The organism is Rickettsia endosymbiont of Seladonia tumulorum (genome assembly GCF_964030815.1).
GTDB lineage: Bacteria > Pseudomonadota > Alphaproteobacteria > Rickettsiales > Rickettsiaceae > Rickettsia.
This window is the reverse complement of record NZ_OZ034963.1, coordinates 173,014-288,356: the sequence shown is the minus strand read 5'-3', so window position 1 is coordinate 288,356 and position 115,343 is coordinate 173,014. Positions and strand designations below refer to the sequence as shown.

Sequence of the window (115,343 nt, the reverse complement as noted above, 5' to 3'; positions counted from 1 at the left end):
TCCTGATAACTCACTTACTATATTTTCAGCATTTAATAATGGAATTTTATCAAGCATCAGTTTTAATATATATGGGCGAAGACTCATATCGATTGCCCAAATAATAGCAACGGCAAATTGCCCTAAAATTAACCATTTAAAAGGCTTACAAACTTCAAATATAAAATTAAGTATTGGATTACTTTTCATAAATTTTTAAATTAGAACAGGATAAGTAAATAGTAATAAGTGAGACAGGTTTAGACCGAAATGAACCATCATAGAGCATAATATTTTATTGGTTTTATAGTATGCATAGCCATAGAAAAATCCACAAGTGCTACTTAGAATTACATATGTCAAACCACCTTGAAAATGTGCCACTCCGAATATTAAAGATGCTATAACTAGTGCTAACATTTGTTGTTTCGGTAAAAGATTTTGCAGAGTTCTTTGTATAAATCCCCTAAAAAATACTTCTTCACTAAAACAGATAAAAAAGAAATTATTAATCATCCATATCAGTAATATATCTGGAAGTTTAGGCTCAAATAAAACATAACCGCTTACTAATACTAGAGTTATAATTATTACTATACATGACAATAGCGAAAATAATGTATATTTAATTAGACCTATTGCATAACTTGCTTCTAAAGGTAATTTGGGTGTCGATCCTAGCCCCTTATCCTCACGTACTAATGTGTACGCTGCGGTGCTGTGCTTCGTGTCTCCTACAAATTCCTCTTTATTAGCTACGTTATCCAATAGGTCTATTATTTCGTTACTTCCTTGTTTTTCTGAAATATATAGATTACTCATAGCAAAAATTATTAATGCCGGCATTACCTTATCAAAATTCAAATACATTGAAAATGGCATGGAAGCTTTAGATAATTGTAAATTACTAATCGCAATTACGTTAAAAAATCCAAGAACTTTATGGAAAGTAAATGCCGCAAAGCAAACCGAGGTTAATATAAATAATAATGTTCTTATTACTTTATTCAGCTGTGGGAAATTGAAATAAGTATAAGTGATAGCAGAAAAAACAGCTAACGCACCAAGCCCGATAATATTTATTATGCCTTGATAAAAAGCTGATAAGACCGTAATGCTCATAACCGAATACATGACTCGTTTATTAGAGCAGAATAAGGAAATCATTATTGTTGTGATGAGCAAAATATAAGTTGTATTTAGAGCTTGCATAAAAATATGTTTTTAATAAATTAAGAATTATATGTCATTGTTGCGTGGATCGAGAGTCGTCATTGCGAGCGAATGAAATGAGCGTGGCAATCCAGAAAAAATAATAAAAAATGCTATAAATTAGCATTTTTTAACTAGATTGCTTCGTTAATTACTTCGTAATTTCCTCGCAATGACGGAAAAACTAATCTACGCAACAATGTCACCACGAGATAACAGAGTAATACAATAAATAACACCAAGTTTTCATCATTATTTAATCTTCAACAATCTAACGCTATGTCTACCGCCCTCGAATTTAGTAGCTAGAAATTTATCTATAATATTAAATACCTCTCCTTGATCTAGGATTTTTGCACCCAACACCAAAATATTAGCATCGTTATGAGCTTTAGCACTCTCAGCTGTTGACACATTAACACATAAAGCCGCTCTTATTTCTGAACTACGATTAGCAGCAATCGACATACCAATGCCCGTGTCACCGATTAAAATACCAATGCGAACGAGCTTTTCAATAATATTATTTACTACTTTTTTGGCATAATCAGGATAGTCAACGGATTGCGTATTATGTGTTCCGCAATCGTAAACACTCAAAGATTTTTTTTGTAAATATTCGATAATTATGGATTTAAGTTCATAACCGGAGTGATCACTTGCTATAACAATATCGTAAGTTTTCATAATTAATTTTTTTAATGGAAAATGAATGATAAGAATTATATAATAAGTATAATTTATTGACCAACACAATATAATAATCTTATTAAATATATGAAATACCCTGTTGCATACTCGTTTTATTTGAAAAATTGGCTACGTCATCTTTGCAGCTCCTTCGGTACTCACGTACTAAGTGTGTACGCTCCGTTCCTCGGGCTACAAATTTCTTGCTCTTTTCCAAATAAAACTTCGTATGCTAATTCTCTACTGATTCGGTGTACACTTAGTACTATATTATGCTTTTTTCTAACTGCTTGCGTTGATCAACCTCCTGCCCCAATCGAGTATAAAGAAAGAGGAATTACCGTTAGTAATTCTGGTAATGTTATTGATAATGATGAGGGGATAATAACTAGTAGCACTATAGAAGAAGCTCCTAAATTAGAAGTAAGCGGCTCTTTAGAAGAGCCTGCAATAGAAACTACCGAAGATGATAATGATGCTGTAGTGATTCCTACCACAAAACATGATGAAGAAATAACAAAGTTAATTTTTGAAAAACCTCTGGACGGCGAGATTGTCACCGAGTTTAAAGAGGGGAAGAATAAAGGCATAGATATTGCTGTTTTAGAAGAAAGCAGTGTTAATTCTATAGGCTCAGGAACTGTTATATTTTCAGGAAATAATGCACAATTCGGTAATTTAGTAATCGTTAAATTAGATAAAGATGATCTAGAAGTAGCTTATGCCGGCTTAAAAGATTTATCAGTTAAAAAAGGCGATAAGGTTACTAAAACTAGCATAATCGGGCATGTGGAAGATAAGCTGTATCTAGCTATGCGTAAAGGCAAAGTAGCAGTTGATCCAACTAAATATATCGCATTCTAAAATGGAACTTATTACTTTAACTAAATATGGTGATCCTCAGAATGTAACAGTCAGAAGAAGCACTCAGGCTAAGAATATAACTATCCGAATTACACATAAAGGGGCTGAGCTTGTATTACCCCTTAAGGTAAAAGCTGAAAAGGGTTATAATTTTTTGCTAAGTAAAGAACATTGGGTTAGGCAAAAATTACACCGTAACATGGCTAAACCTGCCAATGAAGACAATAAGATTTCCATTTTAGGCAAAGATTATCAAATAATTCATACTGATTCACCTGAAAATCAGGTAAAATTACAAAATGACGCATTGGAAGTATATTGCAGCAAAGTACTTAAAAAAATTAGCATTGAAGTATTTTTGAAAAAGAAATTACTATCAGAAATAAAAGCTATAGTAGAAACCATTTCCAAAAAGCATAATTTAATTTATTCTAATATTAGAATAATGAAAAATGTAACTACGAAATGGGGCAGCTGCTCTAGCTGCGGCAATCTTTCTTTTAACTGGCGAATAGTTTTTGCTCCTTATGAGGTCCTAAAATATTTAGTAGCTCATGAAATGGCACATTTAAAGGAAATGAACCATAGCAAAAATTTTTGGCAGCTAGTTGAGGATATTTATCCCGAATACCAACCGGCTAAATTATGGCTAAAAAGAAACGGCAGAAATCTATATAGTTATTTATTATAAAAACAGGTAAAACATATGCACAATTTAGTTACAAGTGAAGAATTTAAACATATAGATAAGCTTATTGATGAGGTTACGTTGTACCATCAACCAACCCTAATAAAAGGAAAAAGGAATAGTGCTATACTTGTTTCTCAAGAAGATTGGGAAGATATACAAGAAACTTTATTAGTAGCATCAAATAAAAAATTAAGTAATTCTTTAATTAAAGGCAAGAATACACCTTATACTGAATGTAGTACCAAATTAGATTAGCCCAAGTGTATACATTATATTATTCCCATGATGCAAAAAAAGATTTTAAGAAAATTGAAAAATCACATCATAAAGATAGTTGCTTACAACTACTTGATTTAATTGCTCAAAATCCATTTCAAATACCACCACCATATAAAAAACTTTCTGGTATATATGAAGGAATGTATTCTCGAAGGATTAATATACAGCATAGATTATTCTACGAAGTTGATGAAAAAAACAAAAGAATAAAAGTACTAAAGATATGGAATCATTATTATGATAATCAAAAAACACAGAGGAATAAATGAATAACGCAACAAAAAGAGTAGTAGTTCCGGCACTTGAAGAAATTTTATACGAGCCTATAAAGGTATTAGATCACGGTTTTATTAGAGTAATCGACTATATGGGTGATGATAGTGCTATAGTACAAGCTGCTCGTGTTTCTTACGGCAAAGGCACAAAACAGCTAAACCAAGATAAAGGGTTGATCAATTATTTGCTACGTCACTATCATACTACGCCTTTTGAGATGTGTGATATTAAGTTTCATATTAAATTACCGATCTTTATTGCAAGACAGTGGATTAGGCATAGAACAGCCAGCGTTAACGAATATTCTGCTAGATACTCAATATTAGGTAATGAGTTTTATTTACCTGAACCACAAAATATTGCCCCGCAATCTAGTACTAATAAACAATGCCGAGAAAGCGATAGCCTACCAAAAGAAGTAGCCGAAAAGGTCCTTAACATATTAGAAGAAGATGCCCGAAATTGTTATAAGCACTATACGGAATTAATGAATACCGACGAAGATGGTAATGTCATAGACGAAAATACTACCGGTATAGCTAGGGAGCTTGCTCGTATGAATTTGACATTAAATTATTATACGGAATGGTATTGGAAAATTAATTTACATAACTTGCTTCACTTCTTAAGGCTACGAGCTGATCCGCACGCTCAATATGAAATTAGAGTTTATGCCGAAAAGATGCTTGATATAGTTAAAGCTTGGGTACCTTTTACTTATGAAGCTTTTGAAGAATATCGTATGTGCGGAGCAAATATTTCTTGTAAAGGTTTAGAAGTGATTAAAAAAATGATAAGCGGTGAAAAAGTTACCCATGAAACTAGCGGAATGACTAAACGAGAATGGGAAGAGCTAATGAAAGTTCTCAAATAGTAAATATTTATTAACTAATTCTTGATGGATAGTTAATTTTTCTTTATAATACCTCTTTTATTAAATAGGAGAGGTTTATGATGAGAAAGAAATTAATTTTAACTTTAAGCATTTGTTCTATTATTTCCTTTAATAGTTATGCTTTTAATGAATCCCCTACTACTACGGATAAAGTCCAAAGTGAAAATACACAAACAAATAAAATCTCTCCTATTAATATGCAAAATCTTCACAAGCTAGCAATATCATTAAAAAACGAGAATTTTTCCAATAAAATATTGGCATATTCTGACTATTTCATAGGTAAGCCTTATGATACGGAACTAGGCACAAATTTAATTATTTGGGATAAGAATAGAGATAAGAATGAGCTAATTAATCTAGAAACTTTTGACTGCTTTAGCTATATAGAAATGGTTATAGCATTAGCAGAAATAAAAGAACCAAATGTGGATCCTGTAAAATTTAAAGAGCAGTTAGCAGAAGCTCTAGCAAAAATTATGTTTCCTTCTGACGATATATCATATGTTAACAGAAATCATTTTATGGATGAATGGTTAAAGAATAATAGTAAATATCTTACAATGGAAAATGTATTTGCAAATCTTCCATATGCTAAAGTTAAAACTGCGATGATTAATAAAGCAGGTCTACTTGAAACACAAATTAATAATTATATTAAAGATAATGTATCTAGAGATGAATGCTTTTCATTTGGTGAAAAATATAATCAGATAAAATCCATCAAACCTTTTAAATCTGATATTAGTTATATAAGCTTTACTGATTTCTTAGAGCATAAGCAAGAACTGACAAAGCAATTTGCAGGAAAAATATATCTTATGGTTATGACAATGGACAACCCAAAACTATTAGAGCTAACAAAATCAGAACATAATATAGCTCACGTTGGGTTTGTATTTACCAAAAACGATAAGCTTTATTTTAGGCATGCAACCCCAATAGGTCCTAAAGAAATTGTTGAAGTGTCTTTAGAAGAATATGCAACCGGTAAAAAAGAAAGTAAAATCTTTACAGGCTTTACTTTATTCAGTTTAGAGCAGAAAGATAACCCTCCTAATAAGTAAAAATCAACTTTAAAAAAAGCAAGAAGCATCTAAATTTTTGACCTCAGCGTACGTTTTAATACTTGAGGATCAAAAATAAGAAATATTATTGCCAATTTTTCAAATAAAACGACAATAAACTTTTTATAATCAATAGATATAACTTTAAAAGGGGTTAACATTATGAAAATTTTAAAAATAATTATATTAGGTTACTTATTAACTATCGTAAGTACATCATATGGATCATTACCAAATGCTCGTACCATTTATATAACATCCGATGATGGACCGTTACCAGGTACAAAGAATTTGATTAATGTTATGTTGAAAAATAAAACTCCTATTACGCTGTTTATGGTGGGGTTACATTATGATAATGCAAAACAAGATGTAAGAAATTTTATAAATAATGCTAGAAAATCTCCTCTTATTGATGTAGGAAATCATAGCTATACTCATGCACACAATCATTATAGGTATTTTTATCATCATTGCTCGGATGTAATTCAAGATTTAAAGAAAAATAATATTACTTTAGGTTTAAAAGGTGACCATATTATTACAAGGTTACCAGGAAGAGATGTATTCCGACCCCTAATCTTAAAAAAGATGATCCATATATTACAAAAGCAGAAGATGTGGTAGAGACAATGACGATGCGATATATAAAAATGGTTTTTATATCTTTGGATGGGATTTAGAATGGGCTCATAATATACATGGTAAACCAATCCAGTCAGTTACGCATTTAGTACAAGAAATAGAAGATAAATTTAATGCCGGAAATACGATTTTACCTAATAAATTAATATTGCTTATGCATGATGAAATGTTTCAAGAGCAATTCAATGGTCCAGAACAATTACAACAGTTAATTACTAAGCTCCATAAAAAAGGTTATAAATTTGACCTAATAAAAAATTATCTACGTAATTAAGTCATAGCACTAAGTTGCATGACTTATACGTCATTCCCGCGGAAGCGGGAATCCAGCATAAGCGAGATACCTAAGCTTTTAATTTTAAAAACTTGCTGCTTTTATGTTTATTTTTCTGGATTCCCGCCTACGCGGGAAGGCATTGCCTGCGTGGATCGAAAAACGCCCTAAGGTAGTCATACCGTGGCTTGACCACGGCATCCAAAAAATAATAATTTTATTAGTATTTTTAACTGGATCCCGCGATCAAGTCGCGGGATGACAACTGGAAAACTGATCCACACAATAATCAATTAAAACGAATATTTACAAAATAAACCAGCGAACCAGAATTTTGTATTCTTACTTAATCTACTTCCAGCTCTGACACCATAATTTATATTATTAGTTTGAGCTGATAACTCACCACTAATACCAACATATGATTTGTCTGTTTTATAAGTAGGTACTTCGAATTGCTTTGGCATATCAGATACTTTAGCCTTAGCTTGTTTCTTAATTGGGTTTATAAAATCATATCCATATGTCAATGTGAATGACGGAGTAACAGAAATATTTTCTTTCACATTAACGTTTCCATCAATTCTAGCACCTATTTCTGTTATTACAGATTTACGATCAGGGATATTAAAACTCATAGTAGTACTACTGATTTCACCTTTCTCAGTATATGACTTTAAGGAAACTTTTTGATAATTAACATTTATAAAAGGTGTTAGATTTGTTTCTGCAAAGGCATTATATTGATATCCCGTACCGATAGTAGCGATATAATGCATACCTCTTGGTTTACCTTGTTCTATTCTTATAGCTTGACCAAGGTTAATTTGACGTTTGATATCATATTTAATCCAGCCACTACCGATAGCACCATACACAAATATAGGGTTATCAAATTTATAAGTACCATTTAATGTTAGTAATAATTCTTTAATCTCTGCTTTACCATTATTATTTTTAAAGCTCATATTAGATTTATCACCATTGATACCAAAACCTACTACTAAATTATCTGCAAGCTTATAGTTAAAATTTGCAGCGATTTCAGAGGTATCTGATTTTTTAATCCCAATATCTTTGACAGTTTTGGATTTAGTATGGAAATCTAGGTAATTGCCATTTATATCACCACTAAACATTTCACTTTCATTCATTGTTAAATCATAAGATTTAGAACGAATATTTTGAGCTACATTTTCACCAATTGCGATTGGTATTTCTCTTACATAAGCGATGCGGCTCGGTGACTCAATTACAGAAAGAATATATTGGGCAGTAATTTTATGTGCTGCTGGCGTTGGATGAGCAGTAAGGTCAAATACACCTTCATCTTCTATTGTGTTTTCCAGCTCATTTGCAGTAAAGAAGCTCGATGGATTAGTGGCAAGCTCTGCTACTAACCTTCCATAATCTGCATATATTACATTTGCAGATGGAGCGGATTTATTTATCGCACTGTAAATAGCTTGATTAAATGAATTACTTAAAAATCCCCCTGCAAAATTTTCCTCTTCATCAGTACCACCTAATATAAATTGCCTGTAGGACTCATTAAAATGATTTAAGACTACTATATATTTAGCCCCGCCATCAGATATATTTTTAACGAATTCACTAACATTATTCCCTCTAGAAACTACTTCTGCAGTAGTATCGGGAAAATCGTTAGAAGTTAAAGAGCCATCTTTAACGCCGCTCATAATCTGCTCAAAAGTTAAACCACGGGTAAATAATAATTCACTTAGATCGGATCGTAATGCAATAAGTATGGAGTCCGCATCATTTGGTCCCATATACATCATATAAAGAGCGTTAGGGTCAAATGTTTTTACATTTGCTTTATAAGTACTTAATTCAGGACTTAAGCTGTTAGTTGAGGCTCCGCCTAATGAAAAATTTGTTTGATTGTTTACATACTTAAAACCGTAATGTTCGGTTACTTAAAGCTGACCAACTATTAGCTGGCGTAGAAAAACTATCACCAAAAGTAAAAACATTTGAAAAGGTTTGAGGAGGAGTAGCTAGTGTACTACCGCTAGTAATTAATGTACTGCTTGCAACGAGCGTCATTAATAGCTTTTTGGCTTTATTTTTCATAAAAAATTAAGCCTAAATTATTAAAACTGGAGTATTTTAACACAAATTTAATATAAAGTAAATATATTAGATTAGGGAATTCATAAGATGTTAATTTAGTAAATTTGACCATTCAGGATCGGACGCATCACCGGGTGTTTTGATTTCTCGCTCGTTATGACCAGTCAAGTCAATTGCATAAATTCTATTTTTGCCGGAAGATTTGCCGTTTGATGACCAACCTTTAGCAAACATAATAACCCGTCCATTAGGCGACCAACAAGGGCTTTCGACTAAATAACCACTTGCTATTACTCTTTCACTATTTTCATCATCTTGCGGATATGGCTTCATAACACCGATATTAAAAGTTTTACCTTCTGAACCTCTAATAATTTTAGTAAATGCTATATAATCCCCTCGAGGCGACCAGCTAGGAGCCATATAAGAACCACCACCAAAGCTAATACGCTGGACATTGCTACCATCAGAATTCATTATATATAGTTGAGGAACACCATTTCTATCAGAATTAAAGACAATTCTACGTCCATCCGGTGAATAGCTCGGGGAAGTATTAATGCCAAAACCATCAGTCAGTTTATGAAGCCTTTTTGTTGCAAGGTCAATCTCATAAATATGAGTTGAGCCGTTCTTAGCTATAGACATTACAGCTTTTTTACCATCAGGGGCAAATCTTGGTGCAAAGGATATTCCAGCAAAATCACCAACTATACTTTCTTTGCCTGTTTTTAAATCCTTTTCATAAACAAGAGTTCGTCTTTTAGTAGCATAGGAAACATAAAAAATCTTATCTGCTGAACCAGAAAATCTTGGAGTTAAAACTAACGATTTACCATCGGTAATATATCGATTATTAGCCCCATCATAATCCATTAAAGCAATTCTTTTTACCTTTTTTAAATCAGGACCACTTTCAGCTACATATATTATCTTACTATCAAAATAACCAGTATCACCTGTGATTTTTTCATAGATTTTATCAGCAATTTTATGGGCTGCTCTTCGCCATAAATTTTCAGGTAGTTCAAGTACTTCACCGCCGAGCTGTTTTTCAAGTAATGTATCCCATAATATAAAACTGATTCTAAGCTTACCATTTTCAAGCTTTTTTACTGCCCCATTAACCAGTAAACTAGCATTAATTTGACGCCATGCAGCAAAAAGCGGTTTATACCCAATACCAGTTTTTTCTTCTATAAAAGAAGCCGAAGAAATAGGACGAAACAACCCACAAAGTTTTAGATCATTAGATATAACTTTCACTATTTCATGACCTACTGTATTATCTGAAGCAGAATCAGCCTCAAAATTATTCACCGCTATCGGAGTTGGGTCAGCCGTTCCATATTCAATATTGATTGTCTCAATAGCATAGCTATTAAAACTAAAAAATAGTAAAACAAAATATATAATGTTTTTCACTAAATTACTCCTTTGTGTGGTGGCGTCACCTCGTGGCTAGAATTGCCCGCATGGATCGAAAAACGCCCTAAGGTAGCCATCCCGTGATTTATTCACGGGATGACAGGGGAAAATGATCCATGCAGGCAATACCGCCACAGGATGACAAATTACAACTTACCCGGATTAAAGGTAAACTCAAACTCTTTCCAATGATTAAATCTTGCAGGATCAAGATTTTCGATAGGGCTTGCTTTCCATACTGCCCTAACTGCACTATCTGCTAATGCTTCGCAAATACTACTTGGAATCCCAGGGCAAATTTTTTTTACAACTTTTGCCTGTTCTACATTACCTGCTTTATCTAAAACAATATGAATAAATATTATTAGATTCTTATTACCCCTAGCACCTGCCGGAATATTGCTCCAATTTCTTTCAATCTGACGCCTTATTGATGAACTTTCATTATCTGAAAGAGGTAATCCTTCTGAATAAACTCCCTTAGCCTCTTTCTTATTATCAACTTTCTCTGACCTTTTATGCTTATTCGATTTTACATTATCACTTTCTGAAGACTGTTCCAAGTTCTTTAATAAAGAATCAAGCTCATCAGTTTTAGGTTCTTGCTTTTTTTCCTCTTTAGGTTTCTCTATCGGCTTTTTTTCTTCTATTTTTGGCTTTTCTTCTACTGGTTTGATTTCAGGTTCTTTTGCTTTTTCCTCTTTAGGTAAATCTTTAGGCTTCTCTTCTTTAGGTTTAGTCTGCTCTGATTTTTTAGCATCTTCGTTCTCTATCGGAGCTTCTTTTTGCTTCGTTTGCGTTATGATATTAGCTTTCTCACTAATAGGCAACATTTCAAAAGTTATGGTTTGTTCTTCTGGTAATTTTTCAAAAAGAGATGGCATACCAAATAGAAAAAAATATAAAAGAAGTAAGTGCAGTGCAATAGAGCAGCTAAAGAAAACTGTGAAATTATCCTTATTGTTTGTATCGTTACTTTTCATTATTTTTAATATTTGAAATAAGAGCTACACGAGAAAATCCGGCTGCATGAATTTCTGATACTACTTCTACCACTTCACCATAAGAAACGTTTTTATCACCTCTTACAAAAATCCTAGTATCTTTTTTCTCTTTAATGATATTTACAAGCTTATCAGTTAAATGCTTTCTTTCAATAGGTGTTTCAAGCAAGAAAACTTCCCCTTTATTATTGATAGTAACAACTAAAGGCTCATCTTGTCCTGAAATTGGGCTTGAATTTGTTTCAGGTAAGTCGACATTTACACCTGAAACTAACATTGGGGAAGTGATCATAAAAATAATTAGTAACACAAGCATCACATCGACAAGCGGCGTAACGTTGATTTCACTAACTACAGCTCTTTTACTTTTTCTATTACTTCCAGCAAGCTTAATAGCCATTACATTTTCTCCTGATCTATTGCCTTAGAAAGTATGGAGTTTAACTCGCTAATAAAATCTTCCATTTTATTATTGATCAGAGTAATACGGGAAATAAGATAATTATAAAAAATTACTGCTGGAATAGCTGCAAATAAGCCTATTGCGGTTGCAAGTAACGCCTCAGCAATACCAGGTGCTACTACTGCAAGTGAGGTATTTTTAGAAGTAGCAATTGATTGGAAACTATGCATAATTCCCCAGACAGTACCAAATAGCCCAATAAAAGGACTACTAGAGCCGACAGTTGCTAGAAAGCTTAAGTTCTTCTCAAGTTTTTCGATTTCTCGGTTTTGAGCAAGATACATAGAATTTGTAATACGCTCTTTATGATTATTTTTTAATAGCTCAGGAAGTCCCTTAGTATTTATACTTTTACATTCATCCATAGCTGAGATGAATATTAAAGCTAGCGGATTATTAACTGACCTTTTTATGCTATCATATAACTGCTCTAAAACACCACCTGACCAAAAAGTATTTTCAAATGATCGCATTTTTCGTTGCACTTGCATTAGCTTAAATACTTTATCCAAAATGATAGCCCACGACCAAATAGAAGCGATAAGCAGCATTAACATAACTGACTTACCGATAATATCAGATGAACTTATTAAAGAAAAAATCGATAAATGATCTTGCACAGCGACTTCTAAACCATCGCTAATATTAGTATCTGCACTCATTGAATATATTATTTAATTATCTTAAAATTAAATAATATATTCATATTTTGATTTTGTCATTAGGTATGTAGAAAATTTTTAAGTTTCTAGAGGATTAAGATATAAAAATATTGTACAAAATAGAAATTGGATTTATAATTTGTACAATAAGTAATATTAGCAAATTTATATTATGTTTGATCGTGATATAACCGATTATATAAAATATTCGGCAAAGTATTATCCGGTGGTTACTGTTACAGGTCCACGCCAATCCGGTAAAACTACTTTAGTAAAAATGATTTTTTCAGATAAACCCTATGTCTCACTTGAGGATATAGATATAAGAGAGTTTGCCCAAAATGACCCTAGAGGTTTTTTATCTACTTATAGTCAAGGTGCAATCATTGATGAAGTACAATACTGCCCTAATTTATTTTCATATATACAAACGAAAGTAGATAATGACCAAATTGCTGGACAGTTTATTTTAACAGGTTCACAGAATTTTTTATTGCTTGAAAGCATCTCACAATCCTTAGCGGGTAGAGCAGCTATAGTTTATTTACTTCCTCTTAGCTATAACGAAATAAGTAAAAAACTACCTGTTACAGGTGATCCTCTAAATTTTATATTTAAAGGCTTTTATCCTAAGCTTTATACTCAAGATTTATTACCTAGTGTGTGGTATAGAAACTACATCCGTACTTACATAGAAAGGGATGTAAGGCAAATTAAAAATATTAGTGATATTTCCACATTTCAGACTTTTTTAAAAATCTGTGCTACTCGTATCGGACAATTAGTAAATTTCTCATCTATAGCTACTGAATGCGGGGTTAGCTATAACACTGTAAAGTCGTGGCTTTCTTTATTGCAAACAAGCTTTATAATTTATTTAGTTAAACCGCATCATAAAAATTATAATAAACGCTTAGTTAAGCAAGAAAAGTTATATTTTTACGATACTGGTCTTGCTTGTACTTTACTGGGATTAGAATCGATGGAGCAGTTAGAAAAGTATTATGCCAAAGGAAGCTTGTTTGAAAATATGATAATAATTGAGATACTTAAAAATCGTCTTAATAAAGGCAAAGAAGAGGGGATATATTTTTGGCGAGATAGCCATGGTCATGAACTTGATATATTAATTGAAAGTGATAAGCTAACTCCAATTGAAGTCAAAGCAAGTAAAACTATAATTCAAGAATTTTTTAAAGGAATTAACTATTGGAGCAGCTTAGCAAATCAAGAAAAAGGTTATTTAGTATATACAGGCGATACGGAGCAAATAAGAGGAAATATAGAAGTTTTACCTTGGAATAAAATTAACAAAATCATCACTTAAACTTTATATCAAATTAATTATCCAGATTATTAATTTAACTATAATATTGTACAAATTAGAAATTGGATTTACAATTTGTACAATATTAATGTATATTATTTCCTAATATAGTTGTATCATCTACCGATATATGATCTTTATAAGTATTACGAGCTAGTTCTTCTGATCCAGACCATTCATTACAACTATCGGCAAAATATGTAATAGGTAATTTACAACAATCTCTAATTATTTGATTAATTTCTTTATCGCTAATTTTTTTATACTCTGCAGCAATATCTTCTTCAGATAGGCTAACATCATATTTTTCTTTAAAGATATTTGGTATTATTTTTTGTTTTACAGTTTCAATTCTTTTTTTATTACTGTTAGTAATATTTGTTCTTTTTTTTCTGAGTCTAAATTTTTAAGCCATGTGGAAACAATGACATTTTCTTTCTCATTCCAATAGTTATAATTTATACTATATTGTATAGTTTCAATCGTAATATTATATTCTTTTTTTGATAAAAATTGTTCCACTTTATCTTCAGCATAGACACCTAACACAAAATTATTGTGCTGCCTGTCTATAATCAAGATGTTATCAATTATTGCTAAATAATCATTAGAATTATCAACAATCTTTTTATATACATTTACAACGTCTGCCTCCGTAATTTCCTTTACCTCTGTTCCAAAATCAGCATATTCCCCTAATTCTTCACCAATTATATATTCTAACTCCGAACAAAATTCAGAATTTATCAAGTCTGTAAGTTGTTTTTGCTTTTCTATACTCATATTAGAAATCCAGTCGGTTATAACCTTATTTGCTGAATTTTTTTCTAATATTTCTGCCAACGTGAATTTTACATTATTTTCCAAAAATTCTAGAATTATATTTGGTTTTTGTTCATAATCTTGCTTTTCTTCTCCCATATACATAATAACACTCCGATATGTTTAATATTAATTAATATAATATTTATATTACAAGTTATTCAACAAGCCTAAAATAAAAATATACAGAAAGTTGAAATTACAGTTGGAAATTTAACTTAATAGTTATTAACGAAATGGAGATAATACTGATTCTTATAATTAAATATAGAGAAGAAGAGATGGTATAAAAACCACATAGCAGGAAAAAGTAATTATAGCAACTTTATTGCCAAAATATCAATTTAACCAAACAAGATAGCAGGAATGTTGATAGTAATCCCGTAAGCCATAGGACAATAAACCACTGCCATCTATTCAAACGGGAAGTCATTTTGAAATATAAATTTTTAATACATAGGGTGATGCGAAGATTTGCCACGGAATATATAATAACAATAAAAAGTGTAACCAAGTATAACAGGTAAAAATATCCCTGCCCCAACTAATAGTAAAGATTGCGACTCCGGTGCTGCTGCTGCTTTTGCAAGCGTTACCTTATAAGGCACTATAAATGACCATATACTTATAGCAAGCCCTAAATATCCTAATAAAAACAAAGAAATAGTATATATAAATGGAGCTACTTCTTTTTTATCTCTTACAGCTTTAATTAACCTAATAAATACTATAGAGGTTAAAATAGGAACAACAGATAAGTAGTAAATATTTGGTATACTAAACCAACGATGACGTATTTGATCATTCAAGAAAGGCACCCAAAGGCTTACAAGCCCCATAAAAAGTGCGACATAAAATAAGATATATAGTGTAGATTTATACGCCCAATCTTGCGTTTCTTTTTCGGTTTTCATGATAAGCCACGTACCACCTAAGAGAGCGTAACCAAATATCAATGCTATTCCCGTCATCACTGAAAAAGGAGTCAGAAAATCAAATGCGTTCCCTACAAATTCCCGTCCCTCTACTTCTATACCTTGCACAAATGTGCCAAGCATTAAACCTTGACAAAAAGCAGCAAGCATAGAACTAAAATGAAAAGCATAATCCCAAATATAACGATGTCCTATATGTGCTTTAAACCGAAATTCAAAAGCAACTCCGCGGAATATAAGACCGAGTAACATCAGGATAATAGGGATATACAAGGCCGGTAATAGCAAAGAATACGCAAGAGGGAAAGCAGCAAGTAACCCACCGCCACCAAGCACTAACCAAGTTTCATTACCATCCCAAAAAGGAGCAATGGAATTGATCATCTTATGACGACAATCATCAGTTGGAGCGAACGGGAATAATATACCGATCCCTAAATCAAAACCGTCTAACAAGACATATAAACAAATAGCAGTAGCTATAAGACCGCCCCAAACAAGCGGTAAATCTATATAAGCAGAGAAATCAAACATAAGATTTTTATTTTTATAATAAGTTATTTATTTAGATATATCAATATAATGATGAGCCTTAGCAGAGTTAATAAATAAAAATTTACTATTTTTTTATAAAAAACTCTTTTACTTTTTCAATTTTTTATTAATATCTAAGCATTATTATATTTTAGGAATAAAGATGCCAAAAAAATGCACACAAATACTTGATGAGTTCTTGCAAGTAATACATCAAAATATAGTTGGAGAAGATAAAGCTATTATAGATATATTAAATACTTTAGGTATAGAGCAAGCTAATGATCTTATTAGTGCTGCTTTTTTAAAGCACTTTAAATTTATGCAGTTAGAACAGTGGCAAAGATACCCATTAAATATAGTTAGTACTGATATTATTGATGAACAAGGTGAAAATGTTATTCATAAATGTGTTAGATACGATAAAATTGATTTTCTAAAGCATATTCCATCTATTGGCTTTAATCTAGGAATACCAAACAAAGATGGAGATACCCCTCTTCATCTTGCTTATAAAAAATTAATATATGCTCAAAGTTATCCAACTTTTACAAAGGCTAAAAATACTCTTTTAAATATAGTTAATTTTAAAAATAAGGACGAAATATCATCGCAATTTATGGGGGTACTGATTAATTTAGAGTATATTTTTAAGCCTGTTATAGATTTTAACTATAATGTTGCAACTTTTAATCATTTTATGCATCATAAGCCTTCAGTACCAATTTTACCTGATATAAATATACCTATTAATAACTTTAAGCCTTTACTACCTCGCATAACCTTGCCTAAAGATATAAATGAAACTTCCTCATTTAGAGATCTAGCACCTCCTGGACACAAGCGTAAAACAAATAGTATGGAATATAATAATACAAAGAAACATAAAACTATCAGTAATGACTCACATCATAATTTATATTCATCTATTGAAAATAAGAGATTAGATAACGATCTAAACTCTACAAGCAAAACAACAACTACTACCTCATATAATGAGTTAAATAAGTCACTTATTGCATTTTCTAATACAAATAATGCATCTATAGATGAAGATGGAGTAGAGATTGTTTTAAGTGGACATAATTTATAGTTAATTCACTCTTGGTTCTAGTTACCAAACCATAAAACGAGTATAATTTTCTGATTATTTTTAGAAAGATTTAACAAGCTTTTTTTATAAGAAAATTTTTTACTATAAAATTTCGAGTTTTTTCTTCCAATAGATGATATGACACAACAGAAATTATAAAATTGATAATAAAAGCTATTATAACTACAAAATGAAAGCTAATATCTGGATAATTCTGAATTAATTTCTTTCCAACTTCCATCGCAACAAATTGCCATAGATAAAAAGAATAACTAATTTTTCCTAAATATTCCAAAATTTTATTATTATAAAACTTGGATTTAGAATGATAGACTGTTACAATCCATAACCCAAGCAAAGGAGTAATTATAAACTGTCCGTTCATATACTGATATTGCCTTTCACAATTTATGCAAATGAAAGCTAATAAAGCTATTATTAGTAAATTTATAAAATTAGCAAACTTAACCTTGGTAAAATTTTCTTTTGCAAAATAAAAACCTATTCCGCACATAAAATCAAAAGTTCTAAAAACCGGATTAGCGTATATGTAATCAGATTTGTTTATATATGCATTATAACTTATAAGTACAAGCATAATAGCAACAATAACTAATATAGTTTTTTTACCTTTTTCACCGGCAAAAATTAGCATTAAAAAAGGAAATAGAAAATATAAGAACATTTCAACTGTTAAAGACCAAGTTCCACCATTTATGCCTAATGGAAACATACTAGGAAAAAAGCTTTGTATCAAGAACATGTCATTAATTAAGCTTCGTATAAGCTGATTGAAAGTAAGATTATTTAAAAATATAAAATATATAATTGTTACAAATAGATATGTAGGATAGATTTTAGCAAAACGTTTTAAATAAAAATTAAGGATATTTTCTCTTTTTGTAAAATCTGTTTTATTATAAACATGAGCCATAATAAAGCCAGATAACACAAAAAACCCTGTCATAAAAGTAGCACCATTAAGAAAAAAGGTATCAATAAACTCTAGACCTAATTTCCAATCAAAATGAATTCTACAATGAAATAAAAAAATAATAAAAGCTATTATAAAACGAAAAGATGTTAAGCTTTTAATCATTAAACTTTATATTTATATATAACAAGCTTTTTTAACGGCTTCTATTACATCCCCCTCACTAGGTAAAGCTAATTTTTCTAGATTTACTGCATAAGGAAGCGGGACGTCTTTACCGCTTACGATCTCTACCGGTGCATCCAAATAATCAAATGCTTCTTTCATAACGATGGATGCGATAGTTGCACCGATACCGGCAAAAAACCATCCTTCTTCAACTACAACTAAACGACCGGTTTTTTTTACCGACTCTATTATAGTATCTATATCAAGCGGTTTGATGGTACGTAAATCAATGACCTCACAATTAATATTATCGCTTTGTAAAATATTTGCAGCATCTAATGCAAGTTTCACCTGAATCGAGAATGTCACTATAGTAACACTATCGCCCTCTTTTAAGATTTTTGCCTTACCAAAAGGGATAGGCTCAACATTTTCAGAAATATCGAAACTGTGACCATATAAAATCTCATTTTCTAAGAAAATAACCGGATTATCGTCTCTAATAGCTGTAATCATTAGCCCTTTATGATCTTCAGCACTATATGGGGCTACTACTTTCAGCCCAGGTATATGAGCATAACAAGCTGCGTAGTTCTGGCTATGTTGTGCTGCTACTCTACTTGCTGCTCCGTTTGGACCTCTAAATACTATTGGGCATCTGACCTGACCACCTGACATGTAATGCGTTTTAGCAGCCGAGTTAACTATATGATCCATCGCTTGCATAGCAAAGTTAAAGGTCATAAACTCAACGATTGGACGAAGCCCTGCAAAGGCTGCTCCAATGGCAAGCCCAGCAAAACCATACTCCGTTATTGGTGTATCGATTACCCTTTTAGGACCAAACTGCTCAAGCAATCCTTGCGTTACTTTGTAAGCTCCTTGATACTCAGCGACTTCTTCACCCATGACAAAAACTTTGTCATCTCTTATCATCTCTTCTTGCATCGCATCACGCAATGCTTCCCGTACAGTTATTTGCATCTTTCTTTTTAGTTAAATTGAATATTCTTGCGTCATTGCGAGGAGGCGAAGCCGACGCGGCAATCTCATGAAAAATCCTGAGATTGCTTCGTCGAAACTTGCAGTTTCTCCTCGCAATGACGACACTCAAACATAAATTTGTGTATATAGCTCTTCTTCATTAGGCAGTGGTGAGTTTTCTGAAAACTCCACAGCTTCCTTAATAATCTCTTTAACTGACTGCTCTATTTCTTTTAAATCAGCTTCACCTGCATAGTTATTTTCTAATATTATCTTCCGTATTTCAGTAATAGGATCACGTTCTTTATATGTCTCTACTTCTTCTTTACTACGATATTTTGCCGGATCGGACATTGAATGCCCACGATAGCGGTAAGTTTTTACCTCTAATATCAGAGGCATACTATTTTCTCTAACATATTCCGCTGCTTGTTTAGCACCATTATACATTTCCTCAAAATCCATGCCATTTAGCTGGAATCCTTTAATCCCAAACGACTCACCTTTTTTATAAAGATCACGCATAAAGGTAGAACGAGCAACCGAAGTACCCATAGAATACTCATTATTTTCGATAATATAAACTACCGGTAAACCCCATAAAGCAGCCATGTTAAAGGCTTCATATACTTGACCTTGATTAACAGCTCCATCCCCTAAAAAAGTAAAACAAATATTGTTCGTGCCATTATATTTCTCAGCAAAAGCAAGCCCTGTACCTATTGGCACTTGAGCTCCTACAATACCATGTCCACCATAAAACTTATTTGGCACATCAAACAAATGCATCGAGCCACCCTTACCTTTTGAACAGCCTGTAGCACGCCCCATAAGCTCCGCAAGCACATATTTAGGCTCTGTACCTGCTAAAATAATATGAGCATGATCACGATAGCTGGTAACCATACTATCTTCTTTTTGTTTAACCATATCTACAGCAGAAATTACTGCTTCCTGTCCGATATATAAATGACAAAAACCCCCTATTTCACCCATACCATATAACTGCCCACATTTTTCTTCAAAACGCCTAAGCAATAACATATCTTTGAAGCTCTTTACGTATTCTTCTTTTACCGGTTTATATTTTCCTAATTTAATATCCACTAATTACTCCTTATAATCTTAAACGTCATTGCGAGGAGGCGAAGCCGACGCGGCAATCTCATGAAAAATCCTGAGGTTGCTTCGTCGAAACTGATAGTTTCTCCTCGCAATGACGGGACACTACAATTTTTTCAAACTTACAAAATACGGCACATGATCAGAAGGTGGTCTCCAATCTCTTGCTTCTGATAATAAATGTATAGAAAATAACTCATCTTTTAAATTATTACTAACCCAAATATGATCAAGCCGTCTACCTCTGTTAGATTTTTTCCAATCTACGTTTCTATAACTCCACCAAGTATAAAATTTTTCATCAAGTGGCACAAAATGCCTACTACTATCAATAAACTCTAACGAGTTTTGCAATTCTACCAATAAAGAACGCTCAATATCAGTATGGCTAATAACATTTCGCAGCTGCTTGCTAGACCATACATCATGCGGGTGCGGTGCAATATTTAAATCACCTGCAATTATAATCTTATCATCTCTGGTGCGGTTATTAGTCAGCCATTCTTGCATCAACCTTATATATTCTAGCTTATGCTTAAACTTCGAATTTAGCTCTATGTCAGGTATATCACCACCGGCAGGAACATAAAAATTATGTATCTCAATATTATTAACAGTAGCTGCTATATGCCTTTTATCACCGTTATATAGCTCAAGCGAAAAAACATTTTGCAGTGGAAGTTTTGAGATAATAGCAACGCCGTTATATGATTTCTGCCCCGAATATATTACATGTTCATAGCCTATATTTTTAATTACTTCAAGAGGAAATAAAGGATCATCTACTTTTGTCTCTTGTAATAAAATAATATCAGGCTGATGTTCATATGCCAATCTTTTTAATAAATCAATACGTAAACGTAGCGAATTAATATTCCACGTAACTATCTTCATTTAGGTTTTATCATCTTTTATAGCTGCATTTACTATTGCGTCTCTGAAATAAATTATTCCAATTTGGTTTAGAGGATTTTTTAGATCAATTTTATCTTGCATTTCCTCAGGAATTTTTACCATAGTATTACTTAGTATAGCAAAATAAAGATTATTAGGCAAAATATATCCCATTTCACTCTGCACTCCTAAAGCTTTACCAGAAAAATGAATCATTGTATGTTTAAAATCAAGGTCAGTAATATAGATACCATAGCCCATGTAAGTTTTACGCCCATCTATTTCTTTTGCAGGAAAATACTTAGTAGTCATAAGCTTATAGGACTTTGTAGAAAGAATTTTGCCACTATTTAACGCTCTATACCATTTAATAAGGTCGCTTGGAGTTGATATAATCCCGCCATCAGCACAAGGAAGTGCTACAAAATCAGCAGTTGCAGGAGTAAATATAGGTTTATTACTATTATTTGGCGTTATAAAATATCTTACTGGGTAATTAGAACTAACCACATTTCTTTGAATTCTAGCCGCTTCACTATATGAAGCAAAACTAGTAGATTTCATATTTAATGGTTTAAAAAATTCATCTTGAAAAAAATTACATAAATCTTTTTTAGTTACTTTTTCAATAATCATACCAAGTATAACGAAATTAGTATTACTATATTTAAACTTTTTCCCTATAGGTACTTCTAAAGGCTTAGACGCAACATATTGTAATATTTTTTTACGGGCATCTTTTCTAGTCATATTTAAATCAAGTTTTACAAAACTAAAATATTCAGCAATACCACTACTATGAGTTAATAAATTATGAATTGATATTTTATATGCCCAATCCGGTACTTTACCTTGCCACATTTCTAAATCAATATATTTATATATCTTATCATTAACATTTAATAATTTTTGCTCTTGTAACCTTAAAATTCCTGCCGCAGTTATGGGTTTCGTAGCAGAAGCAATAGGCATCATTTCATTTGCTTTTAACTGCTCCCCGTTTAAAGCAAAAATTCCTTTAGCTCCGGTTAATAGCTGCTTATAGTCATCGGCAAACATAAAAACAGCATTTACAAACCTATTGCTTATATATTCTTTTTCTGCTTCACTAATTCTTTGCTGAATATCTGCAAAACTATCAACACAATTAATGACTAAAAGCACCAACAAAAAAATATAACTACGGAACATAATAACTTTAACTCTATACCAACTAAAACTTAAACTTTATTAAAATAAGAAGGCAATTTTGCTTCTAAATTAACTTCTTTGCCAAAAACTTTTTTAGACAATACTATATTACTAGCATGCAAAAACATATATTTACTATACGGCATTAATTTGTCATTGCCATATTTATTATCACCAAATATTGGACAACCTAGTAATTTAGCATGCAATCTTAATTGATGCATTCTACCCGTAATCGGAATAAATTCAACCAAAAACAAGTTATTGGTAAGTGATTTAAGTAATTTATAATAAGTAATGGCAAGTTTACCATTATTCGTTGAAATATCAGTAATTTTAGGTATACTCCCCTTACTTTTTTCTATGTTAGTTTTGACCTCTCCTTGATCTTTAATTGGTTTTCCATAGGTTACAGCGAGATAGGTCTTTTCAACCAATTTTTCTTTAAAAGCATCATGAAGTTTTACACTACTTACATAATTTTTAGCAATTAAAAGTAAACCGCTTGTTTCTTTATCGAGTCTATGTACTAACTTAAAATCAGCTCCTTGGCTGTTTAAATATTTTAATGCAGAATCGACCGATAAATTAATTTTACTACCGCCTTGCGTTGCAAGACCCGCAGGTTTATTAATCGCTATTATATTATCATCCTCATATATTAAATATTCAGTGGTAATTTTCTTTGCTAATGTAATTTCAGCATCAGTAAAAACTAGTTTAGTTGGTTGAGCTATAGGTAAATTAAACTTATCATGAATAAAAATTTCATCACCTTCCACCACTCTTAAACTTGCTTCTGCTTTTTTAGAATTAACGATTATTTGCTTTTGACGTAATGCTTTCTCTATCACTCCTTGGGTCAAAAGAGGATATAAACGCCTTAAATATTTATCTAACCTTGAGGCGATAGGGCTGTTTACAGTGATGATCATTAAGAATTTTTTATTAGAGAATAGCACCAAATTACTACAGATAAAAGCACTATAGCAAAAAATTGATGCATAGAAGCTGCTATTATAGGAACGTAATATAAAAGAGTAATTATGCCGGTGGATAATTGTATTAATAAAGCAATAGCCAAATAAAATGCTACTTTATTTAATTTTGGATTTTTAACTTTTAACAAAGAAATAATCAAAGCCATGATGATTATAGACAAACTATAAGCACCTAGACGGTGTATAAACTGGACAAAAACCGGATCAGACCAATTTTTGAAGCTAATGAAATTATCTTTTATTTCTATAGGAATAAAATTGCCACCCATCAATGGAAAGCTATTATATACTAGCCCTGCATCAAGCCCTGCCACTAAAGCACCTAAAAAAATCTGTACGTATATCATAGCAATAGCAGCAACAGAAAATATTAGCGGTAATTTTAAATTTATTTGTGATGGAATTAGTAAAATATCACAACAATTTTTGAATAGCTTGTAAAAAAGCAAATGATAAATAATTACGGCAATAATTAGATGAAAAGCTAGACGAAAATGGCTAACAGATGGGTGGTTAACTAAACCGCTTTTTACCATATACCACCCCATAAAGCCTTGCATGCAGAATAACAGCAAAACAATTATATAGGATAATATATCACGATTTTTTATGATCCCTTTAAAATAAAAATATATTAAAGGTAATACATATATCAAACCTGTAGCCCTACCAAGCAAGCGATGCACAAACTCTAATAAATAGATGAATTTAAACTCTGATAAAGTCATCCCGTAATTAACTGCATTATATTCCGGAAATGCTTTATATTTAGCGAATTCAGCTTGCCAAGTATCATAACTAAAAGGGGGCAAAATACCCGTTACCGGACGCCACTCAACTATCGACAAACCGGAATCCGTAAGCCTTGTTATCCCGCCTACAATAATCATCGCCACGACCATTATACAACAAGTAAATAGCCATTTTGTGACTCTTTCAGTGTCATTCCTGCGTAGATGAGAGTCTAGAAACAAATTTGAGAACATAAAACAATAGAGATTTTTTTATAATTAATCGTCATAAGCTACACGATCAAAGATAGCGTTCGATGTTATCCCGTGGTGGCGTTGTTGCGTAGATCGGTTTTTCCGTCATTGCGAGAAAATTACGAAGTAATTGACGAAGCAATCCAGCTAAAAAATACTAATATTATTAGTATTTTTTATTATTTTTTCTGGATTGCCACGCTCATTTCATTCGCTCGCAATGACGATTTGGTATCCACGCAACAACACCACCACGGGATGACACGCTACCTACTAATCCTTGCTATACAAATCCTTTCAGTAATTTCTTTTAATTTTTCTATTCGCTCAATAAGATAAAGCAGTTGTTCTTTCGTAATCTTATAATTTTTATCATATCTTGCATCAACATAAGCTTTTTTTAACAACTCGAAACATTCTTTTTGTTCAGGCGTTGCAATAGGAAAAACTTGCAATAACTCACTGCTATAATTTTCTGCCATACTACTTAGTTTTTCTAAATCATGTAACTTCGGCTTATAATTAGAAAAAACTAATAAAATAGCATTATAGAAACTTTCGGTAGCTTGATGAAGATAAAAAGCACTTATATTGAGATGGTTTCTCTCAATTGGGTATTTACAATCAATAAAAAAACCGCATCCTTTTTCAAACCAATAATCATAATCATCTTGAGCTATTTCTTTCATCTCGCTCCAAGGCAGCTCTTTAGCCTCACTTAAAACATACTCTCCACTATCATACAAAAGAATGCCTTCTTTTTTAAGATCGGTATAGAAATAACGTCCTTTTTCTAACTGTCTATTTATTTCTTCTATTGATTCAAGAATTATAGATATCCGTGAATCATACGGAATAATTTGTTTAGGGTTTATTACTCCTGTCTTTATTAATCTTTTATATATATTATCTTCTAAATTTAAAGTAGCATGACCTTTATACTTACCTTTTTTCAAAATAATCAAAATATCTGTATCGCTATGATAGCCGTTAGGTAGATCACGTACCCAATCACCTCTAGCAAAAGAGCCATATAAGATAATCATAGCAATTTTATCTTGAGCAAGTTCTAAAATTTGTTGCACTATAAAATTTAGCCTGCCCCTAATATGTAAAGAGCGTTCAGGTAGTTCGGTTTTCATTGAAATATTTATTTTCTATAGCCAAGGTGGTGTTACCTACTTCTTATGTCATTCCTACATAGGCACATGTGTGTCAATTTAAGGATCGGTGTCACCCCCCGTGGCGGCATTGTTGCGTGGATACCAAATCGTCATTGCGAGCGACTGTAAGGAGCGTGGCAATGACGGAAAAACTGATCCACGCAACAATACCCTACAGGCTTACTACCTTAGGATGATACACATCTCCTCGCAATGACCTATATTACCCCTCACCGCCCCCGCTATTTTCTGCAACAGAATTCTCTTTATTTTCTGAAGTACGTTTTTTATTCGATTTTTTATTACGATATCTGCGTTTTGTCTTTTTTGGTAGCGGTTTCTCTTCTACTACTACACCATCATCCGTAATCTCTACTTCTTCCTTTACAACACTTACTACCTGATCTTTTACCTCTTTTACTTCAGGCGTTTTTTTCTTTTCTTCACTAACAACATTGTTATTATTGCCTGTTTTCCATTTATGCTTATTCTTACGCAGCTGCTCTTTTTTAGGCTCTTCTTCGGTATAATCAGCACTATGATTTTGAATCACCGGCTTACCAGCATTGAGATTATTATTATTTTTCTTTAATAATTTTACTTTCTCGATTGAATAGCTATCAGATGTAGCGTTAGGATCAGAATAAAAATTAAGCCTTATATTATATTTTTCTTCAATAAATTTTATCTCATTACGTTTATTGTTAAGTAGATAAATAACCGAAGAAACATTAGCAAAAACATTTATTATATCAATTCTATCTTCGAAAATTTCATTTTCAATAGTACGCAAGATTAGCATAGCATTCGACTCATCTGCTCTAACAACGCCTTTGCCATTACAATGAGAACAAATTGAGGAGTTAGTTTCTAGGAAAGAAGAACGTAACCTCTGCCTTGAAAATTCAAGCAATCCAAACTGGCTAATATTACCGGTTTGTATACGTGCCCGATCACGACTTAAGAATTCTTTAAAAGATCTCTCGATAATTTTACGATTTTTTGTCTCATCCATATCAATGAAATCAACGACTATTAAACCTGATAAATCTCTAAGCTTAACTTGTCTTGCTATTTCTTTTGCTGCTTCTAAATTAGTTTTTAAGGCTGTTTCTTCAATATTTTTTTCTGAAGTTGATCTACCGGAATTCACATCTATAGAAATAAGAGCTTCAGTTGGATTAATAACAATATATCCTCCTGAAGGTAAAGTTACCACAGGCTGGTATAGCTTAATTAACTGTTCCTCTACTTGAAACTTAGTAAATATAGGCGTTTTACTTTTATGCTCTTTAAGTTTTGTCATCTCTGAAGGTAACAAATCTTGCATAAATTTTGCCGCATCTTCATATGCTTCTTGCCCATGAATTATGACCTCTTTAACATTATGGTCACACATATCACGTATAGTTTTACGTATTATGCTATCTTCTTCATGAATAAAACAAGGAGCTGGAAATTTAATAGTACTTTTACGGATTTTATTCCATAACCTTGATAAATAGCTATAATCTTTTTTCAGGTCCAAAGTACTGCAACCTCTACCTGCTGTCCTGATAATTACGCTATAAGGGCTTTTATCGCCGTTTACTACCTTATTTAAAATATTCTTAAGCCTTTTTCTTTCATCACCATTTGATATTTTTCGAGATATACCGTTTTGTGCTGCTTTATTAGGCATTAAGACACAATATTTACCCGCTAAAGATACATAAGTAGTGAAAGCTGCACATTTATTTCCTCTTTCTTCCTTAGTAACCTGAACTAATAATATTTGGTTTTTTCTTATTACGTCTTGTACTTTATATTGCTTATATTGAGGAATATTTTCTTCCTTATCGCTTTGGATAATTTCAATATCATCTGCTGCTTCTAAATTAAGCTCTGACTGAAATTTACTCTCTACTAAATCCTCTATAGCCTTTAGATCAATTTCTTCACCATCGATTAAGGGGTCATATGAAGTAGCTGCCCGCACCTCATCCTCATCATCAAGAATGATATTAGGCGGTACTATCTCAGGAAATGCATTAATTGGAAAATTTTTCTCTGACGCAGGTAAATTATAATAATTGGGATGTATTTCGCTAAAAGGCAAAAAGCCGCTTTTATCCATACCATATTCTATGAACACAGCTTGTAAAGATGGCTCTATTCTTGTTACTTTTGCTAAATAAATATTACCTTTATTTTGTTGTTTTCTTGTTGTTTGGAATTCAATATCTTCTATATTATTGCTTTGTCCCAATAAAACCACTCTTGTTTCATTTGAGAAATTAGCATCAATTATTATCTTTTTATTCATTAATCTCGCTCACTAACTCGAAGAATAAATAATTAATATAACACCTTAAGCATATCTTGTATTAATCTATTTAAATAAATACCTATCTTTCTTTGGATTCTGTGCATAACCATAGGTAAATTAAGTAGCGAATTATATTATTATTTTTCTTACATTAAATTATTTATCATATATAAAAACTACATTAGATATTTATTTTATATATCTAATGCTATATAAGCTCATCATACTAAAATATTAACTATAAATATCTTAATGAAATTACAAATCTCTTTAATTATTTAGAATAACTATTTATACTAAACTCTGTATATCTAAAATAGTTTTAACCTTTGTATCGTATCTTGATACAGTAAACTTATTAACTATGAGTTATATACCATGTATGTATGTTTAGCAAACACTTAATTTATGACTTTAAAAAATGATTATAAGACAATTTTATTTTCACTTTTGGGAATATTTATTTTTTCTTGTATTAATGCTACAAATTTTTATACTTCTAAAATTTTCTTACTTATAAATAAAGGTTTAGGTGGAGAAGAGATAAATAATATCAATCAAACTAAATTCCTAGGCTCAATAATTGCTGCTTTCGCTTTAACCCAGCTAATCAATAAATTAAGTAATAAAGTAATTATTATTACTAGTTTAATATTACTTATTCTTTGTACTATTAACTTAGTTTTGCTAGATGATTTTACTTTCATTAAAATTAATTTTATTATAATCAACGCAGGAATATTTGCATATTTCACCTCAACAGTACTAGAAATTATTGAAACTTCCGGCGAGAAAAAATATTTTTTCTTAGCTTGTATAATATTATTGTGGGCATGCGGCAATTTAATAATAAACTTAACAAGTCAATTCATTAACCCAACAAATAATACCATAATAATTTGTGCTTTATTATACTGTATTAATATTTTAACTAAGTTTCTACATTCTAACCCTACTATTCACACTTTGAAATTAGATTCAAAGTTTTCATCTTTGATAAAAAATGTAGAGTTACAGATATTAACGGGATTTGTAGTATCTTATGTTACCTTAGATATATTTTGGTATTATGAAGCATTTGCGTTAAAAAAAGAATTAGCATTAATTAATCTATCACTAATATTAAAATATATTTTTACAGGAATATTTTTTTCCATAATACCTATTTGTTATTTAATAAATAAAGCAAATAAATATTTAGCTAATTTTATATTAACTTTAATCCTACTAATATGCTTTATCTTATTATCGCTACATGGTGGTAATAAAAACTTAAATATATTATATGTTATATTGATCGGAAGTTGCTTAGGATCGATTTTTATCTGCAATATTTTAATACTGATTGATAAATTTAAAGGGTATGAATTTAGAACAGCATTATTTTCATACTTTTCTATGTGCAGTGTAGGTATTTATGCTGGTGCTTTATCTTCTAGCGTTCCGTATGGCACAGTTAATGGCAGTGATTTCCTATTTTCTATTTCTGCTGTAGTTGGTAGCTTCGTCGTTTATCATCTATGGTATCTTATTAGCTATAGATTATATAATATGCCTACAAAATGAAAAACTCCTTAAATAAAAGAGACATCTCAATATTAATCGGTAATGCGTTAGACCATTTTGATACTGCACTTTATGGGTTTCTTGCTCCGCTGCTTGCTGGCATTTTTTTCCCGAATCACGATAAAATAGTAGCGTTAATTTTAACTTATAGCGTTCTTGCTACTTCCCTATTTACTCGTCCTATAGGCTCTTACTTTTTTGGAGTAATTGCTAAAAAATACGGAGGGGTTTTTGCATTATCTCACTCTTTAATCGGCGTTGCTTTAACCACTGCTTTGATAGGCTTAATACCCTCACATGCCCAAATAGGATGGCTTGCACCGCTATTATTAGTCGTAATTAGGACTATGCAGGGTATATATTCTGAAGGAGAATGTGCTATTGCTAAGTTATTTATTTTAGAGAATAAAGAAGAAAAAAAAGCCTTTAAAGCTTCTTATCTTTATAATACCTCTACCATGTTTGGGATTATTTTTGCATCCTTTATCAGTACTATAGTTTTAAATACTGATTATAATGATTACTGGCGGATATGCTTTATATTTGGCGGGCTTACTGCACTTGTCGGTTATTTTTTAAGGAAGAGTTCCTCACCTTTGTCATCCCGTGGCTTGTCCACGGGATCCAGAAAACCAGCTACCGCATTACCATCTGCTAATTTACTGGATCCCGTGGTCAAGCCACGGGATGACACTAGGGTAACGCCTATTTTTCATCGCAATGACATAATAAATGACCTACTCACAATATGGAATAATAAACTAAATATCATACGAATCAGCTTTGCCATAGGCTTTTCATATATGACTTACATAGTGCCGTTCGTCTTTATGAATAGCTTTATTCCTCTAATTACTGGTATTTCTTTAGAAACAATGATGAAGTTTAATACGGAATTTCTGATTTTTGACATGATTATGATTCCGGTAATCGGGAATCTAACCAAAAAATTTCATTATCTTAAAATATTAAGAGGCACTCTTATATTAATGATTTTAAGCTTAATTCCTCTATGGTGGTTTTTAAACAACTCATCAATATGGTATGTTAATTTTGTTCGTATATTTATTATATTAGCTGGAGTTAGCTTTCTTGCCCCATTAAATTGCTGGCTAAATGATCTGTTTAAAACTGCCGATAAATATATGCTAGTTGGTATCGGCAGCAGCATCGGCTCTTCACTAATCGGACGGCTTACCCCGTCTACCTCCTTAATGCTTTGGCATATCACAAATAGCAGTATATCGATTGCCATTTATATAACCATGATATCACTAGTAGCTTTATGGTGTGTTAAGCCTAAAGTGAATTGAGATACTCCTCAGGTGTCATACCTATAATTTTCGTTAGTTCCTGATAACAATCATCATGGACAAGATTGCTGAATTTAGTTTTGTCATGATCGATTAACGGAGCATATAAGTGAGCATTTTCTTTTATAAAAGAAATACCTTTCTTAAATTCATCTTTATTATTAATACGGTATTTTTTTGCTATTTCATCAAATATAAAGCTATTTATGTCTTGCATTCTATAGTTGTGAATACCAAAACTACCTGTAAGTAAACCATAAGTAATATCATTCTTTTTATATTCGATAACTTCTCTAATATCTTGTAATAACGAATCCCTAATATTTGCATTTAAGTTTTCTTTATACCGCAAATACTTCAAAAGTTGGTAAGTCAAATAAGCGGTGAGTCTACGGAACGTAGATAAACTACGTGAGCACAGACGAATCCCGAAATTTGGCTTGCCAAATCTTGAAGTATTAAAGGTATATATGTGTCATTCTTTAGCATAATTAATATCCTTTTTATATTTTGTGTACAATACAAGTACTACTAAAAATATAAGAAGTAAATTAGTTTTCTACTATGAATAAAAATATTTATAGAGCTTTCATAAAATGATAATGGTTTTAATTTACGAGTTAATTGCAACTTTTTTATTACAACAATACCGCTTTTTAAACTAATTTTTACCAATTACTTATATTTTTTTAATAAAATATGTTCTTATTAATTAATAAGAATTAAATATTATTAAAAATATGTCTAAAGCTATAATTAGTGAAAAAGCAGAACCTAGAGAGCTAAAAGCACTTTTTATAGTAGGTCCTGACAATGATATTGATTCTGAAATTTCAAAGTTATACGATAGAGAAGATTGTTTAATAATAGGAGATGGGACAAACCCAGTTAAAATAACCGAAATATATAAAACATTACAAATTCTTAATCTGCAAATAGGAGCTAATACAAGAATTGACATTTCAGCTCATGGCACTAGATCTAATAAAGAACATAAGATATTATTAGATCAAGAATATACTAAAACAAAAGATTTTCTAATATCATTACAACAACTCTTGCCAAATAATCCTTTATATATCCATTTATGGTCATGTTATGGAGGAACTGCCAATAAAGACATAGAAGCTTTAAATATTGGCAGCATAGTAGTAACTCATATAAAATCTAGCTACCTTTCATCTACAGACCTTGAAAAATTTATTCGTATTCGTTCACTTACTCATTATATGAATGAAAATAGTTTATCACCTTATTTGCAATATCTTTATGATCAACTTGAAAATTATCAGGGTGCAACTTTTAGTCAAATAGAAAGTGAGAGGCATATTGTAAAATTTAAGACTATTCGTACTCCACAAGATTATTCAATTACTACTAGAATTTCGAATATTTTACAAATAAATATAACTGAAGAAAAATTGACAAAAGAAATACAGAACTATTTAGAGATTGAAGGGAAAAATTTTTGTGAGTTATTTAAGAATTATATATCTATAAGAGATATAGGAAAATTTCATGAATATATTAGTAATGTTGATAATGAAAATACGAGAGATTTTATTAGCGGTACAATAATAGGTTTAATTGATTCACTTTTTAACTTAGATATAAAACTTAAAAATGAAACAACAAAAGCCCTAAATAATATTCTGGATAATTTAAAACCTGAATTGATAAATCACAGTATAGGTATTACTCCTTTATTTATTGCAATTCATAATAAGAATTCTGAAATAGCACAAACTTTACTAGAAAAAGGGGCAGATCCTCATTTTGTTGAGGCTGATGGAGAATCACTTTTATATATTGCCTGTGTTAAAAATCTTGTAGGTATAGCAAATTTGTTATTAGAAAAAGGAGCTAATCCTAATATTGCACTTAAAAATAATTATACCCCTCTAATGGCGGCATGTACTAATCAATCATTAAAAATGGTAGAAATTTTACTAGAAAAAGGAGCCAAAATTAATTAGATAGATAGTAGATCGTTTACACCTTTAATAATAGCTTGTTCTAAAAATTCGGAGGGAATAGCTAAATTTCTATTAGAAAATGGAGCTGATCCTAATTTAAAAGTACAAAAAGATTTTGTACCTTTAATAATAGCCTGTTCTAAAAATTCTGAAGGAATAGTGTCGCATTTATTGAAAAAAAATGCTGATCCTAATATAGTAGATCGTAACGGAGTTATGCCTTTGCTTGTTGCTTATAAAAACCGTTCAGTAAGAATAATGGAACTTTTGCTGGAAAAAGGAGCTAATCCTGACGTTATAAATAGAAAAACAGGCACTACTCTTTTGTATAGTGCATATAATGAAGGTAATGTAAAAATATTTCAGCTTTTAATAAATCATAAAGCTAACCCTAATTTAGCTAATATTGATGGAACTACTCCATTGATGGCTACGTGCAAAAAAGGAGATTTAGAAACAGCTATACTATTATTAAAGCATGGAGCTAATATAAATGAATATAATGTAAAGAATGATACACCCTTGCGTTTAGCTTGCAAAAACGGTAATTTGGAACTAGTAAAAATGCTTGTAGAAATGGAGCTAATTTAGAAATAGAAGATAGTAGGAATACTATTTTATCTATTGCAGAGCATTATGCTCATACAAAAGTAAAAGTGTTTTTAGAAACAGAAATTAATGCTCAAAGAATATTAAATAAACTTGATAAAAATAATTCCTCATATAATCCGCCTCCCCCAAAGCCGCCGCGTTTACCTAAATTAGAAAGCTTAAATAAAAAAGCTTGGGTATTATCAGCAGATATTAATTCAAATATCAACCCTCCTAAATATGATTTTTTTAAATCGAATCGTGGAATTGAAAATAAATTATCAAAAGAGATAATAAATTCAGCAATAGAAGCGATCGATAAGGTAAGCCCGATTAATAATGAAGTACGTAGAGAAATAAAAAATATTTTATCAGAAGAATTACAAAAAATACCTATTAATAATTTAATAGTTAATAAGAAAGGAATAATAAATTTTATTACTGAAGAATTAAAACTAAATAATCAAGAAAATAATAATAATATAGGATACCAAACCTCTCAACAAAATTTAAGAGAGATTGGTAATCGAGTAGTAAATAGATATGTTTATACGCCAACTCACAAATGGCAAAGTTATATTAAATCTAATAATATTAATACTAATAAAAGTAATTATTTAGGAAGAAAATAAGTTAAAAAATATTTTTTTAATTCAATGAATGTTATACCCTAATAATTTAATTTTCTCATCCTCGTAATAGTTATTTTCAAAATCTACAAAACTTTCATCAGTTACATATTGTGTATTTGTATATTCATTAATTTTTTTTTCTAGAAACATTGTAACAAGTTTATTTGTAAAATATTGCTTATCGTTTACAAATTCGTGAAGATAATATAATTTTTTCATATGCTCTTCTAAAGCATTCAGATTGTTTTTTATAGAATTAATATTTAAAGTTGTTAATTTATACTTTATAAAGTCTATTATCTGATTATATTGGCTATGAAAATTTTTATTTTGTCTATATACTGGTTTTGAATGCAAAAATAATTCACCAAATGCAATTTCAGTTAAACTAAAATCTTCCTCATAAAATGCTACTTCGAGATCAATAAAATTTCTTAGCTCTTCACTTCCTGTACTTACTAAACTTACAATATTCTTACTAAACTCACCAACACTATTGCGTTTTACGCTCATATCGGGGTTATAAGGTGAAAGTATTTTTATCCCTTCTAAATTATGCCGAGTGGCAAGCAATTCAACAAGACTATTACCATTTTCGTCTTCAGCATTAGGGTTTCCTCCTGACTCAAGCCAAGCTTTTAATGCTTTCATGTCATTATTTTGAATAGCTTCAAAAGGGGTAGGTATAATTTTATTAGGCATTTATTTTATAAAGATTAATTAAAAGTTAATCTATCAATATACGTAAATTATTAAAAAATCAATTAATTTTTTAGTAGGTAACTTAAATTTTTAATTGATAATTAATTTTATTATGTGTAATGTTTTTGCTACCAACAATTAACAATAGGTTAAAATATGAGTAGGTTAACAATAACTAATTCTAATAATGATTTAGGTCCTATAAGCATTAGTGATTCTGAACATATATGTACATTTACATTTAAATCTGCTGTTATACCAGAAAATAATGTTACAGTTGTTAATGATAACAGTAAGGGTAGAGATTTGAGTTATACTAAAATTTTTTATAATGATTGCAGTAAGAATGTTGAGATTGAAACTAATAATGAAGGAATTATTTTTAATAACTTTGCAGGAGAGCTTAAGATCAAAACTAAAGAAGCTATTATACCTGCTGATGGTTTTAAAATTACCTATAACAATAATCACAATTTAAATTATACTATGATTTCTTATGATAATGGAATTATTGTTGAAATTCAGGGTGGTATGGTTAATATTAATGGTTTTGGGGATTCTGTTAAATTCGGAAACTATTGCACTGTTACTCAGATTAATTTGGACTCAGAAATTATTATATATAATCATGAGGAAAATCGATCGACCTTATTATTGAAGAAAATAGTTTGACTAACAATAACCCTTTAATATTAAATCAGTGCTCATATTTAGAAAATATTTTTGTTAATGCCAATACAATATTTGATAATTTATGTGCATATAGTAAAGTGAATTCTATTAATATTGCAAATGGTAAAAACTTTGAACAAACTGAGAATGACCTAGATATAAGTGAGTTAACACTAGAATCAGCAACAAAAATACAATTTACTCATAATAGAAGTAATTATAAATTCATTAATCCATCCCCAAGTAACGATTTAGTGATTAGGAATTTGTATAATATTGCAGAGGATTCTAAAAGTATTAACACGATTAAAAAGTATAATGATAACAAAACAGGGGATTATGATTCTTGTCATCTTGCAATGTTTAAATTTTTCAATCCTGAAGTATTACAGTTAGGAGATATTCCTGATTCACAATGAGTAATTAGTTATTTTAAAAGCTTGATTGATCTTGTTCTTTCTGGCTCTCATGGTCAGAGCCTATAATACCGGACAGTTTTAAAAAAATGTTATATTTTAATCAGGCGTAGGTGACCTTATATGTCATTCTTAGCAACGGCGGGAAAGCATTGTTGCGTAGATCAAAAAACGTGATCGGTGTCATCTAGTTGCTTGGGAACTAGATCCAGAAAATAATAAAAAATACTAAGCTGGCTCTAGTTCATAAATCACGGGATGACAGGGGAAAATGATCCACGCAACAATACCACGCGGGAATGACATATAATAATAACTGTCCGGTATTATAATCCAGCCAAGGGGTGACAGCAAAAAAAATCGAGCCATTCAATAAAGCCAAACTTTTAGCTAAGAATGACACCAAGAATATTTTCCGCTCTACGTGGGACAAGCCTTAAGCGGGAATGATATAAAAGCTATCTAATAATATTATTTTTTTTCACAATGGCACTGATTTTTTTAAATTATCTAGTGCTATTTTACTGTAGACAGAATATTAAAAAAAGAAGAAATGGTAGCGAGGGAGGGATTTGAACCCCCGACACACGGATTATGATTCCGTCGCTCTAACCAACTGAGCTACCCCGCCAAAGATGTGTTTTTATTGTGGATTTTGCTGTAAATGCGATATTTTATTGTTCTTCAGTTAGTCTTAATTGCGTCCAATCTAAAAGCGTGTTCGGTGACACCTAGTTAGCTTGTACCTAGTTATTGCATGGCTTCAATGTCATTCTCGCCTAAGGCTTGCCCCACGTGGATCAGTTTTTTCGTCATTGCGAGGAAATTACGAAGTAATTGACGAAGCAATCCAGTAAAAAATGCTAACTTATAGCATTTTTTATTATTTTTTCTGGATTGCCACGCTCCTTGCAGTCGCTCGCAATGACGACTCTTGATTTACGCAACAATGCCGCCACGGGATGACGCAGAGGGCGTTTTTCGACCCACGCAATAATGCTTCACCTACACGAAAACGAAATAAAACAATAAATTAACGTTTAGAGAATTGTGTTTTCTTACGTGCTTTATGTTGCCCGTATTTCTTACGCTCTACTACTCTAGAATCACGTGTTAAGAAGCCACCTTTACGTAAAACAGCATGAAAGTCTGGAGCTGATTGTGCTAATGCTTTAGATATACCATGCAAGATAGCACCTTTCTGCCCTGAAATACCACCCCCTCTAACTGTACAAACTATATCATACTGATTATTAGTTTTCGTTAAAGTAAAAGGTTGCAATATAGTTTTGACTTGCGTTTCAGAAGCAAAATATTGATCTAAGCTTTTTTTATTAACAATTACTTGCCCTTTTCCTGGTTTAAGCCAAACTCGTGCTATAGCGTTTTTTCTTTTACCAGTAGCATAGAATCTACCTGAATTATCTATTTTCTCTTTAGGAGTTTTAACTGTTTGTTTGTCAGCAATTAAAGCTTCCTTATTTAGCGGCTTTTCTACTTTGTCTGTTTTAATCTTTAACGTTGTCATAGTTGATTACTTCTTATTTTTTGGATTTTGGCTTGCAAAATCATAAACTACAGGCTGCTGTCCTGCGTGAGGATGTTCATTATTTGCATAAATATATAGATTACTCATTTGCTTAGCACCTAAAGCATTTCTTGTAATCATTCTTTTAACTGCCATTTTAATGACTCGCTCAGGGTGTTTACCACTTAAAATTTTACCTGCAGTAGTATCCTTAATACCGCCTGGGAATCCCGTATGTCTATAATATATCTTCCCATCTTTAGGATTTGCTTTTTTACCGGTTAATGTTACATGCTCTGCATTGATTATGATTATATTATCACCACAATCCATATGAGGAGTAAAGCTAGGTTTATGTTTACCACGAAGCATATTAGCAACTCTACTTGCAAGTCTTCCAAGTACAACATTTTTTGCGTCTATAACCCACCATTTTTTTTCAATTTCCGATGGTTTTGCAGAATAAGTTTTCACAACAATATCTTTTTAATTAAAATTTTTGAATAAAGATCTAAAGCCATATTTAATAGCATTAATACCAGTAGTTTGTCAAGTTATATTTAGTACTATTTGTTTCCGAATATTATTTTTCTATCGGTAGAAAAATATAAGTTTTTATTAGCAGTTAAACCATAATAATGGATATTATTAATGATTTTAGTAATATTTGGCACTGTACCTAAATGATCATTATTATCTAAATCAAAGCTATATAAAACACCACTCATAGAAATAATATCTAGGCTGCGACTGCCGTTATTCTCTGCTATAAAAGGTGCTAAGAAAGTAGAAGCTTTGAGTTTTTTGGAATCTTTTCCATCATTTAAATCAGCTACAAATTTTACTAAGCCTGTTTCAGGATTAAAAGCAGCTATCTGCCTTGCATTATTTGTGACAAATAAACTATTACCGATTAAGGATGTTGATTGAATATCCTCAGCATTTACTTGCCAAATAGCTGCTCCTGTATCGAGATTTAATTTAATAAGTTTACCGAGTCCTGTTGCTATATATAAATTATTATTATCATAAATAGGAGTACATAAAATGCTAGCTTCTTCAAAATTTGGTATAGCTACATGATCGAAACTTGCAAATTCAAAATTCCATTTTACTTCACCATTTTTTGTATTTAATGCAAGTATTTGTCCGGAATTATAAGTTATTATTACACTATCTTTATGTACTATCGGTGTCATGAAATAGCTTGCTGATAGAACTTCAGCTAAACTCTCATGCTCCCAAACGTTTTTTAAAGTTTCAGCATTTAAAGCTGTTGTTTGATTGCTGATTGTTTGGACTAAAACCGTGCTATCATTTAGCATAACCGGTTTTGTTCGGATGATATCAGGAAGCTGTTTTCTAATTATTTCATAACCTGTTTTTGCATCAAGTACTACTAATAATCTTGAACCATATGTTACATATAACTTATCGTTAAAATGTAGGATGCCACCACCAATATAATTATCTTTTTTATTTCGGCTTAAATTATAAGACCAAATAACTTTATTCTTTTCTATAGAGAATGCTGAAACATTTGACCTAATGTCTAACGCATAAATCATATCACCAACAAAAACAGGCTCTGTAATGGTTTTATTTTTAACAAAATCATACCGCTTGTTTTTTAACATATTTGGATTAAATGCATATATATTTGCACTATTTCCTAAATATATTGGTTCGTTAGATTGCAGAGATAATTTAGGAGTTAATTCAACTATATTTTTTACTCTTTTTGGACCAAGTGCGTTACATGCACTTAAAATAATGAGCGGTAATAATAAACTTACTATTTTCTTGATCATATTTCTCCTTTAATTCTATTATTTAGCTCTATCTAAGCCTGCAAGCAAAGCTTTTGCCTGATCTTTTAGTAAATCTGAAGTGTTATTTGATGCTACTAAAATTCTTAAATTCTTTTCTGCTTCTGCAAGCATATTGCTCTTAATATCCCAAATAGCTTTCATAATATTTGCTGTAGCCCAAAAAGGCTTATTTTCATCATCAAAATAATTTAAATATTTTACTAATTTTTCTTTATCAGCAATATCTAGATTTTCATCATCGATAACGAGACTACACCATGCAATACGAGCATATGAAGTAACGATTTCTGAATATTCCTTATTTTCAATAATCTTACCAAGTAAATCTTTGGCTTCTGAATTTTGTTGCCCTGAAAGTTTTATAGCAACTTGCTCTAGTAAAGCAATCTCTTTTATCTTAGTATCACTAATGCCAACTAAATTTTCTAAGGTACTAATAGCAAGTTCCCTATTACCTTGCACAACTTCTAAATTAACTGCTTTAACAAAAATGTCACCATTTTTTTGGTTATTTTCAATTTGCTTATTTTTATTGTTATTGTTAATGACCATTATAGTAATAGCTATTAAGGCAATAATTATTACTATAGGTAAAAGTCTTTTAAAAAAAATCAGCCTTTTTTCTTCATTTTGATCATTTAATACTTCGTCTAGAATATCTGTCATATTTTTTATTTTGATTTAGTGGTACAGCCAAATTTAAGCTTAGCATCTTCCGCCATTTTTTTAGATGCAGCTGTTCTATTACTTGGAAATTCCTTATTCAGCTTATCAAGCATATTGCAAGCTTCTGTAGTCTTCTTTAATTCACCAAGTGAAAGTGCTAGCTTTAATAGACCATCAGAGGATTTTGCTCCTTTTGGCGATTCTTTATAACCTTTTAGATAATTAACAGCAGCTGTATTATAATCTTTTTGTTTAAAAAAGCATTCTCCATACCAAAAATAAGCATTACTAATCATTGAACTCTTAGGGTATTTTTGGATAAAGTTTTTGAATTTATTTTTAGCATCATCAGTCTTATTATCTTTGTAAGAAGCAAGAGCTAAATCATAAGCTTGTTTATCAGGTGCAACATCCTTGTTAGGTTCAGGAGCAGTTTTTACCTCCTCTACGCTATTAGGCATATCTTTAAGTAGGCTCACGTCAAAGACATCAGGAGTATTTTGATGTTCTGTTTCTGAGGCTTCAACATTTTCACTTAATTGTGGAATATTAGAATTTTTGCTTAATATATCAATTTTATGTTGTAGAACTTCAATTTTACCAATTAATCTTCTAATTTCTTGTTCTTGTTCATCCAATCTACTTTCAAAATCATTACTTGCTGCATATTTTAAAGGTTGTCCCTTTATAGTGCCACTTTCTGCAAACGTTAATAATGAAAATAAAAGAGTAAATATTAAAATAACTAGCTTCATATTATTTTTTATTTTTACAATAATGTTTCTTATAATACTGAAAATTTTCTAACATTCCACATGTTTTTAAAAATCTTACAATAATCTATCATATACCGCAGATATTTTAAGATTTGAAAGTCAAGTAAGTGGTAAGCCTGCACAAGCAGTAGATAACTACGTGAGCACAGGCGGATCCTAAAATTTGACCTATACGAAGATCAACTTCAAAAAGAGCAAGGAGTTCATAAGACGAGGAGCGGCAGCAGTTACTTAATACGTGAGCACCGCAGTACTTATAGAACGACGTAGCCAATTTTTGAAGTTCATCGAGTATATTTTATATTTCGATGCTGCCGTCATAAGCAAAAGTCAGTATAATAGTAGTTCCTTCATTTATTTTACTTTGCAGATCAAATTTACCATTCATAAGCTCAACTAACTTTTTAGTAAGCGGCAGTCCAAGCCCTGTACCTTCATATTTGCGGCTAAGTTCACTATCAATCTGTCCAAATGTTGACAAAGTTTTTGGTATATCTTTTTCTTCAATACCAATACCGGTATCTATAACTTTTATATATACTAATTTAGCTAGCTCATCTTTTTCCATTGTAATAGTAACACTTCCACCGGCATTTGTAAATTTTACAGCATTTGATAGAAGATTTAAAAATACTTGCTTAAGTCTTTTTGGATCTGCCTTTATAACAATATGCTCTTTCGGTGACTTGTTAACTAATTCTACTCCAGCTTGATCAGCACGAGGCTTAACAAGTATAAGTGATGAGCTAACCAGTTTATTTAAATCAAGATCAATACTATCTACTTTTAGCTTATCCGCAGAAGCCTTAGAAAGATCCAAAATATCGTTAATCATACTAAGTAGATGCTTACCGGCATCATTAATATCTTTAATATAATTTCTACTTTTTTCTGGATCTTTTTCTGACATTAAAATTTCAGAAAAGCCTATTATAGCGTTAAGAGGGGTTCGTAACTCATGACTAATATTGGCAAAGAATTTTGTATTTGAGGAGCTAGTCTTTTCTACCTTTATTATTTCAGCTTTTAAATTTCTATTTGTTACTAGCTGCTCTTCGATAATATGCCTAGCATAATTGGTATTACTAACAATTATAGTACAAAATATTATAAAAATAATAATAAAAGTTATGAAAACTTTTTGCTCAAGAGATATTATATTTTGCCACTGATTAGTAATATTAGTATTAATCTCAAGTATTGCATCTACTGGAAAATTGTTTAAATCACTACCTATAATAGGTATATAGCTAGTAATAAAAGAAGCTTTTTTTTCTGTTAAATCATTTTCATTCTGAATTATAACCCTAGGAAGTAATATATGACTTGTAACACCTTCAAGAACACTTAACAAAGGTGCTTTTGCAGTAAGAGATCTAAAAAAATATTTATCAATTTTTGCGGTGAATATTTCAACTAAACTATCATCTGGATAATTATCCACACTATACATATTTAGCATATTACTGGTAATAAATTTATTACCGTTAAGATCATACAGAGAAATGTTAATATCAAGATTAGTAAACCAATCAGCAGTAATAATGACAAAATCAATGAATTCTTGATCTTGTAATAATTTTAAATAGCCAAATTTATGTAATTTATTAATTACATTTTCATGAGCATTCCAAATATTGCGGGTATAAAGACAAGCAATTTTAGTGTTTTGTAAAGCTACCTGTTTTACTATCATCTCTTTTATCATAAAATAACGATAAAACATCATATTTATGACAATATTAAGAAATAATACAACAAATGATAATCTGACTATATATTTATTATGGTTCATTATCACCTTATTTTTCTGTATACTCGTTTAATTTGAAAAATTGGCGTCGTTGTTTTTTGCTTTTAATCCTCACGTATTAAGTATACGCTGCGGTTAAAAGCTTTAAAACGCCTTGCTCTTTTCCAAATTAAACTTCGTCTACTCAACTCTTCATTTAGTAGTAGTGTAATGTCTCACGTCATTGCGAAGAGATTCGTAGAATCGACGCAGCAATCTCAAAAATCCTGTACTATTTCATAAGATTGCCACTTCGCTTCGCTTCTCGCAAGGCATTGCCCGCGTGGATCATTCTCCCCCCCTGTCATCCCGTGGCTTGACCACGGGATCCAGAAAAACAATTAAAAATATCAATATCATTGATATTTTTAACTGGACCTAGTGGGGTGACATAGGTGGGGCTGGTTCACTCTTATTTAACTTCCCCTTTTGTTTCCAGATTCTTATTAATAATTAACCCTGTAATTACATCATAAGCACGAGCAAATTGGTAATCTTTTTTGTATAATTCAGATAATTCGTTATCTTCTTGTTTGTTATTTTTATCTTTTGTTTCTTTTTTACTATCTTTATTTTTGGATGAATTATCTTTTTCGGCATCATTCTTCAAATAATTTTTTAAAGAACTTTCAGAAAAACGTTTATCTATTTTTTTAACCTCTGGATATTCTACTTTTGCTGGTTCAATTATAATATCAGGCTCTATACCATCTGCTTGAATAGAACGACCGCTTGGTGTGTAATATTTAGCGATAGTAAGTTTTACAGCTGCTCTTTGATTAATTTGAGTCAAAGCCTGAACTGAACCTTTACCAAAAGATTTAGTCCCAAGTATTATCGCTCTTTTATGATCTTGCAACGCTCCTGCTACTATTTCCGCAGCTGAAGCAGAATTGCCGTTTATCAGGACTATCATAGGAACTTTTGGAGCTTTCAGTGAAAACTCATTTGCTTTGGTTTCAGTATCGATCAAGTTAGCTCTACCTTTTGTCGTCAATATTATACCGGAATCAATAAAGTAATCACTAACAGCAATTGCCTGTTCTAGTATACCTCCTGCATTATTACGTATATCGAGAATAATACCTTTAATATCGTCTTTACTTTCAGATTTAAGCTTTTTTACTGCTGCTTTCAATTCAGAGATTGTTGATTCGTTAAAAGTAATAATACGTATATAAGCAATATTATTTTTTTCCAAATGTGCTTTTATTGGGTTCATTTTCACTATTTCACGAGTAAGCTCTATATCTTGTGGTTTTACCTCATCGGCTTTTATAACCAGTAATTTAACTTTAGTCCCCGGCGTACCTCGCATTTCTTTCACGGCTTTGTTAGGACCAATTGTAGATACTAACTCGTTATTCACCCCAACTATGTAATCCCCTCCTTTTAGACCAGCTTTGAATGCAGGCAAATCATCAATAGGAGATATTATTTTTATAGCCCCGCTATCATACATTATGGTAACTCCAATTCCGCCAAACTCACCTTTAGTAAATGTAAAAATATCTTCAAAATCCTCACCTGTGTAATAACCTGAATGCGGATCAAGCGAATTTAACATGCCGTTAATCGCTTCATCTATCATTTTTTGTTTATCTGGTATTTCTACGTATTCTTTTTCAACACGTTCAAATATTTCCTGAAACTGCTTATAAGCTTCTTCGTTTGTTATTTTATTTTGAGGCTCTTTCGTTTCTTCTTTAGTAGCGGCAAATACAGAAACAAAATTTATAGTAAAAAATAATGCTATAATTAAACGTAAATACATAATACTCCATTTTCATTGTCATCCCGTCATTGCGAGGAGAAACTGTAAGCTTCGACGAAGCAATCTTAGGAGTCTTGTACTACTTCATGAGATTGCTTCGTCGCTTCGCTCCTCGCAATGACGCTTATCTTAAATATCCAACTCGTTAATAATCTTATCCATTTTAACTAAAGCCTGTTCATAAATAAATTGGAATCTTTTTTCCGGCTTTTTGCCCATCAAATCATCTACTATTTTATCAACATTTTGAAAATCTTCTAAAGTAACCTTTAATAATGATCTTTTTTCTGGATGCATGGTAGTTTCTTTTAACTGCATAGGCATCATTTCACCGAGTCCTTTAAATCTACCAACTTCAATCTTAGCTTTACTACTCTTGGATAATTTATCTGTTAGTTTGGCTTTTTCCTCTTCATCATTTGCATAATAAGTTTTATTAGACTGCGTTAAGCGATAAAGTGGTGGTTTTGCTAAATATAAATGTCCATCTTCTACTAATTTTGGCATTCTTAAAAAGAAGAAAGTCATTAATAATGAAGCTATGTGAGCACCATCAACATCGGCATCAGTCATAATAATTATTTTCTCATAACGCAAGTTTTCTTTTTTATAATTCTTCATACTACCACAAGCAAGAGCTATTTCTAAATCTTGTATAGCTTGGTTATTAACTATCTTTTCAAGCGTAGAGCTTGCAACATTTAAGACTTTTCCCCATAACGGCAATACCGCTTGCGTTTCTCTATTACGTGCTTGTTTAGCTGAACCACCTGCCGAATCACCTTCTACAATAAATAATTCTGTACCTTCTGGTGAAGTTCTTGTGCAGTCAGCAAGCTTACCGGGCAGACGTAATTTTTGCGTAGCATTTTTACGAGAAATAGTTTTTTCATTTTTCTTATTTAATCTAAACTCAGCAATGGCTATAAAATGCTCAAGCAAATTATTAGCTATAATTTTGTTGCTACTAAGAAAATGGTCAAAATGGTCTTTTATAATATTTTCAGCAGGTTTGCTTACACCTTGAGATACTAATTTTTCTTTAGTTTGCCCTTGAAAAGTAGGCTCGGCTATAAAAATAGATAGTACAACACTTGCAGTTTCTAAAATATCTTCAATAGTTAGATTAGCGGTTTTTTTATTCCCAACCATTTCACCATATGCTTTAAGTCCGCGTAGTAAAGCAGATTTAAGACCTTGTTCGTGAGTTCCGCCTAAGGGTGTTGGGACTGTATTACAGTAAGATTGAATAAATGCCGAGCTATCATTATTTTGCCAACAAATTGCCCATTCAAGCTTTATGCCGTCTTGCTCTGATTCAACATTCCCAGAAAAGATTTCTGGCGTAATTAAATCATCTGGTGTTATTTTTGAGCTTAAATAATCTTTTAAACCATTTGGGAAGTTTATTAATGCTTTCTTAGGTACATCGCTAGATGCTTCAATTTCACACTCCCATTCTATAGTAACACCTCGATATAAATAAGCTTTCGATCTTGCAAGCTCATAAACTTTTTTAGGATTAAAATGTAGTTTTTCGCCAAAAATTTCTGGATCAGGGATGAAGTTTATCGATGTACCTTTTAGCCTTTTAGGTGTTTCTTCACATATTAATTCGGTTAATTTTTCACCTTTTGCATAGCTTTGCTTATATAATTTACCCTGCTTATATACTTTAATTTCTAGATGTTCTGCTAAGGCATTAACTACTGATACCCCAACACCATGCAACCCACCAGCAGTTTGATAAACATTGCTTGAAAATTTACCGCCAGAATGAAGCGTAGTTAAAATAACTTCTAATGCTGATTTATTAGGGAATTTAGGATGATTATCGATAGGGATTCCACGACCATTATCCGATATGGTTATACTGTGATCCTGATGCATTTTTATCGTGATAATACTTGCAAAACCGGCTACAGCCTCATCCATAGAGTTATCAAGCACCTCAGAGACTAAATGATGCATAGCATTTAAGTCTGTGCCACCAATATACATACCAGGTCTTTTACGAACAGGTTCAAGCCCCTCTAATACTTCAATATCTTTTGCACTATATGTATTGTTAACTATCTTAGGTTTTTTTTCTTTGTTGAAGCTAAATAGATCGCTCATAAGTTAGAATTACGATTAAAAAAGAATTTTTTATACTTCTTTAAATTAAACTATTTAGTATAGAAAAGCAATTATGGTTTGAAGAAAATATATAATTAATAATAATGTAAGACGAGTATTAGTAACCCTTAGCTTTGGTCAGCATACACGCTATATTAGTGTTTCCACGTGCTATGGCGATATCTAGAGGATATTGACATTCAGAGTTTAAAGTAGAAATTTTTATGCCGCGTATTACTAAATATTTTGCTAGATAATAATTATCTTTATAAACAGCAGCAGTAAGTAATGTATCACCTTTATTATTTTTTTCTTGTAATATAGGGTAAACATCAAGTAAAACACGTAATTTAGAAAGGTTATTTCTATCGATTGCTCTAAAAGAGTTATCTATTGCACTACAATAAGATAAGGTAGCGGTAATATCTTTTTTCTTATTTAGATCGTTGTCATATTTAACGAGACTTTCTACAGCTTTTCTTCTATCAGCATTTGCTATCCATTCTGCTTTTTTCTGGAATAGCTTAATATATGAATATATATCCATCTGATCTAAAGTAGCCTGCTCGGTTAACTTACCAAGTATAATATCATCATCAGGTAATAATAACATTTGGCTTTCGTCTTTAGCAAATTTCGTTGCTGATTCCGTTAGTTCTGTATTAACGATATTATCTTGCTTCTTAACAACTACATTTGAAGAACTTACTGGAGTGCTTGTATTTTGTGGTTGTACCTGTTTTTGATTAGCTGGAGCTGAATTGTTAGCAGCATTAGTATTATTAGAACCTTGATTCTGATTTGCAGATAACACTTCAACAGGTTTTAATGGAGTATTCCAATCTTGTTTTTTCGGCGAATTTACATCGGCAGTAAATGTTTCTTTCGAATTATCAGTTTTGGCTGAAGAATCGGTTGTAGTTGGCATTGTTGCAGGCGGAACTACAGGCTGTACCGCTGGTATAGGCGTATTACTAGGTGCAGTTGGTGCTGTCGGTTGATTAACTGTAGGTACAGGCGTATTAGGCGTAGATGGTGTTGCCGGTACAGGTGCAGGAGTTGTTACTGGCGGTGTTACTACGTCACTTGCTGTAGGCTGATTAACTACAGGAACAGGAGTAGCTGGCATTACTGTTGGTGCTACCACTTGAGGAGGGGGCGGTGCAGTTACATTATCTTGCTGTTCATTCGCCTCTGGTGGAGGAGTAAGCTTTATATATTGATGCGTAGGTGGCAGAGCAATAGGTTGATATACTTGGGTACGTGGTGCAGGTGGTACTACATAGCTGCCTGGACGAAGAGGTGGATTAGATATAAGAGATCCAGCTACTTTAAGCTCGGGCTGTGTTTCTTCATTATTTGCAGTATTAGGCAAAGGCGTACTATTTGCTTCTTTGTTATTAGAAGATGCCACATCTTTTGTATCATCATGAGAAGCTAAATTCGTATTAGTTTGATGAGTCTGATTGCTTGCACTAGGCAATGTTGCATTACCCATATCTATAAAAGGCTCAGATGCTTCTTTTTCACTATTCGTATCACTATGTGAAGCTAAATTCATATTAGTTTGATGAGTCTGATTACTTGCACTAGGCAGTGTTGCACTACCCATATCTATAAAAGGCTCAGATGCTTCTTTCTCATTATTTGTATCATTATGTGAAGCTAAATTTGCATTAGCTTGATGAGTCTGATTGCTTGCACTAGACAGTGTTGCACTACCCATATCTATAAAAGGCTCAGATGCCTCTTTCTCGCTATTTGTATCATTATGTGAAACTAAGTTTGTATCAGTTTGATGAGTTTCATTGCTTGCATTAGGCAATTGTACTTCGTTTTTGTTAGATTCTTGTGAAACTAATTTATCACTTGGCTTATCTTGTTGTGCTTGCGGGTTAGGCAATGGAGCTTTTTTTGGTGATTTATGGAAAAATTGTTTAATCTTATCAAAAATGGACATAGATGATCTAGAGTCAGAAGTAGGCTGCTCATCTTTGCTTTTTATATCAGAATTTTGTGATGGCATAGGTAATGGCGGCGGTGCAGCAGCATAGCTTTGCAACGCAACTAGGGATAGACTTATAAAAAATAATATCCTGCATAATTTATTTAACATATATTTCCCTATTAAATAGTTATTTGAGTTTATCATCTTGTAGCAGCTTTACCTGCGTGGCTCAATTTTTCCGTCATTGCGAGGAAAAACTGTAATTTTTGTACGTGTGCAATTACAGGATGTTTAACAAGATTGCCACGTCGAAACTACGTTTCTCCTCGCAATGACGCTTAACCTAACATTCTCTACTTCCTACTATTTTGTACTAATTTTTTTATTTCACTCTCTACTAATTCTTTTACAAGCGAAGGTAGGTTTTTATCAAGCCATGTTTTAAGTTCCGGCTTTAGCATTTCGATTACTAATTCTTCAAGAGCATTTTTAGATGAAACATTATTATCTAAATTTTTATCTTTAATAGTTGAGGTGAAATCTTTTAAAATATCATTTACTTTTTCAGCAGATTTAGTTGATATTAGCTCCTCTTCATCTTGGTCTATTATTTCTGTTAACTCAAGTATATCTTCGTCCTCATTGTTTAAATTTTTACGCTCGTTAATTACTCCTTTAACAGATTTTAGAATGTCTTCTATCGACATATCTTGGCTTTCCTTACTCACTTAGAAACCTATAAACATTTTCTTTTTAATAGTCTTAAATTCCTCTTCAGGACTGAAGTATTTTACCTTAAGCTTTAAACTTTGAGCAGTTAACTCACCAGTTAATGATTTCATTTGATATGCAGTAAGTATAGAGGCTTTATAAGCATCAACACGTGTTATTTTTGCATCATAGAGCTTTTCTTCAGCACTTAAAACATCTAACATTGTTTTAGAACCTACTATTTCCTCTTGTACTGTACCATCATAAGATATCTGAGCTGCCGCTACTCCTTGATCTGCTGCAATAATACGAGATTTTGCTGCTTCAAAACCCTCCCATATACTTATAACATACGCCTGCACTTGTCTTATTGCACCATCAAGCTGTATCGCACTATTTCTTGTTTGATTTTTAGCTGATCTAATTTTTGAATATTGAGCTCCTCCATTTGGATAAATAGGAACATTAACAGATAACGTAGTAGTAACATTTCTAGTATTTATTTGCTCAGTGTTTAAATTTTGCGGATTATAATTAGTTCTACCAGATTGCAATTTTACACTTACTTGCGGCAATAATTTTCCCTTTTCTACTAACTCTTGTGCTTTTGCTGAAGTTACGCTATGTCTTGCTGAATCAATATCAGGATTTAAATTAACAGCTCTTTTTGTTAGCTCATCTAATGAATTTGGCAATCCTTGAGGTAAAATAGGCATAGCTATATCAGTAGGTTCTATACCGAATACCCTAATAAAGTTTGCTTTTTTTGCTTGGAAATCAGCATAAGCGGTTAGCTTATTCGTTTCTGCTGCTGCAAGCCCTGCTCTTGCAGTTGCTATATCTATCTCAGTTGCTTCACCAAGCCTTAATTTTTCTTCTACAGTGTTTACTTGTTGGATATTAGTACGAACTCTACTTTCTGAAATATCATATTTCTCTTTACTTTCAAAATAATCAAGATAAGCGGTGATTAAATCTAATAATACTTTTTGCTCACTAGAATAATATTGACCACGTGACGATCTAAAAGCTGCCTGTGCAGATCTAAGAGCAGCAACATCTGAACCACCATTAAATAAAGATTGTTCAATTACCACTGTCGCTTGATTATTATCTACTTCCGGGGGGCTGTTAAGTTGTTGAGCATATCTCCTAGCATATTTGGTTTTACTATTATTTCTGTTAACACTCAACGCTGCATTAGGCATAAATCCTGAAAAAGCTTGAGGAAATTGCTCAATAGAATTAACAAATTTAACTCTTGCAGTCTTCAGATCATTGTTATTTTTATACCCTTCTGTTAAAGCTTCTTGCAAATCTATTGCAATAACGGGAGAAGTTAGTAATAATGAGAAAATAAATATAGTTAACTTACGCATAAATTTTTTAAATGAGTTGGTAATATGGTAGTAAGATTAGTTTAATCTTTCAAGAATATAGCTATTTTTAAGTTAGATAATATAATACTATGTAACAATGTTAGCACGTAATATAACAAAAATTAATTCTAAGGGCAATGATAACTATTTTATATTTCATTTTTCTACACAAAGCGTTACAATTAATTAACAATTGATAATAAATAACATATATGCCTAAAACTCTAATAGATTTTTCTCAGTTTGTTGGTTTAAGTAAAGAACAAGAAACAGAGTTATTAAACCTTTTAAAAAGACTAAATAGTTTTTCTGGTTCTTTAAAAACTAATATAAAAGATTTAGAAGCTAATATTCTTATTATTTTAAAAAGCTCCTTAAAAGAATTAGCACAAACTGAAAATTTAGATTTAGAGAAGATAGAAAAACTTTTTAACAAAACAGTAAAAACATCTCTTAGTGAATTATCAAAAGCTTTAGATAAAACTTATCAAGATCAGTTAAAGACAAAAGATATATTTCTATTTGACGGAATTATCGTAGAAAAATGTTTAAGTGTTTTAGAACAAGTTCTAAAATTTCAAAAAGAATTAGATGAAGTTTATCCTGGTGCTTCTAAGAAAATTATAACATCATTAGAAAATATATTAATTACTGTAATTGCAACTCAACTACCTATTCTTTCAACGTTCATAAAAGCAAGCGGTATACTTGAAAAAGTCAATAATCTCATCGACCATGAAAAACTATTGCCAAAAATAAAAAAATGGCATAACGATATTAAAAATATGCAACAAGAAATAAAGGATAATAAAAACCTTAAGGACGTTTATAAAAAAGCTGAACAAGTTGCCGAAATTTCAGAAATATCCAAAGATCCTGTTAAGAAAATTATTGAAATTTCAAAAGTTTCAGAAATATCAAAAGAATCTATTGAGAAAGTAATTAAAATAGCAAAAAATCCTAATAATGAATCATCGTTAGATTACGTGATAGAAGCTAACAAAGCTATACCGCAAACTACTAAAGAGGTAGAAGAAAAAATATCAAAAATAAAAAGTGATGTAGAAAAAGCACTTCCTGAAGAGATAAAAGATGAAAAATTGCATTCCATCAAAAATACTATTAGTGATAGATTAAATAGTACAAAAACAGAATTATTAAAAGCAGCAAACCCTGAAACTCCTTTTGTTGATAAAATAACTTCTTTATTTAAAGCAGCAGAAGCAGCTACCAAAATTGCAAGTGATGTGAAAAAAATAGCAGGAGTAATACCAGGGGGACAAAAATTAGAAAGCGTTATAAGCGGGATAATAACAACTAACCTAATACCTAAGCCGATTTTAACAATAGCTAAATTAGCTCCTGAGGTAGCAGAGTTAGTTAAAGTAGGTAAGGCAATAATTACAGTGCTTTCCAAATCACAAAACTTAAATCAAACACAAGGCAGGTCAAAAAGTGCTTAATACTCATATTTTAATTGCTATAGGATGTTTATTAGTATTAGTAATATATTTAATATATAAAACAGCATCACGTAAAAAAAATATTACGACTTCTGGAGAAAATAATTCTGAGGAAACTTTTGCTCTTAATAACAAAAATCAGGATAATAAAAAACTCACCTTACAAGAACGAATAGAATTATCTTGGAAATTTCTTTATGACATTACAGAAACTATTCTCAATAAATTTACTAAAGATGATATAACTTTAGTGAATAAATGTGGTCGTGTTTTACTTGAAAACGGAGCACGCTATGAACATATAGTTGATCTGGCGATCCCTCGTGCCAAATCCCATACTCAATCTGTAGAGCAAGAGCAAACTAAAGGCAAAAAAACTTTAGGGGTGTAATTTTTCTACCTTGAAAAAAGCATATACTCGACGTATAAACTACTCTATCCACTTTTCATTTATTAGCGATATACAATCCTTGTAAATATTTTTTTAAAAGATATTATTAGAAAGTTATAGTTAAAAATAATTGCAATTAATGAGCAAATTGAAACAAGGAACATTTATCACTTTTGAGGGAGGGGAAGGAATTGGCAAATCTACCCAATGTCAAATGTTATACGAATATCTAAAATCCCAAAATATTCCCGTAATTTTAACCCGTGAAGTTGGCGGCACTAGCGTAGCAGAAAAGATGCGTGAGATCCTAGTGCATACCGATCTACTGCCGATGTCTGAACTACTGCAAGCTATGGCAGCACGTTATGACCATATGGTAAAAAAAATTATACCGGCTTTACAGGCAGGGAAAATAGTAATATGCGACCGGTTTATTGACTCAACAGCCTGCTATCAAGGATTAGAGCTAGAAAACGGTATAGAACTCGTATATAATCTGTACAAAGACTTAATGCCGCCTCTTATGCCGGACATTACCTTTTTTATTGATGTAGAATCTTCTATTGCCATTGAGCGGGTAAATTCACGAAATATGAGCAATAAATTTGACGTAAGAGGGTTAGATTTTTACAATAAAATTTATGATTGCTTTAAAGGATTAAGTAAAAAATTTCCTGAGAGAATAGTAACAATTAAGGCTTCCGATCTTGATCCTACGCAAGTACACAAGTTAATAAAAAAACACTTAAATTTAATATGAATAATACCTATTATATTACCACTCCCATATATTATGTTAATGATGTCCCGCATATTGGGCATGCTTATACCAGCGTTGCAAGTGACGTGATTGCCCGCTTTATGCGTCTTAGCGGTCGTGAAGTCATGTTTTTAACAGGCACTGATGAACATGGGCAGAAAGTAGAAAAAGCTGCTATTAATAAAAATATTGATCCGCAAAAATTTACTGATCAGACTTCTCAAAGTTTTCGTCATCTTATGACTGCCATGCATATTTCAAATGATGATTTTATCAGAACAACGGAAGAAAGGCATAAAAAAGCAGTAGCTATGTTTTGGCAGAAATTACTAGATAACGGCTTTATTTATGAGGGTTTTTATGAGGGCTGGTATGCCGTTCGTGATGAAGCTTTTTATGATGAATCTGAGCTAACAGCGGACAAATTAGCCCCAACCGGTACAACTGTGGAATGGGTTAAAGAACCTAGCTATTTCTTTAATCTTTCAAAATGGCAAGATAAATTGCTTGAGTTTTATAAGCTAAACCCTGATTTTATCAGACCTATATCAAGACGTAACGAGGTCATCAGCTTTGTTAAGTCAGGTCTAAAAGATTTGTCCGTATCACGCACCACTTTTAACTGGGGTATCAAAGTCCCAAACGATAATAAGCACGTGATTTATGTATGGCTTGATGCACTTGCTAATTATATCTCAGCCCTTGGTTATCCTGATCAAAATAGCAATTACGGCAAGTTTTGGCCAGCAAATTTACAGGTAGTCGGCAAAGATATTCTACGTTTCCATGCCGTTTATTTGCCTGCTTTCTTAATGGCTGCTGAAGTTCCACTGCCTAAGACAATTATGGCACATGGTTGGTGGACTAATGAGGGACAGAAAATTTCTAAATCACTTGGGAATACCATTGATCCGATTAAGCTGATAGAAGAGTTTGGTGTTGATCAGGTTAGATATTTTTTAATGCGTGAGATAACATTTGGAGCGGATGGTAACTTTGCCCGCAGCAATCTAATTACCCGTATTAATAGCGAATTATCCAATAAGATCGGTAATTTATTGCAACGTACTACTTCTTTTGTTTATAAAAATAATGATGGTAAAGTGCCGGCAATCACGCAAGATGCAATTAATAAAATATATGAGTTACCGCTTTTAAAAACAGCAATTAACTCTGCTAAACAGAATATTCTGCTAATGGAAAAAACCGAAATTAACAAGATTCTTGATAATATTATTAATTTAGCCGAAGAAGCAAATATTTATATTGATAGCGAAGCTCCTTGGAATTTGAAAAAAACAGACCCTGAGAAAATGCTAGAGGTGTTATATGCTCTGCTAGAAACTTTGCGTTATATCGCCATAATGCTTCAGGCTTTTATGCCAAGTTCTGCTGGTAAAATGCTTGATCAGCTAGGGGTAAACGCAGAAGAGCGTTTATTTAAGCATTTATCGCTTGAGTTTGCTTTAACACCAGCTAGCGATATTCTAGAACCGGTTATAGTATTTCCAAGGTTTGAGTAATATTTCACGTCATTGCGAGAAGAAACTGAAAGTTTCGACGAAGCAATCTCAGGATGCTTCACTGGATTGCCTCCGCCCTCGGCTTTGCCTCTCCTCGCAAAGGCATTGTTGCGTGGATACCAAATCGTCTGAGCTACGCGACTGCAAGGAGCGTGGCAATCTAGAAAAAATAATAAAAAATGCTATAAGTTAACATTTTTTACTGGATTGCTTCGTCAAAACTTATAGTTTTTCCTCGCAATGACGGTCTCTACCCCCTTTCACTTATTAGAAACACATATGCTAATAGATTCACATTGCCATCTTAACTTACTAAAAGATGTAGAAATAGACAACATAATCAAACAAGCTATAGAAAATAACGTGCAATATATGCAAACTATTTGCACTAAACTTGATGACTTTCCGGTTATTTTAGAAATAGCGGAAAAATATAAAAATATTTTTGCATCTGTCGGTGTACATCCGTGCGAGGTAAATAAAGAACGACATTGCGAAGCACTGCAAGTGCTTTGGCAATCTCAGGAAATTTTAATGAGATTGCCACGTCAAGGCTTCGCCTTTCCTCGCAATGACGCTACAACAATTATAGAACTTACTAATCACCCCAAAATCATTGGAATAGGTGAAACTGGGCTTGATTATTATCACGAGCCTTATGATAAAAAACTACAAAAAAATTTCTTATTACATCATATAGAAGCTGCGGCTACGACAAAGTTACCGCTTATTGTTCACACAAGAGAAGCAGACCATGATACTATAGATATTTTAACCTCGGAAATGCGTAATAATAAATTTCCTGGGTTGATACATTGCTTTACTTCTTCAAAAAAGCTAGCGGAAAAAATGCTAGATATCGGTTTATATATTTCAATGTCAGGTATTATAACTTTTAAAAATGCAACTGATTTGCAGGAAATAGTTAAATATGTGCCACTTGATAGGTTACTGATTGAAACCGATGCACCTTATCTAGCCCCTACCCCTATGCGTGGCAAACAAAACGAACCGGCTTTCGTTAGATATGTTGCTGAGAAAGTCGCCGAACTCAAAAATATCCCCTCCAAAGAAGTAGCAAATGCTACTACTAATAACTTCAAAACATTATTTTCTAAATTTATAAATTACGTAAATTCTAGTGATTAATAATTAAAGAATGTGCTAAACATTCTGTAGGAAAACAAGCAAAACTTTGGTCTTTCGAAGTAAAAACAGAAATTACACGCAGTAATTTACGAGAGTCTTTTTTTCAAGCTTTGTCAAATTCCTCTTGGGCTCACTTTAGGTATTTGGTTGCTGCTGATTTAATTGAAAGTAAACAAAATGATACTCGACATGAATTAGAAATGCTATGTGCAAGGCATGATATAGGCTTCATTTTATTAGACAAAAAAGATCCTAAAAATAGTAATATATTAATTCCGGCTAAAGAAAAGTCCGAGGTTGATTGGAACATAGCTAATAGACTAGCTGAAGAGAATAAAGATTTTGAGAGTTATCTAAATAAATTTGATACATTTTACAAAAAACAAAGTATAACTGACATTAGTTGGTTTGATCCTGATCCATATTTTAAAAAATCTAAAAAAACAAACCAAAAACTAAAAAGAAAAAATAACTAAAATACTTTCTTATTAGTACCGGATAATTATTAAAAAAGAATTTGTCATTGCCAGGATATGCATAGCTAAAAGGGCGTGGCAATCTAGAAAAAATAATAAAAAATACTATGATTTAGTATTTTTTATACTTCCTTGCTTAGTCAATTATTTCATAATTTCCTCACAATGACAGATAAAACTATAGTCAATTCCATTGAATTTTGTGACAGGCATGATGGTAGATCCTATAATAATAGGCGAGACAACGAGCGACCTGCTACATGCGTTCAAATCAGTTTACTATACATTGCACTTAAAAGCCTATAAAATCAGATTGACTTATTTAAAGTTTTGCCTAGAATCATTTTGGAGCAGCTAAAGGCTGTTCTTGGGTGTCGAAACCCTAACGGCAAGAGGTTTAAATCAGCCTTTAAATGATTTTCCTCGATCATATCAGGGTCGGGGAGGTTGTAGCCATGTTCAGGGCTTAAAGTTAATACTTTAAGCCTAAAAGCTACTCAGCTGTTCTTGTCGACGGTTTTCGAACTCCCCGGTCACCAAACAAGCTTTGCTTCTTGGTGATCAAAATTAAATTAATTTAAAGGAGATTAAACCGTTATGAACAATATTGTAGAAAAAAGAATAGCCCTTATCGAGCCATATTTAGATTTTATTATTAAAAGCGAAGAATTATTGCGGGAAATCTATCCAGATGGGATAGATAGGGATTTAATGATAGAATTTATTTTAGCTAAGAAACCTTATAAATCTTATGCTTATTATACTCTAATTCGTAGTTTATTCAAATTGCCATGCAATAAAATTATACTTATAATTGATAAACAATTGCTAAAATCTTTCCTGGGTTTATTCCGCTCTATTATCCTTGGTACTTTATCATATCTCAAGCTAATTAAAATTTTTATCTATGATGAAAATGATTTCGTTCTAGATATAAAAGCCTTAAAAAGTAATGAAAATTACTTCTGGTCTTATAAAATCAATTACTTAAAAAAATTAATTAATGGAAAGTAATTAGTTTTGTTGTGTGGATCATTTTTCCGTCATTGCAAGAAAATTACGGCTTTATTGCATGGCTCGAAAAATGCCATATATGTCATTCAATAGTACCCGACAGTTTTTATTCTATGTCATTCCTACAAAGGGATTGTTGGGTGGATCGAAAAGCACCCTCGATGTCATCCCGTGGCTTGACCACGGGATCCAGTTAAAAATACTAATAAAATTAGTATTTTTTATTATTTTTTCTGGATTGCCGCACTCGCTTTACTCACTCGCAATGACAATTTGGTATCCACACGGGCAATGCCTTCCCGCTTCTGCTGGAATGACATTAAGCCTTATTTTGTCTCTTTTATCTTTTGAGCTTCAACTTGCGGTGCTTCTTGCTCTTGTTGTTTTTTATATTCTTCTGCTTTTTCTTCAATATAATTAAAAAAGAAATAAGTAAAAGTTAAAAAACTAGTTAGAATAATTGCAAGAGTTATTAATATTGCTTTGAGTTGTTTGCGTGAATCTTCTGCTCTTAGTCGTTTCTCTTCTTCATCAATTTCAGATTCAGATAATAATATTTGTTCTTCTGTTGTATTTTCCATGTTATAACTCACAATATGATTTAGTTTTTTTAGTAACATAGAAATCAATTCTGTGATTTAAATTAACTCCGCTGTTACTTAACGTATAAATAGACTTATGTTAATGACGGAGCTTAAACATCATTATTTTAAACAAATTAAGGTACATACTTTTTTTCTTTTAAAAACAGCATTACATGCTACTTTTAAAAGAAGATTTTAATTTTTTATACCTTTCATTTATTAGGGATATATAGGGAATATATAAACAAGTCAATAATTAAACTATTAAATTATAAATATTTTATTAGTAAATTGATTATTTTACACTTCTCAAGCTTAATTTCCCAGTAGATCAGAAGAATGAATATAATCATGTGAGCTAAAATTATATCCGTTCCCATAACTATTATCATAACCATCGCTAATAGCTGAATTATATAAAGAAGGTAAATGAGCTGACGATATTGCATCATCAAGACAAATAAGCAAATTTTTTCCTAAATAATTCTCAATAAAATTATTAGCTGTATATTCTAATATTGTATATTTTGATGGCTCAGATTCAATAATTTTTCTACAATCTCTATTTCCTAATTTATAACCTATCAATGTTAATAACATAGAATTATATTCATCTTTTGGCTGATTAAAAAAGCCTATCTCATAAACCTTAGCAAGAACATAACAAGCTTCAGTATTTTTATTCATAATATCAGCTTTAAAACTTTCTAATATTTTATTAACTTCTCCTTCAAGGGATAAAATATTTACTATAAAGTTATTTGCAAAACTTTTATAATCTATCATGGATGAATCTAAAGTGGCATTAAGAAGAGCTTTAAATAAGATTTTAGCTTGCTGTATATTGTTGTGAGGCTTTAACTTATACGATTTATGTATTAAATTATTAAATACTTCCAAATTACTACATCTACTCACTTCAAATTTCTCCCATTTTCATTACTAATTCTTTTATTTCTGTCATTCTTGATTTATTGGCAACTAAAAGACCCTGTATAGTATTGATAACCATCACATTGTCAAGCCCTATCACTGTCGTTACTTTGCTATTAGAACTAATGAAAGAATTAGTGGTATTACTAATTATTACATTCCCCTCACAGTAATTATCCTGTATGTTTTGTTGCTTTAATTCCAATAAAGAAGACCAGCTGCCAAGATCATTCCAAATAAAATCCGCTTTGACCATAACCATTTGAGAAATATATTCCATTATAGCGTGATCTATCGAAATAGATTCGGCTTCGTTATATATAGGCGAGTTTATTACTATATTATTTTTAGTTTTTATAGCACTATCATATGCCGCAGCTGCAATTTTAAATAATTGAGGTTGTATACCCATCGCTAAACTTAAGAAAAAACTAATATCATATATAAAAATTCCTGAATTCCAAAAATATTCATTACTACTACAATATCTTTCTGCTTCCTTAAATTCAGGTTTTTCAATAAAATTGTCAACTTGGTAAATATTTTCTGCAATCGAAATTCCCGATTTTATATAGCCATACTCGGTATTTACGCTATTTATTGGAATACCGATAATACAAATTCCATATTGCTCAACAAAACATAAAGCTTTATTTATAGTATTGAAGTAATTTTCTTCATCTTCTATATGATGGTCCGCCGGTAGTAATACTAACCTATCGAACCCTTGTGCCTTAGCTGACAGAGCCGTAATAATTGCACAAATTGCTGTATTTTTCTGCTCCGGTTCGGTGATGAATTCAAATTCTATTTCTATATCTGCTGCTTGCTGTTTAGTAATTTCTTCATATTGGTTAGAGGTAATTATTGTAGGTTTCCCTAAAAATTTATTTCTGATTAAAGTTTGCTGTAATAAAGTTAAATCACCTAATATTTTTTTAAATTGCTTTGGTTTATTACTGGCAGATAGAGGCCATAACCTCTTACCACTACCACCTGCCATAATAACCGGCTTTACTTTCATATGATTTCAACTATTGATTGAATAAATAATGACAGGCTTTATAGATGGCTTTAAAAAATAAGTCAAGCTTTTTGACAGATTTTACAATAAAAAGTACTTCTTCCTGAGTGTTTTGTCTTAATAATGTTATTAGAGCAGCTTAGGCACTCTTGCCCGTCTCTTGCATAAACCATAAGTTGCTGTGTAAAATAGCCTGGTTTATTATCACCATTAACAAAATCTTTAAGAGTAGTGCCGCCAGCAATTATAGCTTTAGATAGAACATTCTTAACTGCTGCAATTAAATTCTTTATCTCATCATCGTTTAAATCTTTTCCGAATTTATCAGGATGAATTTTAGCTAAATGAAGACTTTCAGAAGCATAAATATTGCCGACTCCAACGACAATTCTATTATCCATGAGTAAATTTTTTATCGGTACTTTTTTATTCATTAGCTTACTTTTTAAATATTGAAGCTCAAATAAATCAGATAGAGGTTCTAACGCTAGATTAGCAAAAAAATCTTTCTCCAAAAGCTCGGTACGAAAGCTGTAAATCATCCCAAATCTTCGAGTATCGTTAAAAATCAGCTTTTCATTATTACTTAAGTTAAAAACTACATGGTCATGTTTTTTGGCTTCGTAGCCTGTAGATTGCAGTGTAAACCTACCGCTCATACCTAAGTGAACTATTAAAGAATGATTATTATCAAAGTCGATTATTAAATATTTGGCACGACGCCTAACATTTATTATATTCGTATTTACGATTTGGTCAGCTAAATCAGCAGATAATTTATAACGTAGATTATCTCTTTTAAACTCCACTTTCTTTATAACAAGCCCTATTAATTTACTTTCTAGGGAATTTTTTAAAGTTTCTACTTCAGGAAGTTCCGGCATTTTTACTATTATTTTAATAATTTTATGTTTATACTATATTTAATTGAATATACATAATGGAAACTATTATGCGAACTGTTAATGTCATCCCGTGGCTTGTCCACGGGATCCAGTTAAAAATACGTCAGTATTTTTTATTGTTTTTTTGGATCCCGTGGCTTGTCCACGGGATGACAGAGCCGATCCATATAACATATAAACCAAATGAACCAAACAAATTTTGGATTTAAGAAAATAAAAGCAAACGAAAAACAATCGCTCGTAAATAGCGTTTTTTCTAACGTTGCTGATAAATACGACTTAATGAATGATCTTATGAGCTTTGGAATGCATCGCTTATGGAAAGATGAGTTTATTAGACAAGTCCCAAATCTTAACTCTAATATATTAGATGTTGCTAGCGGTAGCGGCGATATTGCTTTGAAGCTTGCTAAAAAAGCGAAAGATAGGGGTAGTAACATCTCTTTAACTTTAAGCGATATTAATAAAGAAATGCTAAGGCAGGCTAAGAAAAAATCAATTGATATAAACTTATTTCAGAATCTTAAATTTACTGTAGCAACTGCCGAAGAATTACCATTTCCTGATAATAGCTTTGACTATTATACCATTGCATTTGGGATTCGAAACGTTCCTGATATTAATAAAGCTCTAAAAGAAGCTTATAGAGTTTTAAAACCTATGGGTAAGTTTGTCTGTCTTGAATTTTCCAAGGTAAAAGAAAGTTTATTACAAGATTTCTACAAATTCTATTCGTTTAATGTTATCCCTAAAATTGGTCAAATAATTACCGGCAATAAAGAAGCCTATGACTATTTAGTTGAAAGTATAGACTTATTTCCATCGCAAGACGAGTTTAGAATAATGATTAAAGAGGCAGGCTTTGAAGAAATTAACTATAAAAACCTAAGCGGCGGCATTGTTGCCATTCATAGTGCATATAAGTTATGATTTGTAATTTTTTTAATTTATTACGTATTTTTCATATCATTAGCAAAAAACAAATTTTGACTAATACTTCTAATGTTAAAATACCTAAAGATATTAGATTTATTGGCTATATATTAGCATTATTTTTTGCTCCATTATCGTTATTTAGAAAATCAAAAGAAGATTACGGCAAACGCTTAATAGAAACTTTAAGCAGCCTTGGACCGATTTATATAAAATTTGGGCAAATGCTTTCCACTAGACCCGATTTAGTAGGAACACAAATAGCAGATTACTTAAGATTGTTACAGGATAAATTACCACCATTTGACAGTAAGGTGGCTAGGAGGATGGTAACGTCATTGCGAGGAGACATTTATGTCGATGAAGCAATCTCAGCAAGCAAGAAAAAGATTGCCACGCAGTCTTCGACTGCTCGCAATGACGCCCCCCTCCCGTTCTTACACTTCAATGACACGCCTATAGCTGCTGCATCGATCTCGCAGGTACATAAGGCACAGCTTACAACAGGTGAATATGTAGCGGTGAAAATATTGCGTCCTAATATTCATAAAAAATATAATAGGGATATCAGGCTATTATATTTCCTTGCAAAAATTGCCTCAAAATTTTCTAAAGCAAAAAGGCTAAAACCTCTTAAAGTAGTTGATAAATTTCATGAAACTATGAAATTTGAGCTTGATTTACGCCTCGAGGCTGCTGCTGCTTCAGAGCTTGCTGATAATATGCGTAAAGATCATAACGTAATAATCCCTAAAATATATTGGGATCTAACATCAGAAAATATACTAACTACGCAGTGGTTAGAAGGCACTTCTATATATGATACTCCGCTATTAAAAGAAATGGGGCTAGAGCCTGCAAAAATAGCCCAAAACTTTGCCGTAATGTTCTTTAACCAAGCTTATAGAGACGGCTTTTTCCACGCTGATTTACACCCAGGAAATATTTTAGTAGATAAACTAGGTAAGCTCATTCTGCTTGATTTCGGTATTATGGGTAGACTTAAAGAAAAAGATCGTTTAGCGGTTGCCGAAAGCTTATTTGGTTTTTTAAATCGTGATTATAAATTAGTTGCCAAAGTACATTTAAAAGCTGGTTACGTCCCTATTAATACCGATTTAGATTTATTTACCCAAAGTTGCAGAGCTGTTACCGAACCGGTTGTGGGTGCACCTACTAAAAATATTTCAGTTGGTAAGTTGCTTGCTCATTTATTTAAAATCACCGAGGATTTTGGTATGGAAGTGCAGCCGGATCTATTATTATTACAAAAAACTTTAATAATGGTCGAAGGGATAGGTAGACAATTGGACGAAAACGTTAATATGTGGCAACTTGCTGAACCTTGGATTAAAAAATGGGCTATCAAAAACCTTAGCCCTGAAGCAAAAATATTACGTCTAGTAAAGCATCATTTAGAAAAATTATATGATAAAGTAGATGAATTAGACTAAAAATCTTGTAATTATTTTGTTAAAGTTATATTGTAAATTCAAATTCATATTATGAAATTGCAAGGATGATAGAAAGAAATTATTACTTAGAATACATCAAAGATTCTTTTGATATATTCCCTATATGTGCCATTCTTGGACCAAGACAGTGCGGGAAAACTACCTTAGCACATAGCTATATCAAGCAACTTAATGATAAAAATTATTTTTTTGATTTAGAAGATCCATCCCATTTAGATCAGCTTAAAAATCCTAAAGCAACTCTAGACCCACTAGATGGATTAATAGTTATCGATGAAATTCAAAGGCAGCCGGAACTTTTCCCTTATTTACGTGTTCTTGCTGATTATTCAAATAAAAAATTCTTAATTTTAGGCAGTGCATCAGGTGAATTACTTAGACAATCCTCAGAATCATTAGCAGGTCGCATTGAATATACAGAACTTACGCCGTTCAGTTTAACAGAAATAACTGACTTTAAAGAATTATGGCTAAGAGGCGGATTTCCAAAATCATATTTAGCAAAAAATCATGATTTAAGCCTTAGATGGCGTAACAGCTACATTACTAGCTTTATCGAGCGTGATTTACCGGCTCTTGGAATATCCCTTAATCCGCATCTAATGAGGCAATTATGGATGATGCTTGCCCATAATCACGGACAGTTACTAAATTATAGCGAACTTGGAAGATCGCTTGGCTTAACTGATATGACTATCAGACGTTACACTGAAATATTAGAACAAACTTTCATGATTAGACTGTTAAAACCTTGGCATGAAAATATTTCAAAACGTCAAGTTAAAGCACCAAAAGTTTACATACGAGATAGTGGGATATTACATGCGTTACTAGGAGTTAACGAAAATGATTGGTATGTTCACCCTAAGCGAGGTCTATCCTTTGAAGGATTTGTAATAGAGGAACTAATACGTAAATTTAAAATAGATGCAGAATGTTTTTTTTGGCAAACACAAACAGGAGCTGAATTAGATTTATTAATTATTAAGAATGGTAAAAAATATGGTTTTGAAGTAAAAAACTCTGACACTCCTGAAATTACTAAATCTATGCATATTGCTCTTACTGATCTAAAATTAGAACATCTATATATAGTAACGAGTGGCAACAGCACATATAAAAAAACCGAAAACATAACCATAATCGGAATAGAAAAATTATCTGATTTACAACTTACTTGAATTAGAAATATTTAAACTATTGTAATATAACCATACTCCTAAAGATTAATAAAAATTAAAATATAAATTTTTATAAACCTTTAAATAATTATAGTAAACTAATATTAACTAAATTATGCAAAGGTTGTGGAATGTCTAAGAACCAAGATCAGGAATCCCTCGATAAAATAAAGCAGCAGCTTGATGAAGAATATCAAAATCTTACTTATCTAGAAACAGGCTGGGCAGCTCTTGGGATCGAAACCGGTAATAAAAAATATGATGAATTAAATAAGAAATATTTAGATCTTAATAAGGGTAATTTGGGTATAATACAAACAGTTACCCAGGCTGTTAGTGATGGTGCTAGTGCTTTACAATTTACTTGGGAAGCGGCTCAAGTTTTACCTGATCTTGTGACAGAATTTAATAACTTAAAAGCTGCCAAGAACGCTGCTGATAGTGCCGGCTCTATTGAAGCTGGTAGCAAAATGATACAAGATGCTGAACCGCTTATAAAAAAATGTGCTGATATTTTACATTCAACAAGTATATCAAATAGTTCTAAGGAAGCTATTTTAGAATCTACTGTTATTCCATATGTTCTTACGCCTATTTTAAATAAGCGATTTGGTAAAATAACTAAGAATTTTCAAACTTCCGAAACAGAAAAAATAAATGTATTGGATGGCATCAGCCCTAAATTTATTAGAGAATTATCTACACTTGGAGTAGATATAATATCTAAAGCATTAGAAAATGATCTAAATCCAAAAGTGCAAGGAATATATAAGAATATTAAACAAAAAAATGAATCATCCCAAGCTAATATATTACAAAATATACGTGAGATTATTACTTCAGATCAATTAAGCCCTGTTCTTAAGAAAGATCTAGTAAATTTTCTAAAAAAGCCTGAGAGTCAGAAAGAAATAGCTCAGTTTGCAGAAAATATAATAAATAATAAAGCACAAAAATTTGCTAAGCCTGAATTAATTATAAATACAGTAGCATTACTTGCAAATTCTAGTGATAAATTCATCGAAAGTGCCCCTGCCGCTATAGATGCTTTGAATCAATTTAAAGCAAATCAGCGTTGGTCTAATACCAACCTAAATATGGCAGGATTAGATACTACAAGCAAAAAAGATTTATTAGCAGCAAAAAAGCCTGAAGTAGTAGAATTGGTTAAAAATGCTAAGATTATTATAGATAATTTATCTCCTGTTTTAGAAAAAGAATTGCCAAAATATTTGAAGGATAATCAAGAAAATATATTAGCTGTTTTAAAACATTCTACAGTGACAGAAAGAATAAAATCCTCAGGAAAAGATCCAGAATTTATACATAAAGCAGCAGAAGCGTCAATGCCTTTCTTACAGGATGCTATGCCATCAATTACTAAACTTGCTAATTTCGCCCTTGCCGATAGTGATAAAGTTGCCGATATAATGCAAAAAGCTGCATTAATTAAGTCACTTCCAAAAGAAGAAAAAGTATTACTTCGTACTTTAATAGAAATAAAAAATAATAACCCTGAAATAAATAAGATAATTGAGAAAGATATACCTGACTTATTAACAACACATGCAAAAACTTTAGGACCTATTGTACAGGAATTTTTAGATACAAAACCAATAGGACAAAAACTAAAATTAGAAGGTAAAAAGTTAGTAGAACTAGCCGGTAAACATGCACCTGAATTAATTAAAATTGCCGATAAGATAAATAAACATGAATATGGTGGGGTTATAGTACCGGCGTTTAAATTATTAGCAGACCCAAAAGTTCTAGGATTAGTCGCAAAAAGTATAGTTAATTTAGGAACAAGTACACTTAGTAAAAAACCGGTAGGACCTCACACAAATAAGGTATTAGAAGAAAGACAAAACAATGTTGGTAAGCAAACTAGTAGAGGAGCATAAAAAATTAATTTTGTTATTATTTTGTTAAAATTATCCTTGTAAATTCAAAATCTTATTATGAAATTGCAAGGTTGATAATAATTTATATGTTATAATTTTCCCAATTTACAACTTACTTAAGCTCGTTTTTTTTCACATTCTTGAATTAAAATATCAGCCGGTATATGTAATTCTTTATGTAACTTTCTAATCATAGGTAGAGTTAATGTTCTTTTTTTGTTAAGAATTTCTGATACTCTACTTCTAGAACCTATGCTTTTTTCTAAATCTTTACGAGAAAGTCCTAATTGCTCTAATCTAAAGTTTATAGCTTCGATAGGATCAGGAATTTCTATTTTATAATGCTTATTCTCATAATCTTCTACTAATAAAGATAATATTTCTAACTTTTCCGTTTCTGCTGAGTTTACAGGTGCATATAATAGCTTGTCAATTTCTCTCAAAACCTCATTATATTCTTCTTCTGTTTTTATGATATGTAATTCCACTTAAACCTCTCTAGCATTAATTTTATCATATAGCAAAAAGCAATAAGGTTTAGACATTAAATTTACGAGCGAGATGGTATTGTTGCGTAGATCATTCTCCTTCCTGTCATCCCGTGATTTATTCACGGGATCCAGTTAAAAATACTAATAAAATTAGTATTTTTTATTATTTTCTGGATCTAGTTCCCAAGCCACGGTATGACTACCTTAGGGCGTTTTTCGATCTACGCAACAATACCGAGCGAGATTGCGGAGCGTATAAAAATACGTGAGCACAATCGAGACTCGCAAAATTTCATGTATAAACCTTATCGATTGAAGCTATATTCTGCATGAGTTCCTACAAATCAATAGTATCGGACAGTTTTCCTAGTTTTCTGGATGGCTCGGTGAAGACGTTCTTATGATGTCATTCCTGCGAAAGCAGGAATCCAGCATAAAGCGAGATAAAATTGAGCTTTTAACCTCAAAAACTTGCTCATTTGTACTTTTTCTGGATTCCTGCTTTTAGCTAGGAATGACATTGTGAGATTTTCTCGAGCCATGCAGCAAAGTCGATTGTATCTTATAATATTAAGATCCCAAAAAGGGAGCAAGTAAAATATTAGGATACTATTTGGTGCTATACTACAAAATAGTAATACTAATTTGTAGTGGCATGCTAAATTAGTATTAAAATTAAATATTTCTAAAGAAAAAATAATAGAGAATTTTTATCAGACTTATGGAATGGTTTATTGTTTTGAAAACAAATTTAATATACACTTCATTAAATAAAAAGTTAGTATACGAAGGTCAACTTGGAAAAGAGTAATCGGTCTGTAAGCTGAGGAGCGGCAGCAGTTACTTAATACGTGAGCATCCAAAAACTTACAAAGACGACATAGCCAATTTTTCAAGTTCTATCTACGTATACGGATTTTTGGTTTTTATGTAGATAAACCTAATAGGAACGCCTGGCATGTCGAAAGCTTCACGCATATTATTTACTAAATATCTTGTATAGCTATCGGTTATTTTTTCCGGGTTGTTGGAAAATAATTTGAATGTAGGCGGTCTAGTTTTTGTTTGCGTCATATATTTTACACGCACTCGCTTACCACCTTTTTGCAAAGGCAATGGATGTGCTTCGGTAGTAAAATTAAGCCATTCATTTAATTTGCTGGTAGTTATTTTTTTATTCCAAGTTTTGTAAATCTTAATACAGCTATCTAATACATCGGCTATATTTTGTTTATTTTTTGCTGAGATAAATAAGGCAGGAACGCCTTTAATCTGAGGCAGATGAGTATTAATCTGATAATAAAACTCTTCTTTAAACGCTTCTTTCTCGGATTCTTTAACTAAATCCCATTTATTAACTACTATAACAATACTTCGCCTTTCATTTGCTACATGGCTTGCAATGTTTAAATCCTGCTGTTTCAAAGGCGATAAAGCATCAATCATTAAAATCACAGTATTAGCAAATTTAATGCTATTAATGGCATCTGATGCTGATAGTTTTTCTAAAGATTCTGTAATAGCGGCTTTTTTACGAAGCCCTGCCGTATCAATCAATTTGATATGATTACCTTTATACTGCCAATCAATTTCAATTGATTCACGAGTAATCCCTGCTTCCGGTCCAGTTAGCAATCTTTCATCGTTAATCAAAGCATTTATAAAAGTAGATTTTCCGGCATTAGGTCTACCGCTTACTACTATTTGCAGACAATCCCCTTTAATTGGGTCATTTATTTCTGCTTCTTCTGAATTTTCTTCGGGTAATTTGGCAATAATTTCATCATATAAATCAATCATTCCTGTGCCATGTTCGGCAGAGATAGCAACCATACTATCAAATCCAAGCTTGTAATATTCCTTATCAAAATCAAAAGCCTTTTCACATTTATTAATTACTAAGACCGCCGGCTTATTATATTTTCTAACAAAATCGCTAAGTAATTTATCATCAGGCAATATTCCGCTTCTACTATCCACCATAAAGCAAATTAAATCTGCTTCATTTATCGCTTTAGTAGTCTGCTCCATTAGTCTTTTACCAAAGCTATCAGGATTTTCTTCAAGCCCTGGCGTATCAATAAGCGAAAACTCAAACGAGCCTATTCTACCATCCGTATATTTCCTATCTCTAGTAACACCGGGTAGATCATGAACAATAGCTTTTTTACGTGTACTTAAGCGATTAAACAACGTTGATTTACCAACATTTGGACGCCCTACTAAGGCAATAATCTTTTTAGTCATTATATTTAATGTAATATTATAGCTACCAAAACAAGTAATGCACCGATAAAGCCCACTATATTTGCAATTATGATAGGAGTATTTTTTATTAAAATACCGTATAATAACCAGCTACTTAAAGCAACAGCACTTATAGTAAAAGCAGGAAGTGATACAGATGCTGCCGATTTACAGGTAAAAATTTTATGAGCTTGTACGTAAAACATGAAATTACCAACTGTACCTACTACAGTCATGTATTTTTCATAAAACTTCATGAATTTTGGAGACATATTTTTATCTTTTGATGTGAGGTTATTGATGTCATTTTTGTATGGATCGAAAAACGTCTTCGGTGTCATCCCATGGCTTGTCCACGGGATAACACCGCACAAATCCTACAAAGGAAGAGTTATTTTTATATATGCCTTCTTATGCATATCTTCGAAAAACTTCTGAGCTTTTTGAGAAATCTTTTTATTTGTTAGAAAATTTACCACATAATTATTTTCATCTTCGCTAATGTTTAAGATTTTTTTAGTACATACCTGTACTATCTCAAACTCATTATATTTTTCAAAAACATTACTTGCTTGATTAGGACTCAAATCTTTTACTATAGTTTGCTTGGCTTCTTCTATTTTACTAAGCTTATCAGTAATTACTGTCATTGTTGCGAAATTCTCATAAAGAGATTTCTTAACATCTGAACAGTTCTTTAACTTACTTTTTAAATTATTCATCTGTGCAAAAGTTTTATCACTCTTATCTTTAGAGGTAAAAATCTGCATTGACACTTCTACTTCTTTTTGGTCGCTAGATAAAATTGCTACATCTATTTCTTTATTACTTACTTGTACTGACCTTGATAAACCTGATAAAACATTCATCTTGATTAGTTCAGACTTAATTTGGGAAATAAAGCTATCAGGATTAACCGATCTACTTTTTAAATATTGAAGAAGAGAACCATGAGGCATTTTGTTACGATCTTCAATAGATTTGATAGCGTTATCTATTTCTTCTTGTGAAATTTCTTTATCACCATAATATTGGAAAAGTAAAGATTCATCAATCAAGCTTTTTATAGCTATATCACTTAACTGCTTATCCTGAGCAGGTGTTACCTCCTCAACATTGTTTAATGCCATGATCATTTTTTTTCTGGCACGAAACTCATTAAGAGTAATCGGTTCATTATTTACAAGTGCCACTATGTTTGATGTTTCAGCAACCGCACTACATGTAAAAAAAACAGTAATTATTAGTAATAATTTTTTCATATTTAACTCTGTAATATTATGTAATATTAATACAATTTAGTAGACGAAGTTTTATTTGGAAAAGAGCAAGGCGTCTTGAAGCTGATAACCGCAGCGTACATATAGTACGTGAGGATTATCAGCAAAAGACAACGTAGCCAATTTTTCAAATAAAACGAGTATACTACATATTCAGGACTCTTAAACCAACAGAAATAGTAAGCGAGGATTTAGTTTTTTTAATTCCTCTACTTTCATCGGATAAATAATCAGAATAAATCTTAGCTGCGATTCTAACACAATCTTTAGCGTATGTCACTCTAATAGTTCTAGTCAATAAATCTGCTGAGCCTTTTGAAAGATCAATACGTCCACCAATTCCAACAGACCAATTATCTGTCAATTGGTAATTGACATTTCCGTAAAATTGTCTTGCTCGATTACTTGAAAGCTGCATATCTTCTGCTCTATAATACTTTTTAAGATTTGTAAGCTGAATAAGACTCCCGGTTAAACTTATTCTACCATAATATAAATTAGCTCCTACCTCATCACGTATAGGCTTAAAATATCTATTTTTTCGAAAATCATAAAATAATTCTAAATTATCATAAATATTTCCTGAAATTTTACCAATATTTTCAGTATCACTTGCTTTCTGATATACACTATATCTAGTATTAAGAGACTGACCTAAAAATAATCTTAAATAATTTTGTTCTTTAGCAAAACTAGCGTTTAAACCATAATTTAATCTATTACCGAAATCATGGCAATCAATACCGCTATAACGATTGGATAAGAAAAGATTTTTTCCTGATAGCTCATATTTCATAGGGTCAATTATAACAAACTTCATATCTTTACTGGATAATTTACGCCCTATAGTAAAAGAAACTATCGGCTCAATAAGTACATTTATTGTTTTTGTTATAGCACCTGCGAATGGGTAACGCCATAAAGTTTGAAATTCCGGTATATTACGTTGAAGCGATTTAGCTGCTCTTGTTCTCTCAAAATAAGCCTGTTTTGTTATATAAAAATCTCCTCTATCCCGAGCAACAAACTCAAAAATTTGTCCCGAAGAAGTCATAAGATTATGAATATAAGATAATTGTAGAGAAGTTCTAGTAAGCTGCTTTCCTATCCTTTCTTTATACATTAAAGTGTTATTTTCGATAACGATATGCCTACTTTCGTCATCATTTAGACTTATTACATTTTTTGTAGTGATTTTTGGTAATACTAGTGGATAGTTAGATCTGCTATCATTACTACCTAACCCTTGCGAAGTTAAAGCTTCTATCTGAAAATAATCCGCCTTGTGAATCTTATTTAAAAATACCCTAGAAGTTAGGTATGAAGCATAGTTATTATAATAATTTTTTAAATAAGCTTTATCAGACGTACGCTCTGCTTTAAAACCATAATTATAAACTTTATCACTACTATAAAAATTACCATTTACAATATAATGATAGGAAGAGATTTTTTTATCCTTTATTTTATCTCCGTTTTTTTCCAAAAGGTAAGGTAGTCTACCATAACTACCATCAAAACTTATATTATCGGTATTATTTGGTCTATAACGCCCTTCTAGCTCAAAAATTGGGTCTTTATTAAAAACTCTTGGAGTTAATGTAAAATCCATATTAGGCTTTGCCCGTAAATATATAGGCACTCCAAATCTTCCATTCTTCACATCTGGCACTAGTAGCCCTGAGGAAGCAGGAGCTGACGGAGTTGGATGGAAAAAATATGGCAAGTAAAAAACTGGTATACCATATACCTCGAAAAATACATTTTTATAAACTATTTTATGCTCTGCAGAATGAATATCAGTATTTTTAGCAGAAATTTGCCAGAGGGGATTTCCACTACAAGTAACTTCGCAGGGAGTAAACTTAGCATAATGAAGCCGTATATTATTTTCATCTATTCTTTCAGCGAGCTTAGCAACTAAAAGGCTATTATTATTAAAAAGCATAATAAATTTAGACACTACACCTTGTTTAAATTCATTTTTTAAGATTGCCTTATCACCTAATGTAATTCTATTGTCTTTATCTTTAACTCTTACATTACCCTCTACCCATAAAATATCATTATTTACGTCATAAAGTAAATTATCTGCTGTTAGCAAATGCTCATCCGTAAGAATTTTTAGATTACCTTTAGCATATATTAATCCCTTATTTTCATTATATTCTACAAAATCAGCAATTAAATTATTAATTTTAACGCCGCTGCTTTTTGTCAAGCTATTTGCGAAACTAAACAAAGGAGATATTACGATAATAAATAGAAATATTACCCGTAGCATTTATCTATTAACCAAATATTTAAATAGTAGGAAATAATAGCAAGCTATTATTAATATAGCAAATAATAAAAATTTTGCTTGCTCTTTTGAGTATTGGAGGGTTATTCTATTGGGATGATAAACGTCATTGCGAGGAGCGAAGCCTTGCTGCAATCTCGTATAAACCTCCCGAGATTGCTTCGTCGAAACTTGCAGTTTCTTCTCGCAATGACGAATAAGCCAAAAACAAAATACCCAAATGCTAGATAATTTTACTTCCAGTCAAACTACTAAAGAATTTTCCGTTAGTGAAATTTCTAATAAAATTAAAGAATTATTAGAAAATAATTTTGGTTATATTAAAGTAAAAGGCGAGATTTCTGGCTTAAAAATAGCTAGTTCAGGGCATGCTTATTTTAACTTAAAAGAAAACACTGCAATTTTAGCTTGCACTTGCTGGCGTCCTATTCTTGCTAAAATCAAGTTTCCGTTAAATGACGGGATGGAAGTAGTAATTAGCGGCAAGCTTTCGAGTTATGCCGGCAATTCGCGTTATCAGCTATCAGTCGAGAATTTACAGCCCGCAGGACTCGGAGCTATGATACAAATTCTAAACGAACGTAAAGCACGTTTAGAAAAAGAGGGATTATTTAACAAAATACGTAAACCTATACCATTTTTACCTAGTAAAATAGGCGTTATAACTTCAATAACTGGTGCTGTTATACAAGATATCATTCATCGAATCCGTGAACGTTTTCCAACTCATGTAATAATATGGCCCGTTAGTGTACAAGGCGAGAATTCTGGTAATGAGATTGCTGAAGCCATAGATGGTTTTAACAAGCTAGAAGAAGCAAATAAGCCGGACGTTATAATAGTTGCAAGAGGCGGTGGTTCTATCGAAGACCTTTGGTCGTTTAATGATGAAGTACTAGTGCGTGCTACTTACAACTCCAAAATCCCTATTATCTCAGCTGTAGGTCACGAAGTAGATTATACTTTGATAGATTTAGCAACCGATAAAAGAGCCCCTACCCCAACTGCTGCCGCTGAATTTGCTGTACCTGTGCGGTCTATTTTAAATAGCACCCTGCAATCTTATGAAAAAGTATTAGTAACTAATACCAAGCAGTTAGTTAAAAATCATGAACAAGCTATTACAAATTATGATAAAATAAATAGGTATCTTGCTCATTATATGAATCATAAACAACAATTACTCGATGAAACGGGATTTAACCTATTAGACTCCTTACCATGCCTAATTAGTCTAAAAGAAACAAAGCTTAAATCATTTTCAAAAGAAAGAATCCATCCTCATAAAATCATTACTTATAAGACACTCGAATTAACACATAAAGCCGCTTATATCATAAAATCGGCAAATAATACTTTGAAAAATTTTGAGTATAAATTAGAATTAAATAGTCTGTTACTATTAAGCTTAGACTATCATAATGTACTAAAACGTGGCTTTGCTATAGTTAAAGGGGAATCAGGTAATTTTGTATCTTCTAAAACTACTACTGAAAAAGTTTTAAATATACAATTTTTTGATGGAAATATTAAAGCAGTTCGTGATTAATTTTATTTTAAGGTGTGTGAAGAAATGAAAATTTTCAAACTTTTTATTTTTATACTAATTATTTTAAAAAGTTTTTATTCCTTAAGCAATTCAATATCTAAACAAGAAGCAGCTTTAGAATGCGAGAACTTACCTGATAAAAAAACTTTAACAACTGCATGGTATATAAATGAGCCTTACCAATACTGGATGGTTACTTCAAACGGTACTGCTAATGTTTCTGGTATGGATATTGAATTAATTAATGCTCTTGCTGCAAAAATAGGTATTAATATCGAGTATCACCAAGATAATTGGTATCAAGATCAGTTAGATATTCAAAGCGGTGCTGCTGACATGACTGCAGGTGCTACTTATACTGATGAGAGAAATAATTATGCTTATTTTTCAAAGCCATATCGCATGGAAGAATTCTCTTTATTTATTATCGAACAATTAGCTAAAAAACTAAGTTTTCAAAATAGTGATGAATTAATGGCACAAATACGCTTATTTAATCTTCAGATTGGAATAGTAAAAGGTACAATATATGGAGAACAAAAATTCACAGATTTTTTATTTGACGATAAAAACCAAGATATAATTAAAATATATCAAAATAATGTAGAATTAATAAATGGGATGGTAAAAAAAGAGATTGATGGTTTTATTAGTGATAAAATAGTCGGTTCAGTGAATATTTTAAGCAAACCTACAGATAGAAAAATAGTAGAAGTTCCTTTAAATATTAAAACCCCGTTACATTTGATGTTCAGTAAAAAAACCGTATCTTTAAATGTAGTTGAACAATTTAATTTTGCTATAGATGATTTTCTTGCAAGTAACGAATATAAAAAAATTGTTAAAACTTACATTTATCATATTTTACTGCCGAAATCTATCGACTCACATTGGTGTCATATAATAGGATTACTTGGCAGCATTGCTTTTGCTTTTTCGGGAATTATTCTAGGTATAAAAAATAATAGTACCTTATTCGGTACGTTTTTATTGGCAATATTGCCATCTGTTAGCAGCTGTATAATGCTTGATCTAATAATAAATCACGATACAGGACATTTAAATCTATATTTCACCCCATCTTATTTTTATTATATATTTACAGTGGTGCTACTTGGTTTTATCGCTGTCAAACTATTTAGTTATTATAATAAACAAATTACCGAAGATAGTTATTTAGAAAATTCTTTAAACAATACGATAGCAGTTTGTGATGCATTCGGACAATCGGCTTTTATAATTATCGGTGTTGCAATGGTTATTATTCAGAAAATTGAACCTTTAAATTTTTGGGGTCCATTATTCGCATTCCTTACTTCTAACGGTGGAATTATAATTAGAGATTTTATTATTGGAGAAAATTCTGTAAAAAGAGTACCAAAAGGTCTTAGTATTGAAATAACACTAATATGGGCTTTAGTCTTTAGTATATTGTTAGATATGTATGGTGCTAATCCAAATTACGATACGATAAAATATTCTATGATCATAATAATTGTCAGTGCATTTATTACCCATCTTTTACTTTATCATTTTGGTTTCCGTGAGTGGAGATTCCGCAATAAGGAAGTAATAACTAACGAAGCAGAAAGTGGTGCAGAAAAATAAAATAGACTTATTACATAACTTATTTTATAAAGAAAAATTAGGTTTTGCACGAGAGGTTTAATGAAAATTGCTACTTGGAATATTAATTCCATAAAAATGCGAATTAATATATTGCGTGATTTTTTAGCAAACGAAAATCCTGATATTTTATTACTACAAGAATTAAAATGCGAGAGTGATAAATTCCCTTTCGAGGAGTTATCTGACCTACCTTATAATTTTTATGTTCATGGGCAGAAATCATATAACGGCGTTGCTATTCTTTCAAAATTTCCTGCTGATGAAATAGTTAAGGATTTTCCAAATAATCACTGTTCTGATCAAGCAAGATTTATAGAAGCAAGAATATTATTACCTATCGGATTTTGTAATATCATTTCTTTATATGCTCCTAACGGTTCAATGGTGGGTAGCGATAAATTTACGGCAAAACTAGCATTCTATGATAGTTTTTTTAATTATCTATCAAGCAAAAAATCTTTTGATGAAAAAACCATTATAGGTGGTGATTTTAATATTGCACCTTTTGATATTGATGTATATTCACCTACAGCACTTGCAAATACTACCTGCTTTACAGAAATTGAACAAAAGAAAATGCGGACTATTTTAAATTCTGGATTTGAAGATTATTATAGGTTCTTACATCCCAAAAAACAAGAATTTTCATGGTGGGACTATAGAGCTGGATGTTTTGAACAAAATAAAGGTATGAGAATAGATATGATCCTTGGTAGCAATAATAGCATTGACTACCTGGAAAATTGCTATATGGATTATAATTTAAGAACTAAGGAAAAACCCTCCGATCATATACCGGTAATTGCTAATTTTAAGTCATCTTAAAATCGTCATTGCGAGCGACTGTAAAGGAGCACGGCAATCTCATGAAGTAGTATAAAATTCCTGAGATTGCCGCGTCGAAACTACGTTTCTCCTCGCAATGACGAAAAAATAAATAAAACTATATAACTTAAATATGCTTCCATCAATTGCTAAACATGCAGCGAGTCATCAAATCCATCCTCTCAAAAAGCATGGGCAGAATTTTATTTTTGATAGTAGCTTATGTGATAAGATCGTGCGAGCTAGTGGACTTGAAGAAAATAGTAACGTTCTAGAAATAGGTCCTGGTACAGGCGGACTTACTAGGTCAATATTACATAAAAATCCAAAACTTTTAACAGTTATTGAAACAGATGAAAGATGCATACCTTTACTTAACAAGATTAAGCAATATCACCCTAATCTAAATATAATCAAACAGGACGCTCTTAAACTTAAATTAAGCGATTTAAATAATAATAAGATAACTATCATTTCTAATCTACCCTATCATATAGGAACTGAACTAGTAATCAGATGGTTAAAAGAAGCAAGCCTTGTTACTAGCATGACATTGATGTTGCAAAAAGAGGTAGTAGAGCGGATTTGTGCTAAACCCTCAACTAAAGCATATGGCAGGTTATCGGTAATATGCAGCTTAATTGCAACAGTAGAAAAATGCTTTGATGTAGCACCTACAGCTTTCTACCCGCCCCCTAAAGTATATTCAACAATAGTTAAGTTGACTCCTTTAGAAAATATTCCCAACAGTGATTTAATAAGTAAAGTTGAATTGATAACTAAAATGGCTTTTGCAGGACGCCGAAAAATGATTAAATCATCGCTAAAAAACCTTGCCCCTAACATATCTGAACTTTTAGCTAAGCTAGATATAAGCGATAATTGCCGAGCAGAAAACCTTACCCCTAACGATTATTTATCATTGGCTAGTTTGATATAATTAAGGCTCAGATGTCATTCCTGCATAGGCGGGAATGACAGACTCCTTACCCAATCCACACAACAACATCTATAATTAATGATATATTTGCTACAATATAAATTTGCTTACATAAAAATTTTCAAAGGTTTGGTGTAATTTAGCTTGAAAGCTGTTATAGCTTTGTTATAATCAACTTTACAAAACAAAAAAGGTTTATAAAATGAAAAATTTATTGAAAATTCTATTAATTCTAGCTTTTTCAGCACCAGTATTTGCTTCTTCAACAACAACTCAACAAATGCCTGATCCGGCTTCTGTTACTATAGATTCTATTAAAGCAATGGATCCTACTGCTGTAAATGGTTGGTTAGCAAGCTTAACAGCTGATCAATATGGTAAGTTACCATCAGATGTACAAAACTGGATGAATACCGGTTTAACAATGGATCAATATAATATGCTAAAACCTGAAGTTCAAGCATTAGTAACAAAGCCTGCTTCTATGTAATTGATAATTCTTTTAGATTTATTAAAGTTAAATTTTAGGTAGGTTTAGAGTGGTTTTATATTTACTCTAAACCTATTTTTATACTTTCTTCTCCAAAAACTTCCGCAAACAAAAATACAAAAAATAATAAAAAATTCTTATATTTTACTGTAAAAAGAAGTAATATCATCTATTTTGATATTTCTTGAGTTCTGTGATCATTGTACGGCTCTACAAAAGCATTCAATATCATTCCCACTTAAGGCTTGTTTGCGTGGATTATTTCTCTCTTTCACCCCGTGGCGTCTTTGTTGCGTAGATCGAAAAACGCTCTCGGTGTCATACCGTGGCTTGTCCACGGTATCCAGAAAAAATAATAAAAAATGCTATAAGTTAGCATTTTTTAACTGGATTGCTTCGTCAATTACTTTGTAATTTCCTCGCAATGACGGAAAAAAGCGACTCATACAACAAAGTTACAACTTATAACTAATATTTAATAATATAATTTTATGAGACTATTTATTACTGTAATAATCATGGAAATTTTAGCCGGAGCAGAAGTAGATTTGTTTGTTCCAAGTTTCCCAGATATACAAGACACGTTTAACCTCTCACCCTTTATGACAGAGTTACTACTTGGGGTAAATCTAACTGCTTATTGTATTACCTCGCTTATAGTTGGTAATTTAGGGGACAGATACGGACGCAAACCAATAATCATACTTGGATTACTAATTTTTAATCTTGGCAGTTTATTTTGTGTATTTTCCAATAATTATGAAAGCATATTATTTGGCAGATTCTTGCAAGGTGCTGGAATATCAGCTGTTGCTGTTTTAGTATATGTAGTACTTGCTGATATTTATTCAGTACAGGAACAACAAAAATTAATGGGGATTCTAAATGGCACTATTTCACTTTCTATGGCAACCGCTCCTGTTATAGGTAGCTATGTTGATTTATTTTGGGGGTGGCGTGCTAATTTTGTTTTATTATTTATTTTAGGGCTTATTAGCTTAGTTCTTGCAATATTTTTTATTCCAAAAGGACAAGCTAATAGTAAAGTACAAATTTCCTTAAAAGAATATTATCCTATTTTCAAATCACCAAAAGCCATATATTATATACTTACCATGATGTTTCTTGCACAAGGATATTGGATATTTATTGGAATTGCCCCTATTTTATATATGCAAGATTTAGGAGTTAGTTTAGAATATTTTGGGTTATATCAAGGATCGATTGCAGCTTTATTTTCAATTATGAGCTTTACTAGCGGCTATTGCTTTAAAAAATTTGGTGTTAAACACTGCTTTTACTTTGGCATTATGTGTGTAGTATTGTTTTTACTTGGAAGTATTACATTAGCTATATTTAACATAAACGATCCATTAATAATAACAGCTGTGACGCTTTTATTATCGCTTGGCGTAATATATCCTATTAATATATTATGGCCAATGCTGCTAGAAGCAATCCCTGACGGTAAAGCCCGTATGACTGCTATTTTTACCTCGGCTAGATTAATTATAACTGCTGTAGGATTACAATTAGTGGGTTGGTTATATAATGGTACTTTTGCTCCTCTTGGAATCACCATATGTGTTATCACAGCATTCAGTTTAATAACGTTACCTAAATTATTTAAATATGATAAAATCTTTGAGATTTCTAATGTTGGGTAGATGATATAATCGTCATTGCGAGGAGCGTAGCGACGAAGCAATCTCATGAAGTAGTATAAGCTTCCTGAGATTGCCGCGTCGAATTACTCTGTAATTCTCCTCGCAATGACAAAATAACAAAACAACAAAAATGATTAATAATAACTTTATCTTTACAGTAGCTTTTAGATATTTCAAAGCTAAAAAAAATGAAAAATTTGTTTCTATTATTTCAGGCTTTTCTCTGCTTGGAGTAATGATCGGCGTTGCGGCATTAATAGTCGTTATGTCGGTGATGAATGGCTTTCATACAGAACTAACTAAAAATATTATCGGTTTAAACGGCGATATAGTCATAAGCCCGCAAACTAGCAGTATTGATAATTACGAAGAAATTAAAGCTAAATTATTGCAGCAAAATTACGTAAAACATGTAAATATTATTGCTAATGGTCAAGCTTTAGCACTAGGCAAAAATAATAATAGCGGTGCTATTATTAAAGGTATTGATTTAAATGATTTAAAATTAAAAAATGAAATCTTTAAAAATGTTAATTTTGGTAGTTTTGATAATTTCCACGGTAAGAATGTAATAGCACTTGGAAAAGGTTTAGCTGCTAATTTAGGTGTAACAGTTAACGATAAAGTTAAATTAATCTCACCGAATTCCATTTCCACCGCTTTTGGCAGTGTACCAAGATCAAAAGAATTTAAAGTTATAGCGATTTTTAATAGCGGTATGTATGATTATGATTCAGCAACCATATTAATGCCACTTGAAGCAGCACAAAATTTTCTATCTCTTGGAAATAATATAAACTTAATTGAAGTTAATACCCTGCATCCTGATAAGGCTCTTGCATATTCACATAAAGTGCAGCTATTACTAGGTACAAGTTTACAAATATTTAGCTGGCAAACTTTGAATTCACAATTTTTAAGTGCTTTGGCTGTTGAGCGTACAGCCATGTTTACTATCCTTTCTTTAATCATTACAGTTGCTGCCTTTAATATTATCTCAAGCTTATTTATGCTAGTGAAAGATAAAACTTCCGATATAGCAATTTTAAGAACAATGGGAGCAAGCACAAATCAGATAATGCTAATTTTTATCTATAATGGCATGTTTATTGGTTTGCTTGGTACTATACTTGGTTTAATTCTTGGTATTACTTTTTCTTATAATATCGGGACTATCAAAAACTTTTTAGAAAATATAACCGGTACTAAGATTTTTGAAGCAGCAGTTTATTTTCTTTATAGCCTACCATCAGAAGTAAGAAGTCAGGATATTATCTTAATCGCTTCTTTATCTATAATATTATGCTTCTTAGCAACAATTTATCCCTCTTACAAAGCTTCAAAATTAAATCCTGTGGATGCCTTAAGATATGAGTAATAAAATCCTAACTTTAAAAAATGTCTCTAAACATTATAGGCAAGGCAACTCTATTATCAGAGTATTAGACGACCTTAATTTAGATATTAACGAGGGCGAGCTAATTGCTGTAATTGGCTCTTCAGGTAGTGGTAAATCGACTTTACTACATATTGCAGGCTTGCTTGATAAACCAACTAACGGCGAAGTTATTATTGCAAATAACGAGTATAAAACAAACCATCTAATCCGTCTTAATTATTTGGGTTTCATTTATCAGCAACATCATTTATTAAAAGATTTTACTGCAATTGAAAACGTTATTATGCCTCGTCTTATTAATTGCTCTAACCAAAAAGAAGCAATAGAAGCAGCAAAAAATATATTGAATAGTTTGGATCTTGGCAAAAAGCTACATAATATGCCAGGTGAATTATCAGGAGGGGAGCAGCAACGTGTCGCAATAGCACGCAGCTTAATTAATAAGCCAAAAATTATCTTAGCAGACGAGCCTACAGGCAATTTAGACCCTAAAACTACCAATGAAGTATTTAACTTATTTTTAAAAGTAGCCAAGGAACAAAATACAGCTATTGTAATGGTAACGCATAATCATGAATTAGCACATAGAATGGATAAATTATACAAGTTAAAGCATGGAGCATTAAATATGTCTTGACCCAACTCCTTAAAATAAGGATAATAATAATTAACTCTTTTATTAACAAAGGTTAATGATGGCTGAACCTATCATATTTACTCTTTTACTTGGTGGTAATAATCAAATATTAGAAAAAATATCAAAAGAAACAGTTCTAGACCCACCAACAATTGTCTCACTTCAGACTAATAAAGAATCAAGCATACCAAATAAAGATCGTATTTTTGCAGAAATACTTAAAGAATCTAGAGAACAAAATAAAAGCCCTATTTTTAATGTTCAGCTCAGTAACAATAACACAGCCCCTATTTTTAAATTGCAAGATTTAATCAATCTACAAAATTTAAATATAAAAAGTACTATTACTTTCGAGCATTATAATTCACTAGCAGAAAATCCTGCATTAGCAGCATATTGGAAAGAACTTTTTACAAAAACCAGCCATGTATTTTTTGCAAATGAGCAAGATAAGGAGCTTGCTATAAATGAAAATACAATAAATAGAGGTAAAGCTACTACTATTACAGATATAGATTCCGTGTTATCGGTTTTTAACAACCTTGCTGATGATAAAAAAGTTAATAAATTACTTTCCGGTGCTATACCTGACAAAGCAGAATTAGACAAGCTGATAAAAACAACTAAAAATCAAGGAGGAAGAGTAATTGTAAAAACTTGGCCCTTATCCTTAGATCAAGCAGCAAATCTTATAACGGCTAAATTTGGTATTACTTCTGAAGATCAAATTTATGGTCTTAAACTTGAAATTACCGAAATTTTAAAAGATCCAAATAATGCTGCTGAAAATTTAAAAAAATACGTATCTCAAATATCACGGCAATTTCAAAAAGATTTAGGAAAATCCGAAGTAAATCCTATAGATTTTAATTTCGATAGAGAGCAAATTATGAAAAATATTCCTGATAATACAAAAAAAGAACCGACCATATCATATGAAACTAAACAGCCAGAACAGCCAAGTTTTTTTAGAAGAGTCTTTAACTATTTTAAAAGTGTAATAACTAGTTACTTTGGTACAAAAGAAGAAGCTCAACCCCCTCAACCACAACCTACGACAAAAACAGAAGCAGAGTTAATTAAATTACCAAAGGAGCAAATACAAGAAAAAACTACGCCAACTTTAGCGGCAACACAGCAACAAGCTGCACAACAAATTAATGCTAATTCCTCACAAAAAGATTGGAAAAAAGTTGGTATGACAGAGCAAGCTTATAAAGCAATGATATCAGATAACGCTCCTGCAAATCCTCCTAACATGAGTAATAGTTTCAATATAAACGATTTTAAATATGAAATATCTGAAGAAAATATTAGAAATGTAAAAAATAAAGATTATTGGTATACTGAAAATGAGATTACACATCTTTTAACAGCACAACTAGATGAAAAAAAGTTTTCAGTGCAACCAGCTATAACTTTTCGTAATACAGTTATAACAGAAGAAATGCTTAAAGATTATACAGCAAAAGGCGAAGAGAAGAATGAAATTTTAGCTGAGGTTCAAGACACAATAAAGATTGCTAATCTTATTCCCGATAAAACAGAACGAACTCAAATTATTAGGTGATGCTAAGAAGAGGGAAGAAATACTCAAACTTTCAGATGCAGAACGTGAAAAGCTAAAAAATGATTTAATCAGAGGAGGAGAAGCTCAACAACAAATTAATGAAGATATTTTAAATAGAGCCACTAAAGATATAAAAGATAATGGAAAAGAAGCTGCTGTTATCCCTGTTGAGATGGGTTATGGTCATTGGACAGTTTTAGTAGCTAAATATAACAAAAAAGATAACCAAATAATATTAACTTTTAACGATTCACTAGGTAACTCTATTAATTATGATGGTCAGAAATTACCGAAATTAATAGATAAAACTTTAAGAAATCTTCCTAATAAGCTGATTATAATTGATGAGCAGACGAAGCAACAAACCGATCAATCAGCTTGTGGTGTTTTTACTGTAGATAATGGTATCAAGATTGCTAAAGGGCAAGAAATACTTTCCACAGAACAATCTAAAGGCGAAAAAGGACTAAGATTAAGAGAACACCACGCCCAGATATTAACTGACGCTATGTTTAAACAAGATGCTCAATGGCTCGGGCAACAGATAAAAACAAATAATAACGTATCGAATACTACATTCCAAGATATGATTAAGAGCCAAAAAACAAGAGACTCATCTATACGACGTTGATTATAATTTTGAAAGCTAAAACTTTACCACCAATTTTTCAAATAAAATAAGCATGCAAAAAAGATTAGGCAAAATGCTTAATTCCTAATATAATTACTTATAGTTAATTTTATAATTTAACATCAAATGACCACTATATTTGTGATCATTATTATAATAATGATCGCCTTATCTGCATTATTTGCTGCTACCGAAACTGCTATTACTGCTTCTTCCCCTGGGAAGATTCATAAACTTAAGATTGCTGGCGACAAGCGTGCTAAGACTGTTTTACAGGTTTTGAAGAAAAAAGAAAAAGTAATTGGAACTTTGCTAATCGGTAATAGTTTAATCAACACTGTTTGTACTACTATTGCGACTACTTTATTTATCAGCTTTCTTGGTGATAATGGTCCTTTGGTTGCTTCTGCCGTCATGGCTTTTATAATTATTGTTTTTGCTGAAGTAGTACCTAAAGCCATAGCTGTTGCCAAAGCTGAGCAATTAGCTCTTAAAATGGCTTCAACAATTGTAATTTTTCTAAAGCTTTTTAAACCTATTAATATTGCTCTTGATTACATTACAAGGATATTTTGTTTCATATTCCGCATTAATTTAAATCCTCAAATATCCGGTACTGAGGAAGTTAGAGGCGTAATTGAGCATTACCATCAAGAGGGCGGCGTATATAAAACCGATCGTAATATGCTTGGCGGAATTTTAGATATACGTAATATGACGGTATCGGAAATTATGACTCATAGGAGTAATATTATAGCTATTAATATTGATCTACCTAGCGAGGTAATAATTAAAACCTTGTTATCAAGTTCTCATACACGTATACCTTTATGGAAAGATAATCGAGATAATATAATCAGTATTTTAAATTTAAAAGATTTGCTGAAATCGCTTTATGAACATAATAACGATCAAAAGAAGATTAATATTAATGAGCTTTTAACACCTCCATGGTTTATTCCCGAAAATGCACTTGTTGTAGATCAGCTAAATGCTTTCAGAGAGCGTAATAACCATTTTGCTTGTGTTGTCGATGAATATGGGGATTTGCAAGGCATCATTACTCTTGAAGATGTTATAGAGGAAATAGTTGGTCCTATCACTGATGAACATGATAGGCATAGTGATGAAATTATTAAAAAATCTGATACTGAATATGTTATAAAAGGTACCACGACTATTAGAGATGTTAATCGAGAACTTGATTGGAACTTACCGGATGATGATGCAAATACTATAGCAGGGTTAATAATCCATAAAATTGCTAGAATTCCAAATCGAGGCGAAGTAATTGAGTTATTTAACTTCAAAATAATAATTTTAAAGAAAATCGCTAATAAAATCGATAGCTTAAGAATTATCATATTACCTACCATAGAGGAAATATCAGACAGTGAGTGAAATTGGTAATTTTTTCCTCATTGCTATTATGTGCTTAAGTGGCTTGTCACTTGTCATTCGTCATTGCGAGCGACTAAAAGGAGCGTGGCAATCTCAGAAAACTTTACGAGATTGCCGCGTCGATGCTTTGCCTCTCCTCGCAATGACGTTGCGGTATGACATTTGTTTCTACACCGCTATCTTATGCACCCTGCTCGCTTTCTGTACCTTGGTGTATGCTTTTATTGTTTCTGACTTTTCTTTGCAAAATGTTTTCTTAAACTCCAGTACATTAAAGCCGTTAATATATAAAATAGCCGGTAGTTGGTCGAGCCATGAGGGTTCAATATTATTATGGTTTACTTTATTACAAATTGTTAGTTGCTGTTATATCTTCCTAATTAAAAACCAAGAAGATAAAAAATTACCTATTATTATCCTGTCAGTTATACAACTACTTTTTAGCAGCTTTATTTATTTCACTTCTAATCCGTTTAATACATTTTCCTTTACTCCTAAGGAAGGACTGGGGCTAAACCCGATGCTGCAAGATATCGCTCTAAGCATCCACCCTCCTCTACTTTATTTAGGTTATGTCAGCTACGTAGTACCATTTACTATTGTTTGTGCAATGTTAGTGTCATCCCGCTCCTCTATGTCATTCCCGCGAAAGCGGGAATCCAGTTCTTTTGCAAATTATTTACTGGATTCCCGCTTTCGCGGGAATGACATAAGCCTCCTTAAAACATTCTCCAATATCGGTATTTTATTTACCACAATCGGCATAGCTCTTGGTTCATGGTGGGCGTATAGAGAACTCGGTTGGGGAGGATTCTGGTTCTTCGATCCTGTTGAAAATATTTCGCTATTTCCATGGCTATCCGGAATCATGCTGCACCATTCTATAATAGTCATGACAAGAACCGGAAATATGCAAAACTGGACGTCGATTTTGTCAATTGTTACTTTTTTATTAGTAATATTCAGTACTTTTTTAGTCCGATCTGGTTTTATTACCTCAATCCACTCTTTTGCATTCTCACCTGAGCGAGGTATATATTTACTTGTTATATTTTTGATTATGGGTATTGGTGCTTTGGGGTTGTATGCTATGCTGTCACTGCGAGGAGGTGCATTAGCATTGACGAAGCAATCTCAGGAGGTTGTCCGAGATTGCCACAGCCACTATTGTGGCTTCGCAATGACGGGTATAACCATCGGTAACACTCTTTTCTTTCTAAGCCTTATCGTATTAATATCCGCCACACTTTATCCTTTAGCTTATTCTTTATTTGACGATAAACCTATTATTATCGATGAGAGATTCTTTATTAATAATTTTCTTATTTTCGTTATACCTATTCTTTTCACTATCGGATTATTTACTACTAAAAGCTCAATTAAGAAACATATTATTATCCTAATATTATCTTTAATAATAACATATCTAATATCGCTTAGGGTAAATTTTAGGGTCATATCTGTTTTAACTACGATCGCCTCTATCTTCTTAATGCTACATAACATTTTATATTTTATAGTCAAAACCAATTATTTTAGACAATCTTTAAAAGCAAGTACTGCTAGCATGATCCTTGGGCATTTCGGCTTTGCACTGATCGCTTTTAGTATTACTATGAATGCATTATTGCAAAGTGAAATGGACTTTACCGGCAGCGTTGGCACAAGTACAAAATTTAATGAGTTTAAAGTAACTTTGCAAAATGTTAAGTTCGCCCAAGGCAAAAATTACTATAGGCAAATCGCTGAATTTTGGCTTGAGGATAACAACCATAACATAACCATATTAAAACCAGAAAATAGGCTTTATATAGTCGAGAAAGGCTTGTCACAAGAAAGCGATATATATTCTTATTTACTATATGATCTTTACGCTGTCTTAAGCAATATAGACGGCGATATAATTCATGCTAAAATATATTATAAACCGATGATGAGCTTTATCTGGCTCGGAGTATTCATTACTGTTAGCGGTTTCTTGATTGGATTGCTTAGAAAAAAAGAAGAAAAAAATTTCAAATAATCTTTTATCCTTTTACATATTTATATGATATAATATAAGTTTAACGTAACAGATTATATATGTCTAACAAAGTGGCTATTGACGATTTTCAATCACATTGCTTAGAAATAATTGAAGATCTACACAAAACTCATCAATCCGTAATTATTACAAAAAAAAATATACCGATTGCAAAATTAGAACCTTTAGAAAAATCTAAAAACTCTATAATAGGCATAATGAAAGGTAAAGCTAAAATAACAGGTGATATAATTGATCTATAGGATCGGCGTTGTTGCATGGCTCTATTTTTCCGTCTGAGCTAAAGAAATTACGAAGTAATTGACGAAGCAATCCAATTAAAAAATGCTATAAATTAGCATTTTTTTATTATTTTTCTGGATTGCCACACTCACTTCGTTCGTTCGCAATGACGATTGAGGCGTCATGCAATAACGCTGGTCAAGCAACTAGATGACACTGAGTAGGCTTTTCGAATCATACCTATAAGATCGTTTGAAGTATAAGCTAATCAATGAACAAAAAATATCAAAACATCGATTTAATATCTGAAGAAGAAGCAAAAAAATTATTACAAGAGCTAGCTGATAAAATAGCAGAATATAACCATGCTTATTATATAGAAGATAAGCCACTAGCTTCAGATGCCGAGTATGACCAGCTATTTAACACTAATTTAAAGTTAGAGCAAAAATTTCCTCATCTCATACTAGAAAATAGCCCTAGCAAAAAAGTAGGTGCTAAAATCGAAAATAAATTTGCTAAAGTCACACATCAAGTACCGATGCTATCGCTTAGTAATGTATTTGATGAAGAGGATGTGAAAGATTTTTTAGACCGTATTAAAAGCTTTTTACGCCTTAATCAATTCTCTCCTATCTTTTGCGAGCCTAAAATAGATGGTTTATCATTTGCTGCTACCTATAAAAACGGCATTCTTATAACAGGTGCAACAAGAGGCGATGGCTATATAGGTGAGGATATAACGGCAAATATCAAAACAATAAAAGATTTTCCTCACAAAATTAATAATGCTCCAGAACTTTTAGAAGTACGGGGGGAAATTTACATTGAAAAAAACGACTTTACAAGTTTAAACCAAGAGCAAGAACAGCAAGGCAAAGATAAATTTGCTAATCCTCGTAATGCGGCTGCCGGCTCGCTTCGTCAGCTTGATCCTTCCGTTACTGCAAAAAGACCACTGAAATATTTTGTTTATGCTATAGGTTCTGCAAAAGAGGAGCTAGCAAACTCTCAAGATCAGCTACTTGCAAAATTTAAAGAGCTTGGTTTTAACGTTAATGAAATAGGTAAACTTGCAAACTCCGAAGAAGAGATATTCAGCTTTTACGAATATTTAAAAACTAACAGAGAAAATTTACCTTATGAAATTGATGGAGTAGTATATAAGCTAAATGACTTCGCCTTACAAGATAGGATGGGCTTTATTGCTAGATCCCCAAGGTTTGCTACCGCTCACAAATTCCCCGCTATAATAGGGCAAACTAAACTGCTTTCTATTACAGTACAAGTAGGCAGAACCGGCACATTAACACCAGTAGCAGAGCTGGAGCCTATAGAAATCGGTGGAGTTATAGTTAGCAGAGCAACATTACATAACTATCAAGAGATAGCACGAAAAGACGTACGGGTTGGCGATTATGTATTTTTGCAACGTGCAGGTGATGTAATCCCACAAATTACCGGAGTTGATCTTGCTAAACGTTCTGCTGATGCCACAACATTCGATCCTCCTTTATTTTGCCCTTCTTGCAATTCTAAATTACATTATGTTCCTGAAGATATTATAATACGTTGTGATAATGGTCTTAACTGCCCTGCTCAGAATTATGAGCGTATACGTCATTTCGTATCAAAAAACGCTATGGATATTGAAGGGCTTGGGCGTAAACAAGTCGAGTTTTTAATCGATAAAGGTTTAATTAGTAACCCTTATGACATATTCTTTTTAAAAGAAAAAAACGAAGCTAGCTTAACTAAGCTTGAAAATATGGACGGGTGGGGTAAAAAATCCGTAGAAAATCTTTTTAACAATATTGAAAAATCAAAAAATGTTAGTTTGCCTAGGTTTATATATGCCTTAGGTATAAGGCATATAGGTGAGCAGAACGCTAAGTTACTCGCTAGAGAATTTGGTAGCTATGAAAATTTTATAGCTCAAATGGAATTACTAAAGGAAAACGATCCTGAAATTTATCAAAAATTAAACAATCTTGACGGTATCGGCGACAAAATGTTAGTAGATATCATTGATTTTTTTGATGTTAAGGAAAATATTGAGCTTATCAAAAATTTAAGTGAAGTATTAAATATTGAAGATTATAAAGAGACTAGAGAGCAAAGTAGCTTAACAGGTAAAATAGTAGTATTTACTGGCAGCATGCCAACTTTGTCACGAGCTGAAGCAAAAGCAACTGCCGAGAAACTTGGAGCAAAAGTTGCAGCTAGTGTTTCTTCTAATACCGATTTAGTAATAGCCGGAGAGGATGCAGGTAGTAAGCTCAAAAAAGCAAAAGAGCTAGGAATTAAAATTATTGATGAAGCAGAATGGCTTACAATCGTAAGGAATGCTCAAGTTCTATAAATGTTTCTACTTACGATTCATATTTTTAAAAAAAATTAAAGCAAAGGTTGTAATTACTTCAAAAAAATCTTATAACTGCTAGCTGCAAAGAACTAAAATTAAATTAATGAGAAATGTTTACAGAACCTAGTATGAGTATAAATAAAGCAGCAGAAAGTCAGTTAGTAATTTACCAAGACGAGAATGGGGAAGTTAATGTTGATGTACAATTATATAATGATACAGTTTGGTTAACCCAAAACCAATTAGCTAAACTTTTTGATAGAGATAGAACAGTTATCACAAAGCATATTAATAAAATTCTCAGTGATAGAGAATTAGATAATACAGTATGTGCAAATTTTGCACATACTGCTTTAGATGATAAAATATATAATACCAAATATTATAATTTAGACATGATAATATCAGTAGGGTATCGGGTAAATTCTAAGAGAGGTATAGCTTTTAGAAAATGGGCTACTAACTTGCTTAAAGAATATCTGATTAAAGACTATAATATTAATCATGATAAAATCACTCAAAAAAGATTAAATCAACTACATCAAACGGTAGAACTTCTAACAAATACTTTAATAAATCAGAATTTAGTAAATAGTACAGGACAAGAGTTAATTAATCTTATTAAAAATTATTCTAAAACTTGGGATATATTAATTAAATATGACGAAGACAAGCTAAATCCACCAATCAAATTACAATCAGAAAGTAATGAATTATTGACCTATCAAGAATCTTTAGAAGCAATTATGAAGTTAAAGCAAGAATTAAGCAAACAAATGGATTCAGAGATAAGTAACTTATTTGGAGCTGAAAGAGGTAGTAGCTTAAAAGCAATTTTAGGTAATATTGACCAAACTTTTGATGGTAAATCTTTATATAATTCTGCAGAAGAGAAAGCAGCTCATTTATTATATTTCATAATAAAAGATCATCCGTTTAACGATGGCAATAAACGAATAGGATGCCTACTTTTTTTAATTTATCTTACTAAAGCCAAAATTGGCACAAAAAATGTTGGGGTTAATACTATGATCTCAATGGCGTTACTTATTGCTGAAAGCGATCCTAAACAAAAAGAGCTAATGATAAACTTAATTATGAATCTCATAAGTGATTAGTTTGTGCTAAAAATATATTTTATGAGCTATCATGTAGGCATAAGAAAGAGCAACACTTTATAATAAAATAAGTCTTTGCTCCTTATGCAGATTTTTGCCCGCAAAGTACATAATTGGTATATGGAAGCATCGTTGTCAATTTTTTAATAACGAGAGTACACTGCTTTTAATTTATTTTACAGAATCAGAATGTTTTAATAATAAATTTCTTTTAATATAAAGTGCATCACCCCATCCACATGTTGCAGAAACAGTATCAATTCTTAAAAACCCTTGATCAGCAAGAAATTTATCTAAATCCCATATATTTGTTCCATTTGTATACAACTCCGCATAATTAACCTCCGCTATTATACAATCAATCGTTTTTAAAGTGTTTACCGCTCCCTGCAAAGCTAATAATTCAGCTCCTTGAACATCTATTAAAATAACATTATATTTTTTTACATCATATTGCGATTCCTGAAAATATGTATCTAATCGCTTTTGAGTTACCTCTATAGTTTCTTTAAACAAAACATCTGGATGAATAACTTTATGTAAATTTAACTCTAATAAAGAGCTAGACTGCCCATTATTAGTTCTATGAAATTTAGCAATTCCATTTTCATTTGTAACAGCAAAGTTTTCTGCTATACATGTAGTACCATTGGGCTTAACATTTTCTAATAATTTTTTGTATGTATCTGGATCAGCCTCAATCCACAATACATTTTCTATATTTAGAGTCTTATAAAAGTCTTTTTCACCACCATAAAATGCTCCAATATGGATTATACCATGTAAGTTAATACCAAATATATATTGAGCGGTTTTAAAAAGGTTATGAGGACTATTAGCATAAACACTACTACTTAGTATTATAGTTAATAATGCTACATATAATTTTTTCATAATTTAAATTTAATAATTTATTATTCCAGCACTGGTAATAATATAACTTATCAAGTAAAGAAATAAACAGTTTTTATGATTAATTGTATAAGACATTATAATATGATATAATTTATTACATCTCGTCAGAAGAAGCAGAAAAGTTACTAAAATAAAAATATAGTCTATAACTTTGAACTACCGTCATATTTATCATGCAGGCAATTTTGCCGATATAGTTAAGCATCTAGTTTTAATTACGATTTTAGAGCAGCTGAAAAACAAAGAAAAACCTTTTGCCGTTTTAGATGCTTTTGCAGGGCTTGGACTATACGATTTAGCTTCAGAAGCCGCTTCCAAAACTTTAGAATATAACAACGGAATCGGTAAATTATTACAAGCTCTAGATCATACTCCTAAATCATTAAAAATATTTCTGTCTGTAATAAATTCCGTGGGTCAGAATTTTTATCCTGGATCACCTTTTATAATTAATAAATTATTACGACTTCAAGATCGTTTAATTGCTTGTGAACTCCATCCGGCTGATTACCTTGATTTAAAAAAGCTATTACCAAATAATACACACTGCATTGATGCATATAATGCTATAAAAGCTTTTCTGCCTTTTAAAGAAAATAGAGGATTAATATTTCTTGATCCACCATTTGAAGTAAAAAATGAGTTTCAAAAACTAATTACTGCACTGAAAAAAATCAAAGTTTCAGCTTTAAATAATTCTACTTTGATTTGGTATCCTATAAAGGATTTGTTACTAGTAAGTGATTTTTACCACAATTATAAAACTATCGGATTTAAAGAAACATTAATTATTGAATATGAACTTTTATCTAGTGATAAGAATATGGTAAAATGTGGATTGATGTTGATTAACCCGCCTAATATTAGACAGGAATTAGAAGAGTTAACAAAATATCTAAGTTATGCTTTAAATCTGAAATTTACTTATATTGACTTTTAATGTTTACCCGAAGAAATATTTTTTTACTAATTACCCTTTTTTTTCTTCAAAGCTGTAGTACTCTTGAATTCTCTAATGATAAAACCCTACTTTCTACTACCTCTTCTCAATTAGAAAAAAAATATAATATAAATCATGCAGAATTAGTAGTTCAATATAATCTTACAAATAAAAACAATAAATGTTTATATGCTAAAAATTTAGGTGTTATAATTAATGATCTTAAACAAAATAAAATTTTCTTACAGAAATTCCATAACAAAAATCCTACTGAACTTAATAACGCTGCTGGTTTAAAAATATCTGCTATAAAAGAATTGGTTACGAAATTAAATTCAAAATATAAATTCCTTTCTAACGCCGAAACTAGTTATTTTGCTAAAAAAACCACTCACAGAAATAATATGTCTGAGTTAGCAAAACTTGATAGAATAATTTCTAAAATACCTCTTATGTTGCCGGAATATGAACCTAAAATCACTAGCCATTATGGCAATAGAATAAGCCTGCATAAAAAGAAACGGAAGAAAAAATGTTTTCATAATGGCATTGATTTACAAGCAAAAAAAGAAGCACCGATATATGCATCAGCAAACGGAGTAGTAATTAAGACCGCTAGAGTACGTGATTACGGAAATTTCATTGAGATTAAACATTCACATAAATTTGTCACTAAATATGCTCATTTAAAAGAAATACATGTTAAAGAGGGAACAAAAGTTACACGTGGTCAATTTATAGGCACTCAAGGAAAGACCGGTAATGCTACAGGTGAACATCTACATTTTGAAATTATATTAGATAATAAACCGATAAATCCGTTTGATTTTATATTTAACTGCCGTAAATCCTAATCTAAAATACTTATCTTTTTCATTTCATAATAAAATTCTATTGACTTTTGATCGAAAAAATCCTAAACCTTTACATCTAAGGATTATAATTAGCAAAAATACTATGAAAAAATATATATCAATAATCATCATATTGTTAATGAGCAATAATGTGTTTGCAAGGGAACAAATATCCAATCTTGTTACACCTGTTAGTTATTTTATAGATCATATATCACAACTAAAAAAGATTAAAAGTAACTTAATCAAATATAAACAATCTAGTTTGGTAGGTGTCAGTGGCATGGGAAAAACTCAAATTGCTAGGATGTACGCTTATGATAAAAATAATAAGGCTGATTATGATATTATTTGGTTTATAGATTGCAATTTAGATATTGATGGACAATTAGTAAATCTTGCAAAGGCTATTAATATAAAAGCAAATTCTGCGGTAGTTTCAGAAAATATCAATGTAGTAAGAAAAGAATTAATGACCTATTTAACCAGTAAAAACAGATGGTTACTAGTATTTGATAATTTAAAAATAGGACAGAATAAAAAAGTAGCAAATTTTATTAATTGGGAACATAACGGCAATATTATATTTTGTTCACAGGACAGTGAATTATTACCAAATATCGTAAAAATTACTGCTTTTGAGGAAAAAGAATCTAAAATGCTTGTAGAAAATATTTTAGAAAGTAATAATCCAGAATCGATAGAATTTTTAGTCCAAGAATTTAAAGGTTATCCAATTCTTATGGTTCAAGGATCGCAAATATTGAATCAGGTACAAGGTTTAAGTTTAAACGAATATAAGAAAAAAATACAAGAAGCTGATGATAAAATTAAACTAAATATTACACTTGCTATTAGTGAGTTAAGCCCTTCTGCCCAAAAATTACTAAATGAAATAGCTTTAATTAACAATCAAAGTTTTTCAAAAGAATTTCTAATTTCTATCACCTCGGATAAAGATCATTTAGATGATGACATTTATAATATTTCCAAATTTGCTTTAATCACTAATATTGAGCCAAATGAAAATAATCCAATATTTGAAATGCATGATGTTATAGTTGAAAAAATATTACAGATTAATGAAAATGATAATAAAGAAAATCTCAATCAACTTATCACCAATTTTTTAAATACTATCCCTAAAAGTTTAATAAAAGGAAATGTTTTTAGAAAAAATAAAACTGTGTTGGACAATATTGAAATAATTACCCAAAATGCAGAAAATTATAATATCTCAATATATAAAATTTTAGAATTAAAACTAAACTTATTAATACAATATGTTACAGCATGTGATTTAACAAGAAGTAAAATATTAGTTGATTGGTTTGACAAAAACGAAAAAGAAAATAATTTTAAATTATTGATGATGGATAATGACGAGAAAGGAGCGTATGCTACTTATTTAGGACGCATAGGGTGGTATTATTCAAAGAACTCGGAAAGTAGAGAAGCAATTGAATATTTTATGAAAGCTAAAAAAGTATTTGAGGGAGTTAAAGAATATGGAACCTCAAAAAGTAATATAGTTTTTGGTTTAGTTATATCTAATGTTCAATTAGGAAATCTAAAGGAAGCAGAAGCAAATATCCAGATAATGCAAGATATGTTTAATCAAAATCTAATAGATAAAACAGACGCTGCAACATTAGATTATGCAAAAGCTCACTTATTTCTTGCTCAAGGTAAATATGAGGAAGCATTAAAGCAAATTAATGCTACAATAGATGCTTGTATTGATAACGGCATGAAGCCTCAAGATGTATTTCTTACCGGCTTATATTTGCTTAAAATAGATATATTAAATAACCTTAAAAATTATAATGACGCTCTTCCTTTATTAGAAGAGGTGTATAATATGAAAAAACCTAAAGAAAAAGAAGAATATCCGATATTTGGACGTATTTATACCCAAATGTCTATAGTAAAACTAGGACTTGGAAATAATAATGAAGCTTTAGAATATGCTAAAAAAGCTGTGGAAGCTTTCCTTAAAGATCCAAATAGATCCAATAAAGATGTTGCTGCTTCACCTGACATATATTTAGCTAAAGCATTTGTAGCTGAGGGAAATGCATTCGCATCAATTAATAAAAATGAAGATGCAGTAACGGCTTATGCTACTGCAGAAAATATATATTGGAATAATTATCGTGAAAATATGAAAAATGTAGATGCAATAAGTATCATGTATTTAAACGCTGCTAAAGCAAGTTGTCATGTACCTCTCAAATCTTTTTATAAAAATTTCCGTGATCATCATATAGAAAAATTTGGGGAACAGCATCCAAGAAGTATAGAAATTTTAAAGCTAAATTGCCATTAATTTATAACGTGTTAAATTGGCTTTACCCAGGTGAATAAAATTCCCCTGTCATCTTCATGGGGGCTTTGTCTGCGTGGATCAGTTTTTCTTGTCATTGCGAGGAAATTACGAAGTAATTGACGAAGCAATCCAGCTAAAAAATGCTAATTTATAGTATTTTTTATTATTTTTTCTGGATTGCCACGCTCATTTCATTCGCATAGCTCAGACGACTTTCGATCCACGCAACAATGCTTTCCCGCAGAAGCAGGAATTCAGAAAAATAAACATAAAAGCAGCAAGTTTTTAAAATTAAAAGCTTAGGTATCTCGCTTTATGCTGGATTCCCGCCTCCGCGGGAAGGCGTTGTTGCGTGGATCAATTTTTCCTCTGTCATCCCGCGACTTGATCGCGGGATCCAGCTTAAAATACTAAAATTATTAGTATTAAAAGTTGCTTTTCTGGATCCCGTGGACAAGCCACGGGATGACAACATAAAAGCCTGGATTCCCGCTTCCGCAGGAACGACATAAATAATCCATAAAACAAAGCCGGTCAAGCAACTAGATGACAGGATTGGAGGTGATCCGCAAAACAATTCCTATACAAGAAGGCATTGCCAGCATGGATCATTTTTCTTGTCATTGCAAGGAAATTACGAGTAATTAACGAAACAATCTAGTAAGAAAATACTAATTTATAGCATTTCTTATTATTTTTCCTGGATTGCCGCACTCACTTCGCTCATTCGCAATGATGTCTCTTAATTCACTATATTTTTTTCCATCTATTATGAAACCAGAACCACTGGCTAGGATTTTGCTTAACCCAATCCTCTAAAATTTGGTTAATATTAAGCATAATATTATAGCAATCTGTTTTACTATCGCCTGTTTGCTCCCAGGTTAAATTTGGATGGATTATTAACTTAAAATAACTACCTTTAGTCCTAACAATTTGACATGGCACAATCGGATATCCATATTGCAAAGCTATTTTAGCAATAGCGTTAGCAGTCATGGCAGGATAACCTAAAAAAGGCACTTCGATGCCATCATTCATTTTCTGATCAACAAGCATAGCAATAGATTCATGCCCTTTAATTGCTCTAACTAAAGCTCTGCTACCATCTGGTCCTTTAGGAATAAGTCTTAGCTTAGAACTAGCACGACTCTCATTAATCAGTTTATTAACATAAGGATTATTAGCTTTACGATAAATTACAGCAAATTTAGGATAAATTTTATGAATAATTTTAACAGCAATATCCCAGTTAGCAAAATGACCAGTAAAAAACAAAAAAGGCTGCCCTTTTAGCTTTTTAATATTTTCCAAACCTATTATCTCAATCCGGCGTTCTAGTTCTAACTCATCCATTTCATTAATATAAGCAAACTCGCCTATGAACCTACCGAAATTATCCCAAGTCTGGTCTATAGTTTTTTCTACATCAAATGCATCACCGAAAACAGCTTTAATATTTCGTCTGGCAATTTTATTAACAGCAAATAATATACCAATTTTGCGAGCTATAAAACTACAAATATCTGCTGCTTTATCTATACCAAATATGCCAATTATCTTCAAAAAAATAACAACAACAGCATACTCAATTAGATATCTAATCTTTTTTAAAAATTTTTTCATAAAGTAAATTAGGATTATTAATAGATAACTTCACATCTAAGCATACAATAATATCACTCGAATCACCAATCTTAACGTAATCTTTTCTCGTAGTGATAAGAGTAGCATTATTTGTTTTAGCAAGTAGATATAAATTTTCTAAATCTGCTTGTAAATAGTTATAATGATCTGGGAATATTTTATATCCTACTATATTCAAACCATGATTTTTTAAGGTAAGGAAGAAACGTTCAGGATTACCTATGCCGCTAAAAGCAAAATAATTTTTATTTTTGTCTATATCGCTTGAAGCTACTATTTGTGCTTGTATTAACTTATTTGCATAAGAAGCTAAGCTAACTGGTATTTCATCAGAATTATTACTCACTAAAAAAATTAAATCAGCAACACTTAAAGCTCTATTTGGGTATTCCCGTAATGGACCTGCAGGAATTAAAAATCCATTCCCGAAAAGCCTTTGTCTATCTACAGAAACTATAGTGATATCTTTATGAAAATAAGGATTTTGTAGAAAGTCATCAACTATTATTATGCTGGGCTTAAGTTCATGAATCAGAGGTAAAATTTGCTTAATATTTTTAGTAGCAATAATTGTGCCGTGCTTTGCAAGTATTACAGACTCATCCCCTACTTCTAGAGTGCTATGCTCTGCTTTTACAATAGTTGCTTCTTTAAGGTTACTACCATAAGCTTTAGTGACTATAACAAAATCTATATTTTGGGTCTTCAGTAAATTAGCTAGATACATAACTATCTGCGTTTTACCAGTACCGCCTACGCTGCAATTACCGACACAAATAACTTTAGCAGGTAATATAATGGGACGTGCAAAAATATGCCGCAAAAATCCTAGAAATTGATATATCAGACTTATAGGGAATAATATATAAGCTATAATATTCCGCTTTTGCCAAAATTTAGGATATAGAAGTTTAATCATACTAAAAAATTATGTTTCTTCGTATCATTATACACTTCTTTTAAAATTATTTTAAATAAAAAAGCCCCCTTTTTTCAAAGAGGACTTTTTCTAAAAAATATATTAAGACGATGTAGCCAATTTTTGAAGTTGTATCTACGTATACCGCAGATACTTTAAGAGTTGGAAGTCAAATAAGTGGTGAGCTAAGCTAGGCGTACAAATAGTACGTGAGCACAGGCGAATCCCGAAATTTGGCTTTCAAATCTTGAAGTATCAAAGGTATACTAGAAGTTTAGGCGGACTTTAAGAGTACCTTGGTGCGAAATAAACTTTTTTGCAATGTTTAAATCGTAACCGATTCCGTATTCCATTTTAGTATCTGGTCTTATTGTTCCACTTAAACCTAGATTGTAAGTTGTTCTGGCTGTTTTATCTGATGGAGTAATATATGGATTTACTTGTCCTTCTAACTGATACTGTGTTTTAGATAATCTACCACCTATTTTCTGAATCACAAAAGCGTGAGCTTCTGGATATACTATAAGATCGGTTAGATTCATGGTGTAACCCATTAATTTAGCACCGCCTATGAAATCAGTTCTATCGCTAAACTTACTATAAACTTGTCTGTTTGCAAATGTTGTACCGCTTTCTTTATAGCTTTCATCTGATGATTTTAAGTAACTAAGACCTGCCATTGGAGTAACCATCCATTAAACTAGCATCATAACCTACCATAAAATTACCACCAAAGGTCATATTGCTATAATTAGCAGAAGCAATTTGGGTACTTCTATTTCCGTTCTTATCGAATACATAACGCTGGCTTCTGTTCTTTACTTGGTTTACGCTGAATATTGCATTACCATGGATGAAGAAATTAGCAACAAGTTGCTGTGCACCATATAGAGAGAATGATAAGCTATCAATAGTGGTTTTGTCACCTCTTTTATAATTTTGGTGTTTTACATCAGTTTTAGCAAGACCAATAGCAGCACCTATCATTAAATTATCATTAGCTAGAGTATCTAAACCGATTACAGTACCAACAGTTCTAGCTTTGTAACCTGCTACACCACCTTTCTCGCTTTGATGCGTATCTACATATAAAGGTTTAAACCATACACCATAAGCTACATTGTCAATAGGTTCATCACCCGCAGCAACACCGCCTTCACTTGATGCCATTTTATCGCTTTCAGGAGTACAAAGATATCTAAGCTCATCTACTCTATAACCAATTAAACCCTGCTCTTCTTTCGCTACATTTATATTTATATTATTAACAGATGTACTTGTATCGGTAAGAGTAGCAGCAAACGACGTAGCTGCATCATTAGTATTCTGTGCTAAAAGGATATTGTTATATGCTTGTTCAGCATTACCAGTATTATTTGGATTTAAGAATGTTACAAGGTTATGACGTATAACTGGATTACCATTACCGCTAATATCATTATTAAGTATATTTTCTATATTATCGATATCAATGGTACGTGTTACTAATGTTTCATTATTACCGCTTAAACCATAAATTACATAACGATTAGTTCCAACTACGTTAGGATCAATGTCATCATTATCAGCACTAATATCACCTTGGATTAAAGTATAGGCTCTTGTACCGATAAAGTCTATACTCGCATTATCTTGTACCTTAATGGTTTTCAATCCTGCAACCTTAACGTCTGCTCCACCACTGATAACGATATTACCCATAACTTCATCTGATGTCAAAGTAGTAGAAATAGTCGTATTATCTCCCCATGTCGAAGTACCATTTGTAAATCCTAAAACATTTGCACCAAGACTAATTTCACCGTTAACATTTACGATACCATCTATAGCTACATCAGCACTACCTGAAACTTGTAATGCTGCTAAAGCGTTATCAGGATTAGGATTACCTTTTAACGTTACAAGAATATCCTTAGTATTAACAAATTGTAATGTACCTGTATCACCCGCAGCATTAGCTTGGATAGAATCTGCAATATAATCATTGGCAATTTGTAAGGTAGAATTACCACCGATTGTAGTAGCACCATTAGAAATAACATCATCTGTGAATTTAACAGTAGTATTATTAGTTAATGTTATATTGTTAAATTTATTAGCATCTGTACCAACAGTACCGCTTACTATACTTGTTCCGCCACCATTAAAGTTAAATGAACCAGTGTTAACACCTGCAATGGTAATTTCAGTAGCATATAAGTTAACGCCTTGACCAACGTTAAGAATAGTATCTGTATTAGTACCAGCTGGAGCAGCAAAATTAATTTCTGCAAGCGGGTTATCTGCACTACCCAAATTTGTACCAGCTACAAGATTTGTATTGTCAGCAACTACAGGTCTAAATATTATTGTACCTTGACCGCTAGCATTTGTAGTTTTAGTTATTAAATAGTTATTGTGAGCGAATAATGCTATTCCGTTATTTCCAAAAATTAAGTTACCAATAGCAGCATTAAAATCAGTTGCAGATGAACCAATATTGAACTGTCCAAGTCTTACAGATGTTGAATAATTACCGATATCACCCTTAATAACTAAACCTTGTCCACTTGCTAAACCACTCGCATCTATAGAACCTTGCTGATCATTAGTTACAGCTATATTACTATTAATTTCTATATCAGCTGCACTAGTTAGAGTCAATTGTTCATTAGCTCTAAAAGTTATAGCACTGCCATTAGCTAATAATTGAATATTATTACCGCCAAATGTTAAGTTATTATTATTTAAATCAATAGCTTTAAGATTCGTAATATTACCATTAAGAGTTACACCTTTTGCATTAAGGGTAATAGTACCATTAACACCTCCACTACTAATAAAAGTAACATCTGAAGTAAAGCCATCAGTTTCAATTGAAATATTAGAATTTGTATTGGAAAAATTTATATTTAATAAACCAGCATAACTACCAACTTCACCAGCAACAGCAAAATTTCCAGCAGCAACACCATTAGGTCCTAAAATAAGATTAGAGGCTTCATTCATCATCATGATAGTTAATTGCTTACTACCTACAACCCCTGCAACTCCAACAGTATTACCAGCAGTAGCAGTTCCTATTTGTAAAATGGGATTAATACCATTATTATTGATAGTTACAGTATTATTAACATTACCTATTATCGTGTTGCCTGTTGCACTATATAAAAGGGAATCACCGTTCCCAACAGCAACAGCAGGAAGCCAATCTGTTCCAGTACCAAAACTTGCTGTTGGAACATTAACAGTTTTTTGAACACCAGCACCCATAGCGGAACTTGAGGTAGCCGCAATAAAAGCTGCAGTAGAAATTGTTTTTATCAACCTTTTTGAGATTAATCTTTTTAGAAAATTTGGTTTTTGAGCCATAATTTTTTCCCATTTCTTAAGTTAAAATTTAGTATTTGGAATTAAACAAAAAAGTATATTTTCTAACGCAGAAAAAACTAAAGCTTGTTAAGAAACTCCACTAAACTACCTGATTAACTATATTATAGGTAATAATCAATTACAAAGAAGCGTTATATTTTATTAATAAAGTTTTAACTAATGTAATATTTTTATCACGAAATTTAACTTAATAAATTATTAAACTTTATTGTTGTTAATAAAGCCTTCAGGGATAAAATTTATGATATTTTTTGTGGTTTTGGAGATGGGAAAAAGTTATTGCGAGAAAAATGATACTGATATATACCGCTAATAAATGCTATGCATTTTACTGGATTGCTTCGTCAGTTACTACATAACTTTCTCGCAATGACAATTCCTTTTTTAAAACTGTCCGATACTATTGATTGCCATATGGTAGACGAAGTTTAATTTGGAAAAGAGCAAGGAGTTCACAAGACGAGGAGCGAAGCGTATACTTAATACGTGGCTACCTGCGTACTTGTAGAACGACGTAGCCAATTTTTCAAATTAAACGAGTATACATTTATTCTTGGCTAAATATTAATAACTTAGCCCCACTTTCCCATTTCAGCATTTCATCATATCTAGTATGCCAAACACGCATAATTTCTTTTTCATATTCTATAATTTGCTCTTCTAAACCTTTAAAGCTTTCTACCATTTGTCTAGCTCTATATAATATTGTATCATTAGCAATATCAAAAACTTTCTTCAAATGCTTATCTTGTTCTGCTTTATAATTTAGATGGGCTGCTCTACCAAGTTCGGCATCTCTATCCATTTCTTCGCTTCTTATTTGTATTTCAAATTTACGTTTAGAATATTGAAGCTGCATTACACTATGAATAGATTGATAACCATTATTTTTCGGTCTACAAATATAATCTTTGGTATGCAATAATGATAGATGCGGGGAATCCTTTATTATATCTAGAGTATTATAGCATTGATCCTTAGACTTAACAATAATTCTACATGCAATTAAATCTTTCAATTCATGAACCGCTACCTCTTTTCTTTTCATTTTTTTAAGAATAGAGTAAGGTTCTTTAAGACGCATAAATATCTTGTTCTCTATGTCGGCTTTATGCAAGTCCTCTTTAATTATATTAATTATATCATAAATCAAGCACTTTTCTCCCACTTACTAAATAAATATACAAAAGAATTTCTTAACTTCAATTATTAGTAAATAGCTTATAATGCTTTCAAACTAAAGTTATAAGGCTATCATACCTAAATATTAAAAAACATATTAATATTAAAAACAAGTTTTTTCAATATATTGTTTAATTAAATTTAACTTAAGTTAATAAAATAGTTTCCTTAAAGCAACTTATACGTGTTAGTTTAGTAGTAAATTAGCGAATTTATTTATAGATATTTTAGACACACTATCTAGTACTTCAATCATATTTTCTAACTTACCAGTACATTCTAAAACTATATCTACTCCTGCTTCTAAAGCTTTTTTAGCAATATCTTTCATGTCGCCATTTAATGCTTTCATTTCTATTGCATCGGAAATAATAAGACCTTTATAGCCGATTTCATTTCTAATATATTTAATAACTTTTGGTGATAATGTAGCAGGATTATCAGGGTCAATGCACTCATAAACTATATGTGCTGTCATAGCAAGCTTCACTTGATCAAAAGAGCTAAGTTCTTTAAACACCTTAAAGTCAGTTTTTTCTAGCTTTTCTAAACTATTACTTACTTTCGGCAATTCTTTATGGCTATCAGCTTTAGCTCTACCATGCCCCGGCAAATGTTTTATACAACCTTGCACCTTTTCTTGCTGCAAACCTTCCAAAGCTGCTATACATAAAGGCACAACTATTTCAGGTTCTACACCGAAACTTCTATTACCTATAACATCATGTGCTCCTTTATGGCTTATATCGCCTACCGGTGCAAAATCTAAATTAATACCAAATGCTTTAAGTTCTTTACCTATATTACTGTAATTTTGTTTACATTTTTCTATTGCAATTTCTAATCCTTGATCTTTTGCTAAATCACCAAAACCTTTAGCAGGAGGTGCATTATAGAAAGTTGGTTTTGTAAGCCTTTGTACTCTACCACCCTCTTGATCTATAGCAATAATAGAATTTTCCCCTAATATTTCTTTTATATCAGTGATAAGCTGAGCAAGGGCTTCTTTATTTTGCTTTCCTTTTTCATCTGCTTTGATATTTCGTGCAAATAAAGCTATCCCTAGCGGACTATGCTCATGTAACAATGCTTTTTCTCTATCAGTTAATTTAGTATCTGATATGCCTATAATTACAGGTTTTACAGCTTTCTCTAAAGTCATAGTTGCTTAGAATATAATATTAAATTTGTAATACAATACACAATCTAAAATCATCGGCAAGGATTTTTTTTATTTGGAGGGATAAATTATTGAAATTAATAAGCAGTATATCTATTTTATCATTAATATTAACATTTGGAAAGGAACTAGAAATATTTTGATCAATATTTAAATGCTTTTGAAATAATTCAAAATCATTCGCAGTGTAATATTTTCTATTTTTTATTTTGTAATTAGATAAGCCTAGATTTTTTTTTTCTAAATACCTTAACTGGTATAAAGCAATGTTTAAAAGCTTGGTTATTTCGCTAGCTGAATAATATTTTTTAGTCATTTTCATTAATCAAAGCTTTTAACTTAGCAGAGGGGACAAAACGTAATATATTTTTCGGCTCTATAGTGATTTGAGATTTTGTATGAAAATTTATTCCGGGACGAGAATTTTTATGCTTAACTTCAAAGCTACCGAAGTTTTTTAAAGTTAATTTTTGTTTTTTTGCGATATCTAAAATATTAGTAAAAACTGCATTAATTATCTCTTCGCATAAGCTTTTTGAAAAGCCTAATTCAGCGTTTAGCATAAAAGCAATTTTTTCTTTAGTAATAGTCATAGCATACGAATCAATTATATGAGTGTAATTAACTTATAGCATGCTTAACTTATTAAAGTCAAATATATGTAATTAGCCGGTTTTTATGCCATTCCTGCGTAGAGATTATTTCTCGCTGTCACCCCGTGGTTTGCTAACTGAGTCCGGCATTGTTGCGTGGATCGAGAGTCGTCATTGCGAGGAAATTATGAAGTAATTGACGAAGCAATCCAGTAAAAAATGCTAACTTATAGCATTTTTATTATTTTTCCTGGATTGCCACGCTCCTTGCAGTCGCGTAGCTCAGACGATTTGGTATCCACGCAATAATGCCTCCCGTGGCTTGGGAACTAGGTCCAACTAGAAATACATTACTTATGATTTTGCTTTTTCTTCGTTGTGTTCGTTAATATTTTTATTTAACGCATCTAATTTATCAATAATAGCTTGACGCATTTGTTCTTGTTGTTTAGTACCAGCTTTTTTATATTCTTCGATTTTTCCATTAGCATCATCTAAAGCTTTTTGTAGCTCTTTACCTTTTTCATCTTTTATTTCTGCAATAGCTTGTGACATTTGATTATAAGTATCACTTAAAGTTTGATTAAACTTTTCACTACCATTTTTTGCTAAATCTTTTAAATTTTCTTTTAGCTCTTCTAATTTTTGAGCAATTGTTTTTGTTTGTTCCTGAGCTACTTCTTGTGCTTGTATTTCACTTTTTGTAGCATCATCAGCAAAAGCATTAGGGGTTACTAATAATGTAGCAGCAGTTGCAAATGTTACTAAAATTTTTTTCATGATATTCTCCGATCATTAATGTTATTGTTTATATTATATCATTCAAATTTCTTACTATTTTTTTAAAAATAGTTAATAAAAATTAAACCTAGATATTTTGTATTTACATAATAAATAATCCGATAAAAAAAGCAATATGATAAAAAATAATTTTAAAAACGCATATTTTAATATAAGATGATTAACTAAGTTAAGTCCTCTGAACTTAATAATTAAACATGGAAATTTTATGACATTAGAAATAGGGAAAGAGAAAGTAATTAAATTATCTGATTTAAAAGGCAAATTTGTGGTGCTATATTTTTACCCAAAAGATGACACACCAGGATGTACTTTAGAAGCACAAGATTTCAATAAGTTAAAACCAAGAATTCGATAAGCTTAACGCAGTAATTATTGGAGTTTCAAAAGATAAACTCGACTCTCATGATAAGTTTAAAGAAAAATATTGCTTAGAATTCGATTTAGCTTCAGATGCAAATTCAAATTTATGCGAACAATATGGGGTATGGGTAGAAAAATCCATGTTTGGTAAAAAATATATGGGTATAGATAGAGCAACTTTCTTACTTGATAAAGAAAGTGGGGTTAGACATATTTGGCGTTCTGTCAATGCTAAAGGACATGCTCAGGAAGTATTAGACAAACTGAAATCATTGCAATAAACTAAGGTTAGTTAGCTAGACCCCGTGAATAAATCACGGGGTGACATTATAATTAATTTCACCTACTTATATTATCTCTGCGGTTCGTATAAATGATTTTTTTCATAATTTTCATGCCGCATTTGTGCTTCAATACATAATGTAGCTATTGGTCGTGCTTCTAACCTTTTTATACCTATCGGATCGCCTGTTTCTTCACAATAACCATATTCACCCTCTTCAATACGCTTTAATGCTTGCTCTATTTTTTCGCATAACTTACGATATCTGTCTCTAGTACGAAGTTCGAAAGCAGTTTCTGTTTCAGTAGTAACACGATCATTAGGGTCTGATTCATTCCAATTTTCTTCTTTTAGATGATTTAAAGTTTCTTGAGATTCAATTAGTAAAGAATTTTTCCACTTTAAAAGTTTTTGCCTAAAATATTCTAAGTGATTTTTACACATATATTCTTCGTCTTTAGACGGCTTATATTCTTCAGGCAATGTAGTAATTTTAAACATATTCATAATCTCAATATTATCTATTTAGTACCTATACTTATAAGGTTTTAAATTAATATAATATATAACTTAAAATTAACGCAAGAAGATTGTTAATATTAAATAACATTTTATTTTTTGATTGGATGTGCGGTAACATATGCCGTTTCTAAATGCTTTATACTTGTTTTTGTATAGCTTTGTGTAGTTGATAAACTTTTATGTCCTAACAGCTCTTGAATAGAGCGTAAATCTGCCCCATTTTCTAGTAAATGCGAGGCAAAACTATGCCTAAATGAATGAGCACTTAAATGCTCAGGTAAACCATAAAACCGTTTCAACTTAATTAACTCCTGGTTAAATACAGGAGGTTGCAATTTCTTACCTTGCTTCCCTCTAAATATTGGTTCATCATCTTTCAATTCATATGGTAATTTTTCTAAAAATTCTGTGATCAAATTTCTAGCAATAGCAAGCCAAGGAATTACTCTCTCTTTACCTCCTTTACCCATTATTTTTATAAATTCTAAATTTTGTAAATGAAGCTTTGTAATCGATAACGCTTCAGATATTCGTAAACCTGAAGCATATATAAGAACAAGTAATGCTTTATTTCTAATTTCTATCCACTGACTATTTCCATATTCTTCAATATGATCAAGTGATATATTTACCTCTTCTTCAGATAAGGCTTTTGGCAGTAGTTTACTTTTTTTGGGAGATTTAATAGAAAAAACCACATGATTATGTAATTCAGCCGTCTTTTCTAAAAATTTATAAAAATTCTTTATGGCAGATAAACCACGGGCAATTGATGAAGTAACAAAATTATCACATTTTCTTTTAGCAAGCCAACTTCGCATCAATCTTATATCTGCTGCCCTAATATAATCCATTGTGACGATATCCGAATTATAATAATTCATGAACTCAAGAAAATGTTTAAGATCATTATTATAGGAAATCATGGTATGATTAGAGTAATTTTTTTGCAAGCTGAGGTATTTTTGCCACTTAATTATTAATTCTTGTGTTTGTGTATCTAACATTTATAAAGCTTAATTAATTTTAATATTAACTTACCATCTAACAATTATTGACTCGTAATTTTATAAATGTTAGCATGGACTAATGGGTTAAGGGTTCTTAACAAACCCACAAAACACACAGTCACTTATATTTTACAAAGTTTAATTTATTTTTAGGAGAAAAATAATGTTAAATAATACACAATTTTTAGATTTTATGAAATCTTATATGAATCCTGAACTTTATATGAGTTCTTTAAAAAATATGCCTAATATAGATTTTTCATCTACCACCGGAACAATGCAAAGAGCTTTAAATATTTTAGTAACAACAAATCAAATAGCTACTGAAAGCATGCAAAATTTGCTTAAGAAAAACTCCGAAATGATACAACATAATGTTAATACCATTTTGAATTCTACTAAAGAAGCAATGGGTACTAATGATTTTAAGCAAGCTAGCGATTGTCACCAAAAATGTTTTAAATCTATTTATGAAACATCTATGAATAATGCTAAAGAGATTGCAAATATTGCCTATGAATCTTCAGCAAAAATATTAGAAGCAGTAAACAAAAATATTTCTGAAAATGTTCATCAAGCTTCTTCTAATATGCAGAATATGGCACAGCAAGCACAAAAAAACGTATTTAATAAAAAGCCTGCTTAGATTTTAAGCTACATGTCATTCCCGCGTAGACGGGAAAGCTTTATTGCGTGGATCAGTTTTTCCAGTTGTCATCCCGCGACTTTGATCGCGGGATCCAGTTAAAAATACTAATAAAATTAGTATTTTTTATTATTTTTTGGATGCCGTGGTCAAGCCACGGCATGACATCGAAAGTGCTTTTCGATCCACGCAACAATGTTATGCAGGAATGACATAAAAACCATATAACAATCCTATCCATTCCTCGCTTTCCTACTGAGCCAGTTTTGTAGATAAGAATCTGCAAGCTCAGCATCTTCTATAACGATTACATTTTCTGCATTACGTTTATCAGCAGCAGCAGTAAAATTAAATGAACCGGTTATTACTTTCTTTTTATCGATAATTATAACTTTATTATGAGCAATACCCGGAACTTTATCTATACCTACCTCAATTTTTGCTCGTTGTAATTCGTGTAACTTAGAAAATTTTTGCTTTAAATTACTACGATCCAGTAAGATTTTCACTTGTACACCACGTGCTTGAGCATCAATTAAAGCGGCAGTAATCAATGAATCGCTCATGCCATATGCATGCATATAAATTGACTCTCTAGCTGTATCAATTTGATCTGCTATAAATTTAATGCAACCTGATGGGGGAGTAAAACATGTACTAACTTTACTTCTAGAAAGCTGCGAAATATTGTAATGCTTTATTTTTGGAGGCGGTGTATGCGATATTTTGAACTGATTTATTAGATCAGTTCCATAATCTGAATATCCTAAAACACCTATTGATATGCCTAAAATAAAGGCAATAAATATTTCCGTAAATTTTTTATTTTTTCTCTTCACAAACTTTTTTATTTTTTAACGTAACTTCCTGGTGCTTCTTCAATTGCTATTAAATTTTTATAATCCAAAGATTTTACTAGTTCAGTATTATTTTTAATAAGCCAATCAAGCCACACCATGAGCCTTTATATTCTGTAGCTTTCAAAAGCCATTCTCTACTATTTAAACTTAAATCATCATTAAGTCTATAATTATATTTAGTAGTTTTTGGAGGATTAACCACCCCTGCTACATGCCCTGAATCAGTTAAGCAAAAAATCTTATCACCATTTATCAATTTCATTCCATCATATATTGAACGCCAAGGTGCGATATGATCCTCCTTAGCTGCCACAAAGAAAGAATTACAATCAACTTTACCAAGATCTATCTTAGTTCCTAATATTTCTAAAGTATTAGGCTCTTTTAGTAAATTATTATAATAGGTATTTTGTAAATATTCTTGATACATTCTTGCCGGTAAATTTGTAGAATCAGCATTCCAATATAACAAATCAAAAGGCATAGGATTTTTGCCAAGTAAATAATTATTTACAAAAAATGTCCAAATTAAATCGTTAGCTCTTAGTAAACTAAAGGTATTTGATAAATATTTTCCATCAAAATATCCTTTCAAATCCATATCCTCTTTAATATACTTCATCGTATTTTCATTAAAAAATACTCCAAGCTCACCAGGACTAGTATAATCAAGCAAGGTGGTAAAGAACGTAGCACTATTAGTGCAATCTAGTTTTTTTACTTTTAAATATGCAAGAATAATGGCAAGAAACGTTCCGCCCATGCAATATCCAACGAAGTCAATTTTTTTAAAGCCAAGCTTTCTAATATATTCAATAGGTGCTAAAATCCCATATTGTAAATAATCATCAAAGCCTTTTTCTGCTAAAGACGAATCCGGATTAACCCATGAAATAAGGAAAACTTGAAAATTATTTTCCACTAAAAAAGATATTAATGAATTATGCGAGGATAAATCGAGAATATAATATTTATTTATGCAAGGGGGAATAATTAGTATCGGTATCTTATGTACTTTTTCTTTCGGCTCATAGCATATTAGCTGCATCAAATCATTTTGAAATATAACTTTTCCTTTTGTTGTTGCAATATTCTCACCAAGCTTAAAAGCTGATTTATCAGTAGTTCTAATATTTAATATATCACCTGAATTTTTTATATCTCTTAGGAAATTTTCAAGCCCTTGTACTAAATTCTGCCCCCCACTTTTCAAAGTTTCACGTAAAACTTTTGGATTACAAAAAGCAAAATTTGATGGCGAAAAAGCATCAATAAAGTGCCTAGTTAAAAAATCTAAATGTTGCTTAAGGTCATCTGATAATTCATATTGATCGATATTTTTCTTAAGCCATTCAGCGGATAATAGATAATATTGTTTAACAAAATCAAAATAAGCATTCTCTTCCCATAAAGAATCTTTAAATCTTTTATCACGATTATCTGGGGAAAATATAGCTTTCGCCGGACTACCAACAAATTTCGCAAAGGCATTCGTAGTAAGCTCTCTTAGCTTTTCAATATACTGGGTATTAATACTACAAAATTTTTCAGGATTTGCCCAAAATTGTTCTACCATTAAGGTGGCGATAATTCTATTCTTATCACTATTAATTAAATTTTGTGGTATTATACTACCCTTGCCCTGCATTAAATGCATGATCAATTCTTGATATTTATCAGCTATTTCTTTAAAATTATTGATAATCGTTTCATGTGGTATGTTGTACATATTTTAGTTCCGGTGATGTTACTACGTCATTGCGAGGAGAAACTGTAAGTTTCGACAAAGCAATCTCAGGAATCTTATAACTCTATTTCATGAGATTGCCACGCTCCTTGCAGTCGCTCGCAATGACATCTATATCTCTAGACTATCCCATATACTATTTATCTTGTCGATAACTTCCTGATCCATTTCGATTTTTTTACCCCATTTTCTGTTTGTCTCAGGGTATATTTTATCTGTTGCATCTATTCCCATTTTGCTGCCAAGCCCTGACTCTGGGGATGCAAAATCTAAATAATCTATTGGGGAGTTTTCTATGAAAGTTGTATCACGCTTTGGATCAACTCTTGTTGAGATTGCCCAAATTACTTCCTGCCAGTTACGAATATCGATATCATCATCGACCACGATAATAAATTTGCTATACATAAATTGCCGTAAATAAGACCAAACACCAAGCATTATTCTTTTAGCATGACCAGGATAAGACTTTTTAATTGATACTACCGCAACCCTATATGAACAACCTTCAGGTGGCAACCAAAAATCAACAATTTCCGGAAATTGTTGTTGAATAAGAGGGATAAAAATCTCATTTAATGCTTCACCGAGTATTGATGGCTCATCTGGGGGTTTGCCTGTATAAGTACTCAAATATACAGGATTTTTTTTCATCGTTATTGCTGTTACAGTAAATACTGGGAATTCTTCAACATCATTGTAATATCCGGTATGGTCGCCAAAAGGACCTTCGGGTAAATACTCATCTAGACTAACATACCCCTCAAGTACTATTTCGCTATGTGCTGGAACTTTTAAATCAATGGTTTTACACTTTACCAATTCTACTTTTTCATTACCAAGCAACCCAGCAAAATTATATTCCGAAATATTTTCCGGTATCGGCATTACTGATGCCATAGTTATTGCCGGATTTGCCCCAATAACTATAGCAGCTGGGAAAGGTTCTCTTTTTGCTCCTTTCCAACGTTTATGATGCTCTGCACCACCTCGCAACTTAAGCCAACGCATCAATAATTTATTTTCCGAAATAACCTGCATTCTATATATACCGAGATTATAATTATCAACCTTTTCATCGGTTGGTCCTTTAGTTACAACTATAGACCAAGTAATTAAAGGTAAAACATCAAGAGACCAACATTTTTGGATTGGTAATATATTAAGATCAGGCTTGTCGATAATAATCTCATGGCAAGCGGCTTTTGAAACAGTTTTAGGCGACATAGCAAAGATACGCTTTGCTAGCGGTAACATCGATAATGTTTCTTTAAAAGATGATGGTGGTTGCGGTTGTTTAAGAAATGCGAGTAAAACTCCAAGCTCTCTTAATTCCTGAATATTCTGAAGCTTAAGCCCCATGCAAATACGATTGATACTAGCATAAAGATTAGTTAGAACAGGTATTGTAGATTTACTGCCGTCAGATTTTATAACATTCTCAAATAGCAAAGCAGGACCATTTTGCTCCAATGCTCTTCTGCTGATTTCAGTAATTTCTAGATCGGTTTTAACTTCAACAGAAATACGCTTTAATTCACCGTTTTTTTCTAACAATTTCAAAAACTCGGGTAAATCTCTAAAGCTCATATTATTTATTAGATTTTGTGTTATTTAGCTCGTATGTAATCCTCACCGTACGTGTGCATCGGCATCATCCCGTGGTGGCATTGTTGCGTGGATCGGTTTTTCCGTCATTGCGAGGAAATTGTGAAGTAATTGACGAAGCAATCCAGCTAAAAAATACTAATATTATTAGTATTTTTTATTATTTTTTCTGGATTGCCACGCTCATTTCATTCGCGTAGCTCAGACGATTTGGTATCCACGCAACAACAAGGTCTCCCGTGGTTTGGGAACTAGATCCAGCATAAAGCGAGATAAATCGAGCTTTTTGTATTTTTTATTACTGGATCCCGTGGACGAGCCACGGGATGACACCGATCACGTTTTTCGATCCACGCGGGCAATGCCGTCACAGGGCGACACAACTCATTTACATAGTCTTCACTTTCATATCATTTTGCTTGATCGTATAGTTAATCAATTCATCAATGATAGAATTTTTAATAGTGTGTACTATATTTTTTTCTGAATTAGTTCTAATATTTTTAGCCACCTGCTCATCTATATTTGTAGATTTAATATGGGCAAAATATAGCTCATCGCCTACTTGAAATACAGGAGTATTAGAACCTATTTTAGTGTTAAAAATGGATAATAATATTTCAGGGGTTAACATCTGATCATTTTCCATTTCTGATCTTATATAAGTTTTGTTACGTATTTTAGCATTTGATGTGTTATCTTCTGTATCAAAATTATCTTCTTTTGCTAAATCTTTCATAATTTTTATATTAAGATCAGCAAGATATTGCTTTATCCAAGTGCTATTTATCTGTTCTTTAATACTATCAAATTCAGGTATTTTTGCTGGATTTATAGATTTTAATTCAACAAGTACTAAATAGCTTTTATCTTCTGCCTCAATCGGATAAGATAATTCCCTCTCGCTAAGCTCAAAAATACTATCGGCATTTTCGGCAATTATTTTGTCTTCGATCAAATCGGCATAACTTATATTATTAATATTGTTAATAGGCAGCTCATATTTTTCTGCAATTTCAACTAAGCTAGAACCGGCTGCGACATCATCTTCTAAGTTTTTAGCAAGCTCCATATTTAGGATATCAATTTTTTGAGATTCTATTTGTTCATATAATTGTTTTTGTACATCCTCAAAACTTTGTTCTCCAAATTCCTCTTTATTCTCATTATAAAATTCTAATAATTCTTCTTTAGTAACTTGGATTTTCTTTTGTAAGTTTTCAGTAGTAACTTTTATATATGAAAAGCTACGCTTCTCAGGTATTTCAAATGAAGATTTGTTATTCTGGTAAAAATCTTTTAATTCCTGATCAGAGGGAACTGGAATTTGTAAATCTTTTGGCTTGTTTTGTAGATTCATTTGCACTAATTCTACTTCTCTTTTTTCAGCCATATAATTTACTATATTATCAGTCATAGCTTTTGGAACATAGAAGCTATCTAAAAAAGTACCAGCAAAAATATTTTTTAAGGCTTTTTCTTTAAAATTTACTAAATATTTTTCTTCATCTGTATAAGAATTTCTAAAATAAGTTTTAAAGAGCTTTATATCGAAAATTCCTTGATCATTTTTAAAAACCGGTGATTCTTTTACTAAATTTTTTACAGTATCATCGCTTATATCAAAATCATAATAGCTAACTAGATAATCTAAGATATTCTCAAAAATAAGCCTTTTTAAGATTCTATTATCTATATTTAATTGTGCTATTTCTTCTTCCGTTAGGCTTACTCCTACTTGTTTAGATATAGCGTTAATTTCTAAAGATTTTGCCCGCAGAAAATCTTCTTGCGATATGTTTTTCGCATGAGAAAAAGTTACGATATTGCCACCACCTCTTCCATGTAATACATCTTTAATGCCAAAGCCAACAAAGGCAAAAACGATCATTGCGAATAAAACCCGCATTATAAAACTATCGGCAGTTTTTCTAATATTATTTAACATAATTTTTTATTTAAGATTCTTAATGTCATCTTGTACATTATAAAGCAAAAAAACCTACATAGTCAAACTATATAGGTTTTTTGTTACATATGTGTCATGCCGTATGGATCAATTTTCCCGTCATTGTGAGGAAATTACGAAGTAACTTGTACGTACGCAATCTTAGGATGCTTGACAAGATTGCAACGTCGATACTTTGTATCTCCTCGCAATGACGGGGAAACTGATGCACACGAACAAGCCACCACGGGATGACAAAGGAAAACTTATATACGCAAATAATACTTTTTCACAATAACGACTCTTGAGTCGCACAACAATATTTTTAGTAAGGAATAATCGAGAAATAAGGATGGTGACCCCTACGGGACTCGAACCCGTGTTCCCACCGTGAAAGGGTGGTGTCCTAACCGCTAGACGAAGGGACCTTTAAGAAATATTATTATAATTTGTCATCCCCGCAAGGCGTTGCCTTGGTGTATTAGCCCTATCTTTGTCATCCCATGAGCTTGTAGCGGAATCCAGTTAAAAATACTAATTTTAGTATTTTTCATTATTTTTTCTGGATCCCGCAATCAAGTCGCGGGATGACAGAGGAAAAACCGATCCACTTAAGCAAGCCTTACGGAGTAACAGATAATATAACAATGCACTTTAATTACAATAACTTCAAAGGTTTTATACAATATCTTTTTAAGTATTGCAAGCAAAATTATAGATTT

102 protein-coding genes, 2 tRNA genes and 8 pseudogenes (2 of these 112 only partly in view) are annotated in these 115,343 nt (G+C 31.6%); 50 read left to right on the top strand and 62 right to left on the bottom strand.

Annotated features, from left to right (window positions below):
- From AAHF54_RS01385 to rpiB, 3 genes are all read right to left on the bottom strand, one after another.
- Positions 1-189, bottom strand: the 5' portion of a protein-coding gene (locus AAHF54_RS01385; RefSeq protein WP_341788833.1) for an ABC transporter ATP-binding protein. 1,572 nt of this gene lie to the left of the window's left edge; the window shows 189 of its 1,761 coding nt (coding positions 1-189); its start codon is at positions 187-189; the stop codon falls past the left edge of the window.
- Positions 190-195: 6 nt separating this feature from the next.
- Positions 196-1,101 carry a type II CAAX prenyl endopeptidase Rce1 family protein gene (locus tag AAHF54_RS01380; RefSeq protein ID WP_341788832.1) on the bottom strand — a complete coding sequence of 302 codons (906 nt, stop codon included), beginning with the start codon at positions 1,099-1,101 and terminating at the stop codon, positions 196-198.
- Positions 1,102-1,443: 342 nt separating this feature from the next.
- On the bottom strand, positions 1,444-1,878 hold the full coding sequence (gene rpiB, locus AAHF54_RS01375; RefSeq protein WP_341788831.1) for a ribose 5-phosphate isomerase B: 435 nt from the start codon (positions 1,876-1,878) through the stop codon (positions 1,444-1,446).
- A gap of 90 nt (positions 1,879-1,968) precedes the next feature.
- On the opposite strand from rpiB, the gene AAHF54_RS01365 reads away from it, so the two are divergent.
- From AAHF54_RS01365 to AAHF54_RS01335, 7 genes are all read left to right on the top strand, one after another.
- A complete protein-coding gene (locus tag AAHF54_RS01365) occupies positions 1,969-2,745 on the top strand; it encodes a murein hydrolase activator EnvC family protein (protein WP_410525914.1) in 777 nt (258 codons plus the stop codon).
- A 1-nt stretch (position 2,746) separates the two neighbouring features.
- Positions 2,747-3,436 (top strand): M48 family metallopeptidase, encoded by a 690-nt coding sequence (locus tag AAHF54_RS01360; protein WP_341788828.1) that lies wholly within the window; start codon positions 2,747-2,749, stop codon positions 3,434-3,436.
- A gap of 15 nt (positions 3,437-3,451) precedes the next feature.
- On the top strand, positions 3,452-3,691 hold the full coding sequence (locus tag AAHF54_RS01355) for a type II toxin-antitoxin system prevent-host-death family antitoxin (protein ID WP_341788827.1): 240 nt from the start codon (positions 3,452-3,454) through the stop codon (positions 3,689-3,691).
- Positions 3,692-3,696: 5 nt separating this feature from the next.
- Positions 3,697-3,984, top strand: coding sequence for a Txe/YoeB family addiction module toxin (locus AAHF54_RS01350; protein ID WP_341788826.1), 288 nt, complete (start codon positions 3,697-3,699; stop codon positions 3,982-3,984).
- A complete protein-coding gene (gene thyX, locus AAHF54_RS01345) occupies positions 3,981-4,865 on the top strand; it encodes an FAD-dependent thymidylate synthase (RefSeq protein WP_341788825.1) in 885 nt (294 codons plus the stop codon). The genes AAHF54_RS01350 and thyX overlap by 4 nt, the downstream gene beginning before the upstream one ends.
- A 77-nt stretch (positions 4,866-4,942) precedes the next feature.
- Positions 4,943-5,953, top strand: a complete 1,011-nt coding sequence (locus AAHF54_RS01340; RefSeq protein WP_341788824.1) for an N-acetylmuramoyl-L-alanine amidase-like domain-containing protein — start codon at positions 4,943-4,945, stop codon at positions 5,951-5,953.
- Between the two features lie 162 nt (positions 5,954-6,115).
- A complete protein-coding gene (locus AAHF54_RS01335) occupies positions 6,116-6,580 on the top strand; it encodes a polysaccharide deacetylase family protein (RefSeq protein WP_341788823.1) in 465 nt (154 codons plus the stop codon).
- Between the two features lie 585 nt (positions 6,581-7,165).
- On the opposite strand, the pseudogene AAHF54_RS01330 reads toward AAHF54_RS01335, so the two are convergent.
- The 6 genes and pseudogenes from AAHF54_RS01330 to tolQ form a co-directional block, all read right to left on the bottom strand.
- Positions 7,166-8,737 (bottom strand): annotated as a pseudogene (locus AAHF54_RS01330) (autotransporter domain-containing protein); the annotation flags it as partial.
- Between the two features lie 52 nt (positions 8,738-8,789).
- Complete coding sequence (locus AAHF54_RS01325) at positions 8,790-8,969, bottom strand: hypothetical protein (protein WP_342170091.1); 180 nt, start codon at positions 8,967-8,969, stop codon at positions 8,790-8,792.
- Between the two features lie 90 nt (positions 8,970-9,059).
- Positions 9,060-10,394: a Tol-Pal system beta propeller repeat protein TolB gene (tolB, locus tag AAHF54_RS01320; protein ID WP_341788821.1), complete on the bottom strand. Its 1,335-nt coding sequence runs from the start codon at positions 10,392-10,394 to the stop codon at positions 9,060-9,062.
- A 149-nt stretch (positions 10,395-10,543) separates the two neighbouring features.
- The gene (locus AAHF54_RS01315; RefSeq protein WP_342170090.1) at positions 10,544-11,380 is read right to left on the bottom strand and encodes an energy transducer TonB; all 837 of its coding nucleotides are present in this window, start codon (positions 11,378-11,380) and stop codon (positions 10,544-10,546) included.
- Positions 11,370-11,801, bottom strand: a complete 432-nt coding sequence (tolR, locus tag AAHF54_RS01310) for a protein TolR (protein WP_342170089.1) — start codon at positions 11,799-11,801, stop codon at positions 11,370-11,372. The genes AAHF54_RS01315 and tolR overlap by 11 nt, the downstream gene beginning before the upstream one ends.
- Positions 11,801-12,526, bottom strand: a complete 726-nt coding sequence (tolQ, locus tag AAHF54_RS01305; protein WP_341788818.1) for a protein TolQ — start codon at positions 12,524-12,526, stop codon at positions 11,801-11,803. Before tolQ ends, tolR begins: the two co-directional genes overlap by 1 nt.
- A 172-nt stretch (positions 12,527-12,698) precedes the next feature.
- Between tolQ and AAHF54_RS01300 the strand changes: the two genes are divergently transcribed.
- Positions 12,699-13,853: an ATP-binding protein gene (locus AAHF54_RS01300; protein ID WP_341788817.1), complete on the top strand. Its 1,155-nt coding sequence runs from the start codon at positions 12,699-12,701 to the stop codon at positions 13,851-13,853.
- 339 nt (positions 13,854-14,192) lie between these two features.
- Here the strand turns inward: AAHF54_RS01300 and AAHF54_RS01295 are convergent, their stop codons facing one another.
- Positions 14,193-14,780 (bottom strand): hypothetical protein, encoded by a 588-nt coding sequence (locus AAHF54_RS01295; RefSeq protein WP_341788816.1) that lies wholly within the window; start codon positions 14,778-14,780, stop codon positions 14,193-14,195.
- A gap of 344 nt (positions 14,781-15,124) precedes the next feature.
- Entirely contained in the window at positions 15,125-16,144 is a 1,020-nt protein-coding gene (gene cydB, locus AAHF54_RS01290) for a cytochrome d ubiquinol oxidase subunit II (protein ID WP_341788815.1), read from the bottom strand.
- 163 nt (positions 16,145-16,307) lie between these two features.
- Here cydB and AAHF54_RS01285 point away from each other — a divergent pair, with 163 nt between their 5' ends.
- Entirely contained in the window at positions 16,308-17,237 is a 930-nt protein-coding gene (locus tag AAHF54_RS01285; RefSeq protein ID WP_341788814.1) for an ankyrin repeat domain-containing protein, read from the top strand.
- 70 nt (positions 17,238-17,307) lie between these two features.
- Here AAHF54_RS01285 and AAHF54_RS01280 read toward each other — a convergent pair whose 3' ends face one another.
- From AAHF54_RS01280 to AAHF54_RS01240, 9 genes are all read right to left on the bottom strand, one after another.
- Positions 17,308-18,336 (bottom strand): acyltransferase, encoded by a 1,029-nt coding sequence (locus tag AAHF54_RS01280; RefSeq protein WP_341788813.1) that lies wholly within the window; start codon positions 18,334-18,336, stop codon positions 17,308-17,310.
- Between the two features lie 12 nt (positions 18,337-18,348).
- Positions 18,349-19,323: a pyruvate dehydrogenase complex E1 component subunit beta gene (locus AAHF54_RS01275; protein ID WP_342170088.1), complete on the bottom strand. Its 975-nt coding sequence runs from the start codon at positions 19,321-19,323 to the stop codon at positions 18,349-18,351.
- A 126-nt stretch (positions 19,324-19,449) separates the two neighbouring features.
- Positions 19,450-20,430 carry a pyruvate dehydrogenase (acetyl-transferring) E1 component subunit alpha gene (gene pdhA, locus AAHF54_RS01270; RefSeq protein ID WP_341788811.1) on the bottom strand — a complete coding sequence of 327 codons (981 nt, stop codon included), beginning with the start codon at positions 20,428-20,430 and terminating at the stop codon, positions 19,450-19,452.
- A gap of 120 nt (positions 20,431-20,550) precedes the next feature.
- Positions 20,551-21,339 carry an exodeoxyribonuclease III gene (xth, locus tag AAHF54_RS01265; protein ID WP_342170087.1) on the bottom strand — a complete coding sequence of 263 codons (789 nt, stop codon included), beginning with the start codon at positions 21,337-21,339 and terminating at the stop codon, positions 20,551-20,553.
- Positions 21,340-22,530 carry a serine hydrolase gene (locus AAHF54_RS01260; protein WP_341788809.1) on the bottom strand — a complete coding sequence of 397 codons (1,191 nt, stop codon included), beginning with the start codon at positions 22,528-22,530 and terminating at the stop codon, positions 21,340-21,342. It abuts the gene before it with no gap.
- Between the two features lie 29 nt (positions 22,531-22,559).
- Positions 22,560-23,465 carry an RluA family pseudouridine synthase gene (locus AAHF54_RS01255; protein ID WP_341788808.1) on the bottom strand — a complete coding sequence of 302 codons (906 nt, stop codon included), beginning with the start codon at positions 23,463-23,465 and terminating at the stop codon, positions 22,560-22,562.
- Complete coding sequence (locus AAHF54_RS01250; RefSeq protein WP_342170086.1) at positions 23,465-24,517, bottom strand: COX15/CtaA family protein; 1,053 nt, start codon at positions 24,515-24,517, stop codon at positions 23,465-23,467. The genes AAHF54_RS01255 and AAHF54_RS01250 overlap by 1 nt, the downstream gene beginning before the upstream one ends.
- Before the next feature lie 266 nt (positions 24,518-24,783).
- Positions 24,784-25,659 carry a HEPN domain-containing protein gene (locus AAHF54_RS01245; protein ID WP_341788806.1) on the bottom strand — a complete coding sequence of 292 codons (876 nt, stop codon included), beginning with the start codon at positions 25,657-25,659 and terminating at the stop codon, positions 24,784-24,786.
- A 244-nt stretch (positions 25,660-25,903) separates the two neighbouring features.
- The gene (locus AAHF54_RS01240; RefSeq protein ID WP_341788805.1) at positions 25,904-27,985 is read right to left on the bottom strand and encodes an Rne/Rng family ribonuclease; all 2,082 of its coding nucleotides are present in this window, start codon (positions 27,983-27,985) and stop codon (positions 25,904-25,906) included.
- Between the two features lie 411 nt (positions 27,986-28,396).
- On the opposite strand from AAHF54_RS01240, the gene AAHF54_RS01235 reads away from it, so the two are divergent.
- Positions 28,397-29,554, top strand: coding sequence for a hypothetical protein (locus AAHF54_RS01235; RefSeq protein WP_341788804.1), 1,158 nt, complete (start codon positions 28,397-28,399; stop codon positions 29,552-29,554).
- Complete coding sequence (locus AAHF54_RS01230) at positions 29,551-30,867, top strand: MFS transporter (protein WP_342170085.1); 1,317 nt, start codon at positions 29,551-29,553, stop codon at positions 30,865-30,867. The genes AAHF54_RS01235 and AAHF54_RS01230 overlap by 4 nt, the downstream gene beginning before the upstream one ends.
- Here the strand turns inward: AAHF54_RS01230 and AAHF54_RS01225 are convergent.
- Entirely contained in the window at positions 30,854-31,219 is a 366-nt protein-coding gene (locus AAHF54_RS01225; protein ID WP_341788802.1) for a hypothetical protein, read from the bottom strand. The two genes, AAHF54_RS01230 and AAHF54_RS01225, sit on opposite strands and share 14 nt — an antisense overlap.
- Between AAHF54_RS01225 and AAHF54_RS01220 the strand changes: the two are divergent.
- The 5 genes and pseudogenes from AAHF54_RS01220 to AAHF54_RS01200 all read left to right on the top strand — a co-directional run.
- A pseudogene (locus tag AAHF54_RS01220) lies at positions 31,210-31,337 on the top strand (palindromic element RPE5 domain-containing protein); the annotation flags it as partial. The gene AAHF54_RS01225 and the pseudogene AAHF54_RS01220 sit on opposite strands and share 10 nt — an antisense overlap.
- A 270-nt stretch (positions 31,338-31,607) precedes the next feature.
- Entirely contained in the window at positions 31,608-32,843 is a 1,236-nt protein-coding gene (locus AAHF54_RS01215; protein WP_342170084.1) for an ankyrin repeat domain-containing protein, read from the top strand.
- Positions 32,844-32,906: pseudogene (locus AAHF54_RS07445) on the top strand (hypothetical protein); the annotation flags it as partial. It abuts the gene before it with no gap.
- Positions 32,907-33,002: 96 nt separating this feature from the next.
- Positions 33,003-33,434, top strand: a complete 432-nt coding sequence (locus tag AAHF54_RS01205) for an ankyrin repeat domain-containing protein (RefSeq protein ID WP_342170083.1) — start codon at positions 33,003-33,005, stop codon at positions 33,432-33,434.
- A gap of 65 nt (positions 33,435-33,499) precedes the next feature.
- The gene (locus AAHF54_RS01200; RefSeq protein WP_342170082.1) at positions 33,500-34,066 is read left to right on the top strand and encodes a hypothetical protein; all 567 of its coding nucleotides are present in this window, start codon (positions 33,500-33,502) and stop codon (positions 34,064-34,066) included.
- Between the two features lie 21 nt (positions 34,067-34,087).
- On the opposite strand, the gene AAHF54_RS01195 is transcribed toward AAHF54_RS01200, so the two are convergent.
- Positions 34,088-34,768: a hypothetical protein gene (locus AAHF54_RS01195; protein ID WP_341788799.1), complete on the bottom strand. Its 681-nt coding sequence runs from the start codon at positions 34,766-34,768 to the stop codon at positions 34,088-34,090.
- A 156-nt stretch (positions 34,769-34,924) separates the two neighbouring features.
- Between AAHF54_RS01195 and AAHF54_RS01190 the strand changes: the two genes are divergently transcribed.
- Positions 34,925-35,440, top strand: a complete 516-nt coding sequence (locus tag AAHF54_RS01190) for a hypothetical protein (RefSeq protein ID WP_341788798.1) — start codon at positions 34,925-34,927, stop codon at positions 35,438-35,440.
- Complete coding sequence (locus tag AAHF54_RS01185) at positions 35,437-35,859, top strand: hypothetical protein (protein WP_341788797.1); 423 nt, start codon at positions 35,437-35,439, stop codon at positions 35,857-35,859. The genes AAHF54_RS01190 and AAHF54_RS01185 overlap by 4 nt, the downstream gene beginning before the upstream one ends.
- 551 nt (positions 35,860-36,410) lie before the next feature.
- Here AAHF54_RS01185 and AAHF54_RS01180 read toward each other — a convergent pair.
- From AAHF54_RS01180 to AAHF54_RS01120, 13 genes and pseudogenes are all read right to left on the bottom strand, one after another.
- A tRNA-Met gene (locus AAHF54_RS01180) sits at positions 36,411-36,487 on the bottom strand.
- A 171-nt stretch (positions 36,488-36,658) separates the two neighbouring features.
- Positions 36,659-36,795 (bottom strand): annotated as a pseudogene (locus tag AAHF54_RS07440) (lytic transglycosylase domain-containing protein); the annotation flags it as partial.
- A 94-nt stretch (positions 36,796-36,889) separates the two neighbouring features.
- A complete protein-coding gene (gene rpsI, locus AAHF54_RS01175) occupies positions 36,890-37,384 on the bottom strand; it encodes a 30S ribosomal protein S9 (protein ID WP_342170081.1) in 495 nt (164 codons plus the stop codon).
- 6 nt (positions 37,385-37,390) lie between these two features.
- The gene (gene rplM / locus AAHF54_RS01170) at positions 37,391-37,858 is read right to left on the bottom strand and encodes a 50S ribosomal protein L13 (protein WP_016948207.1); all 468 of its coding nucleotides are present in this window, start codon (positions 37,856-37,858) and stop codon (positions 37,391-37,393) included.
- Positions 37,859-37,950: 92 nt separating this feature from the next.
- On the bottom strand, positions 37,951-39,195 hold the full coding sequence (locus AAHF54_RS01165; RefSeq protein ID WP_341794926.1) for a PQQ-binding-like beta-propeller repeat protein: 1,245 nt from the start codon (positions 39,193-39,195) through the stop codon (positions 37,951-37,953).
- 18 nt (positions 39,196-39,213) lie between these two features.
- The gene (locus AAHF54_RS01160; protein WP_341788795.1) at positions 39,214-39,882 is read right to left on the bottom strand and encodes a DUF2659 family protein; all 669 of its coding nucleotides are present in this window, start codon (positions 39,880-39,882) and stop codon (positions 39,214-39,216) included.
- A 5-nt stretch (positions 39,883-39,887) separates the two neighbouring features.
- A complete protein-coding gene (gene ybgF / locus AAHF54_RS01155; RefSeq protein ID WP_342170080.1) occupies positions 39,888-40,637 on the bottom strand; it encodes a tol-pal system protein YbgF in 750 nt (249 codons plus the stop codon).
- Positions 40,638-40,956: 319 nt separating this feature from the next.
- Complete coding sequence (locus tag AAHF54_RS01150) at positions 40,957-42,453, bottom strand: HAMP domain-containing sensor histidine kinase (protein WP_342170079.1); 1,497 nt, start codon at positions 42,451-42,453, stop codon at positions 40,957-40,959.
- 409 nt (positions 42,454-42,862) lie between these two features.
- Entirely contained in the window at positions 42,863-44,224 is a 1,362-nt protein-coding gene (locus tag AAHF54_RS01140) for a S41 family peptidase (protein WP_341788792.1), read from the bottom strand.
- 129 nt (positions 44,225-44,353) lie between these two features.
- Positions 44,354-46,342 (bottom strand): DNA topoisomerase IV subunit B, encoded by a 1,989-nt coding sequence (parE, locus tag AAHF54_RS01135; protein WP_341788791.1) that lies wholly within the window; start codon positions 46,340-46,342, stop codon positions 44,354-44,356.
- A 118-nt stretch (positions 46,343-46,460) separates the two neighbouring features.
- Positions 46,461-48,458 (bottom strand): ankyrin repeat domain-containing protein, encoded by a 1,998-nt coding sequence (locus AAHF54_RS01130; protein ID WP_342170078.1) that lies wholly within the window; start codon positions 48,456-48,458, stop codon positions 46,461-46,463.
- 185 nt (positions 48,459-48,643) lie between these two features.
- The gene (locus AAHF54_RS01125) at positions 48,644-48,997 is read right to left on the bottom strand and encodes a DUF2497 domain-containing protein (RefSeq protein WP_410525924.1); all 354 of its coding nucleotides are present in this window, start codon (positions 48,995-48,997) and stop codon (positions 48,644-48,646) included.
- A gap of 21 nt (positions 48,998-49,018) precedes the next feature.
- Positions 49,019-50,380: a TolC family protein gene (locus AAHF54_RS01120; RefSeq protein ID WP_342170077.1), complete on the bottom strand. Its 1,362-nt coding sequence runs from the start codon at positions 50,378-50,380 to the stop codon at positions 49,019-49,021.
- Positions 50,381-50,592: 212 nt separating this feature from the next.
- Between AAHF54_RS01120 and AAHF54_RS01115 the strand changes: the two genes are divergently transcribed.
- The 7 genes from AAHF54_RS01115 to AAHF54_RS01080 all read left to right on the top strand — a co-directional run bounded on the left by AAHF54_RS01115 (position 50,593) and on the right by AAHF54_RS01080 (position 57,156).
- Positions 50,593-51,843 (top strand): hypothetical protein, encoded by a 1,251-nt coding sequence (locus tag AAHF54_RS01115; RefSeq protein WP_341794932.1) that lies wholly within the window; start codon positions 50,593-50,595, stop codon positions 51,841-51,843.
- A complete protein-coding gene (locus tag AAHF54_RS01110; RefSeq protein WP_341794933.1) occupies positions 51,836-52,234 on the top strand; it encodes a DUF2660 domain-containing protein in 399 nt (132 codons plus the stop codon). The genes AAHF54_RS01115 and AAHF54_RS01110 overlap by 8 nt, the downstream gene beginning before the upstream one ends.
- 139 nt (positions 52,235-52,373) lie before the next feature.
- Positions 52,374-52,994: a dTMP kinase gene (tmk, locus tag AAHF54_RS01105; RefSeq protein WP_341788786.1), complete on the top strand. Its 621-nt coding sequence runs from the start codon at positions 52,374-52,376 to the stop codon at positions 52,992-52,994.
- Entirely contained in the window at positions 52,991-54,517 is a 1,527-nt protein-coding gene (metG, locus tag AAHF54_RS01100) for a methionine--tRNA ligase (protein ID WP_342170075.1), read from the top strand. The genes tmk and metG overlap by 4 nt, the downstream gene beginning before the upstream one ends.
- A 279-nt stretch (positions 54,518-54,796) precedes the next feature.
- Positions 54,797-55,666, top strand: a complete 870-nt coding sequence (locus AAHF54_RS01090; RefSeq protein ID WP_341788784.1) for a TatD family hydrolase — start codon at positions 54,797-54,799, stop codon at positions 55,664-55,666.
- Positions 55,667-55,776: 110 nt separating this feature from the next.
- Complete coding sequence (locus tag AAHF54_RS01085) at positions 55,777-56,142, top strand: hypothetical protein (RefSeq protein ID WP_342170074.1); 366 nt, start codon at positions 55,777-55,779, stop codon at positions 56,140-56,142.
- 597 nt (positions 56,143-56,739) lie between these two features.
- Complete coding sequence (locus tag AAHF54_RS01080) at positions 56,740-57,156, top strand: hypothetical protein (protein ID WP_341788782.1); 417 nt, start codon at positions 56,740-56,742, stop codon at positions 57,154-57,156.
- Between the two features lie 326 nt (positions 57,157-57,482).
- Here the strand turns inward: AAHF54_RS01080 and AAHF54_RS01075 are convergent, their stop codons facing one another.
- The 5 genes and pseudogenes from AAHF54_RS01075 to mutM form a co-directional block, all read right to left on the bottom strand.
- Positions 57,483-57,737 carry a hypothetical protein gene (locus AAHF54_RS01075; protein ID WP_341788781.1) on the bottom strand — a complete coding sequence of 85 codons (255 nt, stop codon included), beginning with the start codon at positions 57,735-57,737 and terminating at the stop codon, positions 57,483-57,485.
- Positions 57,738-58,055: 318 nt separating this feature from the next.
- On the bottom strand, positions 58,056-58,658 hold the full coding sequence (locus AAHF54_RS01070; RefSeq protein WP_341788780.1) for a hypothetical protein: 603 nt from the start codon (positions 58,656-58,658) through the stop codon (positions 58,056-58,058).
- Between the two features lies 1 nt (position 58,659).
- Positions 58,660-58,929: a hypothetical protein gene (locus AAHF54_RS07435; protein WP_410525923.1), complete on the bottom strand. Its 270-nt coding sequence runs from the start codon at positions 58,927-58,929 to the stop codon at positions 58,660-58,662.
- Positions 58,921-59,691, bottom strand: a pseudogene (locus tag AAHF54_RS01065) (mannose-1-phosphate guanylyltransferase); the annotation flags it as partial. The gene AAHF54_RS07435 and the pseudogene AAHF54_RS01065, both read right to left, overlap by 9 nt.
- Before the next feature lie 68 nt (positions 59,692-59,759).
- Positions 59,760-60,581, bottom strand: coding sequence for a bifunctional DNA-formamidopyrimidine glycosylase/DNA-(apurinic or apyrimidinic site) lyase (gene mutM, locus AAHF54_RS01060; RefSeq protein WP_341788779.1), 822 nt, complete (start codon positions 60,579-60,581; stop codon positions 59,760-59,762).
- Between the two features lie 204 nt (positions 60,582-60,785).
- Between mutM and ubiE the strand changes: the two genes are divergently transcribed.
- The 4 genes from ubiE to AAHF54_RS01040 all read left to right on the top strand — a co-directional run bounded on the left by ubiE (position 60,786) and on the right by AAHF54_RS01040 (position 66,095).
- Positions 60,786-61,532, top strand: coding sequence for a bifunctional demethylmenaquinone methyltransferase/2-methoxy-6-polyprenyl-1,4-benzoquinol methylase UbiE (ubiE, locus tag AAHF54_RS01055; protein WP_342170073.1), 747 nt, complete (start codon positions 60,786-60,788; stop codon positions 61,530-61,532).
- On the top strand, positions 61,529-62,989 hold the full coding sequence (gene ubiB / locus AAHF54_RS01050; protein ID WP_342170072.1) for a 2-polyprenylphenol 6-hydroxylase: 1,461 nt from the start codon (positions 61,529-61,531) through the stop codon (positions 62,987-62,989). The genes ubiE and ubiB overlap by 4 nt, the downstream gene beginning before the upstream one ends.
- A gap of 65 nt (positions 62,990-63,054) precedes the next feature.
- Positions 63,055-64,191, top strand: coding sequence for an ATP-binding protein (locus tag AAHF54_RS01045; RefSeq protein ID WP_342170071.1), 1,137 nt, complete (start codon positions 63,055-63,057; stop codon positions 64,189-64,191).
- A gap of 131 nt (positions 64,192-64,322) precedes the next feature.
- Positions 64,323-66,095: a hypothetical protein gene (locus AAHF54_RS01040; RefSeq protein ID WP_341788775.1), complete on the top strand. Its 1,773-nt coding sequence runs from the start codon at positions 64,323-64,325 to the stop codon at positions 66,093-66,095.
- A 116-nt stretch (positions 66,096-66,211) separates the two neighbouring features.
- On the opposite strand, the gene AAHF54_RS01035 is transcribed toward AAHF54_RS01040, so the two are convergent.
- The 5 genes from AAHF54_RS01035 to AAHF54_RS01010 all read right to left on the bottom strand — a co-directional run bounded on the left by AAHF54_RS01035 (position 66,212) and on the right by AAHF54_RS01010 (position 72,397).
- Entirely contained in the window at positions 66,212-66,583 is a 372-nt protein-coding gene (locus tag AAHF54_RS01035; protein ID WP_341788774.1) for a type II toxin-antitoxin system HigA family antitoxin, read from the bottom strand.
- Between the two features lie 906 nt (positions 66,584-67,489).
- Positions 67,490-68,833, bottom strand: a complete 1,344-nt coding sequence (gene der, locus AAHF54_RS01025; RefSeq protein ID WP_341788773.1) for a ribosome biogenesis GTPase Der — start codon at positions 68,831-68,833, stop codon at positions 67,490-67,492.
- A 5-nt stretch (positions 68,834-68,838) separates the two neighbouring features.
- Positions 68,839-69,105: a SemiSWEET family sugar transporter gene (locus tag AAHF54_RS01020; RefSeq protein WP_341788772.1), complete on the bottom strand. Its 267-nt coding sequence runs from the start codon at positions 69,103-69,105 to the stop codon at positions 68,839-68,841.
- 105 nt (positions 69,106-69,210) lie between these two features.
- Positions 69,211-70,095, bottom strand: coding sequence for a SurA N-terminal domain-containing protein (locus tag AAHF54_RS01015; protein ID WP_341788771.1), 885 nt, complete (start codon positions 70,093-70,095; stop codon positions 69,211-69,213).
- A gap of 163 nt (positions 70,096-70,258) precedes the next feature.
- Positions 70,259-72,397: an LPS-assembly protein LptD gene (locus tag AAHF54_RS01010; protein WP_341788770.1), complete on the bottom strand. Its 2,139-nt coding sequence runs from the start codon at positions 72,395-72,397 to the stop codon at positions 70,259-70,261.
- Positions 72,398-72,471: 74 nt separating this feature from the next.
- Between AAHF54_RS01010 and AAHF54_RS01005 the strand changes: the two genes are divergently transcribed.
- The 16 genes from AAHF54_RS01005 (at position 72,472) to AAHF54_RS00930 (ending at position 90,902) form a co-directional block, all read left to right on the top strand.
- On the top strand, positions 72,472-72,615 hold the full coding sequence (locus AAHF54_RS01005; RefSeq protein WP_342170070.1) for a hypothetical protein: 144 nt from the start codon (positions 72,472-72,474) through the stop codon (positions 72,613-72,615).
- 20 nt (positions 72,616-72,635) lie between these two features.
- The gene (gene xseA / locus AAHF54_RS01000; RefSeq protein ID WP_342170069.1) at positions 72,636-73,964 is read left to right on the top strand and encodes an exodeoxyribonuclease VII large subunit; all 1,329 of its coding nucleotides are present in this window, start codon (positions 72,636-72,638) and stop codon (positions 73,962-73,964) included.
- Between the two features lie 24 nt (positions 73,965-73,988).
- Positions 73,989-75,572: a transporter substrate-binding domain-containing protein gene (locus AAHF54_RS00995; RefSeq protein WP_341788767.1), complete on the top strand. Its 1,584-nt coding sequence runs from the start codon at positions 73,989-73,991 to the stop codon at positions 75,570-75,572.
- A 60-nt stretch (positions 75,573-75,632) separates the two neighbouring features.
- Positions 75,633-76,418, top strand: coding sequence for an exodeoxyribonuclease III (gene xth, locus AAHF54_RS00990; protein WP_341788766.1), 786 nt, complete (start codon positions 75,633-75,635; stop codon positions 76,416-76,418).
- 133 nt (positions 76,419-76,551) lie between these two features.
- Positions 76,552-77,358 (top strand): 16S rRNA (adenine(1518)-N(6)/adenine(1519)-N(6))-dimethyltransferase RsmA, encoded by an 807-nt coding sequence (rsmA, locus tag AAHF54_RS00985; protein WP_342170068.1) that lies wholly within the window; start codon positions 76,552-76,554, stop codon positions 77,356-77,358.
- A 202-nt stretch (positions 77,359-77,560) separates the two neighbouring features.
- A complete protein-coding gene (locus tag AAHF54_RS00980) occupies positions 77,561-77,848 on the top strand; it encodes a DUF2673 domain-containing protein (protein WP_341788764.1) in 288 nt (95 codons plus the stop codon).
- Positions 77,849-78,339: 491 nt separating this feature from the next.
- On the top strand, positions 78,340-79,515 hold the full coding sequence (locus tag AAHF54_RS00975) for a multidrug effflux MFS transporter (RefSeq protein WP_341788763.1): 1,176 nt from the start codon (positions 78,340-78,342) through the stop codon (positions 79,513-79,515).
- A 130-nt stretch (positions 79,516-79,645) separates the two neighbouring features.
- Positions 79,646-80,893 (top strand): lipoprotein-releasing ABC transporter permease subunit, encoded by a 1,248-nt coding sequence (locus tag AAHF54_RS00970; RefSeq protein WP_342170067.1) that lies wholly within the window; start codon positions 79,646-79,648, stop codon positions 80,891-80,893.
- A complete protein-coding gene (locus tag AAHF54_RS00965; RefSeq protein ID WP_342170066.1) occupies positions 80,886-81,551 on the top strand; it encodes an ABC transporter ATP-binding protein in 666 nt (221 codons plus the stop codon). The genes AAHF54_RS00970 and AAHF54_RS00965 overlap by 8 nt, the downstream gene beginning before the upstream one ends.
- A 55-nt stretch (positions 81,552-81,606) precedes the next feature.
- A complete protein-coding gene (locus AAHF54_RS00960; RefSeq protein WP_342170065.1) occupies positions 81,607-83,121 on the top strand; it encodes a hypothetical protein in 1,515 nt (504 codons plus the stop codon).
- Positions 83,072-83,752, top strand: a complete 681-nt coding sequence (locus AAHF54_RS00955; RefSeq protein ID WP_342170064.1) for a hypothetical protein — start codon at positions 83,072-83,074, stop codon at positions 83,750-83,752. Before AAHF54_RS00960 ends, AAHF54_RS00955 begins: the two co-directional genes overlap by 50 nt.
- Before the next feature lie 126 nt (positions 83,753-83,878).
- On the top strand, positions 83,879-85,153 hold the full coding sequence (locus tag AAHF54_RS00950) for an HlyC/CorC family transporter (RefSeq protein WP_342170063.1): 1,275 nt from the start codon (positions 83,879-83,881) through the stop codon (positions 85,151-85,153).
- A 142-nt stretch (positions 85,154-85,295) separates the two neighbouring features.
- Complete coding sequence (locus AAHF54_RS00945; RefSeq protein ID WP_410526174.1) at positions 85,296-87,176, top strand: heme lyase CcmF/NrfE family subunit; 1,881 nt, start codon at positions 85,296-85,298, stop codon at positions 87,174-87,176.
- Between the two features lie 59 nt (positions 87,177-87,235).
- On the top strand, positions 87,236-87,439 hold the full coding sequence (locus tag AAHF54_RS00940; RefSeq protein ID WP_341788757.1) for a type II toxin-antitoxin system Phd/YefM family antitoxin: 204 nt from the start codon (positions 87,236-87,238) through the stop codon (positions 87,437-87,439).
- 251 nt (positions 87,440-87,690) lie between these two features.
- Complete coding sequence (ligA, locus tag AAHF54_RS00935; RefSeq protein ID WP_342170062.1) at positions 87,691-89,781, top strand: NAD-dependent DNA ligase LigA; 2,091 nt, start codon at positions 87,691-87,693, stop codon at positions 89,779-89,781.
- 113 nt (positions 89,782-89,894) lie between these two features.
- Positions 89,895-90,902: a virulence protein RhuM/Fic/DOC family protein gene (locus AAHF54_RS00930; RefSeq protein ID WP_342170061.1), complete on the top strand. Its 1,008-nt coding sequence runs from the start codon at positions 89,895-89,897 to the stop codon at positions 90,900-90,902.
- Positions 90,903-91,073: 171 nt separating this feature from the next.
- On the opposite strand, the gene AAHF54_RS00925 is transcribed toward AAHF54_RS00930, so the two are convergent.
- Positions 91,074-91,796 (bottom strand): FkbM family methyltransferase, encoded by a 723-nt coding sequence (locus AAHF54_RS00925; RefSeq protein ID WP_342170060.1) that lies wholly within the window; start codon positions 91,794-91,796, stop codon positions 91,074-91,076.
- 172 nt (positions 91,797-91,968) lie between these two features.
- On the opposite strand from AAHF54_RS00925, the gene rlmJ reads away from it, so the two are divergent.
- The 3 genes from rlmJ to AAHF54_RS00910 all read left to right on the top strand — a co-directional run bounded on the left by rlmJ (position 91,969) and on the right by AAHF54_RS00910 (position 95,940).
- Complete coding sequence (gene rlmJ / locus AAHF54_RS00920; protein WP_342170059.1) at positions 91,969-92,757, top strand: 23S rRNA (adenine(2030)-N(6))-methyltransferase RlmJ; 789 nt, start codon at positions 91,969-91,971, stop codon at positions 92,755-92,757.
- The gene (locus AAHF54_RS00915) at positions 92,757-93,611 is read left to right on the top strand and encodes a M23 family metallopeptidase (RefSeq protein WP_342170058.1); all 855 of its coding nucleotides are present in this window, start codon (positions 92,757-92,759) and stop codon (positions 93,609-93,611) included. Before rlmJ ends, AAHF54_RS00915 begins: the two co-directional genes overlap by 1 nt.
- Positions 93,612-93,714: 103 nt before the next feature.
- The gene (locus AAHF54_RS00910; RefSeq protein WP_342170057.1) at positions 93,715-95,940 is read left to right on the top strand and encodes a tetratricopeptide repeat protein; all 2,226 of its coding nucleotides are present in this window, start codon (positions 93,715-93,717) and stop codon (positions 95,938-95,940) included.
- A 750-nt stretch (positions 95,941-96,690) separates the two neighbouring features.
- On the opposite strand, the gene AAHF54_RS00905 is transcribed toward AAHF54_RS00910, so the two are convergent.
- From AAHF54_RS00905 to AAHF54_RS00870, 8 genes and pseudogenes are all read right to left on the bottom strand, one after another.
- Entirely contained in the window at positions 96,691-97,566 is an 876-nt protein-coding gene (locus AAHF54_RS00905) for a lipid A biosynthesis lauroyl acyltransferase (protein ID WP_341788749.1), read from the bottom strand.
- A complete protein-coding gene (lpxK, locus tag AAHF54_RS00900; RefSeq protein WP_341788748.1) occupies positions 97,541-98,506 on the bottom strand; it encodes a tetraacyldisaccharide 4'-kinase in 966 nt (321 codons plus the stop codon). Before lpxK ends, AAHF54_RS00905 begins: the two co-directional genes overlap by 26 nt.
- 266 nt (positions 98,507-98,772) lie before the next feature.
- Positions 98,773-101,494, bottom strand: a pseudogene (locus AAHF54_RS00895) (autotransporter outer membrane beta-barrel domain-containing protein).
- 931 nt (positions 101,495-102,425) lie between these two features.
- Positions 102,426-103,031 carry a bifunctional (p)ppGpp synthetase/guanosine-3',5'-bis(diphosphate) 3'-pyrophosphohydrolase gene (locus AAHF54_RS00890; RefSeq protein WP_341788747.1) on the bottom strand — a complete coding sequence of 202 codons (606 nt, stop codon included), beginning with the start codon at positions 103,029-103,031 and terminating at the stop codon, positions 102,426-102,428.
- A 216-nt stretch (positions 103,032-103,247) separates the two neighbouring features.
- Complete coding sequence (nagZ, locus tag AAHF54_RS00885; RefSeq protein WP_342170056.1) at positions 103,248-104,222, bottom strand: beta-N-acetylhexosaminidase; 975 nt, start codon at positions 104,220-104,222, stop codon at positions 103,248-103,250.
- Positions 104,223-104,241: 19 nt separating this feature from the next.
- Positions 104,242-104,562 carry a hypothetical protein gene (locus AAHF54_RS00880; RefSeq protein ID WP_341788745.1) on the bottom strand — a complete coding sequence of 107 codons (321 nt, stop codon included), beginning with the start codon at positions 104,560-104,562 and terminating at the stop codon, positions 104,242-104,244.
- Positions 104,549-104,833 (bottom strand): HU family DNA-binding protein, encoded by a 285-nt coding sequence (locus AAHF54_RS00875; protein WP_341788744.1) that lies wholly within the window; start codon positions 104,831-104,833, stop codon positions 104,549-104,551. Before AAHF54_RS00875 ends, AAHF54_RS00880 begins: the two co-directional genes overlap by 14 nt.
- 354 nt (positions 104,834-105,187) lie before the next feature.
- Entirely contained in the window at positions 105,188-105,613 is a 426-nt protein-coding gene (locus AAHF54_RS00870) for a hypothetical protein (protein ID WP_342170055.1), read from the bottom strand.
- A 229-nt stretch (positions 105,614-105,842) separates the two neighbouring features.
- Here AAHF54_RS00870 and AAHF54_RS00865 point away from each other — a divergent pair.
- Positions 105,843-106,278: pseudogene (locus tag AAHF54_RS00865) on the top strand (peroxiredoxin).
- Between the two features lie 71 nt (positions 106,279-106,349).
- On the opposite strand, the gene dksA reads toward AAHF54_RS00865, so the two are convergent.
- Complete coding sequence (dksA, locus tag AAHF54_RS00860; RefSeq protein ID WP_341788742.1) at positions 106,350-106,781, bottom strand: RNA polymerase-binding protein DksA; 432 nt, start codon at positions 106,779-106,781, stop codon at positions 106,350-106,352.
- A 110-nt stretch (positions 106,782-106,891) separates the two neighbouring features.
- Positions 106,892-107,809: a tyrosine recombinase XerC gene (locus AAHF54_RS00855; protein WP_342170054.1), complete on the bottom strand. Its 918-nt coding sequence runs from the start codon at positions 107,807-107,809 to the stop codon at positions 106,892-106,894.
- A 166-nt stretch (positions 107,810-107,975) separates the two neighbouring features.
- On the opposite strand from AAHF54_RS00855, the gene AAHF54_RS00850 reads away from it, so the two are divergent.
- A complete protein-coding gene (locus tag AAHF54_RS00850) occupies positions 107,976-108,458 on the top strand; it encodes a phasin family protein (RefSeq protein WP_068041350.1) in 483 nt (160 codons plus the stop codon).
- 233 nt (positions 108,459-108,691) lie between these two features.
- Here the strand turns inward: AAHF54_RS00850 and AAHF54_RS00845 are convergent, their stop codons facing one another.
- The 6 genes and pseudogenes from AAHF54_RS00845 to AAHF54_RS00820 form a co-directional block, all read right to left on the bottom strand.
- Positions 108,692-109,297 carry a phospholipase D family protein gene (locus AAHF54_RS00845; protein WP_341788740.1) on the bottom strand — a complete coding sequence of 202 codons (606 nt, stop codon included), beginning with the start codon at positions 109,295-109,297 and terminating at the stop codon, positions 108,692-108,694.
- Between the two features lie 280 nt (positions 109,298-109,577).
- Positions 109,578-110,894, bottom strand: a pseudogene (locus AAHF54_RS00840) (alpha/beta fold hydrolase); the annotation flags it as partial.
- Between the two features lie 282 nt (positions 110,895-111,176).
- On the bottom strand, positions 111,177-112,655 hold the full coding sequence (locus AAHF54_RS00835; protein WP_342170053.1) for a UbiD family decarboxylase: 1,479 nt from the start codon (positions 112,653-112,655) through the stop codon (positions 111,177-111,179).
- A gap of 406 nt (positions 112,656-113,061) precedes the next feature.
- The gene (locus AAHF54_RS00830) at positions 113,062-114,621 is read right to left on the bottom strand and encodes a SurA N-terminal domain-containing protein (protein WP_342170052.1); all 1,560 of its coding nucleotides are present in this window, start codon (positions 114,619-114,621) and stop codon (positions 113,062-113,064) included.
- Positions 114,622-114,974: 353 nt separating this feature from the next.
- Positions 114,975-115,049: transfer RNA gene (locus AAHF54_RS00825), tRNA-Glu, on the bottom strand.
- A 284-nt stretch (positions 115,050-115,333) separates the two neighbouring features.
- Positions 115,334-115,343 carry the 3' portion of an autotransporter domain-containing protein gene (locus AAHF54_RS00820; RefSeq protein WP_342170051.1) on the bottom strand. Its footprint extends 4,469 nt past the window's final position, so only the last 10 of its 4,479 coding nucleotides appear in the window; the start codon falls outside the window, past its right edge; the stop codon is at positions 115,334-115,336.

Bases quoted from the DNA above. Each gene is read 5' to 3' on its own strand.
- AAHF54_RS00950 (WP_342170063.1), top strand. From the start codon at position 83,879: ATGACCACTATATTTGTGATCATTATTATAATAATGATCGCCTTATCT.
- AAHF54_RS01160 (WP_341788795.1), bottom strand. From the start codon at position 39,882: ATGACAGATATTCTAGACGAAGTATTAAATGATCAAAATGAAGAAAAA.
- AAHF54_RS01045 (WP_342170071.1), top strand. From the start codon at position 63,055: ATGATAGAAAGAAATTATTACTTAGAATACATCAAAGATTCTTTTGAT.
- AAHF54_RS01150 (WP_342170079.1), bottom strand. From the start codon at position 42,453: ATGAACCATAATAAATATATAGTCAGATTATCATTTGTTGTATTATTT.
- AAHF54_RS01255 (WP_341788808.1), bottom strand. From the start codon at position 23,465: ATGATCATCACTGTAAACAGCCCTATCGCCTCAAGGTTAGATAAATAT.
- rpiB (WP_341788831.1), bottom strand. From the start codon at position 1,878: ATGAAAACTTACGATATTGTTATAGCAAGTGATCACTCCGGTTATGAA.
- AAHF54_RS01325 (WP_342170091.1), bottom strand. From the start codon at position 8,969: ATGAAAAATAAAGCCAAAAAGCTATTAATGACGCTCGTTGCAAGCAGT.
- AAHF54_RS00925 (WP_342170060.1), bottom strand. From the start codon at position 91,796: ATGAAAAAATTATATGTAGCATTATTAACTATAATACTAAGTAGTAGT.
- xth (WP_342170087.1), bottom strand. From the start codon at position 21,339: ATGAAGATAGTTACGTGGAATATTAATTCGCTACGTTTACGTATTGAT.
- rpsI (WP_342170081.1), bottom strand. From the start codon at position 37,384: ATGACAACGTTAAAGATTAAAACAGACAAAGTAGAAAAGCCGCTAAAT.
- AAHF54_RS00940 (WP_341788757.1), top strand. From the start codon at position 87,236: ATGTCTAACAAAGTGGCTATTGACGATTTTCAATCACATTGCTTAGAA.
- xth (WP_341788766.1), top strand. From the start codon at position 75,633: ATGAAAATTGCTACTTGGAATATTAATTCCATAAAAATGCGAATTAAT.
- nagZ (WP_342170056.1), bottom strand. From the start codon at position 104,222: ATGACTTTAGAGAAAGCTGTAAAACCTGTAATTATAGGCATATCAGAT.
- cydB (WP_341788815.1), bottom strand. From the start codon at position 16,144: ATGTTTGATTTCTCTGCTTATATAGATTTACCGCTTGTTTGGGGCGGT.
- AAHF54_RS01315 (WP_342170090.1), bottom strand. From the start codon at position 11,380: ATGAAAAGTAACGATACAAACAATAAGGATAATTTCACAGTTTTCTTT.
- AAHF54_RS00965 (WP_342170066.1), top strand. From the start codon at position 80,886: ATGAGTAATAAAATCCTAACTTTAAAAAATGTCTCTAAACATTATAGG.
- AAHF54_RS01040 (WP_341788775.1), top strand. From the start codon at position 64,323: ATGTCTAAGAACCAAGATCAGGAATCCCTCGATAAAATAAAGCAGCAG.
- AAHF54_RS01355 (WP_341788827.1), top strand. From the start codon at position 3,452: ATGCACAATTTAGTTACAAGTGAAGAATTTAAACATATAGATAAGCTT.
- AAHF54_RS01140 (WP_341788792.1), bottom strand. From the start codon at position 44,224: ATGTATTTACGTTTAATTATAGCATTATTTTTTACTATAAATTTTGTT.
- thyX (WP_341788825.1), top strand. From the start codon at position 3,981: ATGAATAACGCAACAAAAAGAGTAGTAGTTCCGGCACTTGAAGAAATT.
- AAHF54_RS00970 (WP_342170067.1), top strand. From the start codon at position 79,646: ATGATTAATAATAACTTTATCTTTACAGTAGCTTTTAGATATTTCAAA.
- AAHF54_RS00830 (WP_342170052.1), bottom strand. From the start codon at position 114,621: ATGTTAAATAATATTAGAAAAACTGCCGATAGTTTTATAATGCGGGTT.
- AAHF54_RS01080 (WP_341788782.1), top strand. From the start codon at position 56,740: ATGAACAATATTGTAGAAAAAAGAATAGCCCTTATCGAGCCATATTTA.
- AAHF54_RS01020 (WP_341788772.1), bottom strand. From the start codon at position 69,105: ATGTCTCCAAAATTCATGAAGTTTTATGAAAAATACATGACTGTAGTA.
- AAHF54_RS01125 (WP_410525924.1), bottom strand. From the start codon at position 48,997: ATGTCGATAGAAGACATTCTAAAATCTGTTAAAGGAGTAATTAACGAG.
- AAHF54_RS01365 (WP_410525914.1), top strand. From the start codon at position 1,969: ATGAAATACCCTGTTGCATACTCGTTTTATTTGAAAAATTGGCTACGT.
- AAHF54_RS01230 (WP_342170085.1), top strand. From the start codon at position 29,551: ATGAAAAACTCCTTAAATAAAAGAGACATCTCAATATTAATCGGTAAT.
- parE (WP_341788791.1), bottom strand. From the start codon at position 46,342: ATGAGCGATCTATTTAGCTTCAACAAAGAAAAAAAACCTAAGATAGTT.
- AAHF54_RS01240 (WP_341788805.1), bottom strand. From the start codon at position 27,985: ATGAATAAAAAGATAATAATTGATGCTAATTTCTCAAATGAAACAAGA.
- tolQ (WP_341788818.1), bottom strand. From the start codon at position 12,526: ATGAGTGCAGATACTAATATTAGCGATGGTTTAGAAGTCGCTGTGCAA.
- ligA (WP_342170062.1), top strand. From the start codon at position 87,691: ATGAACAAAAAATATCAAAACATCGATTTAATATCTGAAGAAGAAGCA.
- AAHF54_RS01360 (WP_341788828.1), top strand. From the start codon at position 2,747: ATGGAACTTATTACTTTAACTAAATATGGTGATCCTCAGAATGTAACA.
- AAHF54_RS00850 (WP_068041350.1), top strand. From the start codon at position 107,976: ATGTTAAATAATACACAATTTTTAGATTTTATGAAATCTTATATGAAT.
- AAHF54_RS01010 (WP_341788770.1), bottom strand. From the start codon at position 72,397: ATGCTACGGGTAATATTTCTATTTATTATCGTAATATCTCCTTTGTTT.
- AAHF54_RS01015 (WP_341788771.1), bottom strand. From the start codon at position 70,095: ATGAAAAAATTATTACTAATAATTACTGTTTTTTTTACATGTAGTGCG.
- ubiE (WP_342170073.1), top strand. From the start codon at position 60,786: ATGAACCAAACAAATTTTGGATTTAAGAAAATAAAAGCAAACGAAAAA.
- AAHF54_RS01190 (WP_341788798.1), top strand. From the start codon at position 34,925: ATGAGTAGGTTAACAATAACTAATTCTAATAATGATTTAGGTCCTATA.
- AAHF54_RS00915 (WP_342170058.1), top strand. From the start codon at position 92,757: ATGTTTACCCGAAGAAATATTTTTTTACTAATTACCCTTTTTTTTCTT.
- AAHF54_RS00870 (WP_342170055.1), bottom strand. From the start codon at position 105,613: ATGAAAAAAATTTTAGTAACATTTGCAACTGCTGCTACATTATTAGTA.
- AAHF54_RS00945 (WP_410526174.1), top strand. From the start codon at position 85,296: ATGACGTTGCGGTATGACATTTGTTTCTACACCGCTATCTTATGCACC.
- tolR (WP_342170089.1), bottom strand. From the start codon at position 11,801: ATGGCTATTAAGCTTGCTGGAAGTAATAGAAAAAGTAAAAGAGCTGTA.
- AAHF54_RS07435 (WP_410525923.1), bottom strand. From the start codon at position 58,929: ATGGTCAAAGCGGATTTTATTTGGAATGATCTTGGCAGCTGGTCTTCT.
- AAHF54_RS01340 (WP_341788824.1), top strand. From the start codon at position 4,943: ATGATGAGAAAGAAATTAATTTTAACTTTAAGCATTTGTTCTATTATT.
- rsmA (WP_342170068.1), top strand. From the start codon at position 76,552: ATGCTTCCATCAATTGCTAAACATGCAGCGAGTCATCAAATCCATCCT.
- tmk (WP_341788786.1), top strand. From the start codon at position 52,374: ATGAGCAAATTGAAACAAGGAACATTTATCACTTTTGAGGGAGGGGAA.
- AAHF54_RS00960 (WP_342170065.1), top strand. From the start codon at position 81,607: ATGATGGCTGAACCTATCATATTTACTCTTTTACTTGGTGGTAATAAT.
- AAHF54_RS00880 (WP_341788745.1), bottom strand. From the start codon at position 104,562: ATGAAAATGACTAAAAAATATTATTCAGCTAGCGAAATAACCAAGCTT.
- xseA (WP_342170069.1), top strand. From the start codon at position 72,636: ATGCTAGATAATTTTACTTCCAGTCAAACTACTAAAGAATTTTCCGTT.
- AAHF54_RS01165 (WP_341794926.1), bottom strand. From the start codon at position 39,195: ATGATCAAGAAAATAGTAAGTTTATTATTACCGCTCATTATTTTAAGT.
- AAHF54_RS01075 (WP_341788781.1), bottom strand. From the start codon at position 57,737: ATGGAAAATACAACAGAAGAACAAATATTATTATCTGAATCTGAAATT.
- AAHF54_RS01300 (WP_341788817.1), top strand. From the start codon at position 12,699: ATGTTTGATCGTGATATAACCGATTATATAAAATATTCGGCAAAGTAT.
- AAHF54_RS00875 (WP_341788744.1), bottom strand. From the start codon at position 104,833: ATGACTATTACTAAAGAAAAAATTGCTTTTATGCTAAACGCTGAATTA.
- AAHF54_RS01275 (WP_342170088.1), bottom strand. From the start codon at position 19,323: ATGCAAATAACTGTACGGGAAGCATTGCGTGATGCGATGCAAGAAGAG.
- lpxK (WP_341788748.1), bottom strand. From the start codon at position 98,506: ATGATTAAACTTCTATATCCTAAATTTTGGCAAAAGCGGAATATTATA.
- AAHF54_RS00975 (WP_341788763.1), top strand. From the start codon at position 78,340: ATGAGACTATTTATTACTGTAATAATCATGGAAATTTTAGCCGGAGCA.
- AAHF54_RS01195 (WP_341788799.1), bottom strand. From the start codon at position 34,768: ATGCCTAATAAAATTATACCTACCCCTTTTGAAGCTATTCAAAATAAT.
- AAHF54_RS01250 (WP_342170086.1), bottom strand. From the start codon at position 24,517: ATGTTCTCAAATTTGTTTCTAGACTCTCATCTACGCAGGAATGACACT.
- AAHF54_RS00855 (WP_342170054.1), bottom strand. From the start codon at position 107,809: ATGTTAGATACACAAACACAAGAATTAATAATTAAGTGGCAAAAATAC.
- AAHF54_RS01130 (WP_342170078.1), bottom strand. From the start codon at position 48,458: ATGTTAAATAAATTATGCAGGATATTATTTTTTATAAGTCTATCCCTA.
- AAHF54_RS00905 (WP_341788749.1), bottom strand. From the start codon at position 97,566: ATGAAAAAATTTTTAAAAAAGATTAGATATCTAATTGAGTATGCTGTT.
- AAHF54_RS01245 (WP_341788806.1), bottom strand. From the start codon at position 25,659: ATGAAAACCGAACTACCTGAACGCTCTTTACATATTAGGGGCAGGCTA.
- AAHF54_RS00995 (WP_341788767.1), top strand. From the start codon at position 73,989: ATGAAAATTTTCAAACTTTTTATTTTTATACTAATTATTTTAAAAAGT.
- AAHF54_RS01215 (WP_342170084.1), top strand. From the start codon at position 31,608: ATGTCTAAAGCTATAATTAGTGAAAAAGCAGAACCTAGAGAGCTAAAA.
- AAHF54_RS01235 (WP_341788804.1), top strand. From the start codon at position 28,397: ATGACTTTAAAAAATGATTATAAGACAATTTTATTTTCACTTTTGGGA.
- AAHF54_RS00910 (WP_342170057.1), top strand. From the start codon at position 93,715: ATGAAAAAATATATATCAATAATCATCATATTGTTAATGAGCAATAAT.
- AAHF54_RS01380 (WP_341788832.1), bottom strand. From the start codon at position 1,101: ATGAGCATTACGGTCTTATCAGCTTTTTATCAAGGCATAATAAATATT.
- dksA (WP_341788742.1), bottom strand. From the start codon at position 106,781: ATGTTTAAAATTACTACATTGCCTGAAGAATATAAGCCGTCTAAAGAC.
- AAHF54_RS00835 (WP_342170053.1), bottom strand. From the start codon at position 112,655: ATGAGCTTTAGAGATTTACCCGAGTTTTTGAAATTGTTAGAAAAAAAC.
- AAHF54_RS01295 (WP_341788816.1), bottom strand. From the start codon at position 14,780: ATGTATATGGGAGAAGAAAAGCAAGATTATGAACAAAAACCAAATATA.
- AAHF54_RS01120 (WP_342170077.1), bottom strand. From the start codon at position 50,380: ATGCGTAAGTTAACTATATTTATTTTCTCATTATTACTAACTTCTCCC.
- metG (WP_342170075.1), top strand. From the start codon at position 52,991: ATGAATAATACCTATTATATTACCACTCCCATATATTATGTTAATGAT.
- AAHF54_RS00930 (WP_342170061.1), top strand. From the start codon at position 89,895: ATGTTTACAGAACCTAGTATGAGTATAAATAAAGCAGCAGAAAGTCAG.
- AAHF54_RS01285 (WP_341788814.1), top strand. From the start codon at position 16,308: ATGCCAAAAAAATGCACACAAATACTTGATGAGTTCTTGCAAGTAATA.
- ybgF (WP_342170080.1), bottom strand. From the start codon at position 40,637: ATGAAGCTAGTTATTTTAATATTTACTCTTTTATTTTCATTATTAACG.
- ubiB (WP_342170072.1), top strand. From the start codon at position 61,529: ATGATTTGTAATTTTTTTAATTTATTACGTATTTTTCATATCATTAGC.
- mutM (WP_341788779.1), bottom strand. From the start codon at position 60,581: ATGCCGGAACTTCCTGAAGTAGAAACTTTAAAAAATTCCCTAGAAAGT.
- AAHF54_RS01335 (WP_341788823.1), top strand. From the start codon at position 6,116: ATGAAAATTTTAAAAATAATTATATTAGGTTACTTATTAACTATCGTA.
- AAHF54_RS01090 (WP_341788784.1), top strand. From the start codon at position 54,797: ATGCTAATAGATTCACATTGCCATCTTAACTTACTAAAAGATGTAGAA.
- AAHF54_RS00980 (WP_341788764.1), top strand. From the start codon at position 77,561: ATGAAAAATTTATTGAAAATTCTATTAATTCTAGCTTTTTCAGCACCA.
- AAHF54_RS01115 (WP_341794932.1), top strand. From the start codon at position 50,593: ATGCCTAAAACTCTAATAGATTTTTCTCAGTTTGTTGGTTTAAGTAAA.
- AAHF54_RS01280 (WP_341788813.1), bottom strand. From the start codon at position 18,336: ATGATTAAAAGCTTAACATCTTTTCGTTTTATAATAGCTTTTATTATT.
- der (WP_341788773.1), bottom strand. From the start codon at position 68,833: ATGACTAAAAAGATTATTGCCTTAGTAGGGCGTCCAAATGTTGGTAAA.
- AAHF54_RS01260 (WP_341788809.1), bottom strand. From the start codon at position 22,530: ATGTTCCGTAGTTATATTTTTTTGTTGGTGCTTTTAGTCATTAATTGT.